Origin of the sequence: Agromyces sp. NPDC058104, assembly GCF_042884835.1 — a bacterium.
GTDB lineage: Bacteria > Actinomycetota > Actinomycetes > Actinomycetales > Microbacteriaceae > Agromyces.
The window spans coordinates 700,107-809,947 of sequence record NZ_JBHVTD010000001.1; the positions used below are offsets into that span (position 1 = coordinate 700,107).

General features: G+C 70.9%; 105 protein-coding genes, 3 tRNA genes and 2 pseudogenes (2 of these 110 cut by a window edge). 41 read left to right on the forward strand and 69 right to left on the reverse strand.

Annotated features, from left to right (window positions below; translation table 11 throughout):
- Positions 1-155, forward strand: partial view of a tyrosine-type recombinase/integrase gene (locus ACFVTH_RS03380; RefSeq protein WP_387086739.1) — the 3' end only. 922 nt of this gene lie to the left of the window's left edge; only the last 155 of its 1,077 coding nucleotides appear in the window; its start codon lies off the left edge, out of view; its stop codon occupies positions 153-155.
- 14 nt (positions 156-169) lie between these two features.
- Here the strand turns inward: ACFVTH_RS03380 and ACFVTH_RS03385 are convergent, their stop codons facing one another.
- The 5 genes from ACFVTH_RS03385 to ACFVTH_RS03405 all read right to left on the reverse strand — a co-directional run bounded on the left by ACFVTH_RS03385 (position 170) and on the right by ACFVTH_RS03405 (position 5,008).
- On the reverse strand, positions 170-799 hold the full coding sequence (locus ACFVTH_RS03385; protein ID WP_387086741.1) for a hypothetical protein: 630 nt from the start codon (positions 797-799) through the stop codon (positions 170-172).
- Positions 800-861: 62 nt separating this feature from the next.
- The gene (locus ACFVTH_RS03390; protein WP_387086743.1) at positions 862-1,368 is read right to left on the reverse strand and encodes an amino-acid N-acetyltransferase; all 507 of its coding nucleotides are present in this window, start codon (positions 1,366-1,368) and stop codon (positions 862-864) included.
- Between the two features lie 159 nt (positions 1,369-1,527).
- Positions 1,528-1,908: a MerR family transcriptional regulator gene (locus ACFVTH_RS03395; RefSeq protein WP_387086745.1), complete on the reverse strand. Its 381-nt coding sequence runs from the start codon at positions 1,906-1,908 to the stop codon at positions 1,528-1,530.
- Positions 1,905-2,375: a hypothetical protein gene (locus tag ACFVTH_RS03400; protein WP_387086747.1), complete on the reverse strand. Its 471-nt coding sequence runs from the start codon at positions 2,373-2,375 to the stop codon at positions 1,905-1,907. The genes ACFVTH_RS03395 and ACFVTH_RS03400 overlap by 4 nt, the downstream gene beginning before the upstream one ends.
- A 104-nt stretch (positions 2,376-2,479) precedes the next feature.
- On the reverse strand, positions 2,480-5,008 hold the full coding sequence (locus tag ACFVTH_RS03405; protein WP_386939585.1) for an ATP-dependent Clp protease ATP-binding subunit: 2,529 nt from the start codon (positions 5,006-5,008) through the stop codon (positions 2,480-2,482).
- Positions 5,009-5,195: 187 nt separating this feature from the next.
- Between ACFVTH_RS03405 and ACFVTH_RS03410 the strand changes: the two genes are divergently transcribed.
- The gene (locus ACFVTH_RS03410; protein WP_387086749.1) at positions 5,196-5,816 is read left to right on the forward strand and encodes a hypothetical protein; all 621 of its coding nucleotides are present in this window, start codon (positions 5,196-5,198) and stop codon (positions 5,814-5,816) included.
- Positions 5,816-6,049, forward strand: coding sequence for a helix-turn-helix domain-containing protein (locus ACFVTH_RS03415; protein WP_387086751.1), 234 nt, complete (start codon positions 5,816-5,818; stop codon positions 6,047-6,049). The genes ACFVTH_RS03410 and ACFVTH_RS03415 overlap by 1 nt, the downstream gene beginning before the upstream one ends.
- Positions 6,050-6,102: 53 nt before the next feature.
- Here ACFVTH_RS03415 and ACFVTH_RS03420 read toward each other — a convergent pair whose 3' ends face one another.
- Positions 6,103-9,483 (reverse strand): LPXTG cell wall anchor domain-containing protein, encoded by a 3,381-nt coding sequence (locus ACFVTH_RS03420; RefSeq protein ID WP_387086753.1) that lies wholly within the window; start codon positions 9,481-9,483, stop codon positions 6,103-6,105.
- A 178-nt stretch (positions 9,484-9,661) separates the two neighbouring features.
- Positions 9,662-10,117, reverse strand: coding sequence for a hypothetical protein (locus tag ACFVTH_RS03425; RefSeq protein WP_387086755.1), 456 nt, complete (start codon positions 10,115-10,117; stop codon positions 9,662-9,664).
- A gap of 101 nt (positions 10,118-10,218) precedes the next feature.
- Between ACFVTH_RS03425 and ACFVTH_RS03430 the strand changes: the two genes are divergently transcribed.
- Entirely contained in the window at positions 10,219-11,268 is a 1,050-nt protein-coding gene (locus ACFVTH_RS03430) for a pirin family protein (protein WP_387086757.1), read from the forward strand.
- 34 nt (positions 11,269-11,302) lie between these two features.
- On the opposite strand, the gene cls (ACFVTH_RS03435) is transcribed toward ACFVTH_RS03430, so the two are convergent.
- The 3 genes from cls (ACFVTH_RS03435) to ACFVTH_RS03445 are packed head-to-tail and all read right to left on the reverse strand — an operon-like array spanning position 11,303 to position 13,711.
- Positions 11,303-12,775, reverse strand: a complete 1,473-nt coding sequence (cls, locus tag ACFVTH_RS03435) for a cardiolipin synthase (RefSeq protein ID WP_387086759.1) — start codon at positions 12,773-12,775, stop codon at positions 11,303-11,305.
- Between the two features lie 6 nt (positions 12,776-12,781).
- Entirely contained in the window at positions 12,782-12,958 is a 177-nt protein-coding gene (locus tag ACFVTH_RS03440; RefSeq protein WP_386898416.1) for a hypothetical protein, read from the reverse strand.
- A 57-nt stretch (positions 12,959-13,015) separates the two neighbouring features.
- Positions 13,016-13,711, reverse strand: coding sequence for a DUF1684 domain-containing protein (locus ACFVTH_RS03445; RefSeq protein WP_387086761.1), 696 nt, complete (start codon positions 13,709-13,711; stop codon positions 13,016-13,018).
- A gap of 92 nt (positions 13,712-13,803) precedes the next feature.
- Between ACFVTH_RS03445 and ACFVTH_RS03450 the strand changes: the two genes are divergently transcribed.
- Genes ACFVTH_RS03450 through ACFVTH_RS03470 form a run of 5 tightly spaced genes read left to right on the forward strand, consistent with a single transcriptional unit; the run spans position 13,804 to position 21,044 of the window.
- Complete coding sequence (locus tag ACFVTH_RS03450) at positions 13,804-16,461, forward strand: ABC transporter substrate-binding protein (protein ID WP_387086763.1); 2,658 nt, start codon at positions 13,804-13,806, stop codon at positions 16,459-16,461.
- Positions 16,458-17,450, forward strand: coding sequence for an ABC transporter permease (locus tag ACFVTH_RS03455; protein ID WP_387086765.1), 993 nt, complete (start codon positions 16,458-16,460; stop codon positions 17,448-17,450). The genes ACFVTH_RS03450 and ACFVTH_RS03455 overlap by 4 nt, the downstream gene beginning before the upstream one ends.
- A complete protein-coding gene (locus tag ACFVTH_RS03460; RefSeq protein ID WP_387086767.1) occupies positions 17,447-18,304 on the forward strand; it encodes an ABC transporter permease in 858 nt (285 codons plus the stop codon). Before ACFVTH_RS03455 ends, ACFVTH_RS03460 begins: the two co-directional genes overlap by 4 nt.
- Complete coding sequence (locus ACFVTH_RS03465; RefSeq protein ID WP_387086769.1) at positions 18,301-19,929, forward strand: dipeptide ABC transporter ATP-binding protein; 1,629 nt, start codon at positions 18,301-18,303, stop codon at positions 19,927-19,929. Before ACFVTH_RS03460 ends, ACFVTH_RS03465 begins: the two co-directional genes overlap by 4 nt.
- Positions 19,926-21,044: a peptidase C39 family protein gene (locus ACFVTH_RS03470; RefSeq protein WP_387086771.1), complete on the forward strand. Its 1,119-nt coding sequence runs from the start codon at positions 19,926-19,928 to the stop codon at positions 21,042-21,044. The genes ACFVTH_RS03465 and ACFVTH_RS03470 overlap by 4 nt, the downstream gene beginning before the upstream one ends.
- A 109-nt stretch (positions 21,045-21,153) precedes the next feature.
- On the opposite strand, the gene ACFVTH_RS03475 is transcribed toward ACFVTH_RS03470, so the two are convergent.
- From ACFVTH_RS03475 to tilS, 16 genes are all read right to left on the reverse strand, one after another.
- Positions 21,154-21,303 carry a hypothetical protein gene (locus ACFVTH_RS03475; RefSeq protein ID WP_157423149.1) on the reverse strand — a complete coding sequence of 50 codons (150 nt, stop codon included), beginning with the start codon at positions 21,301-21,303 and terminating at the stop codon, positions 21,154-21,156.
- 19 nt (positions 21,304-21,322) lie between these two features.
- The gene (gene lysS, locus ACFVTH_RS03480; RefSeq protein ID WP_387086774.1) at positions 21,323-22,840 is read right to left on the reverse strand and encodes a lysine--tRNA ligase; all 1,518 of its coding nucleotides are present in this window, start codon (positions 22,838-22,840) and stop codon (positions 21,323-21,325) included.
- 75 nt (positions 22,841-22,915) lie between these two features.
- Positions 22,916-23,794: a pantoate--beta-alanine ligase gene (gene panC, locus ACFVTH_RS03485; RefSeq protein WP_387086776.1), complete on the reverse strand. Its 879-nt coding sequence runs from the start codon at positions 23,792-23,794 to the stop codon at positions 22,916-22,918.
- Complete coding sequence (locus ACFVTH_RS03490; protein WP_387086778.1) at positions 23,791-24,549, reverse strand: Rossmann-like and DUF2520 domain-containing protein; 759 nt, start codon at positions 24,547-24,549, stop codon at positions 23,791-23,793. Before ACFVTH_RS03490 ends, panC begins: the two co-directional genes overlap by 4 nt.
- Positions 24,539-26,410, reverse strand: a complete 1,872-nt coding sequence (locus ACFVTH_RS03495) for a PH domain-containing protein (RefSeq protein WP_387086780.1) — start codon at positions 26,408-26,410, stop codon at positions 24,539-24,541. Before ACFVTH_RS03495 ends, ACFVTH_RS03490 begins: the two co-directional genes overlap by 11 nt.
- Positions 26,407-26,937, reverse strand: coding sequence for a PH domain-containing protein (locus ACFVTH_RS03500; RefSeq protein WP_387086782.1), 531 nt, complete (start codon positions 26,935-26,937; stop codon positions 26,407-26,409). The genes ACFVTH_RS03495 and ACFVTH_RS03500 overlap by 4 nt, the downstream gene beginning before the upstream one ends.
- Positions 26,930-27,403 carry a DUF3180 domain-containing protein gene (locus tag ACFVTH_RS03505; protein WP_387086784.1) on the reverse strand — a complete coding sequence of 158 codons (474 nt, stop codon included), beginning with the start codon at positions 27,401-27,403 and terminating at the stop codon, positions 26,930-26,932. The genes ACFVTH_RS03500 and ACFVTH_RS03505 overlap by 8 nt, the downstream gene beginning before the upstream one ends.
- Positions 27,400-27,885: a 2-amino-4-hydroxy-6-hydroxymethyldihydropteridine diphosphokinase gene (folK, locus tag ACFVTH_RS03510; protein WP_387086786.1), complete on the reverse strand. Its 486-nt coding sequence runs from the start codon at positions 27,883-27,885 to the stop codon at positions 27,400-27,402. Before folK ends, ACFVTH_RS03505 begins: the two co-directional genes overlap by 4 nt.
- Positions 27,882-28,268, reverse strand: coding sequence for a dihydroneopterin aldolase (folB, locus tag ACFVTH_RS03515; RefSeq protein WP_387086788.1), 387 nt, complete (start codon positions 28,266-28,268; stop codon positions 27,882-27,884). Before folB ends, folK begins: the two co-directional genes overlap by 4 nt.
- Positions 28,261-29,079, reverse strand: a complete 819-nt coding sequence (gene folP / locus ACFVTH_RS03520; protein ID WP_387086790.1) for a dihydropteroate synthase — start codon at positions 29,077-29,079, stop codon at positions 28,261-28,263. Before folP ends, folB begins: the two co-directional genes overlap by 8 nt.
- Entirely contained in the window at positions 29,072-29,665 is a 594-nt protein-coding gene (folE, locus tag ACFVTH_RS03525; protein WP_387086792.1) for a GTP cyclohydrolase I, read from the reverse strand. The genes folP and folE overlap by 8 nt, the downstream gene beginning before the upstream one ends.
- 23 nt (positions 29,666-29,688) lie before the next feature.
- Complete coding sequence (gene ftsH, locus ACFVTH_RS03530) at positions 29,689-31,704, reverse strand: ATP-dependent zinc metalloprotease FtsH (protein ID WP_387086794.1); 2,016 nt, start codon at positions 31,702-31,704, stop codon at positions 29,689-29,691.
- 111 nt (positions 31,705-31,815) lie between these two features.
- Positions 31,816-32,538, reverse strand: a complete 723-nt coding sequence (locus ACFVTH_RS03535; RefSeq protein ID WP_387086796.1) for a DUF2652 domain-containing protein — start codon at positions 32,536-32,538, stop codon at positions 31,816-31,818.
- A gap of 31 nt (positions 32,539-32,569) precedes the next feature.
- Positions 32,570-34,273, reverse strand: coding sequence for an MFS transporter (locus ACFVTH_RS03540; protein ID WP_387086798.1), 1,704 nt, complete (start codon positions 34,271-34,273; stop codon positions 32,570-32,572).
- Positions 34,274-34,356: 83 nt separating this feature from the next.
- The gene (hpt, locus tag ACFVTH_RS03545; protein WP_386939540.1) at positions 34,357-34,908 is read right to left on the reverse strand and encodes a hypoxanthine phosphoribosyltransferase; all 552 of its coding nucleotides are present in this window, start codon (positions 34,906-34,908) and stop codon (positions 34,357-34,359) included.
- 32 nt (positions 34,909-34,940) lie between these two features.
- Positions 34,941-35,978, reverse strand: a complete 1,038-nt coding sequence (tilS, locus tag ACFVTH_RS03550) for a tRNA lysidine(34) synthetase TilS (protein WP_387086801.1) — start codon at positions 35,976-35,978, stop codon at positions 34,941-34,943.
- Positions 35,979-36,040: 62 nt separating this feature from the next.
- On the opposite strand from tilS, the gene ppa reads away from it, so the two are divergent.
- A complete protein-coding gene (ppa, locus tag ACFVTH_RS03555; protein ID WP_231429998.1) occupies positions 36,041-36,526 on the forward strand; it encodes an inorganic diphosphatase in 486 nt (161 codons plus the stop codon).
- An 87-nt stretch (positions 36,527-36,613) separates the two neighbouring features.
- Here the strand turns inward: ppa and ACFVTH_RS03560 are convergent, their stop codons facing one another.
- Together ACFVTH_RS03560 and ACFVTH_RS03565 are read right to left on the reverse strand one after the other, a co-directional pair.
- On the reverse strand, positions 36,614-37,930 hold the full coding sequence (locus ACFVTH_RS03560; RefSeq protein ID WP_387086803.1) for a C40 family peptidase: 1,317 nt from the start codon (positions 37,928-37,930) through the stop codon (positions 36,614-36,616).
- Positions 37,923-39,161 carry a M23 family metallopeptidase gene (locus ACFVTH_RS03565; protein ID WP_387086805.1) on the reverse strand — a complete coding sequence of 413 codons (1,239 nt, stop codon included), beginning with the start codon at positions 39,159-39,161 and terminating at the stop codon, positions 37,923-37,925. Before ACFVTH_RS03565 ends, ACFVTH_RS03560 begins: the two co-directional genes overlap by 8 nt.
- 325 nt (positions 39,162-39,486) lie before the next feature.
- On the opposite strand from ACFVTH_RS03565, the gene ACFVTH_RS03570 reads away from it, so the two are divergent.
- The 3 genes from ACFVTH_RS03570 to ACFVTH_RS03580 all read left to right on the forward strand — a co-directional run bounded on the left by ACFVTH_RS03570 (position 39,487) and on the right by ACFVTH_RS03580 (position 39,819).
- A tRNA-Glu gene (locus ACFVTH_RS03570) sits at positions 39,487-39,559 on the forward strand.
- Between the two features lie 38 nt (positions 39,560-39,597).
- A tRNA-Asp gene (locus ACFVTH_RS03575) sits at positions 39,598-39,671 on the forward strand.
- Positions 39,672-39,746: 75 nt separating this feature from the next.
- A tRNA-Phe gene (locus ACFVTH_RS03580) sits at positions 39,747-39,819 on the forward strand.
- Positions 39,820-39,856: 37 nt separating this feature from the next.
- On the opposite strand, the gene ACFVTH_RS03585 is transcribed toward ACFVTH_RS03580, so the two are convergent.
- The 3 genes and pseudogenes from ACFVTH_RS03585 to ACFVTH_RS03595 all read right to left on the reverse strand — a co-directional run bounded on the left by ACFVTH_RS03585 (position 39,857) and on the right by ACFVTH_RS03595 (position 41,341).
- On the reverse strand, positions 39,857-40,624 hold the full coding sequence (locus ACFVTH_RS03585; protein ID WP_387086807.1) for a tyrosine-type recombinase/integrase: 768 nt from the start codon (positions 40,622-40,624) through the stop codon (positions 39,857-39,859).
- 163 nt (positions 40,625-40,787) lie between these two features.
- Positions 40,788-41,144: pseudogene (locus ACFVTH_RS03590) on the reverse strand (hypothetical protein); the annotation flags it as partial.
- Positions 41,144-41,341 (reverse strand): hypothetical protein, encoded by a 198-nt coding sequence (locus ACFVTH_RS03595; protein ID WP_387086809.1) that lies wholly within the window; start codon positions 41,339-41,341, stop codon positions 41,144-41,146. The pseudogene ACFVTH_RS03590 and the gene ACFVTH_RS03595, both read right to left, overlap by 1 nt.
- Before the next feature lie 138 nt (positions 41,342-41,479).
- Here ACFVTH_RS03595 and ACFVTH_RS03600 point away from each other — a divergent pair, with 138 nt between their 5' ends.
- The 3 genes from ACFVTH_RS03600 (at position 41,480) to ACFVTH_RS03610 (ending at position 45,397) form a co-directional block, all read left to right on the forward strand.
- Positions 41,480-42,190 (forward strand): hypothetical protein, encoded by a 711-nt coding sequence (locus ACFVTH_RS03600; protein ID WP_387086811.1) that lies wholly within the window; start codon positions 41,480-41,482, stop codon positions 42,188-42,190.
- Positions 42,191-42,221: 31 nt separating this feature from the next.
- Positions 42,222-43,235, forward strand: a complete 1,014-nt coding sequence (locus ACFVTH_RS03605) for a DUF294 nucleotidyltransferase-like domain-containing protein (RefSeq protein ID WP_387086813.1) — start codon at positions 42,222-42,224, stop codon at positions 43,233-43,235.
- Between the two features lie 392 nt (positions 43,236-43,627).
- On the forward strand, positions 43,628-45,397 hold the full coding sequence (locus ACFVTH_RS03610; RefSeq protein WP_387088701.1) for an Eco57I restriction-modification methylase domain-containing protein: 1,770 nt from the start codon (positions 43,628-43,630) through the stop codon (positions 45,395-45,397).
- A gap of 370 nt (positions 45,398-45,767) precedes the next feature.
- Here the strand turns inward: ACFVTH_RS03610 and ACFVTH_RS03615 are convergent, their stop codons facing one another.
- From ACFVTH_RS03615 to ACFVTH_RS03635, 5 genes are all read right to left on the reverse strand, one after another.
- On the reverse strand, positions 45,768-46,457 hold the full coding sequence (locus tag ACFVTH_RS03615; RefSeq protein WP_376944061.1) for a DUF3800 domain-containing protein: 690 nt from the start codon (positions 46,455-46,457) through the stop codon (positions 45,768-45,770).
- The gene (locus ACFVTH_RS03620) at positions 46,454-47,293 is read right to left on the reverse strand and encodes a hypothetical protein (RefSeq protein ID WP_387086815.1); all 840 of its coding nucleotides are present in this window, start codon (positions 47,291-47,293) and stop codon (positions 46,454-46,456) included. Before ACFVTH_RS03620 ends, ACFVTH_RS03615 begins: the two co-directional genes overlap by 4 nt.
- Before the next feature lie 405 nt (positions 47,294-47,698).
- Positions 47,699-48,151 carry a hypothetical protein gene (locus ACFVTH_RS03625; RefSeq protein WP_387086817.1) on the reverse strand — a complete coding sequence of 151 codons (453 nt, stop codon included), beginning with the start codon at positions 48,149-48,151 and terminating at the stop codon, positions 47,699-47,701.
- A gap of 58 nt (positions 48,152-48,209) precedes the next feature.
- Complete coding sequence (locus ACFVTH_RS03630) at positions 48,210-48,623, reverse strand: hypothetical protein (protein WP_376944057.1); 414 nt, start codon at positions 48,621-48,623, stop codon at positions 48,210-48,212.
- A 511-nt stretch (positions 48,624-49,134) separates the two neighbouring features.
- Complete coding sequence (locus ACFVTH_RS03635; RefSeq protein WP_387086820.1) at positions 49,135-49,395, reverse strand: tyrosine-type recombinase/integrase; 261 nt, start codon at positions 49,393-49,395, stop codon at positions 49,135-49,137.
- Between the two features lie 306 nt (positions 49,396-49,701).
- On the opposite strand from ACFVTH_RS03635, the gene ACFVTH_RS03640 reads away from it, so the two are divergent.
- Together ACFVTH_RS03640 and ACFVTH_RS03645 are read left to right on the forward strand one after the other, a co-directional pair.
- Positions 49,702-50,040 carry a hypothetical protein gene (locus ACFVTH_RS03640; protein WP_387086822.1) on the forward strand — a complete coding sequence of 113 codons (339 nt, stop codon included), beginning with the start codon at positions 49,702-49,704 and terminating at the stop codon, positions 50,038-50,040.
- A 44-nt stretch (positions 50,041-50,084) separates the two neighbouring features.
- Positions 50,085-50,972 carry a restriction endonuclease gene (locus ACFVTH_RS03645; protein ID WP_387086824.1) on the forward strand — a complete coding sequence of 296 codons (888 nt, stop codon included), beginning with the start codon at positions 50,085-50,087 and terminating at the stop codon, positions 50,970-50,972.
- A 348-nt stretch (positions 50,973-51,320) separates the two neighbouring features.
- On the opposite strand, the gene ACFVTH_RS03650 is transcribed toward ACFVTH_RS03645, so the two are convergent.
- The 3 genes from ACFVTH_RS03650 to ACFVTH_RS03660 form a co-directional block, all read right to left on the reverse strand.
- Positions 51,321-51,662 carry a hypothetical protein gene (locus tag ACFVTH_RS03650; protein ID WP_387086826.1) on the reverse strand — a complete coding sequence of 114 codons (342 nt, stop codon included), beginning with the start codon at positions 51,660-51,662 and terminating at the stop codon, positions 51,321-51,323.
- Between the two features lie 191 nt (positions 51,663-51,853).
- Positions 51,854-52,216, reverse strand: a complete 363-nt coding sequence (locus ACFVTH_RS03655) for a hypothetical protein (RefSeq protein WP_387086828.1) — start codon at positions 52,214-52,216, stop codon at positions 51,854-51,856.
- 80 nt (positions 52,217-52,296) lie between these two features.
- Positions 52,297-53,457: a DUF4232 domain-containing protein gene (locus tag ACFVTH_RS03660; protein WP_387086830.1), complete on the reverse strand. Its 1,161-nt coding sequence runs from the start codon at positions 53,455-53,457 to the stop codon at positions 52,297-52,299.
- Between the two features lie 126 nt (positions 53,458-53,583).
- Between ACFVTH_RS03660 and ACFVTH_RS03665 the strand changes: the two genes are divergently transcribed.
- The 4 genes from ACFVTH_RS03665 to ACFVTH_RS03680 all read left to right on the forward strand — a co-directional run bounded on the left by ACFVTH_RS03665 (position 53,584) and on the right by ACFVTH_RS03680 (position 56,155).
- Positions 53,584-53,943 carry a PadR family transcriptional regulator gene (locus ACFVTH_RS03665; RefSeq protein WP_387086832.1) on the forward strand — a complete coding sequence of 120 codons (360 nt, stop codon included), beginning with the start codon at positions 53,584-53,586 and terminating at the stop codon, positions 53,941-53,943.
- Positions 53,940-54,692 (forward strand): hypothetical protein, encoded by a 753-nt coding sequence (locus ACFVTH_RS03670; RefSeq protein ID WP_387086834.1) that lies wholly within the window; start codon positions 53,940-53,942, stop codon positions 54,690-54,692. Before ACFVTH_RS03665 ends, ACFVTH_RS03670 begins: the two co-directional genes overlap by 4 nt.
- Positions 54,689-55,438, forward strand: a complete 750-nt coding sequence (locus ACFVTH_RS03675; RefSeq protein ID WP_387086836.1) for a hypothetical protein — start codon at positions 54,689-54,691, stop codon at positions 55,436-55,438. Before ACFVTH_RS03670 ends, ACFVTH_RS03675 begins: the two co-directional genes overlap by 4 nt.
- Before the next feature lie 204 nt (positions 55,439-55,642).
- Positions 55,643-56,155: a hypothetical protein gene (locus tag ACFVTH_RS03680; RefSeq protein ID WP_387086838.1), complete on the forward strand. Its 513-nt coding sequence runs from the start codon at positions 55,643-55,645 to the stop codon at positions 56,153-56,155.
- A gap of 218 nt (positions 56,156-56,373) precedes the next feature.
- On the opposite strand, the gene ACFVTH_RS03685 is transcribed toward ACFVTH_RS03680, so the two are convergent.
- The 5 genes from ACFVTH_RS03685 to ACFVTH_RS03705 form a co-directional block, all read right to left on the reverse strand.
- Positions 56,374-57,384: a hypothetical protein gene (locus ACFVTH_RS03685; protein WP_387086840.1), complete on the reverse strand. Its 1,011-nt coding sequence runs from the start codon at positions 57,382-57,384 to the stop codon at positions 56,374-56,376.
- 7 nt (positions 57,385-57,391) lie between these two features.
- Complete coding sequence (gene cls, locus ACFVTH_RS03690) at positions 57,392-58,864, reverse strand: cardiolipin synthase (RefSeq protein ID WP_387086842.1); 1,473 nt, start codon at positions 58,862-58,864, stop codon at positions 57,392-57,394.
- Positions 58,865-59,048: 184 nt separating this feature from the next.
- A complete protein-coding gene (locus tag ACFVTH_RS03695) occupies positions 59,049-59,681 on the reverse strand; it encodes a glyoxalase (protein ID WP_387086844.1) in 633 nt (210 codons plus the stop codon).
- 177 nt (positions 59,682-59,858) lie between these two features.
- The gene (locus ACFVTH_RS03700; RefSeq protein WP_387086846.1) at positions 59,859-60,083 is read right to left on the reverse strand and encodes a hypothetical protein; all 225 of its coding nucleotides are present in this window, start codon (positions 60,081-60,083) and stop codon (positions 59,859-59,861) included.
- Positions 60,076-61,065: a hypothetical protein gene (locus tag ACFVTH_RS03705; RefSeq protein WP_387086848.1), complete on the reverse strand. Its 990-nt coding sequence runs from the start codon at positions 61,063-61,065 to the stop codon at positions 60,076-60,078. The genes ACFVTH_RS03700 and ACFVTH_RS03705 overlap by 8 nt, the downstream gene beginning before the upstream one ends.
- 90 nt (positions 61,066-61,155) lie before the next feature.
- On the opposite strand from ACFVTH_RS03705, the gene ACFVTH_RS03710 reads away from it, so the two are divergent.
- Positions 61,156-62,784: an FAD-dependent oxidoreductase gene (locus tag ACFVTH_RS03710; RefSeq protein WP_387086850.1), complete on the forward strand. Its 1,629-nt coding sequence runs from the start codon at positions 61,156-61,158 to the stop codon at positions 62,782-62,784.
- Between the two features lie 58 nt (positions 62,785-62,842).
- On the opposite strand, the gene ACFVTH_RS03715 is transcribed toward ACFVTH_RS03710, so the two are convergent.
- On the reverse strand, positions 62,843-63,859 hold the full coding sequence (locus tag ACFVTH_RS03715) for a PHP domain-containing protein (protein WP_387086852.1): 1,017 nt from the start codon (positions 63,857-63,859) through the stop codon (positions 62,843-62,845).
- 108 nt (positions 63,860-63,967) lie between these two features.
- Between ACFVTH_RS03715 and ACFVTH_RS03720 the strand changes: the two genes are divergently transcribed.
- Positions 63,968-65,413 carry an MFS transporter gene (locus ACFVTH_RS03720; protein WP_387086854.1) on the forward strand — a complete coding sequence of 482 codons (1,446 nt, stop codon included), beginning with the start codon at positions 63,968-63,970 and terminating at the stop codon, positions 65,411-65,413.
- A 78-nt stretch (positions 65,414-65,491) separates the two neighbouring features.
- On the opposite strand, the gene ACFVTH_RS03725 is transcribed toward ACFVTH_RS03720, so the two are convergent.
- The 4 genes from ACFVTH_RS03725 to ACFVTH_RS03740 form a co-directional block, all read right to left on the reverse strand.
- Positions 65,492-65,692 (reverse strand): hypothetical protein, encoded by a 201-nt coding sequence (locus ACFVTH_RS03725; RefSeq protein ID WP_387086856.1) that lies wholly within the window; start codon positions 65,690-65,692, stop codon positions 65,492-65,494.
- Between the two features lie 52 nt (positions 65,693-65,744).
- Complete coding sequence (locus ACFVTH_RS03730; RefSeq protein ID WP_387086858.1) at positions 65,745-66,455, reverse strand: DUF2510 domain-containing protein; 711 nt, start codon at positions 66,453-66,455, stop codon at positions 65,745-65,747.
- A 71-nt stretch (positions 66,456-66,526) separates the two neighbouring features.
- On the reverse strand, positions 66,527-67,567 hold the full coding sequence (locus tag ACFVTH_RS03735) for a zinc-dependent alcohol dehydrogenase family protein (protein ID WP_387086860.1): 1,041 nt from the start codon (positions 67,565-67,567) through the stop codon (positions 66,527-66,529).
- Positions 67,568-67,737: 170 nt separating this feature from the next.
- Positions 67,738-67,974, reverse strand: coding sequence for a hypothetical protein (locus ACFVTH_RS03740; RefSeq protein WP_387086862.1), 237 nt, complete (start codon positions 67,972-67,974; stop codon positions 67,738-67,740).
- A gap of 87 nt (positions 67,975-68,061) precedes the next feature.
- On the opposite strand from ACFVTH_RS03740, the gene ACFVTH_RS03745 reads away from it, so the two are divergent.
- Positions 68,062-69,075: an EamA family transporter gene (locus tag ACFVTH_RS03745; protein WP_387086864.1), complete on the forward strand. Its 1,014-nt coding sequence runs from the start codon at positions 68,062-68,064 to the stop codon at positions 69,073-69,075.
- 63 nt (positions 69,076-69,138) lie between these two features.
- Entirely contained in the window at positions 69,139-69,849 is a 711-nt protein-coding gene (locus ACFVTH_RS03750) for an alpha/beta fold hydrolase (protein ID WP_387086866.1), read from the forward strand.
- A 48-nt stretch (positions 69,850-69,897) separates the two neighbouring features.
- Here the strand turns inward: ACFVTH_RS03750 and ACFVTH_RS03755 are convergent, their stop codons facing one another.
- The 3 genes and pseudogenes from ACFVTH_RS03755 to pip all read right to left on the reverse strand — a co-directional run.
- Positions 69,898-70,125, reverse strand: a complete 228-nt coding sequence (locus ACFVTH_RS03755; RefSeq protein WP_387086868.1) for a hypothetical protein — start codon at positions 70,123-70,125, stop codon at positions 69,898-69,900.
- Between the two features lie 119 nt (positions 70,126-70,244).
- The gene (locus ACFVTH_RS03760) at positions 70,245-71,126 is read right to left on the reverse strand and encodes a neutral zinc metallopeptidase (protein ID WP_387086870.1); all 882 of its coding nucleotides are present in this window, start codon (positions 71,124-71,126) and stop codon (positions 70,245-70,247) included.
- A 174-nt stretch (positions 71,127-71,300) separates the two neighbouring features.
- A pseudogene (gene pip, locus ACFVTH_RS03765) lies at positions 71,301-72,257 on the reverse strand (prolyl aminopeptidase); the annotation flags it as partial.
- An 80-nt stretch (positions 72,258-72,337) separates the two neighbouring features.
- On the opposite strand from pip, the gene ACFVTH_RS03770 reads away from it, so the two are divergent.
- The 3 genes from ACFVTH_RS03770 (at position 72,338) to ACFVTH_RS03780 (ending at position 73,979) form a co-directional block, all read left to right on the forward strand.
- A complete protein-coding gene (locus ACFVTH_RS03770) occupies positions 72,338-73,348 on the forward strand; it encodes a malate dehydrogenase (protein ID WP_387086872.1) in 1,011 nt (336 codons plus the stop codon).
- A gap of 74 nt (positions 73,349-73,422) precedes the next feature.
- Positions 73,423-73,764 (forward strand): SHOCT domain-containing protein, encoded by a 342-nt coding sequence (locus ACFVTH_RS03775; RefSeq protein ID WP_387086874.1) that lies wholly within the window; start codon positions 73,423-73,425, stop codon positions 73,762-73,764.
- Positions 73,765-73,805: 41 nt separating this feature from the next.
- Positions 73,806-73,979 carry an HPP family protein gene (locus ACFVTH_RS03780; protein WP_386898508.1) on the forward strand — a complete coding sequence of 58 codons (174 nt, stop codon included), beginning with the start codon at positions 73,806-73,808 and terminating at the stop codon, positions 73,977-73,979.
- 18 nt (positions 73,980-73,997) lie between these two features.
- Here the strand turns inward: ACFVTH_RS03780 and ACFVTH_RS03785 are convergent, their stop codons facing one another.
- The 6 genes from ACFVTH_RS03785 to ACFVTH_RS03810 form a co-directional block, all read right to left on the reverse strand.
- The gene (locus ACFVTH_RS03785; protein ID WP_387086876.1) at positions 73,998-74,768 is read right to left on the reverse strand and encodes a TetR/AcrR family transcriptional regulator; all 771 of its coding nucleotides are present in this window, start codon (positions 74,766-74,768) and stop codon (positions 73,998-74,000) included.
- Between the two features lie 103 nt (positions 74,769-74,871).
- On the reverse strand, positions 74,872-75,606 hold the full coding sequence (locus ACFVTH_RS03790) for an alpha/beta hydrolase (protein ID WP_387086878.1): 735 nt from the start codon (positions 75,604-75,606) through the stop codon (positions 74,872-74,874).
- 116 nt (positions 75,607-75,722) lie between these two features.
- Positions 75,723-77,840, reverse strand: coding sequence for an acyl-CoA dehydrogenase (locus ACFVTH_RS03795; RefSeq protein ID WP_387086880.1), 2,118 nt, complete (start codon positions 77,838-77,840; stop codon positions 75,723-75,725).
- Positions 77,841-78,070: 230 nt separating this feature from the next.
- Entirely contained in the window at positions 78,071-78,466 is a 396-nt protein-coding gene (locus ACFVTH_RS03800; protein WP_386939464.1) for a hypothetical protein, read from the reverse strand.
- Between the two features lie 98 nt (positions 78,467-78,564).
- A complete protein-coding gene (locus ACFVTH_RS03805) occupies positions 78,565-80,412 on the reverse strand; it encodes a glycoside hydrolase family 3 protein (RefSeq protein WP_387086882.1) in 1,848 nt (615 codons plus the stop codon).
- A 121-nt stretch (positions 80,413-80,533) separates the two neighbouring features.
- Positions 80,534-81,340, reverse strand: a complete 807-nt coding sequence (locus ACFVTH_RS03810) for a histidine phosphatase family protein (protein ID WP_387086884.1) — start codon at positions 81,338-81,340, stop codon at positions 80,534-80,536.
- Between the two features lie 125 nt (positions 81,341-81,465).
- Here ACFVTH_RS03810 and ACFVTH_RS03815 point away from each other — a divergent pair, with 125 nt between their 5' ends.
- Complete coding sequence (locus ACFVTH_RS03815) at positions 81,466-82,758, forward strand: TetR/AcrR family transcriptional regulator (RefSeq protein ID WP_387086886.1); 1,293 nt, start codon at positions 81,466-81,468, stop codon at positions 82,756-82,758.
- Between the two features lie 37 nt (positions 82,759-82,795).
- Here the strand turns inward: ACFVTH_RS03815 and recQ are convergent, their stop codons facing one another.
- Together recQ and ACFVTH_RS03825 are read right to left on the reverse strand one after the other, a co-directional pair.
- Positions 82,796-84,847 carry a DNA helicase RecQ gene (gene recQ / locus ACFVTH_RS03820; protein WP_387086888.1) on the reverse strand — a complete coding sequence of 684 codons (2,052 nt, stop codon included), beginning with the start codon at positions 84,845-84,847 and terminating at the stop codon, positions 82,796-82,798.
- Between the two features lie 88 nt (positions 84,848-84,935).
- Positions 84,936-85,838 (reverse strand): MurR/RpiR family transcriptional regulator, encoded by a 903-nt coding sequence (locus ACFVTH_RS03825; protein ID WP_387086890.1) that lies wholly within the window; start codon positions 85,836-85,838, stop codon positions 84,936-84,938.
- An 88-nt stretch (positions 85,839-85,926) separates the two neighbouring features.
- On the opposite strand from ACFVTH_RS03825, the gene ACFVTH_RS03830 reads away from it, so the two are divergent.
- From ACFVTH_RS03830 to ACFVTH_RS03855, 6 genes are read left to right on the forward strand one after another with little or no spacing between them, the layout of a single operon-like run.
- Complete coding sequence (locus ACFVTH_RS03830) at positions 85,927-87,123, forward strand: C45 family autoproteolytic acyltransferase/hydolase (protein ID WP_387086892.1); 1,197 nt, start codon at positions 85,927-85,929, stop codon at positions 87,121-87,123.
- On the forward strand, positions 87,120-88,763 hold the full coding sequence (locus tag ACFVTH_RS03835; RefSeq protein WP_387086894.1) for an ABC transporter substrate-binding protein: 1,644 nt from the start codon (positions 87,120-87,122) through the stop codon (positions 88,761-88,763). The genes ACFVTH_RS03830 and ACFVTH_RS03835 overlap by 4 nt, the downstream gene beginning before the upstream one ends.
- A gap of 2 nt (positions 88,764-88,765) precedes the next feature.
- The gene (locus tag ACFVTH_RS03840; RefSeq protein WP_387086896.1) at positions 88,766-89,716 is read left to right on the forward strand and encodes an ABC transporter permease; all 951 of its coding nucleotides are present in this window, start codon (positions 88,766-88,768) and stop codon (positions 89,714-89,716) included.
- Positions 89,713-90,570: an ABC transporter permease gene (locus ACFVTH_RS03845; RefSeq protein ID WP_387086898.1), complete on the forward strand. Its 858-nt coding sequence runs from the start codon at positions 89,713-89,715 to the stop codon at positions 90,568-90,570. Before ACFVTH_RS03840 ends, ACFVTH_RS03845 begins: the two co-directional genes overlap by 4 nt.
- Positions 90,567-91,352 carry an ABC transporter ATP-binding protein gene (locus tag ACFVTH_RS03850; RefSeq protein WP_387086900.1) on the forward strand — a complete coding sequence of 262 codons (786 nt, stop codon included), beginning with the start codon at positions 90,567-90,569 and terminating at the stop codon, positions 91,350-91,352. The genes ACFVTH_RS03845 and ACFVTH_RS03850 overlap by 4 nt, the downstream gene beginning before the upstream one ends.
- The gene (locus ACFVTH_RS03855) at positions 91,349-92,242 is read left to right on the forward strand and encodes an ABC transporter ATP-binding protein (protein ID WP_387086902.1); all 894 of its coding nucleotides are present in this window, start codon (positions 91,349-91,351) and stop codon (positions 92,240-92,242) included. Before ACFVTH_RS03850 ends, ACFVTH_RS03855 begins: the two co-directional genes overlap by 4 nt.
- 61 nt (positions 92,243-92,303) lie before the next feature.
- Here ACFVTH_RS03855 and ACFVTH_RS03860 read toward each other — a convergent pair whose 3' ends face one another.
- Positions 92,304-96,545 carry an ExeM/NucH family extracellular endonuclease gene (locus ACFVTH_RS03860; protein ID WP_387086904.1) on the reverse strand — a complete coding sequence of 1,414 codons (4,242 nt, stop codon included), beginning with the start codon at positions 96,543-96,545 and terminating at the stop codon, positions 92,304-92,306.
- A gap of 246 nt (positions 96,546-96,791) precedes the next feature.
- Here ACFVTH_RS03860 and ACFVTH_RS03865 point away from each other — a divergent pair, with 246 nt between their 5' ends.
- The gene (locus tag ACFVTH_RS03865; protein WP_387086906.1) at positions 96,792-97,688 is read left to right on the forward strand and encodes an EamA family transporter; all 897 of its coding nucleotides are present in this window, start codon (positions 96,792-96,794) and stop codon (positions 97,686-97,688) included.
- Between the two features lie 52 nt (positions 97,689-97,740).
- Here ACFVTH_RS03865 and ACFVTH_RS03870 read toward each other — a convergent pair whose 3' ends face one another.
- The 4 genes from ACFVTH_RS03870 to ACFVTH_RS03885 all read right to left on the reverse strand — a co-directional run bounded on the left by ACFVTH_RS03870 (position 97,741) and on the right by ACFVTH_RS03885 (position 102,952).
- Positions 97,741-100,287, reverse strand: coding sequence for a DEAD/DEAH box helicase (locus ACFVTH_RS03870; protein WP_387086908.1), 2,547 nt, complete (start codon positions 100,285-100,287; stop codon positions 97,741-97,743).
- Positions 100,288-100,329: 42 nt separating this feature from the next.
- Complete coding sequence (locus tag ACFVTH_RS03875; RefSeq protein WP_387086910.1) at positions 100,330-101,031, reverse strand: LGFP repeat-containing protein; 702 nt, start codon at positions 101,029-101,031, stop codon at positions 100,330-100,332.
- A gap of 204 nt (positions 101,032-101,235) precedes the next feature.
- The gene (locus ACFVTH_RS03880) at positions 101,236-101,985 is read right to left on the reverse strand and encodes a DUF1353 domain-containing protein (protein ID WP_387086912.1); all 750 of its coding nucleotides are present in this window, start codon (positions 101,983-101,985) and stop codon (positions 101,236-101,238) included.
- A gap of 46 nt (positions 101,986-102,031) precedes the next feature.
- The gene (locus tag ACFVTH_RS03885; protein ID WP_387086914.1) at positions 102,032-102,952 is read right to left on the reverse strand and encodes an AEC family transporter; all 921 of its coding nucleotides are present in this window, start codon (positions 102,950-102,952) and stop codon (positions 102,032-102,034) included.
- 115 nt (positions 102,953-103,067) lie between these two features.
- Here ACFVTH_RS03885 and ACFVTH_RS03890 point away from each other — a divergent pair, with 115 nt between their 5' ends.
- The 3 genes from ACFVTH_RS03890 (at position 103,068) to ACFVTH_RS03900 (ending at position 107,656) form a co-directional block, all read left to right on the forward strand.
- Positions 103,068-105,548: a phosphoketolase gene (locus ACFVTH_RS03890; protein WP_387086916.1), complete on the forward strand. Its 2,481-nt coding sequence runs from the start codon at positions 103,068-103,070 to the stop codon at positions 105,546-105,548.
- Between the two features lie 110 nt (positions 105,549-105,658).
- On the forward strand, positions 105,659-106,918 hold the full coding sequence (locus ACFVTH_RS03895; RefSeq protein WP_387086918.1) for an MFS transporter: 1,260 nt from the start codon (positions 105,659-105,661) through the stop codon (positions 106,916-106,918).
- A 123-nt stretch (positions 106,919-107,041) separates the two neighbouring features.
- Complete coding sequence (locus tag ACFVTH_RS03900; RefSeq protein WP_387086920.1) at positions 107,042-107,656, forward strand: GyrI-like domain-containing protein; 615 nt, start codon at positions 107,042-107,044, stop codon at positions 107,654-107,656.
- Between the two features lie 57 nt (positions 107,657-107,713).
- Here ACFVTH_RS03900 and ACFVTH_RS03905 read toward each other — a convergent pair whose 3' ends face one another.
- The 3 genes from ACFVTH_RS03905 to ACFVTH_RS03915 are packed head-to-tail and all read right to left on the reverse strand — an operon-like array spanning position 107,714 to position 109,076.
- Positions 107,714-108,154, reverse strand: coding sequence for a VOC family protein (locus ACFVTH_RS03905; protein WP_387086922.1), 441 nt, complete (start codon positions 108,152-108,154; stop codon positions 107,714-107,716).
- Between the two features lie 26 nt (positions 108,155-108,180).
- Complete coding sequence (locus ACFVTH_RS03910; protein WP_387086924.1) at positions 108,181-108,651, reverse strand: SRPBCC family protein; 471 nt, start codon at positions 108,649-108,651, stop codon at positions 108,181-108,183.
- Positions 108,648-109,076 carry an ArsR/SmtB family transcription factor gene (locus ACFVTH_RS03915; protein ID WP_387086926.1) on the reverse strand — a complete coding sequence of 143 codons (429 nt, stop codon included), beginning with the start codon at positions 109,074-109,076 and terminating at the stop codon, positions 108,648-108,650. Before ACFVTH_RS03915 ends, ACFVTH_RS03910 begins: the two co-directional genes overlap by 4 nt.
- Before the next feature lie 259 nt (positions 109,077-109,335).
- Between ACFVTH_RS03915 and ACFVTH_RS03920 the strand changes: the two genes are divergently transcribed.
- Positions 109,336-109,761: a VOC family protein gene (locus tag ACFVTH_RS03920; protein WP_387086928.1), complete on the forward strand. Its 426-nt coding sequence runs from the start codon at positions 109,336-109,338 to the stop codon at positions 109,759-109,761.
- A gap of 54 nt (positions 109,762-109,815) precedes the next feature.
- On the opposite strand, the gene ACFVTH_RS03925 is transcribed toward ACFVTH_RS03920, so the two are convergent.
- On the reverse strand, positions 109,816-109,841 hold the 3' end of the coding sequence (locus ACFVTH_RS03925; protein ID WP_387086930.1) for a MarR family winged helix-turn-helix transcriptional regulator. The gene runs 427 nt beyond the window's last position; only the last 26 of its 453 coding nucleotides appear in the window; its start codon lies beyond the right edge, outside the window; the stop codon is at positions 109,816-109,818.

The window sequence follows — 109,841 nt, forward strand, 5'->3', positions numbered from 1 at the left end:
TGCAGGCGCGGCTTCGACACAAGTCAGCGAAGACGACGCTCGATACGTACGGGCACCTCTGGCCCGACCGCGACGAGTCATCGAGAGCAGCCGTGGCCGACATCCTCAAGGCTCGTGCGGACCATCCGCGGACTAAACCCGCTTCTTCCCAGTGATCTAGCGGGCCTCCTCAGTACAGCAGGAACTGCTTCTGCTCGGCCGCCTCGAAGCCGTCGACCGTCACCGCAAGGTGGTACGAGGCGCCGCCGGCGGGCACCGACTCACGCGGGCCGGTGCACGTCTCGGGGCTCGAGCGGGTGCGATCCCAGACGATGGGGGCGCTCGAGCTCACGGGCGTGCCGGGCGTCAGCGAGACCTCTGCGTCGATCGGATCGACCTGGCAGTCCGTCGACGTCCAGTAGACCTCGTCGCCGCTCGTGACCGTGAAGACCTGGGCCTTCGTCCCGGCGTTGAGGACGCAGATGTTCTTGCCGGTGTTGGTGATCGTCACCGACAGCTCGGGCTGCTCGCCCGCCTCGTACGAGCTCTTGTCGGTGATCGCCTCGACGGTGATCTGCTCGGGCCCGCACGGGTCGCCGTCGACGGCCGTCGGCTCGGTCGGGATCGCCGTCTCGGGCGAGGCCGACTCGGAGGCCTCGGGCGTGCCCTTCTCTCCCTCGTCACCCGAGCTCGCGCCCGGCCGCACGATGATCAGGACGATGGCGACGATGACGGCGACGACTCCGAGCAGCACCAGAAGCCGTCGCCGGCGGTACACCTGCGGCGTCTGGCGCCCGGAGGGCGCGGAATTCGTCGACATGCTCACAGGGTACGGCCGCGGGCGCCCGCCCCGAGGCATCCGCCCGGCGCGCCGGGGAGGACTCAGAGGCGCTTCAGCATGCGCGTGTTGCCGAGCGTGTTCTGCTTGACCCGGGCGAGGTCCAGGAACTCGGCGACGCCCTCGTCGTGCGAACGCACGAGCTCCGCGTACACCTCGGGGTCGACGGTCTCGCCGCCCATGTCCTCGAAGCCGTGGCGGCCGAAGAACTCGGTCTCGAAGGTCAGGCAGAACAGACGGCTCAGCCCGAGCTCGCGCGCCTCCTGCTCGAGCGTGCTGAGCAGGGCGTGGCCGACGCCCTTGCCGAGCCAGGCATCGTCGACGGCGAGGGTGCGCACCTCGCCCAGGTCCTCCCACATGACGTGCAGCGCGCCCGCTCCGATCACGCGGCCGTCGCCGTCCTCCGCCACGCGGAACTCCTGGATCGCCCCGTACAGGTCGACCCGCTCCTTGCCCAGCAGGATTCGTCGGCTGACGAGCGGCTCCACGACGTCGATGATCTTCGGCACATCGCTCGTGCGCGCGCGGCGCACGTGGAACTCGGTCGTCATCCGTTCATCGTATTCCCGGGTGCGGGTGCGCGACGGCACGATGCGGCGCGCACGGCGTCGCGTGCAGAATTCAGGATGCCTCGGGCGGCGTGCCGTGCGGTCGGAGCCGCCACGCCGGAGTTCGACGCCGGACATCCTGAATCCTGCGCGGCCGCGGCCTCAGACGAGCGCCTCGACGACCGGGCAGCTCGGGTGCGTCGGACCGGTCTCGACGAGCAGTGCGAGCGCGTCGCGCACGCGCCCGAGGTCGGCGATGCGCCGCTCGAGCTCGTCCAGCTTCGCCGCCACCTGCTCCGCGACGTCGCCGAAGGCGATGAGCTCGGGCTCCTCCGACAGGCGCAGCACGTCGCGCACCTCACGGAGCGTGAAGCCGAGCTCCTGCGCGCGGCGGATGAAGCGCACCCGGCGCACCGTCTCGGCGGCGTACAGCCGATAGCCCGCCGGCGACCGTCGCTCGGGTTCGACGAGCGCCTGGCGCTCGTAGAAGCGAACCGTGCTGATCGCGACACCGGCGGCGGCCGCGAGGTCGCCGATCGTCAACGTCGCCGCAGGCGCGTCAACCCGCTGAGCTGCAGAGCGAACCACACGACCTCCCCGATCAGGAACACGACGATCGTCGCGCTCTGCCCATTCAACAGCGCCCAGATCATCCAGAGCGAGAACAGCGCACGCCCGACGGTATCGATCGCGATGAGGCGCGCCTCGGGGCGGAGGATCCGCGCGACGGCCCACATCGTCACGACCGTGCCGAACATCGCGACGAACATGAGCGCCGTCGCTCCGAACTCGGGGAGCTGCGCGCCCGGGAGCCCCAGCGCGTCGTGCGCCCACCGGGTGAGACCGAGCACGGCGGCGGCGGTCCACGGCGTCGCGAACCCGACGGTCACGACGAGGTCGTAGATCGCCCCGGCACGGCCCCAGCGGGGGCGTCGTGAGCGGTCAGGGGGCCCGCTCGGGGCATCGGTGGGCGAGAGGGCTGCATCGCCTGCGGCGATCGAAGTGGTCATGCCGCCATGGTCGACCCTGCACCATGGTGCAGGGTCAAGTCGTGCGAGGCGGGGACGACGAAGGGGCGGATGCCTCCGCATCCGCCCCTTCGTGTCGTTCGCGCCTACTCGCCCGAGGCGGCGGCGAGGTCGGGCGTCGCGGGCCCTGTGCCGATCGCGGCGTTCGTGTTGACGCCCACGCTCACCGGCAGCTCGCGCTGGGTGGTCGTGAACACGAACTCGCCGTCCTTGAAGTCGACGTGCACGTGGTCGCCGGCGTTCAGCTCGCCGTGCAGGATCTTCTCGGAGAGGCGGTCCTCGACCTCGTGCTGCACCGCGCGACGCAGCGGACGGGCGCCGAGCGCCGGGTCGAAGCCGACCTCGATGAGGCGCTCCTTCGCGGGAACGGTGAGCTCGACGGTCATGTCGCGGTCGAGCATGCGCTCGCTGAGACGCTTCAGGAACAGGTCGACGATCTGCAGCAGCTCGGGCTTCGAGAGCTGCGGGAACACGATGATCTCGTCGACGCGGTTCAGGAACTCGGGCTTGAAGTGCTTCTTCAGCTCTTCGTTGACCTTGCCGCGCATGAGGTCGTACCCGGTGCGGGTGTCGCCCTCGAGCGCGAAGCCGACGGGCCCGCTCGAGATGTCCTTCGTGCCGAGGTTCGTCGTCATGATGATGACGGTGTTCTTGAAGTCGACGACGCGGCCCTGCCCGTCGGTGAGACGGCCCTCTTCGAGGATCTGCAGGAGCGAGTTGAAGATGTCGGGGTGCGCCTTCTCGATCTCGTCGAAGAGCACGACGCTGAACGGCTTGCGACGCACCTTCTCGGTGAGCTGGCCGCCCTCCTCGAAGCCGACGAACCCGGGAGGGGCGCCGAACAGTCGCGAGACGGTGTGCTTCTCGCCGTACTCCGACATGTCGAGCGAGATCATCGCGGCCTCGTCGTCGAAGAGGAACTCGGCGAGCGCCTTGGCGAGCTCGGTCTTGCCGACGCCCGTGGGGCCGGCGAAGATGAACGAGCCCGAGGGCCGCTTCGGGTCCTTGAGGCCGGCGCGGGTGCGGCGGATCGTCTTCGACAGTGCGGAGATCGCCTCCTCCTGGCCGATGACGCGCTCGTGCAGCGCCTTCTCCATGAAGACGAGCCGCGAGCTCTCCTCCTCGGTGAGCTTGAACACGGGGATGCCGGTGGCCTGCGCGAGCACCTCGGCGATCAGGCCCTCGTCGACCACGGCAGTGGTCTTGACGTCGCCCGACTTCCACTGCTTCTCGAGGCGCAGGCGCTCGCCGAGCAGGTTCTTCTCCTCGTCGCGCAGCGACGCGGCCTTCTCGAAGTCCTGCTCCTCGATCGCGGTCTCCTTCGCGGCGCGCACGACGGCGATCTTCTCGTCGAACTCGCGCAGCTCGGGCGGCGACGAGAGGATCGAGAGGCGCAGGCGCGCGCCGGCCTCGTCGATCAGGTCGATCGCCTTGTCGGGCAGGAACCGGTCGCTGATGTAGCGGTCGGCGAGGTTCGCCGCGGCGACGATGGCGCCGTCGGTGATGGAGACCTTGTGGTGCGCCTCGTAGCGGTCGCGCAGGCCCTTGAGGATGTTGATCGCGTGGGGAAGCGACGGCTCGGCCACCTGGATGGGCTGGAAGCGGCGCTCGAGCGCGGCGTCCTTCTCGAAGTGCTTGCGGTACTCGTCGAGGGTCGTCGCACCGATGGTCTGCAGCTCGCCGCGGGCGAGCAGCGGCTTGAGGATCGAGGCGGCGTCGATCGCACCCTCGGCCGCACCGGCGCCCACGAGGGTGTGGATCTCGTCGATGAAGACGATGATGTCGCCGCGCGTGCGGATCTCCTTCGTGACCTTCTTCAGGCGCTCCTCGAAGTCGCCGCGGTAGCGGGAACCGGCGATGAGCGAGCCGAGGTCGAGCGAGTAGAGCTGCTTGTCCTTCAGGGTCTCGGGGACCTCGCCCTTGACGATGGCCTGCGCGAGGCCCTCGACGACGGCGGTCTTGCCGACGCCGGGCTCGCCGATCAGCACGGGGTTGTTCTTCGAGCGGCGCGAGAGGATCTGCATGACCCGCTCGATCTCCTTCTCGCGGCCGATCACCGGGTCGAGCTTCGACTCGCGGGCGGCCTGCGTGAGGTTGCGACCGAACTGGTCGAGGATCTGCGAGCCGCCCTGCGGGGCCTGCTGCTCGTTCGCGCCGACCTGCACCTGCTCCTTGCCCTGGTAGCCCGAGAGCAGCTGGATGACCTGCTGGCGCACGCGGTTGAGGTCGGCGCCGAGCTTCACGAGCACCTGCGCGGCGACGCCCTCGCCCTCGCGGATGAGACCGAGGAGGATGTGCTCGGTGCCGATGTAGTTGTGGCCCAGCTGCAGCGCCTCGCGGAGCGAGAGCTCGAGGACCTTCTTGGCACGCGGGGTGAAGGGGATGTGCCCCGTCGGCTGCTGCTGGCCCTGGCCGATGATGTCCTGGACCTGCTCGCGCACCGCGTCGAGCGAGATTCCGAGCGACTCGAGCGCCTTGGCGGCGACGCCCTCACCCTCGTGGATGAGGCCGAGCAGGATGTGCTCGGTGCCGATGTAGTTGTGGTTGAGCATCTTGGCCTCTTCTTGGGCCAGGACGACGACACGACGGGCTCGGTCGGTGAATCTCTCGAACATGCTCTACTCCTCACGGCCCCACTGGGCAGGGGACGTCGATACAACGAGCGTAAACAAGCCGGATGCCCCGTGGGGCGCTGTTCGCCGTGGGCGCACCGCGGTTCGGGGCGGGCGCGGGGTTGACCCTCGGCGCATGAGCGCCTAGGTTATCGATATTCGTTGTTATCGATAATCGTTAGGATCTGCCATGGCCGCCACGCTCCCCGCTCCCGCCGTCTCCCGGGGCGACGCCGTCGCCCTGTGGGCCTTCATGGCCGCCGGCGTCGTGATCGCGGCCTGGGCCGTCTGGTCGGCCGTCGCCCGCATCATCGAGGTGCTGCCGAACCGCGACGTGCCGGTGCTCGCCGAGTTCGCGGGCACGACCGCCGACGCCCCGATCGGGGTCGACGGCGCCCCCGTCGCCGTCGAGCTCGATCGCGCGATCATCACCGCGCCGTCGCTGCCCGTCGCGTCGCTGTGGGCCCTCGTCCTGCAGCAGGTCGTCGTGATGGTCGCGGTCGTCGGCGTGGTCGTGTGCCTCGTCTGGCTCGCGCGCAACGTCAGCCGCAGCGTCGTGTTCAGCCGCACGAACACCGTGCTCGTCACGACGGCCGGCATCACCGGGCTCCTGGGCTACTTCGCGGTGCCGTTCCTCGGCAACATGGCGGCGAACGGCGCGTTCGCCGTGCTCAGCGACCGCACGTTCGACAACGTGATCCTCTCGGTCGAGCCGTTCGCGCTCGTCCTCGCCGCATTCGTGGTGGCCCTGCTCGGCACGGTCTTCGTGGTCGGCGAGCGGCTGCAGCGCGACACCGAGGGCCTCGTCTGATGGCGCCGGCCGAACCCGACGACGCCCACGACATCCACTGCCGGCTCGACGAGCTGCTCGAGGCGCGCGGGATGACCCTCACTCGCCTGAGCGAGCTCGTCGGGGTCTCGCTGGTGAACCTCAGCGTGCTGAAGAACGACCGAGCGCGGGCCATCCGCTTCTCGACGCTCCGGGCGGTCTGCGAGGCGCTCGACTGCGAGGTCGGCGAGCTCCTCGTCGTGCGTCGGCGCTGAACGACGACGGGCCGCCGGGGTCTCCCCCGACGGCCCGTCGCTCGATCCTCCGACTACTGCTCGGCCTTGACCGTCTGACGACGGCGGCGGATGAGGAGCAGTGCCGCGCCTGCGGCGAGTACCGCGAGACCGATCCAGCCGGCCGTGAGGCTCGCGCCGGTCGCGGGCAGCGGCGGCTTCTTCGGCGTGACCGGTGCGCAGTCCTCGCTCGAGGCCGAGCCGCTCCAGAACTCGATCGTCGCGGCGTTGAGCAGGCCGCTGCCGTCCTCGCCCATGCCCACCGTGCAGTCGGCCTGGTCGGAGGTGACGTCGCTGGCGACCACCGCGGTCACCGACACGGCGTACAGGTGCTCCTCGCCTGCCGGCAGCACCGCGGTCGCGACCTCGATGACGTCGATCCCGTTCCAGTCGGGGTTGATGAGCACCCCTTCGGGCCCGGTGATCTCGGCGGAGGTCGGCGTGATCCCGCCGCCGAACTTCAGCTCGTCGGAGAGGTCGTACGCCTCGTCCGTGGCGGAGCTGCTCGTCACCGAGATGGTGTACGAGACATCCCACGTGCCGTCGCCGTTGTCGACGGCCGGACCGTCGACGGTCTTGACGATGTCGAGCGGGCCCCTGGCGACGTTCTCGATCTCGCACGAGATGAGGTCGCCCGGCTGCACGGTGAAGTCGCTCGCGTCGATCGGCGACGGACCGGCCTCGCCGACCGGGTCGACCATGCACTCGAGCTCTCCGGCGACCCAGCCCTCGCCCGGGTCGGCCTCGGCCAGGGAGAAGCGCCCGCCGGGCAGCACGCCCTCGAACACCGCGGTGCCCGCGCCGCCCTCGGTCGTGACGCTCTCGACGATCGGCTCTCCGGCCGGCGCGCCCTCGGCGTCGAGCGGAGTGAGCTCGAAGTCGAACGTGCCGTCGCCGCCGACGGCCGACTTGGTCACCTCGATCATGCCGGGCACGGCGGTGTTGGTGAGCATGCAGTCGATCTGCGCGTCGATCTCGGCGATGAACTCGAATCCGGGCTCGTCTCCGTTGAGGTCCTCGAGCGCGCCCTCGCCGAAGCTGCAGGTGATCTCGCCCATCTCCCATCCGTCGACGGCCGACTCGGTGATCGTGTAGGCCAGGCCGGGCACGAGTTCGGTCCAGGTCACCGAGTCCGAGGACTCGCCGACTCCGCTCACCGTCTGCGTGCCGTCCTGCTCGCCCGGGACCGGGCTGATCGTGAGGTCGAACGCCCACTCGAAGCCGTCGGCGACGCCCTCGACGTTCTTCTCCACCACCACAGAACCGGGGAGGGCGACGTTCGTGAACACGCAGGTGATCACGGCGCCGGGCTCGAGCACGATCGCGGTCGACGCCCCCTCGGGGGTGCCGCAGCTGATGGAGTCGAGCTCCCAGTGCTCGGGCACGGTCTCCGTCGCGGTGTAGTCACCGGGAACGATGAGTCCGGAGCTCCACGGGTTCGCCTCGTCGTCGTTCGCGTCGTTGAGCGTGAACTGCTCGTCGGTGTCCTCGCCGACCAGCGAGAACGCGAAGTCCTGATCCCACTCGTCGGGGATGGTCTCCTTGTCGACGCGGATCTCGCCGCGCTGCGTGTTGGTGTACGTGCACTCGACGAACTCGCCGGGGTCGACGTCGAGCACCGCCGTCAGCGCCTCATCGTCGACGAGCGTGCCGTCGTCGGGGTCGATGCAGACGAGGTCCGTGGTGTCGTAGCCCTCGAGCGGGGTCTCGGCCAGGTCGTAGCTGCCGGGCTCGACCGAGAACACCTCGCTGTCGCCGGAGCCGTCGGTCGCGTCGATCGTGAAGGTCGACGGGTCCTCCAGCCAGCTGCCCGTGTACTCGAACACCGCGCCCTCGGGGCCGTCGACGATCTTGTGCACCTGGATCTCGCCGTTCTGCGTGTTCTCGAACACGCAGTGCACGCCCTCGCCCGCGACCGTGGTCACGGTCTCGCCGTCCTCGATCTCCGTTCCCTCGGGAGCGCAGGCGACATCGGTGAGGTTCCAGCCCTCGGGCACCGTCTCGGTGACCGGCACGTCGCTGCCGGGCAGGAAGTAGATCGGCGCACTCGTCTGGCCGTCGGTCAGCTGCACCTCGGTGCCGTCGACGTCGAAGGCGAACACCTCGTCGGAGCCGTCGGGCAGGGTCTGCTTCTCGACGGTGACCCACGAGGTCGTGTTCACGATCTTGCACTCGGTCACGTCACCGGTCACGACCGGGAACTCGTCGGCGGGGTCGTCGAGCGTGTAGGTCTCGCCGCCGACCTCGCAGGTGATCGAGAGCAGCTCCCACGGCAGGCCGTCGGCGATCGTCTCGGTGAGCGTGTAGTCGTCGCCCGCGAGCACCTCCGCCCAGACGTCGGTCTCGCTGATGCGGAGGGTGTCGTTGATCGCCGTGCCCCCGCCCTCGAAGATCGGGTCGCCGCTCGTGCGGATGACCTCGTAGTCGAAGTCGTCGGTGCTCGTGATGGCGGGCGGGTCGGAGAGCTTCTGGATGCTCAGGCCGCCGCAGTTGGTGATGATCAGCGCGTCCTGCGGCTCGAAGAAGTCCTGGATCTGGGCGGTCGGCGCGTTGCCGGTGCGCGAGAACGAGGTGCCGGTCGCGAAGCCCTCGCAGGAGTCGGGCTCGAAGAGGCCCGCTGCGGTCAGGTCGACGGCGAGCTCGCCGAACGTCTCGGGCTCGCCGGGCAGGTCGGGCCCTTCCGTGCGCACTCCGACCTCGGCGGCGAAGTCGAGCTCGATGTCGCTCTCGACCCACACACCCGGCCCGTCGGGATCGGCGCAGTCGTCGCCCTCGAAGGGGAACCAGGTCAGCACGTTCGCCGTCGTGACGTCGCCCGCGGAGTCGTAGTTGAACTCGATCGCGTAGTCGTCGCAGCGACCGGCGAGCGGACCGTCGAGCGTCGTGAACGTGCTCATGTCGCCGTTGCCCGAGAGGCGGGTCCAGTAGAGGTAGAACACCACGTGCTCGACGCCCTGATCGTCGGTGATGATCTCGTACGCCGCGCCGCCGCTGCAGACGTCGCCCTTGGCGTTGACGTTCTGCGGGCCCGGCTCCCATGGATTCGTGGCCTGGGTCTGGCTGCCCGGCGCGCCGGTGGCGTCGAGGACGTCGCAGGCGGTCGCGAGGGAGCCGTTGTCCCAGCCCTCCTTGCCGTCGACGATGCCCGTCGAGCTGTAGCCCTGCGTCGTGACGTACGGGCCGGTCGGCGTGAAGGTGTACGTGCCGTCGGCGGCGAGCGGCGTGAGGAAGCTGTTCCAGTCGTACGTGTCGGGCGGCGTGCCGCCCGTGCGATCGCCGTCGATCTCGAAGCCGGTCGCGAGTCCGCTCGGAAGCGTCACCGCGGCCGCCGGCGAGGCGATGAACAAGGGGGTCAGCAGCGCGCCGACCATCGTGGTGATGGCGACGGCCGCAGCGGGAATTCTGCGTCGGGGCACGGGTAAGCGTCCTCACGTGTCGGGTTGCCGTTCCGGATGAACGGCGCACGTGCGGGCAACGCTAGTGCAGTAGGAATCCTCACGAACAGGTTCGAGTCCGAACGTCTCGACCCCAGTTCAGGGGGCATTTCCGCGATGGGGTACAACCCGGCGTGCACCCGGGGTACTCTACGCCCGGCTACTTGATCGGGACGACGACCTCGGCGTCCTGCACCTCGACGACGAGCGGCTCGGTCGTCGTCACGTTCATCGGCGTCCAGAAGACGGTCGTGTGCGGCACCAGGTCCATCGTGCACATCTCGTCGGCGGGGCGCTCGACGAGGCCGATCGCGACGCGGTTGCCCTCGCCGGCCGGCTCGACGACCTCGATGCTCTCGCCCACGACCGGGCAGGTCGAGCTGCCCCAGATCGTCACCGCGAGCTGGCCGCCCTGGGCGAGCCATGCGGCCTGCGGCGCGCCCTCCTCGTGCTCGCCCTCGTCGGCGTGCTCGCCCTCCTCGGCGTGCTCGACGACGGGCTCGCCCGGGTAGTTCTCGGCCGCTCGCGTGGGCGGAGCGCACGCGGCGAGGAGGAACACGGAAGCGAGGGCCGCGGCAGCGAGGCCGGCACGACGGAGACGCACGGAGGTAGCCATGCCGCAATGGTATCGGTTCGGCACCCGGTCGCACCGCCTCCCCTCCACTCGGGTCGCGGGTCGTCGGACCGCGGGTCTCCGGGCCGGATTACGCTGGCAGCATGAGCAATCTCGAGAAGGACCCGCTCGAGCTGCTCTGCCCGCCCGACGGGCGGCAGGGCAGTGCGGTGCAGGTGCTCGCGCCGCGCGAGGTGCCGCTCGGCGGCCCACGTGCGATGGGCGTCCGACGCACCCTCCCACAACGCGGGCGCACCACGATCGGCGCCTGGTGCTTCGCCGACCACTACGGTCCCGACGACGTGGATGTCTCGGGAGGCATGGTCGTGCCGCCGCATCCGCACACCGGGCTGCAGACCGTGAGCTGGCTCTTCGAGGGCGAGATCGAGCATCGCGACTCCACCGGCAGCAGGGAGCTCGTGCGGCCCGGCCAGGTCAATCTCATGACCGCGGGCCGCGGCATCTCGCACTCCGAGGTCTCCACCCCCGCCACGACCAGGCTGCACGGGGTTCAGCTCTGGGTCGCCCTCCCCGACGCGTCCCGCCACGTGGCGCCGTTCTTCGAGCATGCCGACATCGGCCCCGCGACGGTCGACGACGCCGTGGTCCGTGTCTTCGCGGGTTCGCTGCCCGGCGTCGGCGACGAGGCATCCGTCACGCTCTTCAGCCCGCTGGTCGGCGCCCAGATCGACCTGCCCGCCGGCGGCGAGGCCTGGATCGACCTCGACCCGGACTTCGAGCACGGCGTGCTCGTCGATGCGGGGCCCGTCCGGGTCACCATCGCCGCGACCGACGACGAGGTCGACGACTCCCCCGTCGACGCCGACGGGCTCACCGTGTCGGGCCACTCGGCGACGCTCGAATGGAGCGAACTCGGCTACCTGCCGACCGGCCACGACGGCGTGCGCCTGACCGCCGGCGACCGCCCGGTGCGGGTCGTCCTGCTCGGCGGGGTGCCGTTCGGCGAAGAGCTGGTCATGTGGTGGAACTTCATCGGCCGCGACCACGACGAGATCGTCGAGTCCCGGAGGCTCTGGCAGTCCGAGGTCATCGGCCGGGACAACCCCGACGGCCGGTTCGGTCGCGTCGACTACGAGGGCGAGCCGTTGCCCGCCCCCGAGCTGCCCACCGTCCGGCTGAAGCCCCGCGGTTGAGGCCCAGCGGCGAGGCCCGCCGCGAGGCCTCCGGCTACTGCAGCGCCGAGGTGAGCCGCGCCAGGTTGTCGAGCACGGTCGCGCCGAGCGGCTGCTTCATCCACTCGTCGAGGGTGAGCTCGCGGCTGTCGCGCCGGTAGCCGTCTTCGACGGCGCGCATCTCGCGCACGAACGAGCGCCCGCGCACGAGGAGCGACACCTCCATGTTGAGCTCGAAGGAGCGGATGTCCATGTTGCTCGACCCGATCACCGCGACGTCCTCGTCGATCGTGAAGTGCTTCGCGTGCAGGATGTACGGGGCCTTGTACATGTAGATCTTGACGCCCGCGCGGAGCAGCGCCTCGTAGTACGAGCGCTGCGCATGGTAGACGAGCGCCTGGTCGCCGATCTCCGAGACGAAGAGCTCGACGTGGATGCCGCGCTGCGTCGCCCCGCTGATCGCGTAGAGCATCGCCTCGTCGGGCACGAAGTACGGGCTCGTGATGATGATCTTCTCCTGCGCCGCGTAGAGCAGTGCGAGGAAGAGCTTGAGGTTGTTCTCGCTGCGGAACCCCGGCCCGCTCGGCACCACCTGGCAGTCGAGGTCCTGCGCCTCGCCGGGCTGCGTCAGCGACTCGGCGAGGTCGCGGGTCGGCTCCTCGCCCGTCTCGAGGTACCAGTCGGTGGCGAAGATCGCGTCGAGGCCGGCGACGATGGGGCCCTCGACCCGCGCGACGAGCTCCTTCCACTTCAGCCCGCGGCGCTGGTTGCTGCGCTTGTTGTAGCTGCGGTCGATGACGTTCTGCGACCCCATGAACCCGACCTCGCCGTCCACGACGAGGATCTTGCGGTGGTTGCGCAGGTCGGGCCGCTGGTACTGGCCCTTGAGCGGCTTCACGGGCAGCATGAGCTCCCAGCGCACGTGCATCGCGTCGAGCCGCGCCAGGGTCTTGCGGTACCCGCTGACGCGACGCGAGGCGATGTGGTCGAGCAGCACCCTCACCTCGACGCCACGGGCGACCGCATCGCCGAGCGCCTCGAAGAAGGGCTCGGTCGTCGCATCGAGCGCGAAGATGTAGAACTCGACGTGCACGTACCGCTTCGCATCGTGGATGGCGTCGGTCATCGCCGCGAGCGAGCCCGCGTAGTCGCCGATGAGGCTCGCGCTGTTCTGGCCGATGAGCGGCATCGAGCCGAGGTTGCGGTTCAGGCGCACGACACCCTCGAACCAGCTCGGCCAGGCGCTCGATTCGCTCACCCGTTCGACGCCGTGGGTCGACTCGCGGATGTAGCGGTCGACCTCGGCCTGCTTCTCGCGGCGGTGCTTCGGCAGCTTCGGGTTGCCGATGAGCACGAAGAACAGCACCCCGAGATAGGGGATGAAGAAGATCGCGAGCAGCCAGGCCATGCCCGCCGTCGGGCGACGGTTGCGCGGCACGACGATCACCGCGATGACGCGGACGATGAGGTCGAGGATCAGCAGAAGCACGCCGACGACGAGCGTCGTCTGCGAGAGCCCCGGCTCCATGCCGGACTAGGCCGTCGGCCGTTCGCGACCGAGCTTCGCGCGCTCCTCGGCTTCGATGCGCGAATACGCCTTGCGCTCGGTGCGGTCGGCGCGGATGATCGCACGCATCACGAACCAGAAGATGAGGCCGATGAGCACGGTCGGCGCGAGCGACCAGATCGCATTCGCCCAGTAGTCGTCCATAGTGCTCTCAGGATATACGGCTTCCCTGCGAGTTCCACCGACCGCGCGCAGCGGCGGTCAGCGCACGAGTCGCTCGCCGGCGCGGATCGGCACCGGCCACCGATTTCCGGGCACCGGCATGACGCAGACGTAGTGGTCGGAGAACGCGCACGGGGGGAGGTAGGCGCGGTTGAAGTCGACCACGGCGTCGCCGTCTGCGGGCACCGGGAAGCGGATGAACCGGAAGGCGTGGCTCTCGACCCCCGCCGTCGCGTCGGCGAATGCGGCGAAGTACCAGCCGTCGTCCTCCTGCACCGTCAGGGAGAAGGCGGCGCCCTCCCACTCGAGGTCGACGATCGCGTCGAACGACTGCGTCGCGGCGTGGTCGTCGACCGACCGCGTCGCCTGGGTCGTCGCCGAGGGGCGGATGCTCCCGCGCAGGCGCGCGGCCTCCGAGAACTCGAATCGCTCGATCGACGAGATACCCCGGGCCGCCGGGGCCCCGGGGTCGAGCACCCGCAGCGCGACCGAGCCGTCGCGCGAGAAGGCGCGCAGCAGGAGGCCCGCAGCCTCGAGATGCTCGCCCGGTGCGAGCCGGACGCCGTCGCCGAGCACCTCGCCGTCCACGGCGCTCCAGCTGCCCGGCAGCCCGTCGACCGTGGTGGGCTCCGCCGTGAGCCAGTGGGTGGCCGCGAGGGTCGCGACGCCCCATTCGCCCCACACGCGCGCCTCCCGCTCATCGATCCAGCGCTCGTGCTCCGCTCGCAGCTCCATCGGGGCTCCCGTCCTCCGCCTCCGCAACGTCATGTGACGCCCGGATACATATTGTTACACCATCGAAACCTCGAGATATATAGCCTGTGCCTATGGAGCTGGAGAACGCAGGACTCATCGAGATCGATGCCCTCACGCGCGTGCTCGACGTCCACTCGCTGCGGATCCTCGTGGCGATCGACCGCACGGGCTCGATCAGCGCGGCCGCACGCTCGCTCGGGTTCAGCCAGCCCACCATCACCCAGCACGTGCAGCGCCTCGAGTCGCGCCTCGGCACCCCGCTCGTCGCCCGCACCGCGCGATCGGCCAGCCTCACCCCGATCGGCCAGCTGCTCGCGGCCCACGCCCCCCGCATCGATGCGAGCCTGACGGCCGCGGCGACCGAGCTCGCGAGGGCGCTCGGGCACCGCGTGGGCACCGTCCGCATCGCGGCCCCCGCCGAGGCCGTCGTCGGCACGATCGCACCGGCCCTCGCCCGCATCGGCGCCGACATCCCCGGCGTCGAGGTGCGCTTCGTCGAAGCCGAGAGCGACGAGGCGCTCGAACTCGTGCGCTCGGGTCGGGCCGACATCGCGGTGATCACCGGCACGGCCGGCGAGCGCGGCCAGCGCCTGCGACGCGACGGACTCCGGTCCACGTTCCTCTACGGCGAGGAGATCATCGCCGCCTTCCCGTTCGACGAGTCGGCCGAGCCCGGGGTCCGCGTCGAGGCGTCCTCGCTCGCCCACCTGCCCTGGATCTTCGGCGACGGCACCCGCTCGGCCGTGGTCGCCGAGGTCGTTGGCCGGGCGAGCGGCCCCGCCGATCTCGAGATCAGCCGTCCCGACGCCGCACTCGCGCTCGTCTCGGGCGGGTTCGGTGCCGCATTCCTGCCCGAGAGCGCGTTCGCGACGGCGCCGCCCTCGGGAGTGCGGGTCGTCGGGCTGAGCCCGGCGCTGAGCCTGCGCACCGTCGCCGTCACGCTCGCCGAGGCGAGCGAGATCCCCGCCGTCGCGGCGAGCCTGCGCATGCTCGCCGCGCGCCGTCCGAGCGGCTACGAGGTGGAGGCCCTGGCCGAAGCCCGTCGCCGCTCGAACAGTCACCGCGCGCGCTTCGCGCGTCCGATCGCCCTCGCAACACTCCCCCGATTGCAAGAGGAGGACCCCCTCGTGTCCGCAACATCCCGTTCCCGCATCGCGCGCGCCGGCGCCGCAGCAGCAGGCGTACTGCTGCTGGCCGCCTGCACGAGCGGCACCGCAGCGTCGAGCTCCGGCACCGACACCGGCGAGGAGATCGACCACATCAGCGTCGCGCTGCCCGGGTCGCTCTCGAACCTCTACGTCGGCCAGGAGGCCGGCATCCTGAACTACTACATCGCGTCGATCGCCCAGGAGGGCCTCGTCTCGGTCGACGCCCAGGGCCGCGTGCAGCCCGGCCTGGCCGAGTCGTGGGAGCAGACGGACGACGTCACGTACGTCTACGAGCTCCGCGAGGACGCCGTCTTCCAGGACGGCACGCCCGTCACGGCCGACGACGTCGTGTTCAGCCTCGAGCAGGCGCGCGACGAGACGGCCTCGCCCGGCCTCGCGTACTACCTCGCCGGCGTCGACACGATCGAGAAGACCGAGGAGCACGAGGTGACGATCACCCTCGCCGCCCCCGACGCCGCCTTCGCCGCGAACATGAGCTCGGGCGGAGCCGCCTTCATCACCTCGCAGGCCTTCTGGGAGGAGCACGGCGGCAAGGTCGGCACGGCCGACGCGCTGCTGCTCGGCACCGGGCCGTACCAGGTGACCGAGTTCGTGCCCGACTCGCACGTGCAGCTCGAACGGGTCGACACCTGGTGGGGCGAACTGCCCAAGGTGAAGTCGATCACCGTCGAGTTCATCCCCGACGAGTCGACGCGCCTGCTCGCGGCGCAGTCGGGCGACGTCGACGTCGCGTTCAACGTGCCGCTCGCCCAGTCGACCCAGTGGGAGCAGCTCCGGACCATGCGCGTCGAGTACGTCAACGACCTCTCGTACGTCGGGCTCTACTTCAACACCTCGCTCGCCCCCTTCGACGACCCCAAGGTGCGCGAGGCCTTCGCGCACGCGGTCGACCGCGACGCCGTCGTCGAGAAGCTGCTGCGCGGCCACGGCGAGGCGGCGACGGCGATCATGACGCCCGAGTCGCTCGGCAAGGCGTACGACGGCGACGAGGCCCGCGAGATCCTCTCCGGCATCCCGCAGTACGACTTCGACCTCGACGCCGCGAAGGAGGCGCTCGCCGCCTCCGAGCACCCCGACGGCTTCGAGGCCGAGCTCCTCACCCCCTCGACCGGCCCGCAGCTCGGCACGGCCGCCCAGTCGCTCGCCGAGAACCTCTCGACGATCGGCATCACGCTGAACGTGCGCGAGGTGCCCATCGAGGAGTGGCTCGCGAGCCTCGACGCCTCGTCGAGCTACGGCGTCGGCATGATGTGGTACTTCTCGACCCTCGGCGACCCGGCGGAGGTGCCGAGCTACCTGCTCGGCGCCGGCAACCCCTCGGCGTACTCGAATCCCGAGATCGACGAGCTGCTCGCGCAGGCCGGCACCGAGTCCGACCCCGCCGCACGGGTCGACCTGCTCGTGCAGGCCGAGACCCTCCAGGCGGAGGACGTCGTGAACGTGCCGCTCTGGTGGGGCCAGTCCGCCACCGCGTTCGCGAACGACCTCGGCTTCGACGACTACAGCTCGTTCGCCTTCATCTCCTCGTGGCCGACCCAGCTCTACCGCACCGCGCCGTGACCGAACCCGCTCCGACCGCACGCGCACCGCGACTCCGGCCCATCGGCCGGATGCTCGCGGTGCGCGTGCTGGGCACCGCGGCGATCCTCTTCGTGCTCTCGATCGTCGTGTTCTCGATGCTGCACCTCGCCCCCGGCGACCTCGTCAAGACGCTGCTCGGCACGCGCCCCGCCTCGCCCGAGGCCGTGGCCGCGATCCGCGAGCAGTACCACCTCGACGATCCGCTGCCGGTGCAGTACCTGCGCTGGCTCGGCGGCGTGCTGACCGGCGACCTCGGCGAGTCGATCCGCCTGCAGACCTCGGTCGCCGATGCGATCGCGTCGAGGCTCTGGCTGACCCTCGCCCTCTGCGGGCTCGCGTTCGCGATCGCTCTCGCCGTCGGCATCCCGCTCGGTGTGCAGAGCGCCGTGCGCGCCGGCGGCCTGCTCGACCGCACCGGTACGACGCTCGGTGTCATCGGGCTCAGCGCCCCCACCTTCGCCGTCGGGCTGCTGCTGCTGTACGTCTTCGCGTACTACCTGCCGATCTTCCCCGTGTACGGCGGCGGGCGCGGGCCGCTCGACACCCTGTACCACCTGGTGCTGCCGGCCGTGACCCTCGCGGCGGGCCTCGGCGCCATCGTGCTGAAGCTCACCCGCACTGCCATGCTGCGCGAGCTCGACGCCGACTACGTCACCTCCGCTCGCGCGCGGGGCATCCCCGAGGCGCGCACCCGTCGGCTCGCCCTCCGCAACGCGGCCATCCCGATCGTGACCGGCGCGAGCCTGCTGCTCACCTTCCTCGTCGGCGGCACCGTGCTCGCCGAGACGACGTACGCGCTCCCCGGCCTCGGCACGCTCCTGCAGGACTCCGTGCTGTTCAAGGACCTCGCCGTCGTGCAGGCCCTCACGCTGCTCGTCGCCCTCGTGATCGCCGTGATCGCGCTCCTCGCCGATCTCGCCTACCTGATGCTCGATCCGCGCGTCCGCGACCAGGGGGTTCCCGCATGACCGTCTCGCTCGGCGCCGTCGGCGTCGGCTTCCGCTCCCGCCGCCGCATCCCCGCGACCATCGTCGCCTGCCTCGTCGTGCTCGCCGTCGCGCTGCTCGCCGTGCTCCTCGGCCCGCTGCTCTTCCCCGACGCGACCAAGCAGGACATCCTCTCGAGCCTCATGCCCGCGGGCTCCCCGGGGCACCCGCTCGGCACGGACGAGCTCGGGCGCGACATCCTCGCCCTCACCGTCGCGGGCACCGCGTCGGCGCTCGTCGGCCCGGTCTGCGTGGCGGTGGGCTCGATGCTCCTCGGCATCCTGCTCGGCACCCTCGCCGGGTACGAGCGCGGCCCGCTCGACTTCGCGATCAGCCGGTGGACCGACCTGCTGCTCGCCCTCCCGGTGCTGCTCGCCGCCATCGTCGTCTCGGGCGTCTTCGGCGGCGGCTACTGGACGACGGTCGCCCTCCTCATCCTGCTCTTCTCGCCGTCCGACATCCGCATCGTGCGGGCCGGCGTGCTCGAGCAGGCGGCGCGCCCTTACATCGAGGCGGCCCAGATGCTCTCGCTCTCGCGCTGGCGGGTGATGTTCCGGCACATCCTGCCGAACGTCTCCTCGCTCGTCATCACGAACGCGATGCTCAACGTCGCGTTCGCGCTCGTGGCCTTCTCGTCGCTGTCGTTCCTCGGGGTCGGCGTGCCGCCCGGCACCGCCGACTGGGGCCGCCAGCTCACCGACAACCGGGCCATCATGTTCGACAACCCGGCGGCGGTGATCGTGCCGGCGATGCTCATCATCGCCGTGGCCTGCTCCGTCAACCTCGTCGGCGACTGGCTCGGCCAGCGCCTGACCCGCTCGGGAGGTGTCGCATGACCGGCGTCGAGGTGGCGATCGAGGGCATCACCGGCCCGGCGGGTCCGATGGTCGAGGCCTTGTCGTTCGGCGTCGACGCAGGCTCCTCGCTCGCGCTCATCGGCGAGTCGGGCTCGGGCAAGACGCTCACCGCCAAGAGCCTCGTCGGGCTGCTCCCCGGCGGCTTCGCCGCTGCGGGCGAGCTGCGGGTCGACGGTCGCGCCCACCGGCTCGAGGCGACGGATGCCGCGTGGCGCCGCGTGCGCGGCCGCGAGGTCTCGCTCCTCCTGCAGGACCCGTTCACGAGCCTCTCGCCGGTGCACCGGTGCGGGCCCCAGATCGCCTGGACCCTCGAGGCGAAGGCGGGCCGACGCCTGTCGAAGCGCGAGCTCGACGACGCCGTCGCGAGGCGGCTCGACGAGGTCAACCTGCCCGCCCGCGTCGCGCGCGCCTACCCGCACGAGCTCTCGGGCGGCATGCGCCAGCGGGTCGCGATCGCCGCCGCGCTCGCGAGCGATCCGCGCCTCCTCATCGCCGACGAGCCGACGACCGCCCTCGACGCGTCGAACCAGGCCGAGCTCCTCGACCTCCTCCGAGAGCTCCAGCACGAGCGCGGCATGGCGATGCTGCTGATCTCGCACGACCTCGGGCTCGTGCGCGGTCGCACCGACGAGGTGCTCGTCATGCGGCACGGCGCGGTCGTCGAGCGCGGGAGCACCTCGACGGTGCTCTCGACTCCCGAGCACGCGTACACCCGCGCGCTCATCGCGGCCGACCCCGCGCTCTCGCTCGAGGCGGACTCGCTGGAGACCGAGCCGCCCGGGCGGGCCGGCGACACGCTCGTCGCCGAGGGCGACGTGCTCCGGTCCGACGGTGCCGACGCGCGCGGGGCCCGCACGCCCCTCGTCGCCGCCACGGGCATCGTCAAACGCTTCGGGCTGCGCACCGTGCTCGACGGCGTCGACCTCGCCATCGCGCCCGGTCAGGTCGCCGGCGTCGTCGGCGAATCGGGTTCGGGCAAGTCGACCCTCGCCCGTTGCATCGCCGGCCTCGAGCGCGAGGACGGCGGCTCGATCGCCTTCGACGGGCGGCCGCTCGCTCCGGGCCGTCGCTCGCGCACACCCGAGCAGATGCAGATCGTGTTCCAGGATCCGTACTCGTCGCTCAACCCGATGATGACGATCGGCGCGATCCTGCGCGAGGCGCTCGCGGTCGGCGGCCGCCGGGCCGACGAGGTCCCCGCGCTCCTCGAGCTCGTCGGCCTTCCCCCCGAGGCCGCGGCGAAGCGGCCCGCCCAGCTCTCGGGCGGGCAGCGCCAGCGCGTCGCGATCGCGCGGGCGCTCGCCCCAAGGCCGCGCCTGCTCATCTGCGACGAGTCGGTCTCGGCGCTCGACGTGCAGGTGCAGGCGCAGATCCTCGACCTGCTGGGCCGACTGCGCGACGAACTCGACATCGCGATCCTCTTCATCTCGCACGACCTCGCCGTCGTGCGCCGCATCGCCGACACCGTGACGGTCGTCTGGCAGGGGCGGGTCGTCGAGCACGGCTCATGCGCACGGGTGCTCGACGACCCGTCGGAGGACTACACGAAGCTCTTGGTCGCGGCAGCGCACCGCGACAGCACCGGAAGGACGAACGTCGCATGACGACCACCATCGACCCCCTGCTCGACGACGACCTGCTGTCGGCCCTCGGCGAGGCCCGCGCGGCCCGCTGGGCCTCGCCGCGTGCGCCGTACTCGCCGCGGATCGACCTCGCGCATCGCGACGGCCGGGCCGCGGCAGCGGCGCTGACCTCCCGCCGCGGGGCGACCGCCGCGGTGAAGATCGTCGACGTCTGGTGGCGCGACGAGGCGGATGCCGAGGCGGCCGCGGGCCTCGTCGACGAGATCGTCGCCCGCGCGGCGGCGGCGGGCGACGCCGCCGTGAAGTGGGAGGTGCCGCTCGGCCGGGAGCTGCCCGGGTTCGCACTCGAACGGGGCTTCGTCCCGCTCGCGCCGCCGCACCCCTCCGCGCCCGGCACGCTCGCATCGCACGGTCACGTGCGCTGGCTGCGCGACGTGCCCCACGAGGAGGCCCCGTACTACGCCCAGACGACGCTCTACACCTGCGGCGCGGTGAGCGGGCTGCTCGCCGTCGAGGCGACCGGGTCGGTCGGCTTCGCCGGTGCATCGGATGCCGCGCCCGACGGGTCGGCGGACGCGGCCCCCGCCGACCGCCCCGCCCCGTCGATCGCCGACCGCGACCTCGAGCTCGCGTTCTGGCGGCGGGCGAGCAACTATCCGGCCATCGAGCCCGTCGGCCTCGGCGTCGTCATGCGCGAGACCCTGCCGGCCGAGACGCCCGTCGAGGTCTTCCTCGACCACGACGGTCCGGTGCTGATCGAGGCGTACACCGGGTTCGAACGCGACTTCCGCGCCGAGCTGCAGGCGGAGTCGCTGCGCCAGGCGGCGACCGCCGGGGTTCCGGTGCACCGCACGCGGATCGCGATCGAAGAGGTCGCGCGGCGCATCGCCGGCGGCGAGCTCGCGCTGCTGCTCGTCGACGAGGCGCCGATGCACGGCGAGGCGGGGCCGCACTGGGTGCTCGCGCACGCGGCCGGCGAGGGCGTCGTCGTGATCGAGGATCCGTGGATCAGCTCGGACGAGGGCGAGACCTGGGTCGACTCGCACGAGCTGCCGATCGCGTACGCCGACCTCGACCGCATGGTGGCGTGGGGCGAAGCCGGGTACCGCGGCGTCGTCTTCGTCGGGCGCCGCTGACCGCAGGCCGTGCGACGGCGTCGGCCGTGCGCCGGGCTCCGCACCTGGCACCGGTCGGGGCCGGGCTCCGCGCCCGGCGCCGGTCGGGGCCGGGCGTGCCCGGCCCGGGTCACCCCCGGGTCAGCAGGCCCCAGACGCCCGAGCCGACGAGGTAGAGCCCGATCGCCCCGACCACGATCCAGATCGCGAGCCGGGTGTTCGACGGACGCTTCGGATCCTGCTCGGGCTCGAGCTGGTCCTTCGGGAGGTAGTCGTTCATCGCCGGGGCATCCGTCTCGCTACTTGACCAGCGGGAACAGGATCGTCTCGCGGATGCCGAGACCCGTGATCGCCATGAGCAGCCGGTCGATGCCCATGCCCATGCCGCCCGAGGGCGGCATGCCGAACTCGAGCGCCCGCAGGAACTCCTCGTCGAGGCGCATGGCCTCGGGGTCGCCGCCGGCGGCGAGCTTCGCCTGCTCGACGAAGCGGTCGCGCTGGATGACGGGGTCGACGAGCTCGGAGTAGCCGGTGGCGAGCTCGAAGCCGCGGATGTAGAGGTCCCACTTCTCGACGACGCCGGCGATCTCGCGGTGGCCGCGCACGAGGGGCGAGGTGTCCTCGGGGAAGTCCATGACGAAGGTGGGCCGCACGAGGCCGCCCTTGATGTGGTGCTCCCACAGCTCCTCGACGAACTTGCCCGGGATCGGGTGGTCGATCTCGATGCCCGCCTCGTCGGCGAGCTCCTTCAGCCGCGACATCGGCGTCTCGGGCGTGATCTCCTCGCCGACGGCCTCGGAGAGCGAGCCGTACATCGAGATGCGATCCCACTGGCCGCCGAGGTCGTACTCGGTGCCGTCGGCCCAGGTGACGACGTGCGAGCCCGACACGGCCTGCGCCGCGTCCTGGATGAGCTGCTGCGTCAGGTCGGCGATCGTGGTGTAGTCGCCGTAGGCCTCGTAGGCCTCGAGCATGGCGAACTCGGGGCTGTGGGTCGAGTCGGCGCCCTCGTTGCGGAAGTTGCGGTTGATCTCGTACACCCGCTCGATACCGCCGACGACGGCGCGCTTGAGGTACAGCTCGGGCGCGATGCGCAGGTAGAGCTCGGTGTCGAACGCGTTCGAGTGCGTGACGAACGGGCGCGCGGAGGCGCCGCCGTGCATGACCTGCAGCATCGGGGTCTCGACCTCGATGAAGCCGAGGCTCGTGAAGGTCGACCGCAGGCTCGCGTTGACCTTCGCACGGTCGATCACGTTGCGGCGCGCCTGCTCGCGGGCGATGAGGTCGAGGTAGCGCGAGCGCACCCGGTTCTCTTCGCTCAGCTCGTTGTGCAGGTTCGGCAGCGGCAGGATCGCCTTCGACGCGATGCGCCACTCGCTCACCATGATCGAGAGCTCGCCGCGACGGCTCGTGATGACCTCGCCCGAGACGAAGACGTGGTCGCCCAGGTCGACGAGCTCCTTCCAGGCGGCGAGCGACTCCTCGCCGACCTCGGCGAGCGAGACCATCGCCTGGATGCGGCTGCCGTCGCCCGACTGCAGGGTCGCGAAGCAGAGCTTGCCGGTGTTGCGCGAGAAGACGACGCGGCCGGCGAGGCCCACCGTCTCACCCGAGGCCTCGTCGACGCCGAGGCCGACGAAGCGGTCGCGCACCTCGGGGATCGTCGCGGTGATCGGCAGACGCACCGGGTAGGCGCCGAGACCGAGGTCGGATGCTTCGTCGATGAGCCGCGCGCGCTTGGCGAGCCGCACGGCCTTCTGCTCACTGATCTCTTCGGCAGTGGGTTCGGCGGGCTGGTTCGGCGTCTCGTCGGCCATGGTTCTCTCTCGTCGCGCGGAATCGTGCGAGATCAAGCCTACTTGGACGGCCGCCGCCAGGACGTCGGTCGCGTGCTAGCCGAGCTCGATCACCCGGTTGTCGATGAGCCGCGTCGACCCGACGCGTGCCGCGACGAGCGCGAGGGCGGGACCGGTCGCATCTCCGGCGACGGGCAGCAGGGTCTCGGGGTCGACGATGACGAAGTAGTCGAGCTCGGCGCCGTCGTGGTCGCCGAAGGCGGCCGCCGCCTCGGCGAGCGCCTCGGCGGGGCCCTCGCCCGCGGACTCGGCCGCGGCCGCCAGCGCCTCGGACAGCACGAGCGCCGTCGCGCGCTCGGCTGCGGAGAGGAACCGGTTGCGGCTCGACAGCGCGAGGCCGTCGTGCTCGCGCACCGTCGGGACGACCTCGAGCGCGAGCGGCAGGTCGAGGTCGCGCACCATGCGGCGCACGAGGTACACCTGCTGCGCGTCCTTCTGGCCAAAGACCGCGGTCTCGGGCGCGACGATGTTGAAGAGCTTCGCCACGACCGTGAGCATGCCGTCGAAGTGGCCCGGTCGCGACGCGCCCTCGTAGAGCGCACCGACCTCGCCCGCGACCACGCGCGTCGAGCTCGGGCCGTCGGGATACATCTCGGCCGCGGTCGGCGCGAACACGAACGCGACGCCGAGTTCGGCGAGGGCCGCCACGTCGGCGTCGAGCGTGCGCGGGTATCGGTCGAGATCTTCGCTCGGCCCGAACTGCAGCGGATTCACGAAGATCGACACGACGACGACGTCGGCGAGTTCGCGCGCCCGACGCACGAGCGCGAAGTGGCCGTCGTGCAGTGCGCCCATGGTCGGCACGAGCGCAACGGAGGCCCCCGCGGCGCGGCGCCCGTCGAGCAGCCCGCGGAGTTCGGCGATCGTCGTCACGACCCGGATGCCGGCGGTCGGCTCGACCACGACCTCGCTCACGAGCCACCTCCCAGCGGCCGGTCGAATCCGGCCCCGTCGATCGTACCGGCCCCGTCGGGCATCGGCCCGGCGTCGTGCCGGGCGAGCGCGTTCTCGACCGCGCTGCGCGCGAGCGACGCCAGCACCGCGCCCGGGCGGGCGACCCCGATGGCGTCGAGCTGCGTGCTGGCCTGGTCGACGATCGCGCTCGAGAAGGAGACCACGGTGTCGACCGCATCGCCGTAGGCGGCACGGTCGCCTTCGGCGATGATGAAGGGCTCGCCGCCCATCTCGACGACGAGCGCCTGGCCGATCGGGAGCACGGGCGCGGGCGCGGTCACGGCGAACCACGTGCCGGGCAGGCGGGCGAGGTCGACGCTCGTGCCGGTGAACGTCATCGCGGGGTGCACCGCGAGGGGGATCGCGCCCGAACGCCGGGCGGGGTCGAGCACACCGGCGCCGAACTTCGCCGAGGTGTGCAGCACGAGCTGGCCGGGCTGCCAGACCCCCGCGTCGGCGAGGCCCGCCACGAGCGACTCGAGCTCGTCGTCGGGCACCGCCAGCAGCACCAGTTCGCTGCGCTCGACGATCTCGGGCACGGCGAGCACCGGCACCCCGGCCAGCATGACCGACGCCCGCTCGCGACTCGACTCGGAGACCGCGGCGACCCCGGTGAGGGCGTGGCCCGCACCGCCGAGCGCGGCGGCGAGCACGGCGCCGACCCGGCCTGCGCCGATGGTGCCGACGCCGAGCCGCCCTGCGCGCTCAGCGGGCATGATCGGGGCCCGTCTCATCGGCGACGACCTCGGGCGAGGACGGCGCGGCAGGCGCGAGCGGCGCGACCGGCGCGACCGGCGCGATGTCGGCCGCGGTCGTCCCGGCTTCGACCGGCCGGCTCTCGAACGGCGCGGATGCCTCGGCCGCGGCGGCTCCGACCGCGCCCCAGTGGTGCGTGGTGTCGCTCGCGGCGCGATCGACGGCCTCCTCGGCGAGCCGCTCGAACAACCGCTCGGCCTCCTCGCGGTCGACGATGGGCAGCACCGCGCTCACCGGACCCGTCACGGTGTGCAGGCGCACCCCGGCGAGCCGCAGCCAACGGTCGATCGGGTCGATGGAGAGGGCGACCGATTGCATCCGAGCGAGCGGCACGAGCGTCAGGCTGCGCACGATCGCACCGCGACGGATGAGCGCGACGCCCGATGCCGCGGCCCAGCCGATGCGGCGCCACGAGAACGGGCGGAGCCAGGCGCCGCGACGCGGAGTGATCGAGAAGCCGCCCGCGCCGTCGCGGCCCGTCAGCCCGGAGGCGACGAGGGGCTCGACGTCGACAGCGGCATCGGGGATCAGCAGGGCGAGCACCCGGTGCACGTCGGCCGCCGTTCCAACGGGGAGCACGGTGGTGCGCTGCGCAGCCTCGTTCGAGGCGGTCACCGACTGGCCGGCGACGTTGATGCGGATCGACCACCAGCCGAAGGGCCGCCAGAAGACCCACTGCGTCGCCTCGACCGCGTGGATGCGGCCGGGCGGGATCGTCTGGTTGCCGGTCGAGAGGAGCCCGTGGCCGATGCGCACGCCGTCGGGCGTGCCGGCGATCGAGTAGCGCAGCGACTTGGTGATGCGCGACCACATGTAGCTCACGAGACCGATCGCCGCGGGCACGAAGCTGAAGAGCACCCACGCCTGGCCGGTGGTGATGCCGATGACGATGATCGCGACGAGGATGATCGCCCAGATGGTCGAACCGCCGAGGAGGGTCGAGCCGATCACCCGGCCGAGCGGCAGGTGCACGACCGACTCGGGCGGTGCGAGGTCGGGGTCGAGCTCGGGCGCGAGGAACTCGTCGACGCGCTGGCCCACGAGGGCGCCGGCACGCGATGCCGCCGGGGCGCGGCCCGGAACGGGCTGCCCCACGGCCGGTGCGGCGCTCGCGTCGCCCGCGGCGCCGGGTTCGTGATGGACGGCTGCGTCGGCGGGCGCGGCCTCGGCGCTCACCGGCCCGGTCACGGGCGGGGCGGCCTCGGCGCGCGCCGCGGCACGTTCGGCCCGGGCTCCGGAGGCGAGCCGCAGCACGTCGGCCCGCAGCCGGTCGGCGAGCGCCGAGCCGAGGTACGCCAGCTGCACGTTCGCCGACTGGCCGGCGACCGAGACCTCGAGCTTCGCGGTGCCGAACAGGCGGGCGAAGAGCGGGCGCGTGACGTTGATGCCCTGGATGCGGTCGAGGCGGGCGCTGCGGTGCGAACGGAAGAGGATGCCGCTGCGCACCTCGACCGCCTCGGGCGTCACCCGGAAGGTGTGCATGCGCCACGACAGCCAGAAGGCGAAGACGACCACGACGAGCACGACCGCGACGCCGAGTGTCGCCCAGCCGACGAGGCCGTGGCTGACGATGCCGCCGATGGGGTCGTTCGCCCAGTCGTCCTGCCAGGACCCGTAGCGGTCGCCGAGGTCGTCGCGGGTGGACGGCGAGAACACCGTGAGGAAGAAGTCGACCGCCCGTTCACGCAGGTTGGCGATCACGAAGCCGAGCACCGCGATGAAGACGAGTCCGCCGCGCAGCAGCGGGCTCGCCGGATGCAGTCGGTGCCACTCGCCGTCGGCGAGCGACACGGCCGGTGCCGGACGGACCGGAGCGCTCACAGCCCCGCCCGACGGGTCTCGGCGAGGGCCACGAGCTCGTCGCGGAGCCGGTCGGCCTCCTCCATCGGCAGCCCGGGCACGGTGACCGCGGTCGCCGCGGCGGCGGTGACGAACTTGAGGTCGGCGAGGCCGAGCGCGCGCGCGACGGGGCCGCGCGTGATGTCGACGAGCTGCATGCGGCCGTAGGGCACGGCGACCTGCCGCTGGAACATGATGCCGCGGCGGAAGACGAGGTCGTCGGCGCGCAGCCGGTACTGGATGGAGCGCACGCGCCGCGGCTCGAAGGCGATGCCGACGAGCGAGACGACGCCGATCGCGACGGCCGCCCACAGCGCCCACTCCTGGTGCCAGAGGAAGTGCACGACGAGCGCGGCGCCGACGAAGATCACCATGCCGATGAGCGAGCCGACCACCTCGACGACGACGTACTTCGGCGAGACCCGACGCCACTCGTCGGAGCGGCGCGACTCGGCCGGGGCGGCGGCGTCGCCGTCGTGCTCGATCGGGGCGCGGTCGTGCTCAGGCATGCGCGTGTTCTTCCTTCTCGCTGTCGGGGTCGTCGGGGGGCAGCGTGCAGAACCACTCGGCGAGGAGCCCGCCGGCGAGCAGCAGCGCGGCGCCGATGGCGGTCGCGAACGCCAGCCACACCGTTCCGGCCGGTGCCACGACGCTGCGGGTGAGCAGGAACAGCCCGATGCCGAGCCCCACGCCGAGCACGAGGGCCCCGCTCAGGCTGCACGCCTTCGCGAGCACCGCGACGCGCATCGCGCGGAAGGGGTCGAGGTGCTTCGTCGCCCGGCCCTTCACGGCACGGCGGATCGGCCAGGCCAGCAGCACGACGATCACCGCGACGCCGAGCAAGGTGATCGGCAGCGAGAGCGGCGGCACGAGCGCCTTCGCGCCGGTGCTCACGATCGCGAGGTCGCCGAGATAGCCGATGACGACGCCGCCGAGCACGAAGGCGAGCAGGGTCGAGAAGTGCGTGCGCTTCATCGCCTGACCACCTCGTCGGATGCCTCGGCGCGGAGCGCCGCCACCGAGCCCCGCCCGGGAAGCACGGCATCGGGGTCGACGTCGAGCCACGGCGCGAGCACGAAGGCCCGCTGCCACGCCCGCGGATGCGGCAGCTCGAGGCGTGCGTCGACGAGCTCGATCCCGTCGACGTCGATGAGGTCGAGGTCGAGCGTGCGGTCGCCCCAGCGCTCGGCCCGCACCCGGCCCTGCGCGGTCTCGATGCCCTGCAGCACGTCGAGCAGCGCGTGCGGTTCGAGCGCGGTCTCGACGAGGAACACCCCGTTGAGGTACCCGGGGGCGTCATGGTCGACCCCCGTCGTCTTCAGCGCGGGCGTCTCGTAGAGCGGCGACACGGCGACGAGCTCGACGCCGTCGGCGTCGGCCAGGGCCCGTGCGGCGGCGGCGATCGTCTGCTCGCGGTCGCCGAGGTTCGCCCCGAAGGCGACGACGGCGCGGCTCATGCCCGGCGCCTGACGATCGTGACCGAGACATCCGCGAAGGGCACCGTGATCGGGGCCTGCGGCTTGTGCACCGTGACCTCGACCTCGTCGGCGGCGTCGAACGAGAGCGCGACGGCGGCGACCCGCTCGGCGACGGTCTCGATGAGGTCGACGGGGTCGCGCTCGACGGCGGCGACCACCTGCTCGGCGAGCTCGCCGTAGTGCACGGTGCGGGCGAGGTCGTCGCCCGACGCGGCGGCCGCGAGGTCGACGGCGACCGCCACGTCGATCACGAACTCCTGCCCCTCGGCGCGCTCGAAGTCGAACACCCCGTGGTGGGCGCGCACGCGCAGCCCGGTGAGCGTGATGCGGTCGCCCCGCCGAAGTCCGTGCTGTTCAGCCACGTCGTCCACTCTGCCACGCCCCGAGGACGTCGAGGGCGCGGCGCGTGCCGACGACGTCGTGCACGCGCACGCCCCACGCGCCCGCCTGCGCCGAGAGCACGCTCACGACGGCGGTCGGCAGGTCGCGTTCGGCGACGGCTGCGCCGTCGGGCAGCAGAGCACCGAGGAACCGCTTGCGCGAAGCCCCGACGAGGATCGGCAGCCCGAGCCCGGCGAGCACGTCGAGCCGTCCGAGCAGCTCCCAGTTCTGCTCGCCCCGCTTCGAGAACCCGAGGCCGGGGTCGAGGATGAGCCGGTCGTGGGCGATGCCCGCGCGGAGGAGCGCCTCGACCCTGGCGGCGAGTTCGTCGCGCACCTCGGCGGCGACGTCGTCGTACTCGGCGAGCTGGTCCATGCGGTCGGAGTGGCCGCGCCAGTGCATCGCGACGTAGTGCGCGCCCGTCTCGGCGGCGACCCCGGCCATCTCGGCATCGGCGAGGCCGGCCGAGACGTCGTTGATGATCTCGGCGCCCGCCTCGACCGCCGCGCGTGCGGTGGCGGCGCGCATCGTGTCGACGCTGACCCGGATGCCCCGGCCCACGAGCTCGCGGATGACCGGCACCACGCGGCGCAACTCCTCGTCGGGCTCGACGCGGGCCGCACCGGGTCGCGTCGACTCCCCGCCGACGTCGACGAGGTCGGCGCCCTGCGCGACGAGCTCCACCCCGTGCGCGATGGCGGCATCGGCGTCGAACCACCGGCCGCCGTCGCTGAACGAGTCGGGGGTGACGTTGACGACGCCCATGACGAGCGTCGACGGCGTCTCAGGCATCGCGCACCCCGATGAGGGCGATGATCTCGGCGCGGCCCGCGGGCTCGGCGAGCGCGCCCCGGCTCGCGATGGTCACGGTCGAGCTGCGCTCCTGGCGCGAGCCGCGGGTGGTCACGCAGCGGTGCTGCGCGTCGAGCACGACGAGCACGCCCTTCGGGTCGAGCCCGGCGACGAGCGCGTCGGCGATCTCCTCGGCGAGGCGTTCCTGCAGCTGCGGCCGGCGGGCCAGGGTGTCGACGACGGCGGGGATCCGGCCGAGGCCGACCACCTTCTCGCCGGGGAGGTAGGCCACGTGCGCGGTGCCCACGAAGGGCAGCAGGTGGTGCTCGCACACCGAGCGGAAGGCGAGGTCGCGCAGGATCACGGCGTCGGACGTCGCCGGCACGCCGGCCTCGGTCGACCCGAGCGGCACGGTGTCGGCGAGGTGGCTCAGCGGATCGACGTCGAGGCCGCCGAAGAAGTCGGCGTACGCCTCGGCGACCCGCTGCGGGGTGCGCTCGAGGCCGGGACGCGCGGGATCCTCCCCGATCGCGAGGAGGATCTCGAGCACGGCCCGCTCGATGCGTTCGGCATCCACTCCGGCCATGTCAGCCCTTCAGCCGGCGGCGGTCAGGCCGTCGCCGGTCGCGGGTTCGACCGCGGCGAGCGGGCCGCGGGGGCCTCCTCGGGCAGCTCGCTCGAGTCGACGCCGCCGTCGACGGCGCCCTGGTCGATGGGCAGCTTGTCTTCGGGGAACGTGATCGGCGGGATGTCGGAGACCGGGCGCTTGTCGCTCGAGAGCCACAGCGGGCGCTCGGGCAGCTTGCGGACGTCCTTGAAGATCTCGGCGATCTGGTTGTGGTCGAGCGTCTCGTGCTCGAGCAGCTCGGCCGCGAGCCTGTCGAGAATGTCGCGGTTGTCGTTGAGCACCTGCCAGGCCTCGTCGTGCGCCTGCTCGATGAGGGTGCGGACCTCGAGGTCGACGCGCTCGGCGATCTCCTCCGAGTAGTCGCGCTGGTGCCCCATGTCGCGACCGAGGAAGACCTCGCCCTGCGACTGGCCGAGCTTCACCGCGCCGACGTTGGCCGACATGCCGTACTCGGTGACCATCTTGCGGGCGGTCGAGGTGGCCTTCTCGATGTCGTTGGAGGCGCCGGTCGAGGGGTCGTGGAACACGATCTCCTCGGCGACGCGGCCGCCCATGGCGTAGGTGAGCTGGTCGAGCAGCTCGTTGCGGGTGACCGAGTACTTGTCTTCGAGCGGCATGACCATCGTGTAGCCGAGGGCACGGCCGCGCGGGAGGATCGTGATCTTCGTCACCGGGTCGGTGTAGTTCATCGCCGCCGCGGCGAGGGCGTGGCCGCCCTCGTGGTACGCGGTGATGAGCTTCTCCTTGTCCTTCATGACGCGGGAGCGGCGCTGCGGGCCGGCGATCACGCGGTCGACGGCCTCGTCGAGCGCGCGGTTGTCGATGAGCTGCGCGTTCGATCGCGCGGTGAGCAGCGCGGCCTCGTTGAGCACGTTGGCGAGGTCGGCGCCCGTGAAGCCCGGCGTCTTGCGCGCGAGCACCTCGAGGTCGACGCCGTTCGCGAGCGGCTTGCCCTTCGAGTGCACCTCGAGGATCTTCTGGCGGCCCTTGAGGTCGGGGGCGTCGACGCCGATCTGGCGGTCGAACCGGCCGGGGCGCAGCAGCGCGGGGTCGAGGATGTCGGGGCGGTTGGTCGCCGCGATCAGGATGACGTTGGTCTTCGGGTCGAAGCCGTCCATCTCGACGAGCAGCTGGTTCAGCGTCTGCTCGCGCTCGTCGTGACCGCCGCCGAGGCCGGCGCCGCGGTGGCGGCCGACCGCGTCGATCTCGTCGACGAAGATGATGGCCGGCGCGTTCTGCTTGGCCTGGTCGAAGAGGTCGCGCACGCGGGATGCACCGACGCCGACGAACATCTCGACGAAGTCGGAGCCCGAGATCGAGTAGAAGGGCACGCCCGCCTCGCCGGCGACGGCGCGCGCGAGCAGGGTCTTGCCCGTGCCGGGAGGGCCGTACAGCAGCACGCCCTTCGGGATGCGGGCGCCGACGGCCTGGAACTTCGCGGGCTCCTTCAGGAACTCCTTGATCTCGTGGAGCTCCTCGATCGCCTCGTTCGCGCCGGCGACGTCGTCGAAGGTGACCTTCGGGCTCTCCTTCGAGACGAGCTTCGCCTTCGACTTGCCGAACTGCATGACGCGGTTGCCGCCGCCCTGCATGCCCGACAGCATGATCCAGAAGAAGACGCCGATGAGCAGCAGCGGCAGGAGGATGCCGAGCATCGACATGAACCAGTTCGGCTGCGGCACCTCGTCGTTGTAGCCGTCCTTCGGGTCGGCGGAGTCGACCGCGGCGACCACGTCGGCGCCGCGGGGCGTCACGTAGTAGAACTGCACCTGCTTGCCGAGCTTCTCGTCTTCCTCAGCGAGGGTGAGGTCGACGCGGTTCTCACCGTCGACGATCTTCACGGCGGCGACCTTGCCGTCGCTCAGCAGCTCGAGTCCCTCCTGCGTCGACACCTCTTTGAAGCCGGACGCGGTGATGAGGCTCGAGCCGATCCACACGGCGACGATCGCGAGCAGGATGTAGATGATCGGCCCGCGGAAGACCTTCTTCATGTTCATGATCTTGCAAGGCTACCCCGACGGTACTGGACGACGGCTGCCTGTTCGCTGAAAGCGCGCAGCGCATGAAGCGAACCGACCGGCACAGCCGCTGAAAGCGCGCAGCGCGCCCTACTCGACCGCCGCCGCCGCGTCGCGGCGGCTCCGGCGCAGCCCGAGCAGGTACGGCATGCCGAGCCCGGCCGCGGCGAAGGTGCGCCCGAGGCGCCCGCGGACGGACGGCCCCGGCAGCGGGGGCAGCTCGGCGTCGAGATCGCCGACGTCGACGAAGTACGCGCGCACGGTGCCGATGCCCTCGAGGTCCTGCGAGATCTCGTGCACCTCGGCGGGCAGCGCGCCCGCGCCGGTGCGGTGGAGCTCGTCGGAGAGCAGCACGTACTCGGGGATGGAGACGGGGTTCTTGAGCATGCGGTGCACGTGGATGACGTCGATGCCGACGAGCTTGATGCGCTCGCGGATCGTCTGCGTGGCCACGTCGCCGACGTGCGCGACGAACTTGAGCTTGAGCTCCGCGGCCTCCTTGCACCCCGCGCAGGGGCAGAGGTTCGCGGCGACGTTCTGTCGCTCGAGATGGAACGCCCGGTGCATCGCGGCGGCGGTCGCGAGGATCTCGGCGACCGCGGCATCCGAATCGTGGCCGTCGGCCTGCTTCGAGAGGAAGGCCGCATCGCCCTCGATCTCGATGAGGTCGTACCCGGGCGCGGCGTCGATCATCTTGTCGAGCATGCGCGCCGTGTTGACCTCGGCGTGCGCGAGGCTGAACCGGTGGGAGCTCATGTAGTCGGTGTATCCGCCGATGTCGGCGATCAGCAGTACCGCGCGGCCGGACTCCATGGGCTCAGGGTGCCATCGATGCCCGAGCGCCTCAACCCCGCGAATCGGGGGTGGCCGGCGGCTCGTCGGAGTGCTCGCCCGGTTCGTAGCGCTCGAGGAGGTCGTCGACCTCGGACTCGGCCTGCTGCGCGCTCGGCGTGTAGCCGAGCACGACGGGGAGGAACCGGTCGGAGGCCAGCGCGCGCATCCGCAGCTCGGTCGCGGCGGTGACCGTCGCCGTCCGGCGCGTGCGGCGCAGCAGGGCGATCTCGCCGAACCCCTCCCCCTCGCCGAGCGTCGCGACCACCCGGCCGTCGCCCACGACCTCGGCGCGACCGGACTCGATGAGGTAGTAGCGATCGCCGAGGTCGCCCTGCCGGAACACCGCGTCGCCGCGCGCGACGGTGACGGGATCGAGTCCGCGGGCGAGCTGCTCGACGGAGGGCAGCGGGAGGGGTCGGAACATCGCGACCCCGCGGAGGAGCCGCACGTCGTCGTCGAGCTCGCCCACCGAGCGGTCGAGGCGGCGCAGCGGATGCCACGTCAGCACCGCGAGCACCGGGCAGACGAGCCCGATCGCGATGAGCGCGGTCTGCACGCCGAACAGCTCGACCATCGTCGACGCGACCACGGCGCCGATGCCGATGAACACGGCGACGAGGCTCTCGAGCACGCCGAAGACGCGCGCCAGCACGTCGTCGGGGGCCATCCGGCCGATCAAGGTGAAGCCGGCGACGTCGATCAGCGCGTTGCCGACACCGATGAAGGCGAGCAGGCCGAGCGCCGTCGAGCCCTGCGGCGCGAGGCCGACGAGCGTCAGCGGCAGGCCCCAGAGTCCGACGCCGACCGCGAACCAGGCGCCGAGCCGCCCGGTGCCCACGAGCAGCGAGGCGGCGAGCGAGCCCAGCACCGCACCGACCCCGACCGCGGTCATGAGCGCCCCGACGCCGGGTTCGCCGGTGCCGAGCAGCTCGATCGCCACGACGACGGAGAGCACGGTCAGCGCGCCGCGGGTGAGGGCCTGCGCCGAGGCGAGGCCGAGGACGAGCAGCAGGCCGGGGCTCCGGCCGACCGCCCGCAGGCCGTCGAGGGCTTCGGCGGCGAGATTCCGGCGCGCCGGCGCAGCCGGTCTCGGCGGCGCCTCGTAACGCAGCCCCACGAGCAGCGCCGCCGCGCCGAACGAGGCGGCCGCCGCGACCGCGAACACGACGTCGACGCCCGCGATCTGCAGGAGCACCGCCGCGAGCAGCGGACCGACGAGGGTGGCGGCCGAGTCGAGGAGCCCGCGCACCATGTTGGCGCTCGCGAGCTCGTAGCCGGTGCGGCAGAGCGAGGGCAGGAGCGCCGAGTGCGCGGGGCGGTAGAGCGTCGCGGCGATCGTCGAGAGCACGGCGAGGGCGTAGACGACGGCCGGCGGCCCGGCCAGGGCGACCACGGCCGCGGCGGCTGCGGTCGCGATCCCGCGGACGACCGACACGAGGATGAGCACCCGCTCGCGCCGGCCCCGATCGGCGATCGGCGAGAGCAGCGGGGCGAAGATCGCCGACGGGACCATGCGCAGCAGCCCGACGAGGCCGAGCGCCGCGGCGCCGCCGTCGCGGTAGGCGACGATCCCGAGCGCCACCGTGAACGCCCATTCGGCCGTCCACGCGCCGAGGAAGCTCAGCTGCGCGCGCCGCAGGTCGGGGTTCTGCACGTTGCTCGCGAAGGCGGCGGCAGCGTCACGCAGTCTGCTTCGGCGGCCGCCCTCGCCCATGGCACGACTCTAGGGCGTCCGCCGCGGCGCCGCAGGGCGGTGTGCCCACCCCAGTCCGGGTGACCCCGTCGGGGCCGTCGGGCTCAGCTGTAGACGTGGGGCGCGAGGATCGCGACGTCGCGGAGGTTGCGATAGCGCTCGGCGTAGTCGAGCCCGTAGCCGACGACGAACTGGTTCGGGATGTCGAAGCCGAGGTACTTCACGCCGACCTCGACCTTGGCCGCGTCGGGCTTGCGGAAGAGGGCGCAGATCTCGACCGACTCGGCGCCGCGCGACTCGAGGTTGCCGAGCAGCCAGCTGAGGGTGAGGCCGGAGTCGATGATGTCTTCCACGATGAGCACGTGACGGCCGGTGAGGTCGGCGTCGAGGTCCTTCAGGATGCGGACGACGCCGCTCGATTGCGTGCCCGCGCCGTACGAGGAGACGGCCATCCAGTCCATGTTGACGTGGCACTTGAGCTCGCGGGCGAGGTCGGCCATGACCATGACCGCGCCCTTCAGCACGCCGACGAGCAGCAGGTCCTTGCCGTCGTAGTCGGCTTCGATCTGGCGCGCGAGCTCGGCGAGCTTCGTGTGGATCTCCGCTTCGGTGACGAGGGTCTCGGTGAGGTCGGCCTGAATCTCGCGCGCATCCATGCGGTAAATCCTAAACGAGTCCGACCGGACGGTCAGTGGTCGTGCTCGAGGACCTCGGTCGACCCGGTCGTCGAGAACACGAGGTGAGCGCCGGCGCGCGTGACCAGCGCGCCGCCCGGCAGGTCGATCGGCCCCTGGCCGTGCCACTCGGTCACGAGGCGCGCCACCTCGAGCGTCTGGGTGCGGCTGAGCGAGACCCCGAACTCGCTCGCGACGACGTGCCGGATGATGCGCTGCCTGAGCGCGGCGGGGTTCGCGGCGAGCGCGGCGACCGAGACGGCGATGCCGGCCTCGGCCGGTTCGCAGATCTCCTCGATGAACTCCTCGATCTGCTCGGCGAAGGCGGCGTCGTCCTCGCGCAGCTGCTCGGCGGTGCGTGCGAGCGCCTCGGCGATGCCCGGGCCGAGCTCGGCCTCGAGCACCGGCAGCACGCGTTCGCGCACCCGCACCCGTGCGTAGGCCGGGTCGAGGTTGTGCGGGTCGTCCCACGGCGCGAGGCCGGCGTCGAGGCAGGCCTGCCTGGTGGTCGCCCGGCGGATGCCGAGGAGCGGCCGCGCGTACCGACCGGCGACGGGCGCCATGCCCGAGAGGCTCGCCGAGCCCGATCCGCGGGCGAGTCCGAGCAGCACGGTCTCGGCCTGGTCGTCGAGGGTGTGGCCCAGGAGCACGAGTGCGGCGCCGGTCTCGCGAACGGCCGCGTCGAGTGCGGCGTAGCGCGCATCGCGAGCGGATGCCTCGGGCCCGCCCTCGCCGCCGACCTCGACGCGCCGCACGAGCACCGGGTCGAGCCCGAGCTCGCGGGCGGTGCGCGCCGTGCGCTCGGCGACCTCGGCGGAGCCGGGCTGGAGGCCGTGGTCGACGATCACCGCGCCGGCGGCGAGGCCCGCGCGGGGCGCCTCGAACGCGGCGGCCGCGGCGAGCGCGAGCGAGTCGGCGCCGCCCGAGAGGGCCACGAGCACGGCACCGCCGTCGGGCAGCACGGCGCGCACCGCGCGTCGGACGTCGGCGATCGGCGGAGTCAATCGCGGTCGGCGGGGCTCCGTGGCATCCGTGTGCTCGTCAGAAGGCATCGGGGTAACCTTATTCCGCCGCGTGCCGAGTGCCCGGCGAGACTTCATCACAAGGAGAGAGCATGGGCGAGTACAACGCCGTCATCGAGATCCCCAAGGGGAGCCGCAACAAGTACGAGGTCGACCACGAGACCGGGCGGGTGTTCCTCGACCGCGTGCTCTACACCGGGTTCGTCTACCCGACCGACTACGGCTTCTTCGAGAACACCCTCGGCGACGACGGCGACCCGCTGGACGTGCTCGTGCTGCTCGAGTACCCGCTCTTCCCGGGCGTCGGCGTGAAGGTGCGACCGGTCGGCGTCTTCCACATGACCGACGACGGCGGCGGCGACGCCAAGGTCATCGCGGTGCCCGCCGGCGACCCCCGCTGGAACCACATCCAGGACGTCGACTCGATCCCCGAGTTCACCCGCAAGGAGATCGAGCACTTCTTCGAGCACTACAAGGACCTCGAGCCCGGCAAGTGGGTCAAGACCGAGGGCTGGGCCAATGCGGCCGAGGCCGAGGCGCTCATCCAGAAGGCGATCGAGGCCTTCCCCGGTCACTGAGCGATCGAGACCCGCGGATGCCACGTGGCATCCGGCGCACCGAAGGGGGCGAGCCGCACGGCTCGCCCCCTTCGTCGTGCTCGGGGCTCAGCCCGCCGGCCGCGCCGCGGCCGAGGGACTGCCCCAGATGAAGTACTCGCGCACCGGCACGCCTTCGCGCGGGGCCTCGAGGATGCGGCCGCCGCCGAGGTAGATCGCGACGTGGTAGTAGTCGCCGCCCGAGCCCCAGAACAGCAGGTCGCCGCGCTGGATGCTGCCGAGCGAGACCGCCTTGCCGCGGCCCGCGAGCGTGTAGTACTGGTTCGTGGCGGAGTGCGTGCCGATGCCGATGCCCGCGTAGCCGTACGCCTCCCGGGTGAGGCCCGAGCAGTCCCACACGTCGGGGCCGGCTCCGCCGAGCACGTACCGCTCGCCGAGCTGCTGCCGTGCGAACGCGATCGCCGTCTCGACGGCGTTCTGGTTCGGGGGCTTCGGATTCGGGTTCGGAGCCTGTCCGCCGCCGCTGCCGCCGCCTGAGCCGCCGCCGCTCGAACCGCCGCCGCTGTTGCCGTTCCCTCCCCCGCTCGATCCGCCGCCGGAGCCGCCGCCGTTCGACGCCTCCTCCTCGGCCTCCTCGAGCGCCGCCTCGGCCGCCTCGCGCGCCTGGCCCTCGACGCGCTCGCGCTCGAGCGCCGCGGTCGTGTCCTTCAGCGAGGCGAGCTGCGCGTAGAGCTCGGCCGAGCGCTGCTCGGCCGCCGCCACCGCCGCGAGCGCCTCGTCGGCGGCCGCCCGCGCGTCGTCGGCGCGGGCCTCGGCGAGCGCGGCGAGCCGTTCGTGCTCGGCTCGCGCCTCCGTCGCCTGTGCGCGCAGCGCCTCCGCCGCGTTCCGGTCGCTCCTCGCCTGCTCGTAGACGCCCTGCGACTGCTCGCCGAGCTTCGACGCGATGCCGAGCTGCTTCAGCAGCCCGTCGACGTCGTCGCCGCTGAACACGAGCTCGGCCGACAGGTCGTTGCCGGCGGTGCGCGCGAGGTGCGCCGCGAGCAGCCCGGCGCGCATCTTGGAGATCTCGGCGACCGCCTCGGCCTCCTCGGCCTGCTTGCGCAGCGTCTCCACCTTCTCGGCGGCGCGATCGCGTGCGTCGACGGCGACCCGGTAGGCCTCGTCGGCGACCATCGAGACCTGCACCGCGGCATCCGCCGTCTGCTGCAGGCCGGCGAGCAGCTCGCCCAGCCGGCCGATCTCGGCCTGCTTCGTCGCCTCGTTCTGCTTGGCCTGCTCGATCTCACCCCACGACGGGTAGTCGGGCTCGGCCGCCGCGGGCGGGCCGACGAGCCCGATCGAGGCGGTCACCGCGCCGACCGCCACCGCGGAGAAGACGGTCGCGGGCTTCACCCGCGAGACGGGCCTCGTGCGGTGCTCAGCCAAGGTAGACCCCCCGGTTCGCCATGAACGGCACGGGGTCGATGCGGTTCCAGCCGTCGTAGACCTCGAAGTGCAGGTGGCACCCCGTCGACGCGCCGGTCGTGCCCGACCAGGCGATCTGCTGACCCGACGAGACCCACTGCCCCGAGCCGACGAGCAGTCCGCCGTCGACGATGTGCGCGTAGCCCGTCGAGATGCCGCCGCCGTGGTTGATCTTCACGAAGTTGCCGTAGCTGCCCGACCAGCCCGAGTAGGTGACGGTGCCGCTGTTCGCCGCGTAGATGGGCGACCAGCACCCGGTCGCCAGGTCGGTCGCGTAGTGGAACGGGTTCGAGCAGTAGCCGCCGCCGCAGATGACCTCGCGGGGGCCGTAGTCGCCCGAGATCCATCCCGAGGCCGGCAGCGCCCAGCCCGAGGTCGCGACGCCGCCCGGCGAGCCGTTCTCCATCGCCTCGCGGCGACGGCGCTCCTCCTCCTTGCGGCGGCGCTCCTCTTCCTCCTTGCGCTTGCGCTCGCCCTCCTCGTAGGCCGCCGTGGTCTTCGCCTCGGCGTCCTTCAGGAACTTCAGCTGCGCCTCGAGCTCGATCTTCTTCGCCTGCGACTCGGCGAGCGCGGCCTCGGCGGCCGCCTGGGCCTCCTGCGCCGCCTTGAGCGCGGCCTCGGCGGCGACCCGCAGTTTCTCGCGCTCGCCCTGCGCGACCTCGGCCTGGTCGCCGAGCGACTGGGCGGAGTTCGCCTTCTCCTGCGCGGTGCGGTACACCTCGGAGCTGCGCTCGACCATCTGGCTCATGTTGCCGAGCTTCGAGAGCAGCGCATCGGTCGACTTCGCGTTGCCCGCCTCGAGGAAGAGGCTCACGCTGAGGTCACCGGTGCCCGTGCGGTAGAGCTGCGCGGCGACCTGCCCGGCGTTCTGCTCGGCCTCGGCCGCCTCGGCCGCGGAGGCATCGGCCTCGGCCTGGATCTGATCGGCCTTGCGCACCGCGTCGTCGTACTTCTGCTGCGCGACGAGCAGTTCGTCGGTGCGTCGCTGCGCCTCGAGCCGGGTGCGTTCGACGTTCGCCTCGAGCTCGCCGATGAGCCCGGTGATCTCCTCGACCGCCGCGGCGCCCGCGGCGGTGTCGGCCTTGGCCTGCTCGACCTCGTCCCAGGTGGGGTAGTCGGCGGCGAGCGCGCTCTGCGGCGCGGCCACGGAGCCGACGAGGGCCAGCGCGACGAGCGCGGCGCCGGCGAGCACACGGCGCGCGATGCTCGGTGGCGCCGGCGGGCTCGTTCGAGCTCGGGCGGTCTGCGATCGTCGTGTGGTGCGGTCCATGGTTCCCCGTCCACGCGGGCTTCGGGTCCCCGCGCTCCTCGCTCTCGTTTCCGGGCACTGGCAGCCTTCACGATAGGCAGGCCGGTACCCGTTTCCGGGGATTTGGCGGGCATGTCCGCGGATGCGCCGGACCGGCTGCGAGGACTCCCCCGCGCGCGTTTCGCACGCCGCCGACGCTCGTTTTGCGCAGAAGCGAATCAGCACGTATGCTTGCTTCTCGGCGGTCGCGCTGCAGAGCGAGGCCTCCGGCCCCATCGTTTAGTGGCCTAGGACACCGCCCTTTCACGGCGGCAGCACGGGTTCGAATCCCGTTGGGGTCACTTTGCAAGGCGTATATAATTGAACAGCTTCATCACGAGGCCCTGTAGCGCAGTTGGTTAGCGTGCCGCCCTGTCACGGCGGAGGTCGCGGGTTCAAGTCCCGTCAGGGTCGCTCAGGCGACAAGCCCTTTCCCTTACGAGAGAAGGGGCTTTCTCCTTATTCGGGCATTCTTCACCGAGTGCCTGAGGCTCTGTAGCTCAGTTGGTAGAGCGTTCGACTGAAAATCGAAAGGTCACCGGATCGATGCCGGTCGGAGCCACAGTCAAAACCCCCGGTTCACCGGGGGTTTTTTCGTGTCAGAGGGTCATTCCCCGGGGCCGCTCGTGAGGCTGTGCCATTAATGTGCCATTAAGAGTTCGCCAGGTTCGGCGTTGTGCCATTTCTGGTTCTGGATGGACCGACTTGGCTTCGCTCTTTGCGCTGGTCTTGGCTCTGCTCGCATCGGCGCTTTCGTCGGCTCGCTTGAGCGCGTCATTCAGTGCTGCGCCGGCTCGGAGCGCGACGCCTTCGCGAGCCCGCGAGTAGCGCTCGGTCACCTGCAGGCTCGAGTGACCGAGGGTCGCCTGCACGTCGGGCGCGGTAGCGCCGGCGTCGAACAGGATCGTCGCGAACGTGTGGCGCAGGTCGTGGATGCGCAGGTCGGGCCGGCCGATCGCCTCGCGCAGCGCTTCCCAGTTCACCGCACGGCGGGCGTTGTGATTCGTGAGTCGTCCGCCGTCGGGTCCGTCGAAGAGCAGGTCGCTCCCCCGCTTGCCTCGCGCCGCGGCTTCGGCGTACGGACGCAGCGCGTCGATCAGCGGGACATCCCTCGACTTACAACTCTTGGGCGACTGCTCGATGAGCTCGCCTCGCACGCCAGGGCTCAGCGAGCGGCTGACGCGGATAACGCCGCGACCGAAGTCGACGTCGCCGACCCGCAGCGCAGTCGCCTCGCCCGCGCGCATGCCCGTGTAGACGAGCGCGGCGAAGTAGCGACGGTAGACGCCGTCGGGAATGAGGCCAAGCAGGGTGGCGATCTGTTCGAGGGTGAGCGCCCGCGACACCGGCGAGATCGACTCGCGCATGCTCGGCCGCTTCACCTCGCGGGCCGGGTTGAAGTCGATGAACCGCGAACGGCGGGCGCCGTCGAGGAGGCGCGAGAGAACTGCGAGGGCGTCGTTCTTGGCGGATGCCCCGCCCGACCACGCGACCATCGCCGACTCGATCATCGGGGAGGGTGATCTCGTCGAGCCGGTGCCTGCCGAGGCTCGGCTTCACTCGAAGCCGCCAGGCCACGCCGTAGCTGCGGGCCGTCGCCGGGCGGATGGATGACTCGATCGCGGGCCAGTACTTGTCGTACCACTGGTCGAGCGTCATCGAGCCGTTCGGGTTGCGGCCGGCGACCATCTTGGCGAGCTCGCGCTTCGCCTCAGCAAGGGTCAAGAAGGTACGGGAGCGCTCGGCAGCGCCGCCCTCGACGCTCGGGCCGACGACGCGGATCTGGTACCGCTGGCGGTCGGCCCGCCAGCGGATGCCCTCGGGCAGCGGCCGACCCGTGCGCGGATCCACCCGCGACGGGGTGTCCTTCGTCGGCCGCCCGGCCATCAGTGGTCCGTTCCACCCCGCGCGAGCAGCTCGTCGATCGTGTCGGCGCTCCAGAGCAGGTGTTTGCCCATTCGCGCGTCGGGCTCGGGGATGAGCCCGTCGTGCCGCAGCTTGTCGAAGCTCGAGACCGGGATGCGACACCGCTCAGCCGCCTCGACTCGGCTCAGGTACTCGACCCTCCACGCAGTGTCGGCCATGACGCTCCCCCTCGACTCATCGGCCGCCGGCTGGCATCTCGTGCATGCCGACCCATGCGCGGCTATTTGCAAGTACCTGAGATTATCACCGCGCGCGGGTTTCGGCAAGTATCTGAATTGCGTGGCTAGACTCAACCCATGCCCGCCACTCCGCGCCGCCCAGGCGATCAGTCATACGACGGCCTGCTGCTCGCCGAAGACCTGCCCGATGGCTGGCACCTGCCAAGCCGATTCCCAGGCGAGCGCGACGACGACGCGAGCGCGCAGATCGACGCCGTGCTCGGGTACGACGACGACGCCACGACCGAATATCAGCGCGAGGGCCAGCGCACCTCCGACCAAAACGAGACGATCGACGGCCGCTGGCGCTACATCGAACACGCGGCCACGCACACCCGCGTGATGATCCGCCTGCAGCGCCAGATGTTCGCAGTGCCCGAAGAGGTACGCATCACTGGCGTGATCTACCTCCCCTGGCGCCCGGGTGACGCGATCACGAGCCAGCTCCTCCGCGAGCTGCCGACCGCCCGCATCGAGGCCGCGATCAACCAGCGCCTCTTCGCGATGAAGTGGTCCGCGACGATCATGGGCGACAAGATCGTGCTGCCCTCAGGCCACAAGGTCGGCCGGCGCGACTTGCTCAAGCCCCTTGGCGACCCGAAGAAGTCGCCCGACTTCTACGAGCTCGTCGCCCTGCAGCACGGACAGCTCACCCGGGAGGGCGACAGGAACCCGAGCGCGACGATGGCGGAGATAAACGGGGTCGCGCTTTCCACCGCGCAGGGATGGATCACGAAGGCGCGTGAGCGTGGGCTGCTTCCGCCCGGGCGGCGGGGGCGCGCTGGATGAGACGCCTCACGACGCGAACCACAATCGCGATATGTTCATTCAGATTGCAGACAACGGGAGCCTTGGAATGACCGACATATTCGAGCAGCGTCGACAGTACTCGTTGGATCGGGTCGGGCAGCTGAAGGAAGCAATCACTGAGCTAGCTGAGCCGATTGAACTTGCTGACCTAACCATCTTCACCGTCGGGTCATATGGCCGCCTCGAAGCCAGCACAGAATCGGATGTTGACCTCTTCTTCGTGTATGGCTCCTCGGACGCGTCTAAGGAGCATCGTCGCACGAATGAGATGCGCCTCTTTGGCCGACTGATCGAAGCGGTTGAGGATCTCGGCTTTCCGAAGCTCTCTAATGACGCCCAGTACCTTCAATCACACGAAGTCAAGAAGGTGCTGAAGCATCTCGGGAGCGCGGTCGACGACTCGCGTAACTACTTCACAACGCGGATGCTGTTGCTGCTCGAATCGCGCTGCCTGTACGGCGACGCAAGCTACGGCAATGTAATCAACGCGATGCTCGAGTCGTACTACCGCGACTATCCCACCCACGAGGAGAACTTCCGGCCTTGGTTCCTTCTCAACGACATAATGCGCTTCTGGAAGACCCTTCTGCTGAATTACGAGAACAAGCGCAATCGAAATGATGTGCCTGCCGACCCGAAGCCGCGAGTCAAGAACTTCAAACTCAAGTACAGCCGGGCAACGACGTGCTTTGCGACCGTCTGCGCCGTTGGCGCGTCACTGGGACCAGTCGGACAGCATGAACTGGTCGAAATCGTCAGCGTGACTCCCCGGGAGCGTCTCCTCAAGGTCGCCGCCGAACGCCCTGACTTTCGCAAGGCCGTTGACGACATTCTCGAGGACTATGCCTGGTTCTTGGAGCAAACCGCCCTCCCCACCGAAGAGCTTGAGGCCAAATTCGTCGGCAAGGAAATCAAGACTGAAATGTTCGCGCGGGCCAGCGTCTACGGCCAGAAGATGTTCTCTCTCATCCGCGATATTGACGAGGTAGCGGACGGTAATCTTCTGCGTGCACTGGTGGTCTAGTGCCCCGCTCGGTCGAAATCGCATTCCTTAGCGAGTCCAACGTCTCTGGCGCACTAGAGCTAATACGGCGGGTACTGCAGCCGTCCAGCCGATCCCTGCCGCACATTACCCTTCGACACGCCGCTCGATCGCGAAACGGACTATGGGCTGCTGATACGAGAGATGGCGCAGTCGAGCTGGTCATTGAAGGCCCAGCGAGTTTTGATCGGGAGCGAACCGACCGTGGGCTTAGGACGCTCGTGCTGGTGTGCAGTTCAGAGGCTCTGGAGCTGAGGAGCTACAAGCCCGACTTTCCAGCAAGTGTTCCACACCTGACGCTCTACGATGGGCCGCCCTCGACCACAGCGGCTGAAGCCCTCGCCTTGCTTTCGAGATTCACTTGGTCCCTGCAAATGCATACCGAGCTCTCGATTCGTGATTCGACCCACAGCGCGCTCCTCGCGTCGACTTCGAGAACGAGAAGCGGTGTTCTACTAACTGACGCCGCAGAGGGTGTTCGCAAGAAAATATTCGATCATCTGGGTCTGGCAGACGAGCCGATCGACGACCTTTCACCAACGCTCCAGAAGGCGGTTATCGAAGCCGCGGCGCAGATAATTCATGCGGATCCGGCAGTAACTGAGTCTGAGGCGAGGCCCGCCCCCGACGTCAGAAATGTCGATCCTTCACGCGCCGGTCAACTCGCATTCTGGACGCCTGAAGAGGTGTGGTCCATAAGCGGGGTAGCGCCACGGCACCAACGTGGCGCCCTCAGACAACGGGGCGCCTTCGCTACGCCTCCGGAGCTAGCGCGAGACGTGGCGCGATCTGTTGCCGACCACCTCCGCCTAGATCCAAACGACATGGTCGATTTTGGTGACCCTGCCGTAGGGAACGGGGTGCTCTACGCGGCCCTGCGAGAATCTGTCGGACATGAGCAGATCAACTCCGCTCGCGTCGTCGAAATCGACCCGTTGACGGCGCAATCCACTGACCGAAGGTGGGCACGTTCCGGCATCAGCGTGCTGACTGGCGACTTTCTCAATGCGCCCGCTGAGCACGAAGCCTGGTCGGTAGTGCTTGCCAATCCGCCGTATAGACGTTCGCAGGATATCGCCCAGGACCTTTCGCATCTGCGAGCTGCCTTCGATGGTCGGCTCGGTGTCTCGGTGAGCGCGCGCGCAGACCTCTACGTTTATTTCATGCTCCAAGCAGACGCCTGGATGCGCAAGGGTGGCATTGCCGCTTGGATCGTCCCGTCAGAGTTTCAAGTCACTGCCTACGGCGCCGCGTTGCGCACATATCTGACCCAGAACGTCTCGCTCGTCCAGATGCACACCTACGATGCGAGTGACCCGCTCTTTGACAACGCTCTCGCTTCAACATGCGTCGTTGTGTTTAGAAAGGAGCCGCCCAGCAATGAGCAGGATGTCCATGTGACATCCGGCGGCACAATGGCGAGGCCAAGAGACCGGAAAGTCGTTCCCCGCTCGACGTTGCGGGCTTCCCGTCGCTGGTCGTTCGCTGCCCTTGCAGCACCTAGCCGCCCGAACGAGTCAGCCAGCGTTCGGCTTGGAGATCTATTCACCTTTCGGCGCGGGATTGCGACTGGCGCCAACTCCTACTTTGTGCTCGATGACGATGAGCTCGTAAAGCATGAGGTTCGTCCCGAATGGGTTCGCCCGCTAGTTCCGGCAGCTCGAACTCTTGATGACGGCCGCATTCGAGCAGACCACCATCAGAATCCAATTCCGTCATCGGGTCGCTGGCTGATCGACACCGATGTCCCTCTCGAGCAGATTCGGCGGCATAGCCCAGTCTTCGCGAGTTACTTGGATGACGTCGAAGCATCCGTAGGTGACAGGTATCTGGTGGCGCGGCGCCCCTCAAGCTTCAAGCAAGAGCCGCGTGAACCTGCCCCATTTCTCTTCCTCTACATGGCAAAGCGTGACACGTCGACGCGCCGATTCCTGTGGAACGAGAGTCGCGCAATTCACCTGAACAATTTCATCGGGATGTACCCTCGTCCGGCGCTTTGGGAGAGGTTTACCGACGCCGATGCTGTGTTCCAACGGCTCTCCTCGATCGAATCCAGTCGTCTCGAAGAGGCTGGACGAACCTACGCAAGCGGGCTCCTCAAGCTTGAGCCGAGAGAGCTCGCCCAACTCGCACTTCCCGAATGATCTGGCGCGCCGAGCAACAGGACTAACGAGGTCGCATCTTCACCAGCCGAATGAATCAGCCACATCTGAATGGAAGTATGCTACCGTAGGTAGTTGCTAGAACCTGAGCTAGCTCGGAGGAAGGCGATGCGTGGTGGACTTGCCCGCAAGTTGATGGCGCAACCGTGACGTCCCGGCACCATTCTGACTCGGTTCAGGGTCACCCATCGGTCGGTCGGATGGCGGACCGCTGGCCCTGAATGTCGCCAACCGCCCCAGCGGACTCGCCGCGGCAGGCAAGGTCCAGGTTGCGCTTGTCGTACAAGTAATCGATAATGGTTGAGCGGACCCGCCCCACACACGTGGAATGGCGGGTCTAGCTGTTTAACGTTCAGATCGGTGTAGGACCCCCGTTGACGTCTTTGCTCTGCAGGAAGTCCTCGTACCAGGTCCACCCGAACTGGTTGCCTGGATGGCGATTCAGGTGGGTGAAGGCGCTGTAGGCGACGAGGTCCGCCATCTGAACCCACTGCGACCGCCGCGAGTCATGCATCATCGGGTCTTCGATGAGATGCCTGCTGTCCAGAGGAAGTGCGCGGTGGGCGTTGAAGTAGGTGTGATCATCGCCGTTGCCGTCCATACTGACGAAAGCGTAGGTGTCTTCGGCACGGTGGGCGTCGTTCCAGCGCTCGATGAGGCTCTGGTAGACCTCACCGCGTTCGTCGAAATAGGCGCGCCCGGTCGCTGTGGTGCTGCGGTAGACGGCACCGAACTTGATGTCGGGGGTGGTGGACAGGGTGGTCAGACTGTCCACGGCGACAGCTCGTCCGAGGGTCTTCCAGTCTTCGGGATCGGTCGAGGGCCGTGTGGAGATGCGGGTGCGCCCGTTGACGAACTTCGTCGCGTGCAGCTCCGTCGCAGGCGGGACGAGATGGTCGCGGTAGAGCCGCTTACGCAGTTCGAGGATGCTTCTCAGCCCGTACCGCCACCGATCGGGTGCCACCTCGATCCAGCCGTAGACGATCAGGCCACGATCGACGGAGCCCGAGTCGTCGACGTAGAGCATTCGGGAGATGGTCATGCCTGGTCCTTCGGGTTGGTTGCGGTCTTGGATTCGAATTTGAGTCGTTTGCGTCGTTCGTTCTTCGCCAGGGTCTGTTTCGCTGCTCGTGCCTGGTGTCCGTACGGTCCGACGAGGGAGTACCACATCCGTACGGTCCTACCGTGGGACGCGAGGGGTGCCTTCACGACCTCTGCTCGACGAGACAGGATTCCGAGGGCCTGGAGTTCCGTCAGACCTTTCTGTGCTGACTTCGGCTTGATGCCGTACCACTCGTCCACGTTGTCGTAGGTGAGCCAGACCTCGTCCTTCTTGTTCGTCTCCTTCGCGACGACGAGCAGCATCACCAGCGCTGGGAGCGAGAGCTTCGCAAACAGTTCCTCGTTCCAGAACTCGTCAGGGAGGGAGAAGTATGCGTTCCATCGGTCCTGGCGGCCACCGGGCATCTCGTAGTCCGCACCGCCGTCCTCACGTCGAGGCACAGGACGGATCAGGCGCTTCTCACGCTTGCCCTTGGTCACCAGACCGAGCTGCTCGAGCTCAGCCCAGGCCCGGGACAGGGTGGACGACGACCAAGTCGGCCCACCCTTGGCGGTGAGCGCGCGGATCCAAACCGCGCCTTCGAGCGGCTCTCGTCGGTCCTTCAGCCACGGCCAGCAGGTGAGCAGCATGATGTAGAGCAGCAACGGCCGATGCTTGCGCTCGTGCAGCATCACGGCGAGAGTAGAAGCTCGAGGCTTGTCACGATCAGGAAGCTGAACGAGGACGTGGCGCAGTTGGGTGTACCCCCGCGCCGACAGCCGGGTCAGCTCCGCCCTCGTCTCTGCTGGCGTTGCGGCTGCAGGTTGTGTGTTCATGAGCACAATCAAACCACAGGCATGCACTGTGAGTCCCAGAAACGCGCCAACATCATTTGCAGCGCCGCACCAGATAATGCGATGCGCCATTCGATTCGCCGATGCGATGCACGTTGCGAGGCCATGCGATACGCCAATGCCGGATTGCACAGAGTTGCGGCTCCGTGGACCCGCCGGGACTCCACCATGCTCGAGTCACGCCCAAATTCTCACCACGCCAAACTGGGCGTGTCGCTGGCCCTGAATCCGGCGCTGCGTAGGACGCAGCAGGCGGGGCCTCCCTGATCGCAATCCCAAAGCCGGTCGCTCGGCATCGATGATGAATGGCAGTATTCCGGATGCGGCAGATCTGGATGGCTGCGCACTCCAAGGGCGACCGTCATACGCAACCACCTGAGCACAAGGTCATCGCTGTGCGCGCAGGCCGGCCCAGCCAGGAGTCTGCTGGTAGTCCAATTGGTCGATGGCGCGGAATTCGGGCCGCGCGCCAGAACCCACTAGTTTCCCACTGAGAAGGGCGAACCAGCTGGCAATGGTCGCGATCAGCGCCCCAGTGAGCACGACTGCCCATGCGTACCCTTGACGGTCAAAGCGTCGCTCAGTCCGCAGCTCTGACTCTGTAAGTGCTTCCCGTGGAAGGCCCTCGACAGCCGCAAGTTCACGTCGCCGTTTCCCGACCCGCCAGCGTGGAACGGAACTACGAATCCGCTCGCGTTCCTCTGCCATGAGGGCATTCTTGGTCGCAAGGAACGAATCCATCGATTCAATGCCGTCCCTCAGCGCCAAGACCAACTGCCACGCAACTCCAACTAACGCCAAGGTCGAGGCAACGGCGAGCCAGACGTCTGGTTCCTGCACGCCCCTACCGTAGCGTTCTCAGAACGCCGACCTAATTGAACCGAAGCGCCAACTTCCGTCAGCCAGCCGACGCCCGACTGACGACATGTGCAGCGAGCGCCCCCGGCGAGATGACCGCACGTCGATACAGCGCATCGTCGAGCTGAATTCCGTCGATCACGTCATAGATCGAGATTCGCGAGAGTTGAACGGCGCCGGCAACTGCAGCAGCGTCCTTCATCGCGTCGTATAGCGCGCGCTGCTTCCAACGAGGGGCGCCGAACGCACCAAAGACGCCGTCGGGATCTGCCCCGCCGAACATGCGCTTCGCGGAGTCATTCGACCAGCGCTTCCCGCCTGTACCTGCTTTGCCCTCCCACGCCGCACAGTAGTCGGTGTACGCCTGACGCCACGGAAGTTCAGACGCCCACGACGCATGCATCGTCTCGCCTCGGTACCGATTGAAATGGAACGACTCGTCGAGCTCGACCATGAGTCCATCTGAGTACGCGATATCCCACGGACCCGGCGCGAGCCAAGGCTCAGACAAGGTTCCTCCGAACGAGCGATACACCTCTAGGATCGCAGCAGCCAGTTCCGGCGGTAGTGTTTGCAGCCGCGGCGAGGGCGGCCTGGGCGATTCCGTGAACTCTGCCTTCACGAGCAAAGACCGTAGCTCACGCGACCGCGCGCCCGTTGCAACCATATGAGCATCCTGCCAGCGCGTACCGCTTTGAGGATGCGGCTTGCAAGACCGGATCGGCCACTCCGCCAGCCCGATCTTGTGCCATCAATGTGCCATTAAATGCGAGAAACCAACTGTGACCGTTTCGAAGAATCCCTGATCAGCGCGATATCATGCCTAAGAGAATTGAGCGAAAACCGCCCAGGCTCACTGAAAATCGAAAGGTCACCGGGTCGATGCCGGAGCCACAGTCAAAACCGCTGGTTTACCGGGGGTTTTTGCTTCTAACCCTCGGTCACCCCGCGTATACCCCGCACATTCAAATGAGGCCCTCGAGCCGCCTCCCCATAACCTCAGCAGCCTTCGTTGATCCCTTCAAGGTGTTGATGTAGACGTCCTGGGTCATCGACGGGTTCTCATGACCGAGGTAGTCGGCAATCTCGGTGGCCGACAGTCCCTCCCTGTCGAAGATCGTCGCCACGGTCTTGCGAAACGAGTGCGTGGAGAGCTCGGGGTAGCCGAGCGCTTCGCGCCGATCCCTGAGCTCCCGCTGCGTGTTCGACGGATCGCGCAGGCGCATCAGCGGTGTCGGGAATAGAAGACGTCACCGCCGTCGCCCACCCGCTACGCCCTCTGCGAGACGATCACAGCCCAGGCCACCACTCCTCGCCATCTCCGCCAGCTCAACGAGCGACTGTTCCCTGGCGGTGGCGCGGACTCGAGTGCCCTGCGCGGGTGCGAGGTCGCCTGGGACATCCGTGAGATCCCGCTCTCCGAGGTGCCCAAGGAGATCGCCTGCACCTGAACTCGGGCGACGCTGCAAGACCTGCGGCGATGCCGCGACTGCGTTGCTCGTCAGCGCAGTCTGAACCTAAGGAAATGGGCCATGCCCAAGCTGACCGATCGCTGCGCCTGCGGGCACACCGCGCTACAATACCTGTCCCGGCCGCCGCGTCGTTGCAGCGCCGCTCCCGGCGGCTGCCCGTGCCCGAACTGGGTGTCCCGGCCGCCGGCGCCGCTGGCGGTGAGAGTCATGGCTGACCCGCTCGAGTTCGACGAGTTCGTGGAGCTCGTCGGGAGCATCCCCGTCACCTTTGACCCGCGCCGCGACTTGACGAAGTGCGACGGCACTGCTGAGTGCTGGTCGACACTGCATGTGCACGGATGCTTCTCGGATGACGGATCGTGCATCGACAAGAAGGCGCACGCGGCACCTGTCGGATGACCCATGCAGTGTCCAGTGTCCGCCCTGACCTCTAGGATTCGAGCGTGACGACAGAGACGCCCGAACTCGATGCTGCCGCGGTCGGCCGCGACATCGGCCTCCGCGCCCCCGCAGGCCTCCCGCCGGAAGTCCTCGCCGAGACTCTCCGCACCGCAATCGCCGCGGCGATACCGGTCACCCAATCCACTCCGTACCCGCGCAAGCCTCGAATGTGGCCGTGGTGGCTCGGCTACGCCGGGCTCTGGGGGGTGGTTGCGCTCCTCGCGCGTATCGAGAGCACCGGTGGAAGATTCCCGAGTGAAGTTCGGGTGCTGCTCGGGATGCTCGCCCTCGGGCTCGTCCTCGCCACCTTCGTCCTTCTCGTCGTCGGGAGGGCCCTGAAGTCCGGCCACGCGTCCAAGATCGCCGCGATCGACGCGGTATCGCAAGCGGCGGCTGATTCCATCAGGGAGACTGCGCTGAACTCGGCATGGGAGATGGCGAATCGGCCCAGCCGAATCGCACCCAAGACCACGCTGCGGCCGACATGGCCACGCCCGGCACCGCAGCCCTATGGCGTCTCCCACCAGGGCGCCGAGGAACTCGCCGCCGGCTGGATGCGCCACCTCGGCGCGGACGACGCAGTCGTGACGCAGTTCTCAGGTGACGGCGGGATCGACGTCGTCTCGTCTCGGTGCATCGCGCAGGTCAAGAACCTCGCCCCCGGCTCCGCAGTGCCGGTGGCCCAGATCCGCGAGCTGGCCGGAGTCGCTGCACACGACGGGCGGACGCCGGTCTTCTTCACAAGCGGCTCGTACAGCGCCGGCGGCGTCGAGTTCGCCGACCGGGCGAAGATGGCACTCTTTATCTACGACGCGCCTCGAGGGACCCTCTCCTCCGCCAACGGAGTGGCGCACGTCGCGCTTCAGCACGGTCTTCACCCGCGAATCTGATTCTGCAGATCCCGGTCTCCGCCATCCGCTCCTCAAGGAGTTATCGACGAAGGGGCCAGCATATCGGCGAGCCAGTCACGAATCGTGCACTGCGCGATGAGACACGTCCGAGTAGGTAGCCTGAAAATCACTACCGAGCGCACCCGCGAAAGGCGCTCATCGCGAAAGAGGGAGATGCTCGGAATGCGACAACCCAATGCACCATCGACATCGAGCAATCCTCCCGCCGACGGCGAGGTCCTCGAGGCCGAACTGGCCTGCGCCGCTCGAGCGGGTGCGTAGCTTTGGCGACCGTCGACATTCAGATTCTGCCTCAGCCGTCGCCCGTGGCCGAACACCTGGAACGCACTACGCCGCAGTAAGCGCCACGCCGACTATTGCGCGTACGGCGACATCATCCACCGCGTCGTCGGTCGCGTAGGGTTCCCACCGGTCAAGCTGAGACAGCACCCATTCCCAATGCGCGACGCGCAGGGTGATTGTCAGCGAATGCTCGCGCGGCGGCCACCCATATGAGTCACGCGCACCCTCGTAGGCCGCAGACGCCCGCCATCCGGCGTCGCGCACGCATGAACCAGCGACCAGCGTCTCGACGACGCCGTCGACCATGTCGACAGCCATCGAGTTGTCGACGCACCCGTCAATGCGAAACCACAACCTCACCGGAATCCCAATCGAAAGGTAGCGCACGCGGCAATTGTCGCAGAGCCCAGACAGGGCATCCGGATTCTCGGAAACGGCACCGAGTGACTCCACAACAGTCAGGGCAGATGGCATCCATTGACTGCAATGGCTGGCCCGTCGCTGGCCGCCATCCCCACCTTCGCCGCAGCCGGCCTACCCGGGCGGGTCGGCCCGCTCTTGACGGGCCCACTCGCCCCTCACCCGAGCCTCCCCCGCGCAGCCAGCACCTCCTCCGCGAAGCGGGCGGCCCCGTAGCAGCGCACCTTCAGGGTGACGTCGGGAGTCGTGATCGCGACGATCCTGGTGATGAATCCCGGGAGCACCTCGACGCCGGTGATCTCCGCGAGCGGAATGGTGACGTCGAGCGTTCCCGACTGCGCGATGCGGTTGAGGCCGTTGGCGGCGAAGCTGACGGCCTCGGTGGTGAGCGTGACCCGACCGCCGACCCACAGGCCGCCCCAGGCAGAACGGAACCACCCGAGCACCGGGGTGCGGACGTTGACCTTCACGTCCTCGATCAACGCGTTCGCGACCTTGCTGACCAGCAGCTCTGCGGGCATACGTCCATTGTCGCGCGCCACCCCCAGCCGAACGGCGCCGCGAGCGGGCTCGCGACGCCGTTCAGTCAGGTACGACGACCTCAGGCCGCGGTGAGCGCCCCGATCTCGAGCACGCTCGAGCCGTCGGCGCAGACCTCGAACGGCGCCGGCGCGACGACGCCCGGTCCGGCGCCGTCGGAGGTGATGTACGCCCGCACATGGTCGGCGGTGATCGCCTCGCAGCTCAGCGACTTCGGGGTGAGCGCGGTGCCGAACACGGTGGCGACGTCGCCATTCGCGAGCACGAACGGCTCGCCGTCCGTGCCGACCGCCGACGACCATCCGATACGAGATCCGTCGGCCGCCTCGACGACCAGCCCGGGCCATCCCCACATCGCGCACGACGTGTCGCTGACGTTCGTGAAGACGAGCTCGAAGGCCTCTGCACCGTCGGCCGAGCGGTCGGGCCGCGCGACGAACTCGAGCGAAAGCTGCTCGTCCTGGCACTTGGCGGGCAGTTCGGGCTCGGGCTCAGGCTCGGGCGAAGGCTCGGCGGGCTGCGTCACGTCGCCGGGCGCCCCGTGGAGCGGGGCCAGCGGCCCGAGCCACAGCGACCAGGTGCCGTCGATGCAGACCGGGATCTGCACGTCGTCGACGATGCCGCTACCGGCGCCGTCCGACGAGATGTAGGCGCGCAGGTGGTCGGTGGTCGCCTCGGCGCATCCGACCGCAGCGGGAACATCGGCCGTCCCCTCGGCGACCGCACGGCCGCCGTTCGGCGGCAGCACGGCCAATGAGCTGGTCGCACCCGACGTGAGCGCCCAGGTCAGCATCGCACCGTCGGCGTCCTCCGCGACGAGGCCGGGCCACCCGTCGAACGAGCACGGCTGCGACGCGGTGTTCGTGAAGACGAGGTCGAAGGCGTTCGTCGCGTCCGTCGAGCGGTCGGGGCGCTCGACGTAGTCCATGGTGAGCTGCGCGTCTTCGCAGTGGACGGGGCCGACCGGCTTGGCACGGTCCTTCCGGTGCGTGTCGCCGGCAGCTTGCGCCGGTGCGGCCTTCGCAGCCGCCAGTGCGGCGGTGGTCGCGCGAGCCTCCAGCGTCACGACGTCGGTCGCGAGCACCGGCGCGGATGCCGCGGCTGCGGCCGTCGGCGCGCCGCCTGCGTCGAGCGCACCCGCCACGAGCGCCGACCCCCCGGTGAGCGTCACGGTCAGCGCCACCCCGACGAGCGCTTGGAACATCACCCTCTTGGTGTTCATGTCGTTCCCTTCTGCGCCGCCCGATCAGGCGGCTCGAAGGGGACGCTAGCATATGGGCAGATATCTTCCTATAGCGATACCGATATCTTCCTATACAGCTTGGAGATATCTTCCTATACTGGCCCCATGCCACGAAGACGAGAAGGCCGACTGGTCGACCTCGAGGTCGACATCCTCGGCGCGGGTATCGAGCTTCAAGCCGAGGACGGCGACTTCTACGGCTTCGCCCTCGCCAAGCGCATCGCCGACCGATCCGGCGCCTCGTCGCTCACGGCCCACGGCACGCTCTACAAGGCGCTCGGCCGCCTGGCCGAACGCGGCATGGTCGAATCCGAGTGGGAGGATCCCGAGATCGCCGCGACCGAAGGGCGCCCACGCCGGCGGCTCTACCGGGTGACCGGTGTCGGCGCCGCCGCGTGCCGTGCGGAGACCGAATTGCGCACGGCGCCCGCCGCCGTCCCGAAGCCCCGGTCGGCCTTCGCATGACCGCCGTCACGCTCGAATCCGACGAAGTGCTCGAGCTCGAGGCATCCGCCCGCCGACGTCACACCGCAGCCGGGCGCGTCGACGCCGCCGTGCTCGCGTGGGGGCGCTGGTACACCGCCGACCTGCCCGGCGAGATCGCCGCCGAACGCCGGGCCGAACTCGCCTCCGACCTCTTCGAGGAGCGCGCGCACTCGGGTGCGGGCGCGACCGGGTCGATCGTCTGGCGGGCGATCCGCGGCGTGCCCGCAGACCTCGCCTGGCGCGGGGCCCGGCTGCGCCGCGCCGCGATCGGCGCGCCGCGGGGAACGCTGCCGATCGCGATGCCCGCGCTCGCGCACCTCGCGGCGATCTCGCTCGTCGCCTGGGGCGCGTTCGTCATCTGGCGGGTCGTGAACAGCATGCTGCTCGGCACGTGGCACGGTGCGGCCGACGTGGCCGAGCTCACCGCCGTGGGGCTCGCACTCGCGGTCGCCGGTTCGTGGCTGCTCATCGTCGCGCGGCGCCGAGGGATGGCCGGGCTCGTGCTCGCGGTCGCGGCCTACCTGCTCATCCGCTTCGGCACGTATGCGCTGGTCGATACGAGCGTGACCTTCACGGAGTTCTACGCATCGTCGACGGCGCAGATGGTGCTGCTGAACCGTCTGGCGACGGGCGCGGCGGTGCTCTTCTTCCTCTCGATGGGCGTGTGGTGGGCGGGCCCGGCGTCGTCGACCGAGGCATCCGAGCCGTCGAAGGAGGCGTCGCCATGAACCTCAGACGACTGACCGCGCCGATCGCGATCGGCGGGCTCGTCGTGTGCGCCGTCGCCGCCGGGCTCACGGTCGCGGGCGCGTACGGGGTCACGCCGTTCGAACTGCCGCGCGAGGCGGAAACCGCGACGGCCGTGACCGGCGGCGATACGCCCGTCGCTGCGGGCTCGGCGAACGCGACAATCGACGACGGCATCATCGTCGTCGATCCGTTCGCCTCGGAGCCCCTGTCGGACGAGGAACGCATGGAGTTCATGGGCCGTGAGCAGGTCATCGCCGAGTGCATGGCCGAGCAGAACACCGAGTACCTGCCGTCGGCGCCTTGGCTGAACCAGCACCCGCAGCCCCGCGGCCTCAGCTTCGAGCAGTCGGTCATCTGGCTCAACGCCTTCTACGGCGAATCACGCGAGAGCTGGTCGGTGCCGACAGCCGAGTGGGAGCGACGCGGCTGCGTCGGGGTCGGCGATCACGCGGTCGCGGTCGCCCGGGCGGCCGGCACTCCGCTCTCGGCTCCCCTGCCCGAGCCCGACCCCGACGCGCTGACCTGGGAGGAGGAGGCCGCCGCGTACTCGGCGGTCGTCGAATCGTGCATGGCCGAGCTGGGCTTCGGGCTCAACAGCGACGGCACCGCGGCATGGGATGACGCGATGTGGGGTGACACGGGCGCCGGCGCCGCCTACCGGTGGGAGGAGGCCGGCTGCGCCGGCTACGCGACCCACGTCACCGGCAACGACAACATGCACTGAGCACGCCCGACGGCGGGATCGCGTGCGGCCCGAGGCTGCCACGGCGTGCTTCGGGCGGTGATCCATGGCCCCCGCGGAAGGGATGGCGCGCGCGACCCCGCGGTCGGTACGGTGAACGCGACACTGTCCGAGCGCGGAGGAAGCACGGGTGGAACTCGAGCGATGCACGCCGGGCGGCGAGGCGGTCGGGGCGCGGGCGACACGGTGAACGAGACTCGCACCGAGCCGCGACCCGAGCGCGAGGCGGCGATCCGCGGGCTCGTGCTCGGGCACGTCGAGGAGTCGCGGGAGCGGGACGCGCGCCGCCGCCGACACCGCTGGTTCGCCTGGGGCGGCGTCGGCCTCGTCGTCGCGGGTCTCGGCACGGTGACCACGGTCGTCTGGCTGCAGTCGCAGCTCGTCTCCAACGATCAGATCATCCACTGCTTCCGGACCGAGGCGCTCCCCGACGGCGACCGGCCCGATGCCATGGCCTACATCACCTTCGCGGACGAAGCGGAACGGTCGGAGCACGCCGTCGAGGTGTGCACGATGATGTGGGAGCAGGGGGCGCTCGCGCCGGGCTTCGACCCGACATCGCTCACGAACCCCACGGGCGTCGCGCCCGAGTCGTTCGTGCTGTGCCGCATGGGCGACGGCAGCACGGCCGTCGTGCCGTCCTCCGCGCCGGCGATCTGCTCGCGGCTCGGTCTCGCGCTGCTCGAGACGGGCGACTGACGAGTCGAACAGATGGGCGACTGACGAGTCGATCAGGCGGCCCGATACGCCGGATCGCGGCAACCAGCATCTGCGGCGGTCGCTGTCAATCCCCTGCCGCATCCCGCCCCGGTGCGGTGTGATGAGGTGGTCGTCGTTCGCGACGACGGGCTTCGAACGAGTGGGGGCTCAACTGAAGCGGGCCCGGGCGTTCGAGATCGACGAACCCCGGGCCCTTCTCATCTCTCCAGCTCGGCGAGCCGCTGCTCGAGTCCGCGCAGCTCGGTCTCGGTGTGACCGGCGAACGGCTGGGCGAAGCGCCTGAGCTGCGCGACGGTGATGCCCATGGCATCCTCGGTCGTGCTGCCGAGCAGCTCGGCGATGCGGGCGGCGAGCTGCTCGGAGTCCCCGGAATGCCCGAGCACGAGCTCCGCGAGCTCGGGCAGGTGGTCGCGCGCGGAAACGAGCGCGCGAAGCATCGAGATCCGTGTTCGCAGGTGCGCGGCTTGGTCGTGCGGTGCCGGCGATGCGGGGCGCGCGGCGACCTCCGCACGGCGTCGGGCGATCAGCTCCGGCGAGAGCTCGATCCGCAGCGGATCCTCGGTTCGGATGGAGAGGTCGACGAGCCACGCGTGCACCTCGTACTCGCCGGGCTCGAGCCGATCGAGCCCGTTCAGGTCGAGATGTACGCGGACCCGCGCGTAGTCGCCCGAGCCGAGTGGGCAGGCCCCGTCGCGGCCGGCGACGAAGGCGAAGCCGACGCCCTCGTGACCCGGTCGCACGATCGCGGCGGCGACGTGGAACCCGTCGCCGTCCGGCATCCAAGGTTCGTCGCCCTCGTTCACGATGTCGATCCAGAGACGCTCGAGGTCGGGCGCCGACGACGTGACGTCGGGCCATCGCAGTCGCAGCCCTCGGCCTCGTTCGGCCTGGCTCGGCCGCAGCGGCAGCTCGTCGGGCGAGAAGTCGACGCGGCCCACCGGGCGCTCGGCGGACGGCGGTTCGACCCTGGCGATGCGCCAGGAGCGCCGGGTGTCGTCGGTGGGGGCGCCGATGACGAGGCCGCGGTCGCGGTGGAGCACGCGCCATCCCTCGGCCGGCGGCGGCACCGCCCCTCCGGGCGTCGCATCCGAGGTCGGAGCCGGCACCTCGAAGCGAGCGAGCACCGCGCTCAACGGCTCGCCGGCCTCGGCCAGCGCCTCGCGCTCCACGACGACCGGACCGATCTGCGGCAGATCCCTGCGATCCATGCTCGAACTACTCGAGCGCCGACGTCAGCCGGGCCACCCCGTCGAGAAACTTCGCCTTCGCGGGCTCGCGCAGCCAGTCTTCGAGGGTGAGCTCGCGGCTGATCGCCCGGTAGCCCTCCTCGACCTCGCGCATGTCGCGCACGAACGACGCACCGCGCACGAGCATCGAGATCTCGAAGTTGAGCAGGAACGAGCGGATGTCCATGTTGCTCGAGCCGATGAACGCGATGTCGTCGTCGATCGTCATGTGCTTCGAGTGCAGGATGTACGGGCCCGGGTACATGAAGATGCGCACGCCGGCGCGCAGCAGCGGCTCGTAGTACGAGCGCTGCGCATGCCACACCATGCCCTGGTCGCCGATCTCGGAGACGAACAGCTGCACGTCGAGGCCGCGGAACTTCGCCGAGGTGATGGCGTACATCATCGCCTCGTCGGGCACGAAGTAGGGGCTCGTGATGATGACCTTCTCCTGCGCCGCGTTGACGAGCCCGAGGAACATGCGGAGGTTGTTCTCCTCGTCGAACGACGGGCCGCTCGGCACCACCTGGCAGACCAGCGCCTCGGGCGACTCGTCGAACTCGAGCTCGGCGACCTTCACGTGGGCGGTGTCCATGAGGTTCTCGCCGGTCTCGGCGTACCAGTCGGAGAGGAAGACCGTGTTGATCGCCGCGACCGTGGGGCCGGTGACCCGCGTCACGAGCTCCTGCCACTTGAGGCCGCGCTTCTGGTTCTTCGGCGAGTCGTAGTCGCGCGAGATGAGGTTCTGCGAGCCGGTGTAGCCGACGTGCCCGTCGACGACGACGAGCTTGCGGTGGTTGCGCAGATCGGGGCGCTGGAACTGCCCCTTGAACGGCTTCACGGGCAGGAGGTACTTCCACTCGACGCCGATGCGGTCGAGCTCGGCGATGGTCTGCTTGTGGATCGGGACCTTCGCCGAGGCGATGTAGTCCATCATCAGGCGCACCTTCACGCCGCGCTGCACCGCGCGCCCCATCGCGGCGAAGAACTCGCGCGTGGTGTCGTCCCACGCGACGATGAAGAACTCGATGTTCACCCACGACCGCGCCGTGTCGATCTCGGCGGCCATGCGGTCGATCGAGGCCTGGTAGTCGCCGATCAGCTCGGCCCGGTTGCCGCCCGAGGCGGGCAAGGCGCCGAGCGTGCGGTTCTGCTGCACGATCGACGCGAACCACGCGGGCCAGGTCGCGCGGTCGACGGTGTAGTCGTGGGCGTCGACGTTCTGCGCGATGATCGCGTCGACCTCCTGCTGCCGCTTCCGCCGCTTCTCGGGCAGCCTCGCGTTGCCGATGATGAGGAAGAGCAGCACGCCGATGAACGGGATGAGGAAGATCGCGAGCAGCCACGCCATCGCCGCCGTCGGCTTGCGATCCTTGGGCACGATGAAGAGCGCGATGATGCGGATCGTCCAGTCGGCGAGGACGAGCACGATCGTCCAGAACACGGCCGGGTCGAGGTTCACGAGCGTGCTCCGTCGCGATCGGGGGTGCTGCGGATCATCGTCGCCTCCTCGGTCCCGTTCGCACGTCGCGGCGCCGCGGGTGAGACCACGATAGCGGTCGAGGGCCGCACCATCCCGCGCAGGCGCGCGCGACGCGCGGTGCCGTCATGGGGCGGCACCGCGCGTCGGGGTCGGGGTCTGCGGATCAGTGCCCGGCCGGCTCCCACTCGAACCCGTCCGGGTCGGCGACGGCCGATCCGCCGCCGATGAGGACCAGGCGGTGCGACCCCGAGCCCTCCTCGGGCACGCCCGCGTCCTTCGCGAGGGGGCCCCGACGGTAGAGGCCGAGCTGGATCGCCCCGCCCTGGCTCTCGAACTCGACGTAGCTGCGGCCGAAGCTCTTGCCGACGCTGAACCCGCGCTCGACGTAGAAGCGCTTGCTCGCGAGGATGTCGTCGGCGCCGAGCAGCAGCACGATCCGGTCGATCTCGCCGGAGTCGGGTGCGGTGTCCTTCTTGGCGGAGGTCGCGATCTTCCAGATGCTGCCGTCGGGCGCCTGCACGACGCCGCCGACGCCCCACATCGACTTCGCGACGGGCTTCACGACGGTCGCGCCGGCGGCGACGGCCGCCTCGACGATCCGGCGCACGGCGGCGGGCTGGGAGACGACGAGGGAGGCCACGTGACCCCGGAACCCGGTGGACGGCGAGGTGGCGGCGCGCACGCGGATGCGCGGCCCGAGGCCGAAGGCGTCGGCGTAGAAGCGCTCGGTCGCGGCCGGGTCGTCGGCCTCGATGACGATGGAGTCGATGGCGGTGGAAGCGGTGATCGTGTTCATGTCGATCACGCTATTTCGGGGCGGTCAGCGGTCGCTTCTCAGATCCTGACCGATCGTCGAGATCAACTTGATGCCCCTCACGAAGGCCTGCACGGTAATGCACCGGGCGCGTTCGCGGCGGCGCACTCCAGCCGCGCGGCGGTGCGGATGGGGACACGTACGCCTCGGTCTGCCCGGCTACCCGGCCTTCGGCGAGGGGTCGACACGAGCGGCGACGACGTCGACGTCGCGCTCGGAGTCGGGCAGCCCCGCGTCCCGCAGCCGGTCCCGGATCATCGACCGCACGTCGTCGACGGCCGACATCGCGAGGTCGCCGCGCACCTGCTCGACGATCCCGTCGAGCTTCTGGGCGTCGCTCGCGTCGTCGTGGCCGTCCTCGATCGGTTCGCGCTGTTCATCCATGGCCCGATGGTGGCACGCTCCGCGACCGCCGGGGAGCCCCTTGACGAGCCATCGTCGACGTGCGCTGTCGGGACGCCGACTCGACGGCTCCGAAGAGGCTCGGCACGAGCTGGAGACCGAGCCCGGCGGCGACGAGGCGAAGCCTGCGATCGCTCCGGAGCCGAGCCACCCAGTCGAACCGTCCGAGGTCGGCGATCTCCGCGAACCCGCCGCTCGGGCGATCGGCCCCGAACCCCACCCGGAGTCCGGCGTAGTAGCCCGACTCCAGCGGCTCCGTCACGAGGTCGACGTGCGGCAGCACGCGGAGCAGTCGCGCCGCCACCCGCTCGCCGAGCACCGCTTCGCCGGGCGCCGTGCGCACGATCGCCCGTCGGGTACCGACCTCCAGGCCGAGCTCCGCGGAGCAGGCGTCGAGCAACCGGTCGAAGACGCCGAGCTGTCGCGCGACCGCCTCGACCTCGAAGCCGTCATCGCGGCGACCGCGCCCCGCCTCGGCGAGCGCGAACAGCCGGAAATGCCGCGAGCGGGCCGAACCCCCACCCTCGGGGATCGGCTGGGCACGCACCGTCTGGTGCACGGTCGCGAGCCGCACGTCGCCCGCTCGCCCGCCCCGGGCCGGGTCGAGGCGCCGCGCGCACTCGAGCGCGAGCATGTTCGTCGGGTCGGAGACCACCTCGGTGCTCCGGGTCGTGGACACGATCCGGTCCTGCGACCCGGGTGCGATGACCGAGCTCGCCCCGAGCGGCGCCAGCGGCGACAGCAGGATCCCCTCGAAGCCCTCGGCCGCATCGATCGCCAACCGGTCGAGCCTGTTCACCAGCCCCAGCGCGAGGGGTGCCGGTGCGACGAAGTCGTCGACGAGGAACTGGCGGAGGAGATCGGCCGGGCGCCGTCGCCCCGCCTGCTCGCGCGCGAGCGCGAGCTGCGCGGCGCGCGTCTCGCTCGGCGACGATCGCGCCGTCCCGTCCGGTCGGCGTCCCATCCCCCGATCCTGCAAGCCCGCGCCGTGCCCCGACAAGTGGGGAGGCCCGATTCCTTGACGGGGTGATTCGGCGCTCGCTACCGTCCGAGCATGATCACGGCCGAGTTGCTGCGCGAGGTCCCGGCGTTCGCGCCGCTGCCCGATCCGACGCTCGAGTACCTCGCCGGCGCCGTCGAGGACATCCGGCTCTCCCCCGGCGAGTACTTCGCCCACGAGGGCGAGGAGCGGGCGCTCTTCGTGGTGATCGAGGGCCGGGCCGAGATCACGAAGATCGTGAACGGCGAGGAGCGGGTGATCGGCACCCGCACGCCCGGGCGGTTCTTCGGCGAGGTCCCGATGACCCTCAGCACGCCGTTCCCCGCGAGCGGGCGCGCCGCCGAGGCATCCAGGATCGTGAAGCTGGACGTCACGGTCTACTACACGCTCGCGGCGATGGCCCCGAACGTGCCCGCGCTCGTCGCGGACCTCGCCCGCCGCTACCTCGACTCGCTGCAGGAGATCGCCGCCGAGCAGCGCGCGAGCGAGGTGCGGGTGATCGGGCCGCGGCAGGATCCGGGGGTGCACGCCGTCGCGACGTTCCTCACGCGCAACCAGGTGGCGTTCGAGCGCAGCGTGGTCGAGCCGGGCGAGGCGGGCGGGCGGTACCCGGTGGTCGAGCTCGTGGGCCGCGATCGGCTCGTGGCCCCCTCGATGCGCGAGGTCGCGACGGCCGTCGGCCTCGACGTCGAACCGTCCGCGAGCGAGTACGACGTCGTCATCCTCGGCGGTGGGCCGGCGGGGCTCACCGCGGCGGTGAACGGCGCCGCCGAGGGCCTGCGCACCGTCGTGATCGAGGCGCTCGCACCGGGCGGGCAGGCGGGCACCTCGACGCGCATCGAGAACTACACGGGCTTCCCGTTCGGCATCTCGGGCGACGACCTCGCGAGCCGGGCGCTCAAGCAGGCCGGCCGGCTCGGGGCCGAGATCGTCGTGACCCGCACCGTCGAGGCGATCGACCTCGCACGCCACGAGGTCCGTCTCGACGGAGGCACGACGCTGCGCACCGCGGTCGTGCTCATCGCGACCGGCGTCGACTGGCGCACGCTGCCCGTCGAGGGGGTCGGCCGCTACCTCGGCAACGGCGTCTACTACGGCGCCGCCCGCAGCGACTCGGCGGTCGCCCAGGGCGCCGACGTCTGCATCGTGGGCGCGGGCAACTCGGCCGGGCAGGCGGCGCTCTTCTTCGCGCGCCACGCCCGCTCGGTCACGATGCTCGTGCGCGGCCCCTCGCTCGAGGCGAGCATGTCGCGCTACCTCATCGACCAGCTCGCGCAGCACGAGGCGATCCGGGTCGAGACGCGCAGCGAGATCGTCGGCCTGCACGGCGACGGCGGCCTCGACGGGGTCGAGGTCGCCGACCGCGAGCACGGCACGACCGCCCGGCGCGAGTGCCAGGTGGTGTTCGTCATGATCGGCGCGGATGCCTCGACCGCATGGCTTCCCGACGCGATCGCCCGCGACGAGCACGGCTTCGTGGTCACCGGCGCCGAAGCCGCCGAGACGGGCGCGTGGCCCCTGGAGCGGCGCCCGTTCTCACTCGAGACGAGCGCACCCGGTGTCTTCGCGATCGGCGACGTGCGCTCGGGGTCGGTGAAGCGCGTCGCGGCCGGCGTCGGCGAGGGCGGCATGGCGATCGCCTACGTGCACCGCTACCTGGCGCTGCAGCCCGAGACCGCCTGACGGCACCGCGACGCGGCGAGCGCCGCGACCGCAGCGGAGCGCGACGCGGCGCGTCCCGTCATCGGGCCGTCCATTCGAGCAGGCGCTCGACGGGCCAGGTCGTGACGATGCGCTCCGCGGGCACCCCGTTCGCCTCGGCGCGGGCGGCGCCGAGCTCGAGGAACGAGAGGTGGCCGGGCGCGTGCGCGTCGCTGTCGATCGAGAAGAGGCATCCGGCGTCGAGCGCGAGGGCGATGAGCTCGTCGGGCGGATCCTGTCGTTCGGGGCGCGAGTTGATCTCGACGGCGACGTCGTACTCGGCGCAGGCGGCGAACACCGCTTCGGCGTCGAAGGTCGACTGCGGCCGGGTGCCGCGCGAGCCCTCGACGAGCCGCCCGGTGCAGTGGCCCAGCACGTTCAGCTGCGGATCGGCGATGGCCCGGAGCATCCGCCCGGTCATCTCGGGGCGCTCCATGCGCAGCTTCGAGTGCACGCTGCCCACGACCACGTCGAGCCGGCCGAGCATCTCGGGGGTCTGGTCGAGCGTGCCGTCGACGAGGATGTCGACCTCGATGCCCGCGAGCAGCCGCAGGCCGGGCAGGCCCGCCTGCACGACCTCGATGAGCTCCTGCTGCTCGGCGAGCCGTTCGGCGCTGAGTCCGTTGGCGACCCGCAGGCTCGGCGAGTGATCGGTGATCGCGAGGTACTCGAGGCCCTGGGCCTCGGCGGCCTTCGCCATCACGGCGAGGCTCGTCGTTCCGTCGGACCACTCGGTGTGCGAGTGCAGGTCGCCGCGGAGCTCTGCGCGGAGGCCGGTCGGAGCGGTTCCGGCAGGCGATAGGCCCGCCTTGGCGCGAAGGTCGGCGAGGCGCTCGGGCACCTCGCCGGACAGTGCCTGCGAGATCACGGCGAAGGTCGAGTCGCCGACGCCCGCCGTCCGCCGCAGTCGGCCGTCGGCCGCACGCGCGGCGAGCTCCTCGGGGGCGAGCGCGCGGATCGCGTCGGCCGCCCTGCGGAACGCCTTCGACTTGTACGCCGACGCGCGGTCGCGTTCGAGCAGGAAGGCGATCTCCTCCAGGGCTGCCACCGGGTCCATACCTCGATTGTGACGCCCGCGGCGCCGATCGTGCTTGACGCGTACCGAATTCCTCGGTATATCTATACCCCCTAGGGGTATTCATATCGAGAGAAGGAGCAGCACACCATGTCCACCTCCACCGCCGCCGCACCACGCCGGTGGCTCGGCCTCGCGCTCATCGCGGCCGCGCAGTTCGTCGTCATCATGGACACGTCGATCATCGGCGTCGCCCTGCCCGACATCCAGGCCGAGCTCGGCTTCACCCCCGAGTCGCTCTCCTGGGTGTTCAACGCCTACGTCGTCGCCTTCGGCGGCCTGCTGCTGCTCGGCGGCCGGCTCTCCGACGTGTTCGGCGCCCGCCGGGTGTTCATCGCCGGCTGGGTGACGCTGGCACTCGGCTCGGTGCTCGCGGGCGCCGCCTCGAACGTCGGCCTCGAGATCGCCGGTCGCGCCGTCCAGGGTGCCGGCGCCGCGCTCATCGCACCCGCCGCGCTCACCCTGCTGATGGTGCTGTTCGGCGGCACCCCCGAACTCCCGCGGGCCTTCGCCGTCTACGGCGCGGCCGCCCCGATCGGCGGCACGGCAGGCGTGTTCCTCGGCGGCGTGCTCACCGAGTACGCGAGCTGGCCGTGGGTGTTCTACGTGACCGTGCCGATCGCGGCGCTCGTCCTCCTCCTCACCCCGCTCGCCCTGCCGGCCGTTCGCGGCGGACGGGGATCGGTCGACGTGCTCGGCGCGATCACCGCGACCGCGGGGCTCGCGGCCGTCGTCTACGGCGTGGTCCGCGCACCCGAGGTCGGCTGGGCTTCGGTCGAGACGATCACGGCCCTCGTCGCCGGAGCGGCCCTGCTCATCGCGTTCTTCGTGATCCAGGCGAACAGCCGCCGGCCGCTGCTGCGACTCGGGATCTTCCGCGCCCCGCAGCTCGGTGCCGCCAACCTCGCCCAGCTGCTGCTCGGCGCCGCGTGGGTGCCGATGTGGTTCTTCCTGAACCTCTACCTGCAGCAGGTGCTCGGCGCCGGCGCCTTCGCCTCGGGGGCCGCGCTCCTGCCGATGACCGCGCTCATCGTGATCGGCATGGTCGCACTGGCTCCCCGGCTCCAGGCGCGCTTCGGCGCGAAGCCGCTCATCGTGGCGGGCTTCGCCCTGCTCGCGGCGGGACTCGGCTGGCTCGCCCTCGTGCGCCCCGACGGCAGCTACGTCGCCGACGTGCTGCCGGCGTCCCTCGTCGCCGCGCTCGGCATGGCGCTCGCCTTCGTGCCCTCCCTCGGCACCGCGATCGGCGCGGCGCGGCCCGAGGAGACGGGCGTCGCCTCGGGACTCGTGAACACGAGCTACCAGATCGGCTCGGCGGTGGGGCTCGCGGTGCTCACCGCGATCGGCGCGGCCGTCACGGCGGGCGGCACGGATGCCACGGCGCTGACGAGCGGGTTCTCGGCCGCGTTCCTCGGGGCCGGCGCCGTCGCCCTCCTCGGGCTCATCGCGGCCGCCGCCCTGCTGCGGAGTGCGCGCCCGGTGGCGACGACGGGCGATGCTCCGACCGAGACGGCTACGGAGCCGGTGGAGGCCTGAGCTCGGCGCTCGTCGATGCGAGACGCATACGGCACGACGCCCGCACCGGGTCACCCGGTCGCGGGCGTCGCCTGCTGATCAGATCGAGCCGCCGCCGTCGCGGACCGAGTCGGCGACGTACGCTCCCGCGATGGCCTCGCTGTGCGCCCGGTCGCCGTGGAACGAGGTGTGCGGGTCGCCCGGCAGCGAGCGGGTGCGGCGCCCGCGGATCGCGAGCCAGATCGCGGCGGCGACGATCGCGACCGCCACGCCGATCATGATGATGATGCCGAGATCCACGAACCCGCCCCCTTCTCAACGCCCTGCGCCACGGTACCGCCTCGCAGGGCGGTCAGTACAGGCTCGCCTGCTCGTAGGCCGTCTCGAACGCCATGATCATGAAGGTCGCGAACCACGCGATGGCCGCGACCATGATCACGACCGTGACGGCGATCGCGACCCACATCGGTGCCATGCCCCGCCCTGAACGACGCTTCACGACGACGCTGCGGCCGATCACGTAGACGAGCGAGGTGAACAGCGCGAAGAACGCCCACGCCCAGTGGAACGGACGCTCGAACCCGCGCTCGACCAGTTCGCGCCGGTCGAAGTACGCGAACAGCACGATGAGGGCGGCGATCGCCCAGCCCGACAGCGAGCTCACGACGTACCAGGGGTCGGAGTACACGGCGAGCTGCGCCGCCGGGGACGACGAGTACTGCGCGTCCACGCTCAGTTCGAGGATCCGCTGCCAGTCGATGAGGAGGAAGGGCACGAAGCCGAGCGCCGGCAGCGCGACGATGAGCCAGATCCAGACGGTCGAGGTCGGCGTCGCAGCGTCGACCGTCGACACCGTCGCCTGACCGTACGGCAGGGGCTGCTGCGCCGGCCGCGGCGCGTGTTCGCCGAACGCCGGCTGCTGCTGCACGGGCTGGGGTGCGGCCGGCGGGGCCGCCAGCGGCGTCGCGTACTCCGTCCACTGCGTGCCGTCCCACCAGCGCTGGCCTTCGGCGCCGCTCGGTTCGGGGTACCAGCCGGCCGGGGCCGTACGGGGGTCGCTCATCGTCGCTCCTGTCGGGTCCAGCCCATCGTAGGGTGCGGCGCCGCCGGGAGGAACCGGGCGTCGGGATGCCGCTACAGCTCCACGACCGTCATGCCCGAGCCGGCCGAGCCGGTGCCCATCGCGATGAGCGCGTCGGGCACCTCGTCGAGCGAGATGCGGCGGCCGACGAGCTCGATCGGGCGGAAGTCGCCCGAGGCGACGGCCCCGAGCATCGACGGGTACTCGTGCGCCGACATGCCGTGGCTGCCGAGGATCTCGAGCTCGCCCGCGATGACCGCGTCCATCGGCATCGCCGAGAGCGCCGAGTCGCCGACCATGAGGCCGATCTGCACGTGCCGGCCCCGCTTCTTCAGGCTCCGCACCGAGGCGAACGAGGTCTGGCTCGAGCCGAACGCGTCGACCGAGACATCCACGCCGCCGCCGGAGGCCGCGATGATGCGCTCCGCGGCGCCGTCGCCGCCCTGCACCGGCACCGCGCCGAGCTTCGCCGCCGCGGCGAGCGCGGCGTCCGAGACGTCCACGCCGTAGACCTCGACACCCGCGGCGACCGCGATCATGATCGCCGACAGGCCGACGCCGCCGCATCCGTGCACCGCGATGCGCTCGCCGGGCGCGAGCCGACTGCGGGAGACGATCGCGCGGTAGGCGGTCGCGAAGCGGCAGCCGAGCGACGCGGCCTCGACGAAGCCGAGCGAGTCGGGCAGCCGGATGAGGTTGAGCTCGGCCTCGTCGATCGCGACGAGCTCGGCGAACGAGCCCCAGTGCGTGAAGCCCGGCTGCGACTGGCGGTCGCAGACCTGCTCGTTGCCCGACAGGCACTCGGCGCATCGCCCGCAGGCGCAGATGAAGGGGGCGGTGACGCGGTCGCCGACCTTCCAGCCGCTCTCGGCCGACACCTCGGAGCCGAGGGCCGCGATCTCGCCGGCGAACTCGTGGCCGGGTACGTGCGGCAGCGCCACGCCCTCGTCGTGTCCCATCCAGGCGTGCCAGTCGCTGCGGCAGACGCCGGTGGCGCGCACGCGGATGACGGCGCCGCGCGGCGGGCAGACGGGCTCGAGGACTTCGGCGAGTTCGGGCCGGGCACCGAATTCGGTGAAGAGCACGGCGCGCACAGGGGTCCTCTCGGTTCAGGCGGGCCCGTCGGGTCGGGCCGGGATGCCGCGTTGCCGGGCGGCCCCCTCACCACCGCGTGCGCGACATCCGTGAGCCTACCGCCACCGCGTCGCAGGCGCCGCACGCGTCGCAGGCGCCGCAGGCCGGACCGCCCTGCCGAGAGTTCGCGCTACGGCCGCGGGCAGGTGAAGTACGTGGGCGTCGAGGCGTCGCCGCGCTTGATGTCGTGGTCGGCCATCGGCGCTGAGCAGATCGGGCACATCGGGTTGGCCGGCGGCACGTACGGCGCCTCGGTCACGCCGATGCCGATGCCGACCTCGGCGGGCCCGGTGATCGGGTAGATCGCGGCACTCAGACGGTTCCAGAAACCGGGGCGGCCCTTGTAGGGGTTCATCGTGCTGCTCATGGCGTTAAGTGTACTGATGATTAGTACACTAATCAATATTCGTCCGCGAAACCTCGTGGACCCGAGGATATTGTGTAACAATTCCGCATGCGCTTCGTCATGGCCGTCCTCCTCGCCTCCGTGTGCTTCGGCACCACCGGCACGGCGCAGGCGCTCGGCCCCGAGGCCGACCCGGCCTCGCTCGGCGCGGCGCGGCTCGTCATCGGCGGCGGAGCGCTCGGCGCGCTCGCGCTCGCCCTTCGACTCGGTCGGCGACGCGGCGCGGACGGGACACCCGCCGCGTCGCCGACCGGCACACGCGCATCCGCGGGGCGCCCGCTCGTCGCGCTGCTGCTCGTCGGGGCCGGGGCGTCCGGAGTGCTCGCCTACCAGCCCGCGTTCTTCGCCGGGACCGAGGCGAACGGCGTCGCCATCGGCACGGTGGTCGCCCTCGGCTCGGCGCCCGTCATCACCGGCGCGCTCGACTGGCTGCTCCGGCGCCGCTACCCGGGCCACCGTTGGGCGGTCGCCACCGCGATCGCCACCGTCGGCGTCGCGGTCATCGCCGTCGCGAGCGCACCCGACGGAGGCGCCTCCGGAGCGGCCGACCCGCTCGGGCTCGTCGCCTCGCTCGGCGCCGGCGCCTCGTACGCGGTGTACACCCTCGCCGCGAAGGCGCTCATCGACCGCGGCTGGAGCGCCACCGGCAGCATGGGCGCGCTGTTCGGCACGGGCGCGGCCTTCGCGCTCCCCCTGCTCGTCGCCACGGATGCCTCGTGGCTCGCGCAGCCCGCGGGGCTCGCGATGGCGCTGTGGCTCGGCCTCGTGACGGTGACCCTGGCCTACGTGCTCTTCGGCTACGGGCTCACCGGACTCGCGCCGGCCACCGTCTCCACGCTGACCCTCGCCGAACCCCTGACCGCCGGGCTGCTGGGCGTGCTGGTGCTCGGCGAGCTGCTCCCCGCCGGGGCCGTCCTCGGCCTCGCCGTCCTCGCGGCGGGGATCCTCGTGCTCGCGACGGGCGGCCTCGGATCGGGCCGCGGGCACCGCACCGCCGAGCACGCACGGGCGGGATCCGCCCGTCCGGCTCCAGGCCGCGACGGCGCTCTGCACGCCCCCTGAGGCCCGCGGGCGGAGCCTCGAATCGGCGCTCCACATGTCGGTGGCCGGCGCTAGCGTCGGAGCATGGACGTCATCCTCATCCCCGGTTTCTGGCTCGACGCGTCGTCCTGGCAGCGCGTCGCCCCGCTCCTCGAGGAGGCCGGCCACACGGTGCACGCGCTCACGCTCCCCGGCCTCGAATCACGTGATGCCGACCGTGCCGGCATCGGGCTGCGAACCCACATCGACGCGGTCGTCGCCGCGGTCGACGCACTGCCCGGCCGGGTCGTGCTCGTCGGCCATTCGGGCGGCGGAGCCATCGCGCACGGCGCGGCCGACGCCCGGCCCGACCGCATCGCCCGCGTCGTCTACGTCGACGCCGGCCCGCTCGGCCAGGGCGCCTGCATCAACGACGAGCTCCCGATCGTGGGCGACGAGATCCCGCTGCCCCCGTGGGAGGCGTTCGAAGACGAAGACCTGGTCGACCTCGACGACACCCTCCGCGCCGAGCTCCGGGCGCGGGCGATCCCCGAACCGGCCGCGGTCGCCACCGACGGCATCGAGCTCGGTGACGAACGTCGCTACGAGGTGCCGATCACGGTCATCGCCTGCGAGTTCCCGAGCGCGATGCTCACCGAGTGGATCGCCGCCGACGCGCCGTTCACGCGCGAGCTCGCCAAGGTGCGGCGCGTCGACTACGTCGACCTGCCGACGGGCCACTGGCCGCAGTTCACCAAGCCGGTGCAGCTCGGCCAGGCGATCGTCGCGGCGCTCACGCCGTCGGCCGCGGGGTAACAACCGGGCAGGCCACCACGACGGCGGCCCGATCGGGCCGCCGTGCCGTCAGCAGGCCTGGGAGCGGTCGACGACGGTCTCGTCCTCGTCGGCTCCGAGGGCATCGGTGGCCGGCGCGGCCAGTCCGCTCGACGCCCGCCCGGTCGTGCGCTGCGGCTCGCCGTACCAGTGGTCCGCACCCCGCGAGCACGTGCACGCGAGCGCGACGGTCTCCTCGAGCGTCACCGCGCGGAAGAACTCGCGGTGCGGAATCGGAGCTGCACGTCGTCGTCCCATGGCCTCGGATCTCCCGTCGGACGCGCACCATGGCGTCCCTCACCCGAAGAGACGGGGCAACGCCACGATCATGACGCCGGTCGGCCGAATCCGTTCGGCATCCCGGTCGACGGCGATCGTCAGAGCTGCGAGCCCGACACCGAGAAGGTGTCGCACGCGCCGGCGCCCTGCTCGAAGCCGGTCTCGAACCACCGCACCCGCTGCTCGCTCGTGCCGTGCGTGAAGGTGTGGGGGTTCACCTGCCCCTGCGCGGCCTGCTGGATGCGGTCGTCGCCGACGGCGGCGGCGGCGCTCAGCGCGTCGCGGTACTGGGACTGGCTGATCGGCTGGAGGAAGGGCACGCCGCTGTCGTCGGGCACTTCCGAGGCATCCGCCGCCCACGCCCCGGCGAAGCAGTCGGCCTGCAGTTCGACGCGCACGGCGTTCGAGCTCGGCCCCGTCTGGCCGTCCTGCGCGCGCTCGAGGATCCCGAGCACGTTCTGCACGTGATGGCCCCACTCGTGGGCGACCACGTACATCTCGGCCAGCGGTCCGCCGTTCGAGCCGAAGCGCTGGCGCAGCTCGTCGTAGAACGTCACGTCGATGTAGATCGTCTCGTCGGGCGGGCAGTAGAAGGGCCCCGTCGCCGACGACGCGTTGCCGCAGCCCGTGGTCGTGGCCTGGTCGAAGAGGATGAATCCCTGCGGGCCGACGTAGGCGAAGTCGAGCTCCGCCGCCTCCCGCTCCCAGTACTCTTCGAGCGATGCCGAGGCGCCCTTCATGCGGCATTCGACGTTCTCGTTCGCGTCGGCACCCGTCTGGCACTGCTCGAGCGCCGAGTCGCTCGGCGCGGGGGCGCCGCCCCCACCGCCGCCGAGGAGCCCGGTGAGGTCGACGCCGAGGAACTGCGAGAGCACGAACAGCGCGATGACGCCGAGGCCGCCGCCGACGGCGATGCCCGTGTTGCGCCCGCGCTTCGAGGCCTTGCCCCCGCTGATGTCCGCGTCGGGATTGAACGTCATGTCCCGACGCTACTCCGACTCGGCCTCGGCCGGGGCATCCGCGGCCCCGTCGTCCCCGGCACCGGAGCGATCTGCGTCGCCGGAATCGTCGGAATCGTGCGAGTCACCGGAACCGTTCGACTCGTCGGAGCGGTCGGCCTGCGCCGCCGACTCGGCGCGATCGGCGAGCGCCGCCTCCTCCGCGAAGCGGTCGGTGGCGGTGATGAGCGCGTCGAGGATGCCGGGTTCGTCGAAGGCGTGCCCGGCGTCGTCGACGATGGTGAACTCCGCCTCGGGCCAGGCGCGGTGCAGGTCCCAGGCGGTCATGACGGGCGTGCACATGTCGTAGCGGCCCTGCACGATCACCGCGGGGATGTCGCGGAGGCGCGAGGCATCCCTGATGAGCTGCCCCTCCTCCCACCAGCCGCCGTGCCGGAAGTAGTGGTTCTCGATCCGCGCGAACGCGGCGGCGTACTCGGGCGCGGTGAAGCGCGCGATCGTCTCGGCCTGCGGCAGCAGGGTGATCGTCGACGACTCCCAGCGCGACCACGCGATCGCGGCGGGCTCGTAGACGAGCGGGTCGGGGTCGGTGAGGAGGCGGCCGTACGCCTCGATCAGGTGCGCACGATCGGCGAGCGGAACCGGCGCGAGGAACTCCTCCCACAGGTCGGGGAAGATCGCCGAGGCGCCGCCCTCGTAGAACCAGTCGAGCTCCTGCCTGCGCAGGGTGAAGATGCCGCGGAGCACCATCTCGGTGACCCGCTCGGGGTGGGTCTGCGCGTAGGCGAGGGCGAGCGCGCTCCCCCACGAACCGCCGAACACCTGCCAGCGGTCGATGCCGAGGTGCCCGCGCAGACGCTCCATGTCGGCGACGAGATGCCAGGTCGTGTTGGCCGAGAGGTCGGCCTCGGGCTCGGAGGCGTGCGGGATCGAGAGCCCGCAGCCGCGCTGGTCGAACAGGACGATCCGGTATCGCTCGGGGTCGAACAGGCGTCGGTGCGACGGGCTGGTGCCTCCCCCGGGGCCCCCGTGCAGGAACACGACCGGCTTGCCCTCGCGGTTCCCGGACACCTCCCAGTAGATGTGCTGGCCGTCCCCCACGTCGAGCATGCCGGTCTCCAGCGGCTCGATCTCCGGATACATCTCTCGCATGCGGCAACGCTATCCAGCGCCGGATGCCGCGCCCCGGCGCCGCGCCGCAGCGCACCCCCGGTCGAGGCTAGGCTCGGACCATGGCAGCGAAGAAGCCGGTCACCGTCACGCTCACCGGGGCGGGCGGCCAGATCGGGTACGCACTCCTGTTCCGCATCGCCTCCGGGGCGATGCTCGGCCCTGACACCCCCGTGCGGCTCCACCTGCTCGAGATCCCGCAGGGCGTCCGGGCGGCCGAGGGTGCTGCGCTCGAACTGCAGGACTCCGCGCTCCCGCTCCTGCACGGAGTCGAGGTCTTCGACGACGCCACGGCGGCCTTCGACGGCGCGAACGTCGCCCTGCTCGTGGGTGCGCGCCCGCGCGGCCCTGGCATGGAACGCGGCGACCTGCTCGCCGCGAACGGCGGGATCTTCGGCCCGCAGGGCGCGGCGATCAACGCCGGCGCCGCCGACGACATCAGGGTGGTCGTCGTCGGCAACCCGGCGAACACGAACGCCCTCATCGCCGCCTCCAACGCACCGGACGTGCCGGCCGAGCGCTTCACCGCGCTCACCCGCCTCGACCACAACCGGGCGCTCGGTCAGCTCGCCGCGACCGTCGGCTCGCCCGTGGGCGAGATCCGCGGTGTGACGATCTGGGGCAACCACTCGGCCACCCAGTTCCCCGATCTCGCCCACGCGACGGCCGCCGGCGACGCGGTGCCCGCGCTGCTCGCCGCACGCCTCGGCACCGACGGGTACCGGGCCTGGCTCGAGGAGCAGTTCATCCCGCGCGTGGCCAAGCGCGGCGCCGAGATCATCGAGGTGCGCGGGTCGTCGTCGGTGGCCTCGGCCGCCTCGGCGACGATCGACCACGTGCGCGACTGGGTGCTCGGCACCTCGCAGGGGTGGACGAGCGCGGCCGTCGTCTCCGACGGCTCGTACGGCGTGCCCGAGGGGCTCATCTCCTCGTTCCCGGTCGAGTCGGTCGACGGCGCGTGGCGCATCGTCCAGGGTCTTGAGGTCGACGCGTTCGCGCGCGGCCGGATCGCGGCATCCGTCGCCGAACTCGAGGAGGAGCGCACCGCGGTGCGCGAGCTCGGGCTCATCTGATCCGGCCCTTCCCTCGGACCGCAGGGCGGATCTAGGCTGAGCCCACCCCTCCGCCGAGCTGATCCAGGAATCCCGTGGACGACCCCTTCCTCCCCTCCCCCGTCGCGCCCGACCCGTTCACGATGGCCTCGGGTGCCTTCGGCACCGTGTTCGTGCTCGCGTGCCTCGTCATCGGCGCCGGCTTCGTCGTGACGATCGTGCTCGCGATCCGCAACTACAACAAGGCGCGCTCGGCCGGGCACGACCCGTTCACCCTGCAGACCGATCTCGCGACGCGCGCGCTCGACAGTGAACTGCTCGCACCCAAGCAGACGCTCGAGCAGCGCCTCGTCGAGCTCGACGACCTCGCGGCCCGCGGAGTCATCACGAGCGAAGAGCGTGCCGCGGCACGCGCGGAGCTCCTCTCGGGTCGGTGACGCGCCGCCGACTGGAGCGGCCCGGCTCCTAGACTGGAGCAATGGCCGAAACCCCGTCGCCCGCCGCCCGTCGCAAGCAGCTCATCGTCGGCCTCATCGTGGGCCTGCTCGTCGGTGTGGGCGTGAGCCTGTGGACGGGGTTCTGGCTGTGGCTCGCCGCGGGCGCCGTCGTCGGCGCGGTCGCGGGCCTGCTGATGAAGCCGCCGGCCGAGTAGCCCCCCGGTCCGCCCCCGCTACGCGGTCTCGCGCAGGCGCGCGCCGACGTACGCCTCGATCCCGTCGATGAGACGTGCCAACCCGAACTCGAAGGCGTCGTTCGGCGCGCCCACGACGGCGCCCGCGGCCTGGCCGACGCGGCCCGACACGGGGTAGCGCTCGGGGTCCATGATGCGATCGAGCAGCGGTGCGTTGCGCGCCCACCAGTCGTCGTCGGTCTCGGCCGAGCTGCGCTGCAGGCGCTCGGCGTCGAGGTGCGAGCGCGCCGGACCGGCGACGAAGCCGAGCAGCATCGTGAGCACGCGGTCGAGGTCGACGTCGTCGAGCCCGAAGCCGTCGAGGGTGCGCAGGCACCACTCCCAGTGGTCGGAGATGTGGGGGCCGAGGGGCGGGCGGCTGGTGTCGATCTCGAGCAGCCAGGGGTGGCGCAGGTACTCGTCCCACTGGAGCCGGGCGATCAGCGCGAGGCGGTCGCGCAGTGCGCCGCGGGGGCGCGGCAGCGGCACCTCGCCCGCGACGTGGTCGACCATGAGGTCGATGAGCTCGGCGCGGCCGGGCACGTAGGTGTAGACCGACATGGGCTTCAGCCCGAGCCGGTCGGCCACGCGGCGCATCGACAGCGCCTCGATGCCCTCGTCGTCGGCGAGGCGGATGGCCGCGTCGAGCACCTCGTCGATGCTCGAGCTCTGCTTCGGACCACGGCTGCCGACCGGGCGGCCGAGCCGTTCGCGCCAGAGCAGTCGGAGCGTCAGGTCGGGCTCGTCGAGCCCGCTCGTATCAGCGGCCATGCGGGCCAGCCTACAATCTCCGTACGGGCCACGTCGTTCACCGCGGCAGCGCTCGCCCGGTCCGCCTCGGCGAGCCGTGCGGGGCGGTGCGGACGGCGCCGCCTCAGCCGACGAACTCGGCGACGATCGCCGCGATCTCCTGCCGCACGGCTGCGTCGTCGCGGGTCGAGACGCCGTCGCCGGGCTGCACGCCGTAGTCGCCGAAGTCGGCGTGGGTCACCCCGTCGAGCTCGACGAACTCGGCGTCGGAGGGCAGGAGGTGCGCCGCGGCTTCGATCTTCTCGGGCGTCGAGAGCCCGTCGTTCGCACCCGAGATGCTGAGCACGGCGAGCTCGGAGCCGCTGAGGTCGTCGGCGCAGTACGACCCGAACAGCATGACCCCGGCGACCGGCTCGCCCTGCTCGCCCGCGGCGGCCATCTGGCAGGCGCGCACCCCGCCGAGCGAGTGCCCGCCGATGACCCAGTCCTCGACCTCGGGTGCGAGCCCCGTGAACGTCGACAGGGGGCGCTGATCGAAGAACGCGAGGTTCAGCGTCGGCTTCGTGATCACGACGGTCAGGCCGGATGCCTCGACCACCCCCGAGAGCTTGTAGAGGTAGGCGTACGGGTCGACCTTCGCCCCGGGGATGAACACCAGTCCCTCCCCCGTGGCCCCCTCGACGGGCGAGATCACGATGCCGACCTCGTCGGAGGTGATCTCGACGGCGTCGTCGCGCCAGGCCTCGAGCGCCTCGGGCCGCTCGCCCTGCATCACCGTGTGGGCGTAGACGAGGAACACGACGACGAGCAGCACGATCACCGAGGCGACGGCGAGGAGGATCCGGACGGGACGCGACATGAGTCCCAGTCTGCCGCCCGACGGGCGACCCCGACGACACGGCTCCCGCGAACGACGCGAGGCCGGGGCATCCGCGAAATGGATGCCCCGGCCCCGCCCGGGAGCTCCGCCCGGTGCTACTTCTTCTTCTTCGCCTTCGCCTTCTCGGGCACGGGAAGCGTGCCCGCGCGGCGCTGCTCCTCGAAGTACGCGCGCGCCTCGTCCTGGCGCTCCTGCTCGATGCCGGTCGCGATCTTCGCACGCAGGTGCTCGGGGCCGAAGCCGAAGGCGTCGACGAGGTCCTGCGCGTGCGGGCGCAGGCGCTCGAGGAGCCGGTCGATGTACGCGCTCACCGCCTGGGCGCGCTGCGGCGAGAGGCGGCCGTTCATGAGGTACCACGCGGCGTGCTTCTCGATGAGGCCGAGCCCGAACAGGTCGCGCACCCAGGTCAGGACCTGCTTGGTGCCCGGGTCCTCCACGCGGGCGAGGCCGCGCGTGAAGGCCTCCCACTGCAGCAGCTCGCCGTGGGCGCGGGCCGCCTCGATGAGCTCGTTCTGGTTGCGGTTGAACGCGGCCGCGGCGTCGGCCTTCGGCAGCTTGCGCGCGTCGCGCAGCCGGCCCGCGATCTCGGCGATCATCGTCTCGACTCGATCGGTCAGCAGCTCGCGCTGCGACTTCTCGTCGCGCAGCTCGCTCACCGAGCGGGCGGTCGAACCGAAGTCGGCGATCGTCTGGCCGAGTCGGCGCAGGCCGGTGCCGTGGTACGCGCGATCGGCGGTCTGCGCGACCACGTAGCGGGCCATCGCGCCGGCGTCGGCGTGCTTGAACTGCTTCGAGAAGTCGGTGAGGAGGCGCTTCGCGACGAGCTGGAGCAGCACGTTGTTGTCGCCCTCGAAGGTCACGTAGATGTCGAGGTCCTGGCGGAGCCCGACGAGACGGTTCTCGGCGATGAAGCCGGCACCGCCGCAGGCCTCGCGCGCCTCCTGCAGGGTGTCGAGCGCGTGCCACGTCGAGAGCGGCTTCAGCGCCGCCGCGATCGTCTCCAGGTCCTGGCGGTCGTCGTCGGTGTCGGCCTTGCCGCTGAACACGGCGTCGAACTTGACGAGGAACTCGTCGTGGGCGAAGACCTGCGCGTAGGTCGTCGCGAGTCGGGGCAGCAGGCGGCGCTGGTGCCGCTGGTAGTCGAGCAGCACCTCTTCGTCCGTGTCGCTCGACGCGGTGAACTGCCGGCGCTGGTTGCCGTAGGTGATGGCGATCGTGAGGCCCATGGCGCTCGCGACGGTCGAGGCGCCGTCGAGCGAGACGCGGCCCTGCACGAGGGTGCCGAGCATCGTGAAGAACCGGCGGCCGGGGCTCTCGATCGGCGACGAGTAGGTGCCGTCGGCCGCGACGTCGCCGTAGCGGTTGAGCAGGTTCTCGCGCGGGACGCGCACGTTCGTGAAGTGCAGCCGGCCGTTGTCGATGCCGTTGAGACCGCCCTTCAGGCCGTCGTCCTCACCGCCGACGCCCGGCAGGAACTCGCCCTCGTCGTCGCGGATGGGCACGTAGAAGCAGTGCACGCCGTGGTTGACGCCCTTGGTGACGAGCTGGGCGAAGACCGTCGCGTGCTTGCCGTGCAGGCCGGCGTTGCCGAGGTACTCCTTCCACGCCGCGCGGAACGGCGTGTGGATGACGAACTCCTGCGTCTCCTCGTCGTAGGTCGCGGTCGTCGCGATCGCGGCGACGTCGGAGCCGTGGCCGATCTCGGTCATCGCGAACGCGCCGGGCACCTCGAGCGACATGATGGCGGGCAGCCACTTGTCGTGGTGCGGCTTCGTGCCGAGGTGCAGCACCGCGGCACCGAAGAGCCCCCACTGCACGCCCGACTTGATCTGCAGGCTCGGGTCGGCGATGACGAGCTCTTCGAACGCGGCGATGTTGCCGCCGTGGTCCTCCTGGCCGCCGAGCGACTTCGGGAACGCCCGGTGCACGGCGCCCTGCTCGACGAGGAGCTTCAGCTGCCCGAGCACGCGCTCGCGGTGCTCGGCCATCGACTGGCCCTCGATGCGCTGGAGCTCGGGCATCGCGGCGCGCTCGCGCGCCGCGATGCGGATGTCGGGCCAGGTGCCGAGCAGCTGGCGGCCGAGCGAGGCGACGTCGATGCGGGGCCCGGATGCCGCGGCGCCGGCCGCCTTCGCCGGTGCCTGCGGGGTCGGGGCGGCGGCGCGCGCCGGTGCGGGGCTCTGCTTCGAGGTGCGGGGTGCCGTGTCAACCATCGTCGGTCTCGTCCTTCGTCTGCGGTCCGGGCGCGGTCGGTGCACGCCCTCTTCCACGGTAGGACGGCGCCCCGTGCGCCCGAAACAGTGCGTTCGGTCCCGACAAACGCGAGCGGAGGCCACTCGGATCGTGCTGTGCACCCTCTACAAAGACGGGCGCCGCGAGCATTGGGCCATCCACAAGGCCGCCGAGGGCGCAGCCGCAGCCGCAGCCGCAGCCGCGATGACGGCTAGCTGCCGAAGAAGTCGCGTGCCCGGCCCGTCCACAGCAGCGCGATCACGATCAGCGAGACCGCGGCGCTGAAGTACTCGGCGATCGCACCCGGCGGGTAGGTGATCGCGAGGTAGACCGACGCGCCGATCGAGAGGATCTGGACGATCGTGATGACGAGCCGCGCCCCGCTGCTGCCGCGGAGGAGCCCGACGCCGACGACCATCACGATCGCACCGATGAGGATGGAGAGGATGGCGGAGGTGATGAGCTGGCTCGCCCCTCCGAACATCTCGACGGTCGAGGCGACGCTCGTCTGGAAGAGCAGGAGGCTGCCGCCGATGATGTCGAGCAGCCCCGAGATCCAGGTGAGCACGGCGACGAGCGTGACACCGAAGGGTCGATTCCCAGCCATGCCGCGATGCTACCGAGCCCGGCGCTGTTGGTCGAGCAACGACGCAGGCGCGTATCGAGACCGCCGCAGCCGGTGGCCTCGATACGCGCGCTGCGCGCCTATTCGCCCGACGCGGGGTAGCGGAGGCCGTGCCCGTGGGCGAAGAGCGGGTCGGCGGTGTCGAACGGCACGTCGGGGCGGCTCGCCTCGACGGCGGCCATGCTGCGCGGGAGGTCGAACGGCAGGCGGCCCATCGGCGACGCGGCGCCCGTCAGGACGTCGAGCAGCGCCCGGTCGCTCGCGCCCCAGTTGCCGGTGAGGGCCGCGAGCTCGTCGACGAACGGCGTGAGGATCGCGGGTCGGTCGAGGAACACGTCCACCACGGTCGGGACCGCGGCCGCGATCTCGCGGACGCGCGCGAGGCGCTCCTCGGGGAAGTCGAGCGAGCCCGAGTGGAAGAAGTTCTCGAAGAAAGTCGGGCGCTCCTCGAACGGCGCAGCGAGGCGCAGGATCGCGACGTCGGCCTCGGCCGGGCTCGCCACGACCTCGCCGTACTCGGCGGCGACGTCGGGCGCCACCCCCTCCACGTAGAGCTTCAGCCCGCGAGCGAGCGGCAGCGCGGGCGCGGCAGCGCCCGTGGCATCCGTGCGCTCGCGATTGACCAGCAGGGTGATCGCGGCCCGCTGCGCCGCCTCGCCCGCGGCGACGAACTCGGCGGAGCCGACGATGCGCTTCGCCCGCTCGACGTCGACGAAGCGGTGGTCGAAGAGTCCGAGCACGAACTTCTCGCGCAGCAGACGCCGGGCCGACTCGTCGATGCGCGCCTCGGTGATCTCGCCGTCGCGGACGAGCTCGATGACGAGCTCGGGGCACGCCTCGCCCCCGAACTGGTCGCAGCCGGCGTCGATGACCTTCTTCACCCGCTCGCGCGGGCTCAGGTGCTCGACGCCCCAGGCGCGTGCCGGGAACGGCTCGCCCATGATCTCGTCGTCGTTGATGAGGCCCCAGTCGGTGCAGACGATGCCGTCGAAGCCGTAGCGGCCGCGCAGCAGGCCCGTGATGACCGACTTGTTGAAGCCGAAGCCGACCTCTTCGAGCTCGGTGCCGACGGGCATGCCGTAGTACGGCATGATCTGGCTCGTGCCCGCCTCGAACGCGGCCTCGAACGGCTTCAGGTGCAACTCGAACTCGCCGCCCGGGTAGACCTGCTCGCGGCCGTGGGCGAAGTGCGGGTCCTCGCCGTCCTGCTGGGGGCCGCCGCCCGGGAAGTGCTTCGTCATCGTCGCGACCGAGTCGGGGCCGAGCGTCTCGCCCTGGAATCCCCGGATGTACGCCGCGCCGAGCCGGCTCGCGAGCTCGACGTCCTCGCCGAAGGTCTGCAGGGCCCGCGACCAGCGCGGCTCGGTCGCGAGGTCGATCTGCGGGTGCAGCGCGACCCGGATGCCGACGGCCGTGTACTCCTGCCGGGCGATGTCGGCGAAGCGCTCGACGGTCGCCTCGTCGCCGATCGCGGCGAGGCCCATGGGCTCGGGCCAGACCGAGAAGGCGCCGGCGAAGAGCGCGGCGAGCGGGTTGTCGCTGTACGAGTTGCGCGGGTCGGACGAGATCGTCACGGGGATGCCGAGGCGCGTCGACGCGGCGAGCTCCTGCAGGCGGTTGTGCCACTCGGCGAACGCACCCGGGTCGGCGGGAGCCTGGTGGATGTTGAAGTGGTTCATCTTGAGCCCGTTGACGAACTCGTCGGTCGAGCCGCCGCCGGCGACGCCCGCCTCCTCGGCCAGGGTGCCGTCGGGGTTGATGCCGATGACGGTCTGGAAGAAGAGGCCGGCCTTCTCCTCCAGCGTCATCTGCGCGAGCAGGATCTCGACGCGCTCGTCGACGGGCAGGCTCGCGTCGCGGTAGCGCGCGTCGAGAGGGGCGGTGCCCTCGGCGGATGCCGCGGCATCCGTATGGTGCAGATCGGTCATGGCCGGCACTCCTTCATGCATCGGGCTCGAGGCGCTTCCGTGTCCTCGACGCGCTTTCATCATAAACCGAGCGGCATTCGGTATTGAATGCCGCTCGGTCGTGTCCTCGGTCGCTTCCGGGTCAGTCGGAGCCGGCCTCGACGTAGCTGAGGTCGTTCACCGTGCGCACGGTCCAGGCGCCGTTGCGATAGACGAGCTCCGACACCGCCCCGTTCTCGATGCCTTCGACGACCTCGCTCAGGTCGGCACCGAGCGCGTCGAGCGCCGAGAGGATGGTGAGGCCGCTCGAGACGACGAGCACGTCGCCGCCCTTCTTCGACTGCGTCGCCGCGATCTCCTCGAGCGCCGCGAGCGCGCGGTCGGCCACCTCGCCCGAGGTCTCGGCCTTGAGGCCCGAGCCCTCGTTCAGGCGCGCCATCGCGTCGAGCGCGGTGCCCATGTCGAATGCCGGGTCCTCGAACAGCTCCCCGACGTGCGCGTAGCCGAGCTCGACGGCGATGTCGTTCCACATCTCGAGGCCGTCGCCGCCCTCGTACTTGCCGAAGGAGATCTCGCGCAGGCGCTCGTCGCGCACGGCCTCCCCGCGGAAGCCGACCTCGTCGAGCGCGAGCGACACCGTCTCCCAGTGCCGCACCATGTCGGCCGAGTAGGCGGCCTCGAAGTCGATGCCGGCCTCGGCGAGCCCGGCGCCGAGCTGCTCGGCGACCTGGCGACCATCGTCGGTGAGGGGCGAGTCCGACCACCCCTGCACGCGATCGAGTGCGTTGAGCATGGTCTCGCCGTGGCGGGTGAGGTAGATCGTGACGGGCTGACCCTTGGGCTTCTTGACGGCGGGCTCCACGGCTTGGGCCGACATCGCGGCGAATGAGCAGAGTGCGACGGCGACGGTGCCGGCCGCAGCGAGGCGGATGAGACGACGAGACGACATTGTCCGGGTGACCTTTCGGTTCGGGTGGGGTGCGATCGGAGGGAGCTTAGCCGAAATTCAACCGCTTGGTAACATTTTCTCCGGTGGCCACGACAGGTAGCCTCGAGAACGATGAGGATGACCCGATGAGCGCGGCGGGGTTCGGCGGCGGTGCCGCACCGACGCGGCAGGCGCGTTCCGCCGAGACCCGCAGGCGAATCCTCGACGCCGCGACGACCGCGTTCGTCGACGACGGCATCGCCGCGGTCTCCCTCCGCGACGTCGCGGGACTCGCCGGGGTGACCCATCCCGGCCTCCTCCGGCACTTCGCGTCGAAGGACGCTCTGCTCGGCGCCGTCGTCGAGCGCCTCGACCGCGAGAACTCGGAGTGGATCGACGCCGCCGAGCTCGCCCCCGGCACCCTCGGCATGGCGGCCCTCGCGGAGCGCAACGCCCGCGCGCCGGGCTACCTCGAGCTCTACACCGCCCTCGCCGGTGAGGCCACGAGCGCGGGTCATCCCGCCCACGAGCACCTGCGCGAGCGGTACGCGCGGGTTCGCGCTTCGATCACCGAGCAGCTCGCGGCCCTGCCGCTCGGCGGCGGCCTCGACCCGGCCACCGAAGCGGCACTCGTCATCGCCGCGTGGGACGGCCTCCAGCTGCAGCAGCGCTACGCGCCCGAGCTCGACCTGGTCGCGCACCTCGCGCGCCACGAGCAACGGCTGCTCGGCTCGCCACCCGCGGTCGACGCCGACGAGCGCACCGCCGTCGCCGAGCGTCTCGCGCCGACGGTCATCGTCGAGGACGAGGAGGCGGGCGGGGCGGCTGCGGCCGGCCGACTCGGTCGCGAGCGCCGCGCGGCCATCACCGAGAGCGCCACCGAGCTGTTCGCCCGCGCCGGGTACCACGGCACCAGCCTCCGGGAGATCGCCGAGCGTGCGGGCATCTCGAAGGCGACGCTCGTGCACCACGTCGGCTCGAAGGACGAGCTGCTCACCGCGGTGCTGCGGCTGCGCGACCGTCGCACGATCACGCCCGAGCCCGACGGCGGCCGCGCGGTCGACCGCCTCTACGCCCTCGCCGACACCGCCGATCGCACCGCCCGCGACGAGCCCGGCCTGATCGAGCTCTACTCCGTGCTCTCGTGCGAGGGGGCCACCCCGGGGCATCCGGCGCACGACTACTTCGCGCGGCGGTTCCGCGAGAGCCGACGCTACTTCCTGAGCCTGCTCCGTCGCATGCGCGACGAGGGCGCCCTCCGCGACGATCGCGACCCGAGGCACGAGTCCGCCTGGCTGCCGGCGGTGTGGGACGGGCTGCAGATCCAGTGGTCGTACGACCCCGCGATCGACGTCGGCAGGCACCTGCGGGCGTACTTCGACGAGCTCCTCGTGCCCGGGAGCGCGCCGGGAGGCCGCCCCGGGGGCGCGCGGAGCTGATCAGACGGATGCGTCGCGCGGGGGATCCGGAGGGGGCTCAGGCGGCCGCGACCACCGCGAGGAGCGCCTCGCCGTAGGCCTCGAGCTTCTTGGCGCCGATGCCCGTGATGCCGTCGAGCTCGCCGAGGCTGGCCGGCTTCGCGACCGCGACCGCCCGCAGCGTCGCGTCGCCGAACACGATGTAGGCGGGCACCCCCTGCTCGCGCGCCTCGCCCGCGCGCCACGCGCGGAGCTGCTCGAAGAGCTCGGCCTGGGCGGGCTCGAGGTCGGCCGCAGCGGGAGCCGCCTTCGCGCCGCGCGAGCGCGGTGCGCGCTCGACCTCGGTGCGCAGCATCACGGTGCGGCGGCCCGAGAGCACCTCGCCCGACGCATCGGTGATCGTGAGCGTGCCGTACTCGCCGTGCGTCGCGAGCAGGCCCTGCGCGAGCAGCTGGCGCACCACGCCGCGCCACTGCTGGTCGCTGAGGTCGGCTCCGAGCCCCCACGTCGAGAGCGTGTCGTGGCCGTACTGGCGCACGCGCGGCGTCTCTTTGCCCCGGAGGATGTCGATGAGATGCCCGGCGCCGAACTTCTGCCGCCGCTCGCGCTGCAGTCGGACGATCGTCGACATGAGCTTCTGCGCCGGGACCGTGCCGTCCCATGAGGCGGGCGGCTCGAGGCAGGTGTCGCAGTTGCCGCACGGCTCGCTCGCCTCGCCGAAGTAGGCGAGCAGATTCTGCCTGCGGCACTGCACGGTCTCGCAGAGGGCGAGCATCGCATCGAGGTGCGCCGACAGCCGACGGCGGTGCGCGAGGTCGCCCGGGCTGTCGTCGATCATGCGACGCTGCTGCACCACGTCTTGCAGGCCGTACGCGAGCCACGCGGTCGCGGGGGCGCCGTCACGGCCGGCACGCCCGGTCTCCTGGTAGTAGCCCTCGACCGACTTCGGCAGGTCGACGTGGGCGACGAAGCGCACGTCGGGCTTGTCGATTCCCATGCCGAACGCGATCGTCGCGACGACGACGACGCCGTCTTCGCGGAGGAAGCGGTCTTGCGTCGAGCGGCGCAGCTCGGGGTCGAGCCCTGCGTGGTACGGCAGCGCGTTGACGCCGTTCGCCGCGAGGAACGCCGCGATCTTCTCGGTGCTCGCCCGGCTCAGCGCGTACACGATGCCCGGCACGGGCCGACCGTCGGCGTCGACGCCCTCGCTGCGGACGAAGTCGAGCAGCTGGCGGCGCACCTCGAGCTTCGGCGCGATGCGGTACTGGATGTTCGGCCGGTCGAAGCTCGAGACGAAGTGCTTCGCACCGCCGAGCGAGAGCCGCTCGGTGATCTCACGATGGGTCGCCTCGGTCGCGGTCGCCGTGAGGGCGATGCGCGGCACCTCGGGCCAGCGCTCGGCGAGCTCGGCGAGCGCGAGGTAGTCGGGACGGAAGTCATGGCCCCACTGCGCCACGCAGTGCGCCTCGTCGATCGCGAAGAGCGACACGGTGCCGCGAGCGAGCAGCTGCTTCGCGCCCTCGGTGTTGAGGCGCTCGGGGGCGATGTAGAGCAGGTCGAGCTCGCCGTCGAGATAGGCCCGCTCGACGGCGGCGCGCTCACCGGCCTGCTGGCTCGAGTTCAGGTACGCGGCGCGCACGCCGTTGCGCACGAGCGCGTCGACCTGGTCGTGCATGAGTGCGATGAGGGGCGACACGACCACGCCGGTGCCCTCGCGCAGGAGCGCCGGGATCTGGTAGCAGAGGCTCTTGCCGCCGCCGGTCGGCATGAGGACGACGGCGTCGCCGCCGGAGGCCACCTGCTGGATGATCTCGGCCTGCTCGCCGCGGAACGCGTCGTAGCCGAAGACGGTGTGCAGCGCCTCCTCGGCGCTCGCGAAGCGGGCGGGAGCGGCGACGGCGGGCCGCTGCAGGCCGGATGCCGCGGAGCGGGGCGGCTCGCCCCCCGAGGTCGCCGATCGTGGGACGGACGGTGCGCCCCATGCGACCGCTCCCCCGGCGTACTCGTCGGGCGGAGGCGGCGGCGCCCACTCGTCATCGGGCGGCGGAGCGAGTTCGTCGAGGTGCCACGCGGCCTCATCGGGCCCATCGGGTTCGGCGTTCCAGCTCACCCGACGAGTCTACTGAGCGCCACTGATCCCGCCGCCGGACGGTCGGAATGGGGGCGGTGCCGAGGCATCCGACGCTCTGGAGGAGGGGTCAGTACCCCAGACGCGAGCGGAGCACGGTGAGCGCGTGCGACGTCTCAACGGCGAGTTCGGGTGCGAGCGCCGAGACCGACTGGGCGAGCACGTCGGCGACGAGGATCGACGTCAGCACCTCGGCGGTGAGCCCGGTCGGCGTATGCGGCGCGGTGAGCGTGACGGCCACGCGCGCGGCGAGACGCTCGTGCAGCTCGTCGGTGACGAGCACCGGGTGCGCACCGACCTCGCGGGCCCGACCGACGATCGCGTCGAGTTCGGCGTTGACGCGGCCAGGCGCGAAGAGCACCACGACGTCGCCGCTGCGCAGTGGCAGCAGCGCATCGGCGAGGCGGAAGCCGTCGGCGTCGAGGTGCCGGGCCGATCGGCCGGCCCGACCGAGCCGGAGCGCGAGATGCGTCGCGGCGACGGCCGAGGCACCGACCCCGTAGGTGTAGACCTGCCCGGCGCGCGCGATCAGGGCGGCGGCCGCGGTCACCGACTCGATCGACAGGGCCTGCCGGGCGAGCTCGACCTGATCGCGAGCCTCGTCCCAGACGCTCCGGGCGAGGCGCCCGGTGTCCTCCCCGGCGTGGTCGAGACGCTGGCGCACCCGCTCCTCGGGCGACACGGCCTCGGTGAACGGCGCCGCGACCCGGCGCTTGAGATCGGCGAGGCCGGCGTACTCGAGCTTCTGCAGCGTCCGGATCACCGTCGCGTTGCTCGTGCCCGTCTCGGCGCCGAGCTCGGCGGCGGTCGCGAACAGCAGCCGCTCGGCTGGGCTGCCCGCGAGCAGCCCGCCCACCGCCTGCTCGGACTTCGAGAGCCCGTCCCACGCCGCGCGCACGCGACTGCGCAACTCGATCACGCCCGGGTTGCGCGTATCGGTTGTTACAGATTGCGAGTCGTGTGTATCATTCATTTCACGAGCATCCTATCTCGTAACGATCATTCCAACGAAGACGCCGGTGGTCCACATGCTAACCGGCATGGAAGGGACGCCGCCGTCCATGAGCACCACCATCCGCACCATCGAGGTGAGCGGCACGCCGTTCGAACGCGGTGAGCAGTACGGCGCCGCGGCGTCCGACCTCATCGACGCGGCGATCGGCTACTACGCGGAGGCGTTCGGCCAGCAGTCGGGCCTCACCTGGTCGGCGGTGCGCGAGCAGGCCGCCGGATGGCTGCCCCGCTGCCGCGACGCCGCACCCGACATCGTCGCCGAGCTCGAGGGCGTCGCCGCCGCCAGCGGGCGCGACCTCCTCGATCTCATGGCGCTCAACGTGCGCGGCGAGATCATCTACGACCAGGGCTCGCGCCGCGCCGCGCCGTACCCCGAGCACGCCGCAGAGGAGGAGCGCGACTCGAGCGACGGCTGCACGAGCTTCTCGCTCGCGCACGGCGCGTCGGGCGACGGCCACACCTACGCAGGCCAGAACTGGGACTGGCGGGCTGGCACGCAGCGCACCGTCGTCGTCGTGCGCGTCGTGCAGGACCCGCTGCCGACGCTCATCATGCAGCTCGAGGCGGGCCAGATCGGCCGCCACGGCGTGAACTCCGCAGGCATCGCGCTGAACGCCAACGGCCTCGGCGGCCGATTCGCCGGCACGAGCGGCCTGCCGCAGACGTTCATCCGACGGATGGCCCTCAACCAGTCCGAACTGCCCGACGCGATCAACACCCTCGTGCGCACCGATGCCCACATCGCGAGCAACGCGCTCCTCACCGATCGCTCGGGGTTCTCGATCGATCTCGAGATCACGCCGAGCGGGATCGACTGGGTCTACCCCGAGCGAGGGCTGCTCGTGCACGGCAATCACTACCAGGCATCCGTGCCCCCGCAGCTCGCCGGCCGCTACCGGCCCGTCTCGGCCGACTCGCTGTTCCGGGTGCCGCAGGCGCGCACCGGCCTCGAGCGCGTGCGCGACACTCACAGCCGCGATGACGCGCTCGGCGCCATCCGCGCCGCGATGAGCGACCACCTCGGGTACCCCGAATCGGTCTGCACCCATCCCGACGAGCGCCGGCCCGCCGTTCGGCAGTGGTCGACGCTCCTCTCGAGTTGCGTCGACCTCACCACCGGCGACTACTTCGTCACCAACGGGACGCCGTGCGACCACCCCTATGAGATCCTGCCCTGGAACGCCTTCGACGGTCCGGGCTCGCGTTACACCACCCCCACCCTGCCAATGGAGGCACACCGATGAACACCACCTCGCCACGACGACTCACCCTCGTCGCCGTCGCCGCGGGCGCGGCGATCGCCCTCGCCGGCTGCACCGCCGGCGGCACCGCACCGACCGCGGCCCCCGTCGCAGACCTGCCCTTCGGCGCGACGACGCCCGCGGCATCCGGTCCCGTCGAGTCGGTGACCTGGATGCTACCCGCCGAGCCCGCGACGTTCGACTTCGACATCGACAGCGGCGCCGCCGAGAACACCGTGTTCGCGAACGTCTGCGAGCGGCTCATGGCCGTGCAGCCCGACCTGACGACCGTGCCCGGCATCGCCGAGAGCGCCGAATGGGTCGACGACACGCACGTCGTGTTCACGATCCGCACCGATGCCACCTTCCACGACGGGAGCGCGATCACCGCCGACGACGTGCTCTGGAGTATGCAGCGCCACGCCGCCGAGGGCGCCGACGAATCCGACGAGTACGCCAACGTGACCGCCATGGAGAAGACCGGGCCGAACGAGATCACCGTCACCCTGAAGCAGCGCGACGCCATCTTCATCCAGGCGATGGCCGGCAACGGCGGCATGGTGCTGAACCCGCGCGTCGTCGAGGCACAGGGCGACGACTACGGCGCGCCCGGCACGCCTGACGCATGCTCGGGCCCCTACACGCTCGGCGACTGGAAGCCGGGGACGAGCGTCACGATCGAGAAGGCCGAGAACTACTGGGATGCCTCGCGCGAGGTACTCGCGGACGAGATCGTCTTCCGCTGGGCCGACCCTGCTGCGGTCGTGAACGCGCTCACCGCCGGCGAAGCCGACGGTTCGTACCTCGACTCCCCCGCCTCGGCGATCCCGCTGCAGTCGGTCGACGACGTCTCGCTCGCGCAGGGCCCCTCGACGAACGCATGGGTGCTGCTCGCCACCGAGCGCGGGGCGCTCGCCGACGAGCGCATCCGGCAGGCGCTCTCGCTCGCCCTCGATCGGTCGGGCATCGCGAAGGCGGCGTTCGGCGACCTCGCTCAGCCCTCGAAGACCCCGATCGGCTCGGGCGCCTGGGGCTACGAACGCGACGCCTTCGAGGCTGCGTACCAGGAGCTCGGGGGAGCCCCCGCGAGCCCGAGCGAAGCCGATCTCGAGCAGGCGAAGGCGCTCGTCGCCGAGGCCGGCGCGCCCGAGGAGCCGATCGTGATCGCGAGCGACGGCGGTTCGGTGCGCAACGTCGTCTCCAACGCGCTCGTCGCCGCAGCGAAGAGCATCGGCCTCGAGGCCGAGATCACGACGATCCCGTCGGCCCAGTACGGGGACTTCTACTCCGACGACGTGGTGCGCGGCCGGGCCGACCTGTTCAGCGACGAGTACTACATCTCGAAGAACGACCCCGTCGGCTTCTACAAGAACGGGGCCTCGACGGCCACGGTCAACTTCGTCGGCTTCGCCGACCCCGAGTACGACGAGCTCGTGCAGCAGGCCTTCGCCGCGACCGACGACGTCGAGCGCGCCGACCTCGCGATCGAGCTGCAGCGCCGCTGGGTCGCGGCGACCCCGTGGATCTCCGTGTCGCAGAGCCCCGCGACCGTCGCGCACTCGTCCGCGATCACCGGCATGCCCTCGTCGGCCGCGTACCTCTACTACCCCTGGGCAGCCGACCTCGGCTCGTCCGAAGGCTGACCATGCTGATCGCGCTCAGGCGGCTCGCGGGCATGGCCGTGACGTTGGTGGTGGCCTCCTTCATCATCTTCGCGGCCATGTACGCGGCCCCGGGCGACCCGGTGACCTTCCTCATCGGCAACCCGGAGAACCTCACGCCCGAGCGCTTCGCCGAGGTGCGCGCGGAGTACCACCTCGACGAACCGCTGGTCGTGCAGTACTGGCTGTGGTTGTCGGGCGCCCTCACCGGCAACCTCGGCGTCTCGTTCCAGTACCACCAGCCGGTCGCATCGATCATGGCGAGCCGCCTGCCCGCGACCCTCTCGCTCGTCGCGTACGCGGCCGTCCTGTTCGCCGTGGTCGGCGTCGGCCTCGGCGTCTGGGCGGCCGTGCGGCGGGGGCGCGCCGCCGACACCGCCGTGGTCGGCGCGACGACACTCGCCGCCTCGGTGCCGTCGTTCGTCGTCGGCATCGTGCTCGTGTCGTTCTTCTCGGTGCAGCTCGGCTGGTTCCCCGTGACCGGCGCCGGCGAGGCCGGAGTCGACCGCCTGTACCACCTCACGCTGCCGGCGATCGCGCTCTCCATCGGCGCCCTCGCCATCGTCAGCCGGGTCACGCGGCAGACGATGGTCGAGCAGTTCGACTCCGAGCACGTCGAGGCGGCGCGCAGCACCGGCATGGCCGAGCGGCTCGTGGTGCTGCGGCACGTGCTGCGCAACGCGTGGGGCCCGATCATCACGATGATCGCCCTCGTGATCGCGAGCATGCTCGCGGGCACCGTCGTCGTCGAGAGCGTGTTCGGCATCAGCGGCATCGGGTCGCTGCTCGTCGACGCCATCAACTCGCACGACTTCCCGATCGTGCAGGCCGTACTGCTCTACATGGTCGTCGCGTACATGGTCGTCACGACGCTCGTCGACCTCCTCCTCCCCCTCCTCGACCCGCGGATCGGAAGCCGGGTGAAGACCTCATGACCACCACCGCAGCCGATGCGCTGCTCACTCGCGGCGGGCTCGGCACGCGCCGACGTGACCCGCTGTACTGGATCGCCGTCGGGTTCCTCGGCCTCGTGGTGCTCGTCGCCGCGTTCGCGCCGCTCATCGCCCCGTACGATCCCGAGGCGATCGACTTCGCCGCGATCTGGGCGCCGCCGAGCGCCGCCCACCCGCTCGGCACGGACCAGCTCGGCCGCGACCTGCTGTCGCGCCTCATCATGGGCACCCGCGAGAGCCTCGTCGGCCCGCTCCTGCTGCTCGTCGGCGCGACGGTGCTCGGTGTGACCATCGGCATCGTCGCCGCGTGGAACGGAGGCTGGATCGATGTGCTGCTCGCCCGCATCACCGACGTCATGTTCGCCTTTCCGGGGCTCCTCTTCGTGGTACTCGTGATCGCCGTCTTCGGCGAGGGCCCCGCGACCGCGGTCATCGCCCTCGCGCTCGCCTACGCGCCGGTGATCGCCAAGTTCACCCGCAGCATCGCGCTGTCCGAGCTCGCTCGCCCCTACGTCGACGCGTACCGGGTGCAGGGCGTCGGCGGCGCCGCGATCGCCGCGCGCTACGTCGTGCCCAACATGACGCCGGCCCTGCTCGGCTACCTCGTCGTGCTCTTCGGCGAGGGGCTCATGGGGCTCGCCACGCTCAGCTACCTCGGCTTCGGCGCCCAGCCGCCGAGCTCGGAATGGGGCCTCATGGTCCAGGAGGGACAGGACGGCATCGTGCTCGGACACTTCGGGCCGACCCTCGTGCCGGGCCTCGCCATCGCCGCGGTCGTCGTCGCCGTCAACATCGTCGGCGTGCGGCTCTCGGAACGACTGGGGGCCCGCGCATGAGCCGGCTCCTCGAGATCACCGACCTGTCGTTGCGCTACGGCCACGCACAGATCCTCGACCGGGTATCGCTGCGCGTCGACCGCGGCGAGACCGTCGGCCTCGTCGGCGAGTCGGGCTCGGGCAAGTCGAGCACGGTGCGTGCCGCACTGCGGCTGCTGCCGCCGACCGCCGCGGTCGAGGGCGAGGTGCGCATCGCCGGGCGCGACGTGCTCGCCGCCGATGCCCGGACGCTTCGGGACATCCGCGCCTCGGAGGCAGGGCTGATCCAGCAGGATCCGCGCGGTGCGCTGAACCCGGTCCGTCGCATCGGCGACTCGCTCACCGAGCGACTCGTCCGGGTGCACGGCGTCGGCCGCGCCGAGGCGAAGCAGCGCGGTCTCGAGCTGCTCGCCGCCGTCGGCATCAGCCGCCCCGAGCAGCGGTTCCGCCAGTACCCCCACGAGCTGTCGGGCGGCATGCTGCAACGCGTCGTGATCGCCGCCGCCCTGACGACGCGCCCCGAGCTGCTGTTCGCCGACGAGGCGACCAGCGCTCTGGACGTCACGACCCAGGCCGAGGTGCTCGCGATCCTGCGCGACCAGCAGCGCGAGCGCGGCCTCGGCGTCCTGTTCATCACCCATGACCTGCACCTCGCAGCGGCATACTGCGACCGCGTGTACGTGATGCTGCGCGGCGAGATCGTCGAAGAGCTGCACGGCGCCGACCTCTTCACCGGGGCGACGCAGCCGTACACTCGATCGCTGCTCGACGCGGTTCCGAGCATCCGGGAGCACGAAGCATGAGCACCTCGACCCCCACGCCACGTACGGCCCCCGCTGGCGAGCGGGCCACCACGCTGCTGGAGGCGAACGGACTTCGACGCACCTTCGACGGCAACCGCGGCGACGAGCCCGTCATCGCCGTCGACGACGTCTCGTTCACGATCGCCGCGGGCGAGTCGCTCGGTCTCGTCGGCGAGTCGGGTTCCGGCAAGTCGACCATCGCCCGCATCGTCGTCGGCCTCGAGCGCGCCGATTCCGGCACCCTGACGATCGGCGGCGTCGACCGGCTGGCGGGCCGCCGCGGGCGAGCGGCACGCCTCGCACACGCTCGGCAGGTGCAGATGGTGTTCCAGGACCCGTACGGCTCGCTCGACCGCCGGCTCACGGTCGAGCAGACGCTGCAGCGAGCGATGCGCCTGCACCGACTCGGCGACCGCGGACGGGAGTCCTCCGTGCGCGTGGCCGAACTGCTCGATCGCGTGCGCCTCACGAGAACGCAGGCCGCGCTGAAGCCGCACCAACTGAGCGGCGGCCAGCGCCAGCGCGTCGCCATCGCCCGCGCCCTGGCGGTCGAACCCGGGGTGCTCGTGCTCGACGAGGCGGTCTCGGCACTCGACGTCTCGGTGCAGGCGCAGATCCTCGAGCTGCTCGGCGAGATCCGGCGCGACTCGGGCATCGCGCTGCTCTTCGTGAGCCACGACCTCGCCGTGGTCGACGAGGTCACCGACCGCACCCTCGTGCTGCACCTCGGGCGAGTCGTCGAGCAGGGACCGACCGGTGAGGTGCTGCGTACTCCGCAGGACGCCTACACGAAACTCCTGGTCTCGTCAGTGCCGGGACCGGGCTGGGACCCGCACGACGTGATCGAGCGGCGGGCGGCATTCCAGCGCGCGCGCAGCGCGGCCGACTGACCGACGGCATGAAGAAGGGGCCGGGTGCGTTCGCACCCGGCCCCTTCCCGTCGGATTCGGGTCAGCCGACGTTGAGGGTGAACGAACTCACCGTGCCGGTCGTGGGCACCGCGATGTCGAACCGCTGCACGCCGCTGAGGCCGGCCGGCACCGTGAAGGTCACGGTCGCCTTGCCGATCTCGTCGACCGTCGGCGTGTAGGCCCGGTTCACGGCGGCCGTCGTGAGCTGCGTGCCGTCGAACGAGACGACGACGGTGCCCGCGGCCGGCTCGTTGCGGCTGAAGTCGAGCGACGACAGCTGCACGGTGACCGACTCGCCCGGCGCGTAGGTGCCGTCGCCGTCCACGTGGACGCCGACCGCGCGCTGCGCGTTGTCGGGCGAGATCTCGGGGTTCACCTCGAAGTAGTCGACCATCGACTCGAGGTCGATCTTGCCGGTGTCGGCACGCCCGGTGCCCTGGCCGAGGGTGGTGAAGTTGTCACCGCCGGCCGCGAGGAACGAGTTCGCACCCACGAGGTAGTTCGCCGCGGGGTCGATCGGCTCGCCGTTCAGCAGGATCTCGGTGATGTGCGATCCGGCCGGCGCGGTCGGGTCGTACGTGTAGGCGAGCTCCTTGTTGACGCCGAGCTTCAGGAACGGACGCGACGCACCGGCCGGCTGCCACTGCTCCTCGAGCACCTTCTTGACCTGCGCACCGGTGAGGGTGACGGTCACGAGGGTGTTCGCGAAGGGCTGGACGTTGGCGGCCTCACGGTAGGTGACCTCACCCGCGGCCAGGTCGGCCCGCAGGCCGCCCGGGTTCATGAAGGTGATGTCGACCGCGCGGGTGCCGTCGGCGTTGAGCGCCCACTGCTGCACGTCGGCCACGAGGTTGCCGAGCGTCGACTCGCCACCGCGGTTCTCGGGGAACGAGGAGGCGCCGTCGGGGTTCGACGCGACGGCCCGACCGAAGTCGGCGTTCGCCTCGCCGAGCACCACGCTGCCGAGCTGGTCGGCGACCTTCACGGCCTCGTCGACGATGGGCTGCACCGCCGGGTCGTTCGGGTAGAGCGCCGTCGTGCCGTCCATGAGACTGAAGATCTCGTTCTTCATCGTGAAGGTCTTCTTCGCACGGTCGTACTGGATGTCCATGCGGGAGAAGCGCTCGCCGTACTGGCCGCTCGAGATCACCGGCCGCCCGTCGATCACGTGGTTGTAGGCGAGGTGGGTGTGACCCGAGACGATCGCGTCGACGTTCTTGTTCGCGCCGAGCACGATCTCGCCGAAGCGCGACTCGGGGTCGGTCGCCGACGCGACATCGGTCGTCGCCGCCCCTTCGTGCACGAGGAGCACGACGATGTCGGCCTCGCCGTTCTGCTTCTTGCCGTCGCTCAGCTGGTTCGCGACGCGGTTCACGGCCTCGGTGGGGTCGCCCACCGTGATGTCCTCGATGCCGGCGGGGCTCACGAGCGAGGGCAGCTCATCGGTGACCGCACCGATGAAGCCGATCGTCACGCCGTCGAACGTCTCGGTGTAGTACTCGGGGAGGGCCGGCTTGCCCGTCTCCTTGTCGTACACGTTGGCGCCGAGGTACTCCCAGAGCGCGAGCGGCATCACCCGGTCGGTGAGGTCGGCGAAGCCCTGGTCGAACTCGTGGTTGCCGACCGCGCTGACGTCGAGCCCGGCCTCGTTGAGGGCGAGGATGGTGGGCTTGTCCTGCTGGATGAACGAGGTGAACGTCGAAGCGCCGATCATGTCGCCCGCGGCCGCGAAGACCGTGTTCGGGTTCTCTGCGCGGATCTGCTTCACCGCGCTCGACAGCGCGGCGATGCCGCCCGACGGCGCCGACTGCTCGATGCGGCCGTGGAAGTCGTTCACCGTCACGAGGTCGATGTCGACCTTGCCGGGCACGCCCTCCGAGCCGACGCCGACGAGGATCGGGTCGTGGTCGCTCGAGCGGAAGACCGACGCCTCGGCGACGGTCTCGGCCGCCGGGCCCCAGTACTCGCGGCCCGCCCACTCGGGCGAGTTGATCGACCAGACCGCGGCCTTCGTCACGCGGTCGCTCGCGGCGGGCGAGGCGATCACGTGGTCGAGCGAGCCGAGCTCGCCGTCGAAGGTGTAGGTGTACTGGCCGCGCGCCTTGCTGAAGAGCAGGTCGTTCCAGCCCGCGTCGGTGAAGACCTTGATCGGGTCCTCCTTGGCGTACGAGTTGAAGTCGCCCACGAGGTAGACGGCGTTCTTGCGCCCCTCCGAGAGCTCGTTCGCGAAGGCGAGCAGCGACTCGGCCTGCTTCGTGCGCTCGTCGTTGAAGGCGTCCTGGCCGGGCTGCGGCGACGGGTCGGTGCCGCTCTTCGACTTGAAGTGGTTCGCGATCACGGTGACGAACTGCTTGCCGTGCTTGAACGTCTGGGCGATCGGCTCGCGGGCGATGTCCCACACGGTCTCGTCGACGATCGTCTGAGCCTCGCCGCTCGGCTTGACCGACGCGGGCTTGTAGATGATCGCGTTCGTGATGACGTCGGTGATCGCGGGGTCGTGCAGCGCCTCAGGGGTCGTCACGTACTTCCACGTTCCGGCGCCCGCGGCGGCGTTGAGGCCGGCGACGAGGTCGGCGAGCGCCTCGTCGGGCTTCTCGCCGAGTGCGACCGAGTTCTCGATCTCCTGGAGCGCGACGACGTCGGCGTCGAGGCCGTTGATCGCCTTCACGATCTTCGCCTTCTGCACCGCGAACTCCTCGGCGGTGTCGGCGCCGCGCGCCTCGGGGTTCTCCGAGGTGAGCGTCGTGAAGTAGTTCAGCACGTTGAACGACGCCACCGTGATGTCGCCGCCGACCGCGGGCGCGGTCGTCGGACGCAGGTTCGTCGGCGTGAACGTCGGCTTCGTCGACGCGGCGCTCGCGTCGTTGATCGGCTGCGTCGGCTGCAGGCGCCACTCGTTGAAGCCCCAGCCGAGCACGTAGCCGGTGGTCGGGAACTTCGCGACGTCGCCGTTGCGGACGACCGTGCCCTTGGTGAAGTACGGCTGGTCGCCCGGGTGGGCCGGGTTGTCGGTGCCGTTCGAGTTGCGCACGGCGATGCTGTAGCCGTCGTCGAGCAGGATGCGGCTCGCCTTGTTGGCCGCGGCGACGTCGCTCGCGCCCTTCGAGCCCGGCAGCTGCGTCTCGGTCGACTTCACCGGCATCGTGGCACCGGCGTTCAGCCACAGCTCGCCGAAGCGGTTGAGGTTGTGGCTCGAGATGACCTTGTAGGTGCCGTCGGGGACGACGAGCATGCCCTCGAAGACCTCGCGGGCCGTGTTGCCGACGGCGGTCGCAGGGAGCTTGGTCGGCGCGGGCACGCCGACCCCGGCCTGCACGAGCTCGACGTCGGCCGCGGCCGTGGGCTTGATCTGCGTCTGGCCGTTGAACTCCTCGACGACGCCAGTGACGCGCACCTTGTCGCCGATCGAGACGGCCGGGTTCTCGCCGTGCAGGTACACGAACACGCCGTCGGAGGCCTTGGGAGTGGTGTCGGGGCCGGGGGTCTGGATGTAGATGCCCTCGTAGCCGCCGACGCGGTGGTCGGCGGTGACGACGCCCTCGACGATCACGGCCTGGCCGACGAGCGGGCTGGCGGCCACATCGGTGCCCTGGACCTGGGCGATCGTCTTCGCGACGGGCAGGACGGGCCCGCCCGGGCTGCCCGAGTTCTGCGGCGTCGGGGTCGCCGTGAAGCTGAAGTCCTTCGAGTTGTCGTCGGTGTCCTTGAAGCCGGTGCGCACGATGCTGCCGGGGTCGGAGTTCGCACCCGGGTACGCCGCGGCCGCCGTCTCGAAGTTCAGCGAACCCCCGTAGCCGACGTAGTCGGCCACCTGCGCGTTGTTCACGATGGAGCCCGTGCCCGGGTTGATCGCCGAGGCGGTCTTCGCGAGGAAGAGCGAACCGGTCGTGCCGCTCGGCGCCACGGAGAAGGAGGCGTCGGGAGTGGGCAGTGCCGCACCGGTGCCGCCGTTGCTGTTGAGGCCGATGAGGTAGTAGCCGCCCGACTTGATCGTGCCGCTCAGCGCGCCGACCCCGCTCGAGGCGCCCGTGCTCGTGGCTGAGCGGTACTGGATCGACCAGCCGGCCAGGGAGACGTCGGCGTTCGTCGGGTTGTACAGCTCGACGAACTTGTTCTGGAACGGCTGGTTCGCGCTGCCGCCCCGCGCGTAGACCTCGTTGATCACGACCCCCGAGCCGTCGACCGCGGCGAACGCGGGCGCGGCGCCGAGTACCCCGGCGACGAGCGTGCCCGCGGCGGCGAGCGCCACCGCGGACAGGCAGTTTCTGGTGAGACGTTGCATGACTCTCCTCATCGAACGACCACTCCCCACCTCGGATTCGACGCTGAAACGAGCACGCCGGCGGTGGGACGATTGTTCCGTAGCATAAGTCCGCTCCGGGCCCCTGCCAAGGGCTTTACACCGCCCGCTCGCCCTGATTTCACGCGGAGTTCACGGCGCTTGCTCACATGAGCAGAACCCGCCGCGGCAACCGCACGAATGAGCAGCCAGAGCGCACCGGTCGAGGCCGATACGCTGGACAGCACCATGCTCACCGCCGTCCTCTCGCTCACCGGAGCGCTCGTGTTCGGGGCGGCGGACTTCCTCGGCGGAATCGCCGCGAAGCGCATCGGCGCCGTGCTCGCGACCGCGGTCGCCGGCCTCGCCGGCTTCGTCGCACTCGCCCTCGCCACGCCGATCGTCGGCAGTACCTGGGAACCGGCCGACCTCTGGCTGGGCGCCGCGGCCGGGCTCGTCGGTGCGGTCGCGATCGGGCTGTTGTACGCCTGCCTCGCCATCGGGCCGATGTCGATCCTCTCTCCACTGACGGCACTCGTCTCCGCGATCGTGCCCATGGTCTGGGGTCTCGTCTCGGGCGACCGATTCGGACCGATCACCCCGTGGGCGCTCGGCCTCGCCCTCGTGGCCGTCGTGCTGGTCGGCTTCGTGCCCGAGAGGGGCGCCGTGCGACCGAGCCTCACCGGCATCGGCATGGGCGTCGGCTCGGGCGCGGCCATCGGCGTGTTCTACATCATCATGGATCGGACGTCGTCGGGGAGCGGGCTCGCGCCGCTCACCGTGAACGTCGGCGTCACCGCCGTCGTCATGTTCGCGGTCGCTGGGGTGTTCGCACTCGCCGCCAGGGTGAAGCGGTCGCGGATGCCGCAGCCGGACGAGGCGACGGACGCCGCTTCCACCGCTCCGGATCGGACACGGGGCGTCCGGCTCGCCGCCGTCGGCGGGCTCGTCAACGCCGCCGCGAACGCGCTGATCCTCTTCGGCATCCGCGCCGGCGAGCTCGCGATCGCCGCAGTGCTCGGCGCGATGTACCCGGCCGGCACCATCATCCTCGCGGCGATCGTGCTCAAGGAGCGCATCGCCCCGGTGCAGTGGGTCGGCCTCGTGCTCGCGCTGGCCTCCGCGGCCATGCTCGCCCTCGCCTGACGCGGTCGCGACGACCGGCGTTCGGGGCGGACCGCCGGCCCGAGCGGCAGGATCAGAGCCTGACGACCTCCGTGACGCGCAACACCGCGGCGCCCTCCTCAGCGGAGGCCTCGAGGTCGACCTCCGCGCGGATGCGCCAGTCGTGATCGCCCGCGGGGTCGTCGATCGTCTGCTCGACGCGCCAGATCCCGCTCGAGGCATCCGACTCGTCGATCGCGACCAGGCGCGGCGAGCGTGCCGCGGGCCCCGTGCCGATGTCGTCGTGCTCGTCGTAGTAGCGGTCGAGGGCACCGGGCCAGTCGACCTCGGGGTCGAGCTCGGCGAGCTCCTCGTCGCGCTCGAGGGCGGCGAGCTGCACCCGTCGGAACAGCTCGTTGCGCACGAGCACCGTGAACGCACGGCGGTTCGTGACGACGGAGGGCGGGGCGGGCGGCACGACGGCCTGCTCGTCCTCGGGGAGGTGCGCCGAGGGGTCGACGAGCTCGGCCCATTCGTCGACGAGGCTCGAATCGACCTGGCGCACGAGCTCGCCGAGCCACTCGATGACGTCGAGCAGCTCCTCGTCCTTCGCGTCGTCGGGCACCGTCTGGCGCACCGCGCGGAAGGCGTCGGAGAGGTAGCGCAGCACCAGCCCCTCGCTGCGGGCGAGCTGGTAGTGGGAGACGTATTCTCCGAACGACATGCTGCGCTCGAACATGTCGCGCACGACCGACTTCGGCGAGAGCGCGAAGTCGCGCACCCACGGCTGGCTCGACGCGAAGGTCTCGAAGGCCTGGTGCAGCAGCTCGTCGAGCGGCTTCGGCCAGGTGACCTCCTCGAGCGCCTCCATGCGCTGCTCGTACTCGATGCCGTCCTGCTTCATCGCGGCGACCGCCTCGCCGCGCGCCCTGAACTGCTGCTGCGAGAGGATCGGTCGCGGGTCGTCGAGGGTCGACTCGATGACCGAGACGACGTCGAGCGCGTAGTGGCCCGTCGCGATGCCGGTGCCCGGCGCAGCGTGAGGGTCGAGGAGCTCGATCGCCGCGAGCGCGAACGGCGAGAGCGGCTGGTTGAGCGCGAAGTTCGGCTGGAGGTCGACGGTGAGGTGGAGCTCGACGCCGAGGGGATGCGCCGAGGCGTCGGCGGTCGGCGCGATCACCACGACCTCGGCGTCGCGGAGGGTGCGCAGGATCTCGAGCGCCCGGCGCGCGAGCTCGAAGCGGCGCGCGCGGCCCTCGTGGTTGTCGAAGACGAGGGCGCGGATGTCCCCGACGACGTCGCCGCCCCGTGCGATCACGTTGATGAGCATCGCCGCGGTGAGCTTCAGGTGCGGGGTGAGCGCCTCGGGCACGGCGACGATGAGCCGGTCGAAGCTCGTCTCGCTCCACGTCACGAACCCGGCCGGTGCCTTCTTGCGCACGACCTTCTTGAGCTTCTTCGGGTCGTCGCCGGCCTTGCGCACGGCCGTCTCGTTCTCGATCTCGTGCTCGGGTGCGAGCACGACGACGGTGCCCGCCGTGTCGTAGCCGGCGCGACCCGCCCGACCCGCGATCTGGTGGAACTCGCGGGCGCTGAGCTGCCGCATGCGCTGGCCGTCGAACTTCGAGAGGGCCGTGATCAGCACCGAGCGGATCGGCACGTTGATGCCGACGCCGAGGGTGTCGGTGCCGCAGATGACCCGGAGCAGCCCGCGCTGGGCGAGGGTCTCGACGAGCCGGCGGTAGCGCGGCAGCATCCCGGCGTGGTGTACGCCGATGCCGGCCCGCACGAGGCGCGACAACGTCTTGCCGAACGCCGTCGTGAAGCGGAACCCCCCGATCGCCTCTGCGATCTCGTCGCGCTGCTCGCGCGTGACGACCCGGATCGAGGACAGCGCCTGGGCCCGCTCCATCGCGGCGGCCTGCGAGAAGTGCACGATGTAGATCGGCGCCTGCCGGGTCTCGAGGAGTTCCTCGACGGTCTCCTGCACCGGGGTCTTCGCGTACGAGTAGTGCAGCGGCACGGGCCGCTCGACGCCGGTGACCTGCGCGGTCGGCCGGCCGGTGCGACGCGAGAGGTCGTCGGCGATCGCGTCGACGTCGCCGAGCGTCGCCGACATCAGGATGAACTGCACGCGAGGCAGCGTGATGAGCGGCACCTGCCAGGCCCAGCCGCGGTCGGGGTCGCCGTAGAAGTGGAACTCGTCCATCACGACCTGGTCGACCTCGGCGTCGGCGCCGTGCCGCAGGGCGAGGTTCGCGAGGATCTCGGCCGTGCAGCAGATGATCGGCGCGTCGGAGTTCACCGAGCTGTCGCCCGTCACCATGCCGACGTTCGCCGCTCCGAAGATCTCGACGAGCTGGAAGAACTTCTCGCTCACGAGCGCCTTGATCGGCGCCGTGTAGTACGAGCGCCCGCCGCGCGCGACGCAGGTCGCGTGCGCGGCGACCGCGACGAGCGACTTGCCGGTGCCCGTCGGCGTCGAGAGGATGACGTTCGCCCCCGACACGATCTCGATGACCGCCTCGTCCTGCGCGGGATAGAGCGCGAAACCACGGTCGTCGGCCCACTCGACGAACGCGTCGTACATCGCATCGGCGTCGTACGGGCGCGGGGCACGGTCGAGGAGGGGCTGAGTCACCCGTCGAGTCTGTCACGGGCACGGCCGCACCTCGGCCGCCGCTCAGTCGGGCGGCGCGAATCCGGGCGTCACGCGGGCGAGCCGGCGCTCGGTCGCCGGGTCGAGCCGGCCCGGCGCGGTCGACGCGCCGCTCGCGCCGGCCCGGCTCCCGGCCGCCCCGGCGCCGGAGATCTCGACGAGCGGGCCCGCCGCCGACGACCACGCGATGCGGCCGTGCTCGAAGCGCGCCGAGAGCACGCCGTCGTCGTCGAGCCGGGTGTCACCGACGGGCAGGCCGAGCGCCCCGCGCTCCCACCTGAGCAGCGCCCAGATGTCGCGCACCATGCCCCGCACCACCAGCGCGCCGTGCTCGGGGCTCCAGTAGATCGAGCCGCCCTCGAAATGGGCGTGGCCGCCGGGTCGGGTCGTGCCGTCGGGCCACGCGACCGGGGCTGAGTCGGTGATCGGGAACCCCAGGATCGAGGCCTCGGCGCCGAGCGCCTCCCAGCGCTCGGCCACCGGCCCGTGCACCTCGTGCGCTCCCGTGCGGCTCGACCAGCAGATCGCTCCCCCGTCGAAGCGTCGCAGGTACTGCTGGCCGTCGCCGAGGCGTTCGTGCCGGCCGCGCGGCGCGCCGAGCCAGTCGTGCTCGGCGCGCTTCGCCCCGATCGCGGCGACGGCGACCAGGAAGAGGTCGGCGGAGCGATGCTCGCCCTCGTTGGGGACCCGGTCGGCGCGGACGGGCGCCGTCATCCATTCGGCCATGGCCGATCCTCTCGTTCGCTCGGGCATCGTGCGCGAACCGGGATCGTGCCCGGTGGAACAGGGAAGCCGGCCGCACCTCGTGTTCGGGAACGAGGTGCTGGCCGGCCTGGGATCACCGTGGTTCCGTGCTGACAGTTCCCCCTGCGGTGCACGGGCGGCGATCCGTTCCTACGGTATTGGCGGGCGCGCGCCCGAGAATCAGGGTTAACCCTGATCTTCGCCGCCACGGGCGCTGAGGCGGACGGTCGGCCGCCACACGTCGCCCGGCCGCCCGCCGGTGACGAGCTCGACCGCGGCCTCGACGAGCCGGAACGGCACGAGGGCCGCGAGCTGCACGACCACGAGCGGCCCGAGCAGGGCGAGCGAGAAGGTGAGCGTCGCGACGAGCGGCGCGAGCCGACCGCGCACGAGCGCGGCGAGCCCGACGAGGGGCCAGGCGACGAGCCAGAGCGGATGCGAGAACGCGGCGATCGCGGTGCCCAGGAGGACGAGCGCCCCAACGACCGACTGGCCGAGCACGAGCCATCCGGGCACGCCGCCGAACTCGCGCTCGCGATCGACCGACACCCACGCCCACATCAGCCGAGCCCGAAGCCGCGGCACACCCTGCTCACGGAGCGCCGTGTGGAACACCCGGTCGTCCTCGCGGCGCTGCTCGAGCGCCGCACGCCGATCGCCGAGCGCGGCCGCCGCCCGCGACCGCGCGTCGTGCAGCACGGCGGGGGCCGACTGCCGCCCGTAGCTCGCGATGAGCCCCCAGAGCGGGGTCGGCACCGAGGCGAGGTCGGTCGGGGCGGCGGATGCCTCGCCGCGGGCCGGCACCCGGTAGCTGCGGCCCGTCTCGGGGTCGAGGTAGACGATCGCCGCGGTCAGCTCGAAGCTCGGGGCATCCGCCGGGCGCTGCGCGAGCCCGAGCTCGGCGAGGCGATCGCCGTCGTCGGTATGGAAGGGCATGCGGCCTCCTCGGGCTCGCGACCCATCATGCCGCGCGCCGCCGACCTCACCCGAGCAGCAACGCCAAGCCGAGCAGAACCGGCAGGCAGCCGAGCGTCGTGATGAACACAGTGTCGCGCGCGAGGATCTCGGCGGTCTCGTAGCGCTGCGCGTAGTTGAAGACGTTCTGTGCCGTCGGCAGCGCGGCGAGCACGGTGACGGCGTAGAGCGCCGTGTCGTCGAGCCCGAACGCGAAGCGGCCGAGCAGCCACGCGGTCGCGGGCATCACGACGAGCTTCAGCGTCGAAGCCAGCAGCACCTCGCGGCGTCCGCTGCCCGCGGCGAGCATCCGCTGGCCGTTGAGCGAGAGCCCGAACGAGATGAGCATGAGCGGCACGGCGGCGTGGCCGATCAGCTCGACGGGCTCGAGCACGATCGGCGGCAGCTCGAGGCCCGACACCGCGACGGCGACCCCGGCGAGCGAGCCGACGATGATCGGGTTGGTGAAGGTGCCGCGCACGATCTGGCGGGCGGAGGTGCGCCCCTCGACCCGGGCGCCGAGGATGGCGAGGGCGACCGGCGCGAAGAGCAGCAGCTGCAGCAGCACGATCGGCGCCGAGTACGCCGCGTCGCCCAGCATGTAGACCGCGATCGGGATGCCGAAGTTGTTGCCGTTCACGTAGCCCGACGCGAGCGAGCCGATCACCGCGCGCTCGAGGCTGCGCCGCCAGACGAGCATGGCGATCAGCCCGAACACCAGCATCATCGTGACGGCCGCGAGCGCCGAGACCGGCAGCAGCACCGAGAACAGGGCGCCGACGTCGGCGGTCGCGAGCACCGAGAACAGGAGGAACGGGGCCAGCACGTTGAAGGTGAGCCTGGCGAGGATCGGTCGCGCCTCGGGCCCCACGACGCCGGCGCGCCCGGCGATCCATCCCACGAACACGGCGAGCGCGATCACCGCGAACCCCGTGAAGACCGATCCCATCGCCGTCGAGCCTAGCGGCGTCGCGGTGGCGCGCCCGGGCGGCCCGGACGCTGGCCAGGGGCGGCGGGTCCGACCTAGGCTCGGGGTGGCGGGCACGATCGAACGGGGTGGGACGATGGCCGGAGCTGACGGAGGACCGGTGCGAGCGGGCGGCGAGCCCGAGGCATCCTCTCGCGAGGTTCGCGAGGTTCGCGAGGTTCGCGAGGTGCCGATCGAGGTCGTCGACCGGTGGTGGCGCGCCGCCAACTACCTGAGCGTCGGGCAGATCTACCTGATGCGCAACCCGCTGCTCGACGAGCCGCTCACGCGCGACGACGTCAAGCCGCGCCTCCTCGGCCACTGGGGCACCTCGCCCGGGCTCAACCTCGTCTACGCCCACCTGAACCGCGCGATCGTCGAGCGCGGCACGCCGACGCTGTACGTGTGCGGCCCCGGCCACGGCGGACCGGCGATGGTCGCGAACACCTGGCTCGACGGCACGTACTCCGAGCTGTTCCCGCGGGTCACGGCCGATCGGGAGGGCATGGCGCGGCTGTTCCGGCAGTTCTCGTTCCCCGGTGGCATCCCGTCGCACGCGGCGCCCGAGACGCCCGGCTCGATCAACGAGGGCGGCGAGCTCGGCTACTCGCTCATGCACGCCTACGGCGCGGCGCTCGACAACCCCGGGCTCGTCGTCGCGTGCGTCATCGGCGACGGCGAGGCCGAGACCGGGCCGCTCGCCGCGAGCTGGCGCGGCCACGCCTTCCTCGACCCGGCGACCGACGGCGCGGTGCTGCCGATCCTGCACCTCAACGGCTACAAGATCGCGAACCCGACGCTGCTCGCCCGCATCCCCGAGTCGGAGCTCGTCGACTTCTTCCGGGGCAACGGCTACGAGCCGCTGCTCGTCACCGGCGGCTTCGACGGCGAGGACCCGATGGCGGTGCATGCGCGCATGGCCGACGCGATCGACGTCGCGTACGACCGCATCGCGTCGATCAGGGCGGATGCCGCGGCCGGGGCGTTCTCGGAACGGGCGGCCCGGTGGCCGGCGATCGTGCTGCGCACCCCGAAGGGGTGGACGGGCCCGGGCGTCGTCGACGGCGTGCAGGTCGAGGGCACCTTCCACGCCCATCAGGTGCCGCTCGCCGAGGTGCGCGAGAACCCCGAGCACCTCGCGATGCTCGACGACTGGCTGCGCTCGTACCGCCCCGACGAGCTGTTCGACGGGGCGGGCCGCCCGGCGCCCGAGCTCGACGCGCTGCGCCCGTCGGGCGAGCTGCGGATGAGCGCGAGCCCGCACGCGAACGGCGGCATCGTCCGACCGATCGAACTTCCGCCGACCCTGCCGCACGCGCTCGACGTGGCGCCCGATGCGCGCGGCCTCACCGGCGAGGCCACCCGCGTGCTCGGCGCCTGGCTCGCCGACGTCATGCGCGAGAACCCCGAGACCTTCCGGCTGTTCGGGCCCGACGAGGTGCTGTCGAACCGGCTCGGCGCCGTCTTCGAGGTCACCGACCGCGTGTGGGCCGAGGCGCTGCACCCGCTCGACGAGCACCTCGCCCGGCGCGGGCGCGTGGTCGAGGCGCTCAGCGAGCACCTGATGCAGGGGCTGCTCGAGGGCTACCTGCTCACCGGGCGCCACGGACTCATCACGAGCTACGAGGCGTTCATCCACATCGTCGACTCGATGTTCAACCAGCACGCGAAGTGGCTCGAGTCGGCCCGCGAGGTGCCCTGGCGCGAGGACGTCGCGAGCCTCACCTACCTGCTCTCGTCGCACGTGTGGCGTCAGGACCACAACGGGTTCTCGCACCAGGACCCGGGCTTCCTCAACGTCGTCGTCAACAAGCAGGCCGAGATCGTGCGGGTGTCGCTGCCGCCCGACGCGAACACCCTGCTCGCGACGATGCGGCACGCCCTCGGCACCCGCAACCGGGTCAACGTGATCGTCGCGGGCAAGCAGCCGCAGCAGCAGTGGCTCTCGCCCGAGGAGGCCGACGCGCACGTCGAGGCCGGGCTCGGGGTCTGGCCGTGGGCGGGCAACGAGCCCGGCTTCGACGCGGGCGACCCCGGGGCATCCTCGCCCGACGTCGTCATCGCCTGCGCGGGCGACGTGCCCACCGTCGAGGCGATCGCGGCGGCGCAACTGCTGCGCGAGCGACTGCCCGAGCTGCGCGTGCGGCTCGTGAACGTCGTCGACCTCATGCGACTGCAGGATGTCTCGCGGCATCCGCACGGTCTGACCGACGAGGCCTTCGACGCGATCTTCACGGCGTCGGCACCGGTGGTCTTCGCGTTCCACGGGTACCCGTCGCTCATCCACCAGCTCGCGTACCGTCGCACGAACCACGCGAACCTGCACGTGCGCGGCTTCGCGGAGCGGGGCACGACCACGACGCCGTTCGACATGCTGCACCTCAACGACCTCGACCGGTACCGCCTCGCGCTCGACGTCGTGCGCCGGGTGCCCGGACTCGCCTCGCGAGCCGGGGTCGGCGAGCTCGTCGAGGAGTGGCTCGACGCCCGCACGCGGGCGCGAGCGCACGCGTACGAGCACGGCGAGGATCCTGAGTGGATCACCGGCTGGCGGTTCTCGGGCCGACCCGCCGACTGAGCCGGCGCGCGAGCCGGCGGCGGCCCCCCGCGGGCATGGCGGCAGGATGTCCCGCCTCGATGGCCGGATCCCGCCGTCGGGTAAGGATTCCTTACTGCTACGTTCGACGGATGCCGACCGTCACCTCAGCCCGCTGGGCGCTCATGACCCAGTTCGCCCTGTTCGGCCTCATCCAGGTCTCCTGGATGAGCCGCATGCCGTCGATCCGCGACGCCCTCGAGCTCTCCTCGCTGCAGCTCGGCTCGCTCCTCATCGTCGGCGGCCTCGGCTCGCTCGTCGGCGCGCTGACCGTCGGCGCGATCATCGCCCGCTTCGGCAGCCGCAACGTGCTCATCGCCGGCATCGTCGGCAACGTCGTCGGCTTCGGGCTGGATGCCGCGGGGCTGGTCGGTCTCGGACTCGGCTTCTTCATCGCCGGAATGGCGATCAACGGGGTGTGCGGTGCGCTCGTGAACGTGCCGATCAACATCAACGCGGCCGCCGTCGAGCAGCGACTCGACCGGGCCGTGCTGCCGCAGTTCCACGCCGCGTTCTCGATCGGCGCCGCACTCGGGGCGCTCGTCGCGGCGGCCTTCGCCTTCGCCGGGGCGCATGTCGCGGTGCAGATCGTCGTCGTCACGGCCGCGGTGACCGTGCTGCGGGCGTTCCTCGTGGCCCCGGCGACGAGGCTCACGCCCCGGGCGCCCGTCACGACCGCGACCGGATCGCTCGACGCCGTCTCGACCCGTCAGCGCAACCGCGACGCCGTGCGGTCGGCGCTCGGCGCGTGGCTCGAGCCGCGCACGCTGCTGCTCGGCGTGGTGCTGCTCGCCGCCTCGCTCGCCGAGGGCGCGGCGACCACCTGGATCTCGCTCGCGGTCGTCGACGGCTTCGCCGCCGCCGAGGCCACCGGCGCGATGGCGTACGGCACCTTCGTCGGGGCGATGACGGTGTTCCGCTTCGTCGGCACCGGGCTCATCGACCGCTTCGGGCGGGTCGCGGTGCTGCGGGCCTCGGGGCTCTCGTCGCTCGCCGGCCTCCTCCTCTTCGTCTTCGGCCCCGATCTCGCGTGGGCGTGGGTCGGCCTCGTGCTCTGGGGCTGCGGCACGGCGCTCGGCAACCCGATCGCGATCTCGGCAGCCTCCGACGACCCCGCGCGGGCCGGCCAGCGGGTCTCGGTCGTGACCTCGTTCTCGACGATCTCGTCGCTCGCGGCTCCTCCGCTCTTCGGGCTGCTCGCCGACGAGGTGGGGGCGCGTTCGGCGCTGCTCGTCGTGGGCGCCGTGATCGTCCTGAGCCTCGCGGTCGCGGGGCAGGCGCGGCGCCGGCCGGCGCCGGCCGAGACGGAGACGGCGACCCCGACCTCGCCGGCGGCCTCGGTCGACGCCTGACGCGGCGCCCGCGGGTGCGCGCCCGGCGCCGGTCGGGCGCGTGCGCCGGCCCGCGGGTGCCGCGGTGTGGTGGGTGCGGCGGGGTATCGCGCGAATGTCGGTCGCCACGGCGATGATGGCGTGATGGCCACGACGAAGTTCGATCCGAAGCGCGAGATCCCGAGCTACCGTGCCGCGCAGGGCCGCTTCGATCTCGTCGAGGTGCCGCCGCTGCGCTACGCGATGATCGACGGCGAGGGCGACCCGAACACGGCGCCCGAGTACGTCGCCGCGGTCGAGGCCCTCTACGCGGTCTCGTACGCGGCGAAGTTCCAGAGCAGGCGCGAGCTCGATCGCGACTACGTCGTCGGCCCGCTCGAGGGCCTGTGGAGCGCAGACGACCCGACCACCTTCGTCACCCGCGAGAAGTCCGCCTGGAGCTGGACGATGATGATCTGGCAGCCCGACTGGCTGACGCCCGAGGTGCACGAGGCCGCGGTCGCGTCGGCGCTCGCGAAGGCCCCGGCCGTCGAGCGCCTGCGGTTCGAGACGCTCGACGAGGGGCTCTGCGTGCAGACGCTGCACCTCGGGGCCTACGACGACGAGGGGCCGACCCTCGCGCGTCTGCACGACGAGTTCATGCCGGCCGAGGGGCTGCGCTTCAACGGGCGGCATCACGAGATCTACCTCGGCGACCCGCGGCGGTCGGCGCCCGAGAAGCTCCGCACGATCCTGCGGCAGCCGGTCGCCCGCGGCTGAGCGGGCCCCCGGCGCCGCACGTCGCTTCGGCGCCCCGCACGCCCGCGGCCGGCCGGCTCAGGCCTCCTGCTCGGCGCCGAAGGGCCGGCGCGCCTCGACCGGGATGAGCGGGTGCTCGGCCCTGGCCTTGATCTGCTGCACCACCCACGTGTTGCCGTCGGGGTCGGCGAAGCCGAAGAAGGTGCCGCCGTCGCGCGGGTCGATCACCTGGATCGGGCTCGCTTCGACGCCGCGTTCGATGAGCTCGGCCCGGGCCGCCTCGGCGTCGGCGACGACGAGCTGCACGCCCTTGAGCGAGCCGGGTTCCATCTCGCGCTGCGAGGGCAGCGAGCCGATGACGATCGAGCAGCCCGAGCCGCGCGGGGTCAACTGCGCGACATCCATGTGCTCGTTGACCGTGTGGTGGTCGAGCTCGAACCCGACGCGATCGCGGTAGAACTCGATCGACCGGTCGAGGTCGGCGACGGGGACGATGACGACTTCGAGCGTCCAGTCCATGATCTGCTCCCTTCGTGAGCGGGCCGTCAGGCGACGAGCGCGTCGAGGCGCGCGTAGCCCTCGGTGAGCCCGGTCTCCATGCCGCTCGCGACCATGCCGTCGCGGGCTTCGACGGTCGGATAGACGGAGTGGATGCGGAGCTTCGTGCGGCCCCCGCCGAGGTCTTCGAAGGTCATCGACTCGATCGCCACGACATCGGGGTAGCCCTCGAACTCGAAGGTCTGGATCGCGAGTTCGTTCTCGCGCACGGAGTGGAAGGTGCCGTTGAACGCCCAGTCGGCGCCGTCGGTGTCGGTGTGCACGTAGCGGTAGCCGCCCTGCGTCACGAAGTCCCACCGCTCGATCTTCATCTCGTAGCCGTTCGGCCCGAGCCACTGCGTGACGAGCGCGGGGTCGCGGTGCGCGTTGAACACCGCCGCGACGGGTGCGTCGAACTCGCGCTCGATGTCGATGAAGGGCAGCCCCTCGGGGGCGGTGATGGTGACGGGGTTCGTCATTGCTCTGTCTCTTTCGTCTGGGGCGCGGCCGGCCGGCCACGCTCGGGAAGGTCGCCGATCGGGTCGGCGGTGGATGCCGCGGCGTCCGTGCCGCGGTCATCGGCGAGCAGCGCGTCCAGCGAGCGGAACTGCTGCTCGTGGATCAGCCGGTAGCGGTCGATCCACGCGGTGAGGGCCTCGAGCGCCGCCGGGTCGAGGTGCACCGGGCGTCGCTGCGCGTCGCGGGTGCGGGTGACGAGACCCGCGTGCTCGAGCACCTGGATGTGCTTCGAGACGGCCTGCTTGCTGATCTCGAACGGGTCGGCGAGCTCGTTGACGGTCGCAGGCCCCCGGCTGAGCCGGGCGATGATGCGCCGGCGCACCGGATCGGCGAGGGCCATGAACGCGCGGTCGAGCCGGTCGTCCGAGCTCGGGTCCACGATCATCACGCCTCCTCAACCGATTCGTTGATCAACCATTTGGTTGATTAAAATATACGACGATCGGATGCCCCGGTCAAGAGCTTTCCCGGAACCCCTTCGTCGAGCGGGCGATCATGCCCGGCCGTGCGGCGACGAACGCGCCGGATCCGCCCACTCGACGGGAAGCGCGCGCGCACGCGGCGACGCGAATCGGGGCTTGCGGCGCGGCGGCGGGGCGAGAATCATCGGCACTGATCGCTCACCCAGTCGAAGGGAACGCACCATGGCACGGCTCAACCCCTACATCAACTTCCAGGACACCGCGCGCCAGGCGCTCGAGTTCTACCACTCGGTCTTCGGCGGCGAGCTCACCGTCAGCACCTTCGCCGAGTTCGGCCAGGCCGACGACCCCGCCGACGCCGACAAGGTCATGCACGGCCAGCTCGAGGGCGAGGGGGGCATCGTGCTCATGGCCGCCGACACCCCGAGCCACATGCCGCCGCAGCCCGGGGCGAGCAACATCTCGGTGTCGCTCTCGGGCGGCTACGAGGACGACGCGACGCTGCGCGGCTACTGGGAGAAGCTGCTGGCCTCGGGCTCGGAGATCGTGCCGCTCGAGGTCGCACCCTGGGGCGATGCGTTCGGCATGTGCACCGACGGCCACGGCGTGACCTGGCTCGTGAACATCGGCGGCCCCGGGCAGGGCTGACCCCGCACCGCCGACCCCGCGGAAGCAGCGAGAGATCGGAGCCGAGCGCCGGGCTCAGCCCGCGACGGGCACCGCGGAGT

Bases quoted from the DNA above. Each gene is read 5' to 3' on its own strand.
- ACFVTH_RS03610 (WP_387088701.1), top strand. From the start codon at position 43,628: ATGCATACCGAGCTCTCGATTCGTGATTCGACCCACAGCGCGCTCCTC.
- ACFVTH_RS03620 (WP_387086815.1), bottom strand. From the start codon at position 47,293: ATGAACACACAACCTGCAGCCGCAACGCCAGCAGAGACGAGGGCGGAG.
- ACFVTH_RS03805 (WP_387086882.1), bottom strand. From the start codon at position 80,412: ATGACCGATCTGCACCATACGGATGCCGCGGCATCCGCCGAGGGCACC.
- ACFVTH_RS03465 (WP_387086769.1), top strand. From the start codon at position 18,301: ATGACCGGCGTCGAGGTGGCGATCGAGGGCATCACCGGCCCGGCGGGT.
- ACFVTH_RS03865 (WP_387086906.1), top strand. From the start codon at position 96,792: ATGCTCACCGCCGTCCTCTCGCTCACCGGAGCGCTCGTGTTCGGGGCG.
- ACFVTH_RS03900 (WP_387086920.1), top strand. From the start codon at position 107,042: ATGGCCACGACGAAGTTCGATCCGAAGCGCGAGATCCCGAGCTACCGT.
- ACFVTH_RS03835 (WP_387086894.1), top strand. From the start codon at position 87,120: ATGAACACCACCTCGCCACGACGACTCACCCTCGTCGCCGTCGCCGCG.
- folK (WP_387086786.1), bottom strand. From the start codon at position 27,885: ATGAGCCGCGCCGTCGTCGCCTTCGGGGCGAACCTCGGCGACCGCGAG.
- ACFVTH_RS03440 (WP_386898416.1), bottom strand. From the start codon at position 12,958: ATGGACGACTACTGGGCGAATGCGATCTGGTCGCTCGCGCCGACCGTG.
- ACFVTH_RS03410 (WP_387086749.1), top strand. From the start codon at position 5,196: ATGGCCGCCACGCTCCCCGCTCCCGCCGTCTCCCGGGGCGACGCCGTC.
- ACFVTH_RS03875 (WP_387086910.1), bottom strand. From the start codon at position 101,031: ATGGCCGAATGGATGACGGCGCCCGTCCGCGCCGACCGGGTCCCCAAC.
- ACFVTH_RS03910 (WP_387086924.1), bottom strand. From the start codon at position 108,651: ATGACGAACCCCGTCACCATCACCGCCCCCGAGGGGCTGCCCTTCATC.
- hpt (WP_386939540.1), bottom strand. From the start codon at position 34,908: ATGGATGCGCGCGAGATTCAGGCCGACCTCACCGAGACCCTCGTCACC.
- ACFVTH_RS03425 (WP_387086755.1), bottom strand. From the start codon at position 10,117: ATGGCTACCTCCGTGCGTCTCCGTCGTGCCGGCCTCGCTGCCGCGGCC.
- ACFVTH_RS03825 (WP_387086890.1), bottom strand. From the start codon at position 85,838: ATGAATGATACACACGACTCGCAATCTGTAACAACCGATACGCGCAAC.
- ACFVTH_RS03730 (WP_387086858.1), bottom strand. From the start codon at position 66,455: ATGAGCGACCCCCGTACGGCCCCGGCCGGCTGGTACCCCGAACCGAGC.
- ACFVTH_RS03855 (WP_387086902.1), top strand. From the start codon at position 91,349: ATGAGCACCTCGACCCCCACGCCACGTACGGCCCCCGCTGGCGAGCGG.
- ACFVTH_RS03670 (WP_387086834.1), top strand. From the start codon at position 53,940: ATGACCGCCGTCACGCTCGAATCCGACGAAGTGCTCGAGCTCGAGGCA.
- ACFVTH_RS03895 (WP_387086918.1), top strand. From the start codon at position 105,659: ATGCCGACCGTCACCTCAGCCCGCTGGGCGCTCATGACCCAGTTCGCC.
- ACFVTH_RS03390 (WP_387086743.1), bottom strand. From the start codon at position 1,368: ATGACGACCGAGTTCCACGTGCGCCGCGCGCGCACGAGCGATGTGCCG.
- folE (WP_387086792.1), bottom strand. From the start codon at position 29,665: ATGGCCGGAGTGGATGCCGAACGCATCGAGCGGGCCGTGCTCGAGATC.
- ACFVTH_RS03780 (WP_386898508.1), top strand. From the start codon at position 73,806: ATGGCCGAAACCCCGTCGCCCGCCGCCCGTCGCAAGCAGCTCATCGTC.
- ACFVTH_RS03760 (WP_387086870.1), bottom strand. From the start codon at position 71,126: ATGACGTTCAATCCCGACGCGGACATCAGCGGGGGCAAGGCCTCGAAG.
- ACFVTH_RS03740 (WP_387086862.1), bottom strand. From the start codon at position 67,974: ATGAGCAGCACGATGAACCCCTACAAGGGCCGCCCCGGTTTCTGGAAC.
- ACFVTH_RS03915 (WP_387086926.1), bottom strand. From the start codon at position 109,076: ATGATCGTGGACCCGAGCTCGGACGACCGGCTCGACCGCGCGTTCATG.
- ACFVTH_RS03840 (WP_387086896.1), top strand. From the start codon at position 88,766: ATGCTGATCGCGCTCAGGCGGCTCGCGGGCATGGCCGTGACGTTGGTG.
- ACFVTH_RS03850 (WP_387086900.1), top strand. From the start codon at position 90,567: ATGAGCCGGCTCCTCGAGATCACCGACCTGTCGTTGCGCTACGGCCAC.
- ACFVTH_RS03475 (WP_157423149.1), bottom strand. From the start codon at position 21,303: ATGAACGACTACCTCCCGAAGGACCAGCTCGAGCCCGAGCAGGATCCG.
- ACFVTH_RS03585 (WP_387086807.1), bottom strand. From the start codon at position 40,624: ATGCGCGAGTCGATCTCGCCGGTGTCGCGGGCGCTCACCCTCGAACAG.
- ppa (WP_231429998.1), top strand. From the start codon at position 36,041: ATGGGCGAGTACAACGCCGTCATCGAGATCCCCAAGGGGAGCCGCAAC.
- ACFVTH_RS03540 (WP_387086798.1), bottom strand. From the start codon at position 34,273: ATGGGCGAGGGCGGCCGCCGAAGCAGACTGCGTGACGCTGCCGCCGCC.
- ACFVTH_RS03700 (WP_387086846.1), bottom strand. From the start codon at position 60,083: ATGGATGAACAGCGCGAACCGATCGAGGACGGCCACGACGACGCGAGC.
- ACFVTH_RS03615 (WP_376944061.1), bottom strand. From the start codon at position 46,457: ATGACCATCTCCCGAATGCTCTACGTCGACGACTCGGGCTCCGTCGAT.
- ACFVTH_RS03655 (WP_387086828.1), bottom strand. From the start codon at position 52,216: ATGCCCGCAGAGCTGCTGGTCAGCAAGGTCGCGAACGCGTTGATCGAG.
- lysS (WP_387086774.1), bottom strand. From the start codon at position 22,840: ATGGCCGACGAGACGCCGAACCAGCCCGCCGAACCCACTGCCGAAGAG.
- ACFVTH_RS03880 (WP_387086912.1), bottom strand. From the start codon at position 101,985: ATGCCCTTCCATACCGACGACGGCGATCGCCTCGCCGAGCTCGGGCTC.
- ACFVTH_RS03430 (WP_387086757.1), top strand. From the start codon at position 10,219: ATGAGCAATCTCGAGAAGGACCCGCTCGAGCTGCTCTGCCCGCCCGAC.
- ACFVTH_RS03790 (WP_387086878.1), bottom strand. From the start codon at position 75,606: ATGTCGCGTCCCGTCCGGATCCTCCTCGCCGTCGCCTCGGTGATCGTG.
- ACFVTH_RS03905 (WP_387086922.1), bottom strand. From the start codon at position 108,154: ATGGACTGGACGCTCGAAGTCGTCATCGTCCCCGTCGCCGACCTCGAC.
- ACFVTH_RS03685 (WP_387086840.1), bottom strand. From the start codon at position 57,384: ATGGATCGCAGGGATCTGCCGCAGATCGGTCCGGTCGTCGTGGAGCGC.
- ACFVTH_RS03860 (WP_387086904.1), bottom strand. From the start codon at position 96,545: ATGCAACGTCTCACCAGAAACTGCCTGTCCGCGGTGGCGCTCGCCGCC.
- ACFVTH_RS03630 (WP_376944057.1), bottom strand. From the start codon at position 48,623: ATGGTCGAGCTCGACGAGTCGTTCCATTTCAATCGGTACCGAGGCGAG.
- ACFVTH_RS03490 (WP_387086778.1), bottom strand. From the start codon at position 24,549: ATGCCCGCTGAGCGCGCAGGGCGGCTCGGCGTCGGCACCATCGGCGCA.
- folP (WP_387086790.1), bottom strand. From the start codon at position 29,079: ATGCCTGAGACGCCGTCGACGCTCGTCATGGGCGTCGTCAACGTCACC.
- ACFVTH_RS03885 (WP_387086914.1), bottom strand. From the start codon at position 102,952: ATGGGATCGGTCTTCACGGGGTTCGCGGTGATCGCGCTCGCCGTGTTC.
- ACFVTH_RS03720 (WP_387086854.1), top strand. From the start codon at position 63,968: ATGTCCACCTCCACCGCCGCCGCACCACGCCGGTGGCTCGGCCTCGCG.
- ACFVTH_RS03385 (WP_387086741.1), bottom strand. From the start codon at position 799: ATGTCGACGAATTCCGCGCCCTCCGGGCGCCAGACGCCGCAGGTGTAC.
- ACFVTH_RS03450 (WP_387086763.1), top strand. From the start codon at position 13,804: ATGGAGCTGGAGAACGCAGGACTCATCGAGATCGATGCCCTCACGCGC.
- ACFVTH_RS03500 (WP_387086782.1), bottom strand. From the start codon at position 26,937: ATGCCTGAGCACGACCGCGCCCCGATCGAGCACGACGGCGACGCCGCC.
- ACFVTH_RS03505 (WP_387086784.1), bottom strand. From the start codon at position 27,403: ATGAAGCGCACGCACTTCTCGACCCTGCTCGCCTTCGTGCTCGGCGGC.
- ACFVTH_RS03845 (WP_387086898.1), top strand. From the start codon at position 89,713: ATGACCACCACCGCAGCCGATGCGCTGCTCACTCGCGGCGGGCTCGGC.
- ACFVTH_RS03800 (WP_386939464.1), bottom strand. From the start codon at position 78,466: ATGGCTGGGAATCGACCCTTCGGTGTCACGCTCGTCGCCGTGCTCACC.
- ACFVTH_RS03710 (WP_387086850.1), top strand. From the start codon at position 61,156: ATGATCACGGCCGAGTTGCTGCGCGAGGTCCCGGCGTTCGCGCCGCTG.
- ACFVTH_RS03445 (WP_387086761.1), bottom strand. From the start codon at position 13,711: ATGGAGCTGCGAGCGGAGCACGAGCGCTGGATCGATGAGCGGGAGGCG.
- ACFVTH_RS03460 (WP_387086767.1), top strand. From the start codon at position 17,447: ATGACCGTCTCGCTCGGCGCCGTCGGCGTCGGCTTCCGCTCCCGCCGC.
- tilS (WP_387086801.1), bottom strand. From the start codon at position 35,978: ATGCCTTCTGACGAGCACACGGATGCCACGGAGCCCCGCCGACCGCGA.
- ACFVTH_RS03660 (WP_387086830.1), bottom strand. From the start codon at position 53,457: ATGAACACCAAGAGGGTGATGTTCCAAGCGCTCGTCGGGGTGGCGCTG.
- ACFVTH_RS03605 (WP_387086813.1), top strand. From the start codon at position 42,222: ATGTTCATTCAGATTGCAGACAACGGGAGCCTTGGAATGACCGACATA.
- ACFVTH_RS03705 (WP_387086848.1), bottom strand. From the start codon at position 61,065: ATGGGACGCCGACCGGACGGGACGGCGCGATCGTCGCCGAGCGAGACG.
- ACFVTH_RS03745 (WP_387086864.1), top strand. From the start codon at position 68,062: ATGCGCTTCGTCATGGCCGTCCTCCTCGCCTCCGTGTGCTTCGGCACC.
- ACFVTH_RS03770 (WP_387086872.1), top strand. From the start codon at position 72,338: ATGGCAGCGAAGAAGCCGGTCACCGTCACGCTCACCGGGGCGGGCGGC.
- ACFVTH_RS03635 (WP_387086820.1), bottom strand. From the start codon at position 49,395: ATGCGCCTGCGCGATCCGTCGAACACGCAGCGGGAGCTCAGGGATCGG.
- ACFVTH_RS03815 (WP_387086886.1), top strand. From the start codon at position 81,466: ATGAGCGCGGCGGGGTTCGGCGGCGGTGCCGCACCGACGCGGCAGGCG.
- ACFVTH_RS03830 (WP_387086892.1), top strand. From the start codon at position 85,927: ATGAGCACCACCATCCGCACCATCGAGGTGAGCGGCACGCCGTTCGAA.
- ACFVTH_RS03715 (WP_387086852.1), bottom strand. From the start codon at position 63,859: ATGGACCCGGTGGCAGCCCTGGAGGAGATCGCCTTCCTGCTCGAACGC.
- cls (WP_387086759.1), bottom strand. From the start codon at position 12,775: ATGGAGCCGGGGCTCTCGCAGACGACGCTCGTCGTCGGCGTGCTTCTG.
- ACFVTH_RS03810 (WP_387086884.1), bottom strand. From the start codon at position 81,340: ATGTCGTCTCGTCGTCTCATCCGCCTCGCTGCGGCCGGCACCGTCGCC.
- ACFVTH_RS03600 (WP_387086811.1), top strand. From the start codon at position 41,480: ATGCCCGCCACTCCGCGCCGCCCAGGCGATCAGTCATACGACGGCCTG.
- ACFVTH_RS03755 (WP_387086868.1), bottom strand. From the start codon at position 70,125: ATGGGACGACGACGTGCAGCTCCGATTCCGCACCGCGAGTTCTTCCGC.
- ACFVTH_RS03535 (WP_387086796.1), bottom strand. From the start codon at position 32,538: ATGGAGTCCGGCCGCGCGGTACTGCTGATCGCCGACATCGGCGGATAC.
- ftsH (WP_387086794.1), bottom strand. From the start codon at position 31,704: ATGAACATGAAGAAGGTCTTCCGCGGGCCGATCATCTACATCCTGCTC.
- ACFVTH_RS03750 (WP_387086866.1), top strand. From the start codon at position 69,139: ATGGACGTCATCCTCATCCCCGGTTTCTGGCTCGACGCGTCGTCCTGG.
- ACFVTH_RS03470 (WP_387086771.1), top strand. From the start codon at position 19,926: ATGACGACCACCATCGACCCCCTGCTCGACGACGACCTGCTGTCGGCC.
- ACFVTH_RS03695 (WP_387086844.1), bottom strand. From the start codon at position 59,681: ATGAACACGATCACCGCTTCCACCGCCATCGACTCCATCGTCATCGAG.
- ACFVTH_RS03890 (WP_387086916.1), top strand. From the start codon at position 103,068: ATGGCCGGAGCTGACGGAGGACCGGTGCGAGCGGGCGGCGAGCCCGAG.
- ACFVTH_RS03595 (WP_387086809.1), bottom strand. From the start codon at position 41,341: ATGGCCGACACTGCGTGGAGGGTCGAGTACCTGAGCCGAGTCGAGGCG.
- ACFVTH_RS03920 (WP_387086928.1), top strand. From the start codon at position 109,336: ATGGCACGGCTCAACCCCTACATCAACTTCCAGGACACCGCGCGCCAG.
- ACFVTH_RS03675 (WP_387086836.1), top strand. From the start codon at position 54,689: ATGAACCTCAGACGACTGACCGCGCCGATCGCGATCGGCGGGCTCGTC.
- ACFVTH_RS03795 (WP_387086880.1), bottom strand. From the start codon at position 77,840: ATGGTTGACACGGCACCCCGCACCTCGAAGCAGAGCCCCGCACCGGCG.
- ACFVTH_RS03405 (WP_386939585.1), bottom strand. From the start codon at position 5,008: ATGTTCGAGAGATTCACCGACCGAGCCCGTCGTGTCGTCGTCCTGGCC.
- ACFVTH_RS03785 (WP_387086876.1), bottom strand. From the start codon at position 74,768: ATGGCCGCTGATACGAGCGGGCTCGACGAGCCCGACCTGACGCTCCGA.
- ACFVTH_RS03665 (WP_387086832.1), top strand. From the start codon at position 53,584: ATGCCACGAAGACGAGAAGGCCGACTGGTCGACCTCGAGGTCGACATC.
- ACFVTH_RS03640 (WP_387086822.1), top strand. From the start codon at position 49,702: ATGCCCAAGCTGACCGATCGCTGCGCCTGCGGGCACACCGCGCTACAA.
- ACFVTH_RS03415 (WP_387086751.1), top strand. From the start codon at position 5,816: ATGGCGCCGGCCGAACCCGACGACGCCCACGACATCCACTGCCGGCTC.
- ACFVTH_RS03400 (WP_387086747.1), bottom strand. From the start codon at position 2,375: ATGACCACTTCGATCGCCGCAGGCGATGCAGCCCTCTCGCCCACCGAT.